68 protein-coding genes, 1 tRNA gene and 1 pseudogene are annotated in these 85,831 nt (G+C 51.7%); 16 read left to right on the top strand and 54 right to left on the bottom strand.

Features of this window, described 5'->3' with window-relative positions; genetic code table 11:
- Positions 1-146 precede the first annotated feature (146 nt).
- From A7K91_RS01640 to lonB, 25 genes are all read right to left on the bottom strand, one after another.
- Positions 147-1,298 (bottom strand): FtsW/RodA/SpoVE family cell cycle protein, encoded by a 1,152-nt coding sequence (locus A7K91_RS01640; RefSeq protein ID WP_068679016.1) that lies wholly within the window; start codon positions 1,296-1,298, stop codon positions 147-149.
- A gap of 7 nt (positions 1,299-1,305) precedes the next feature.
- A complete protein-coding gene (minD, locus tag A7K91_RS01645; protein WP_068679018.1) occupies positions 1,306-2,097 on the bottom strand; it encodes a septum site-determining protein MinD in 792 nt (263 codons plus the stop codon).
- A gap of 3 nt (positions 2,098-2,100) precedes the next feature.
- Positions 2,101-2,769, bottom strand: a complete 669-nt coding sequence (gene minC, locus A7K91_RS01650; RefSeq protein ID WP_425415634.1) for a septum site-determining protein MinC — start codon at positions 2,767-2,769, stop codon at positions 2,101-2,103.
- A 63-nt stretch (positions 2,770-2,832) separates the two neighbouring features.
- Positions 2,833-3,354, bottom strand: a complete 522-nt coding sequence (gene mreD / locus A7K91_RS01655) for a rod shape-determining protein MreD (protein WP_068679020.1) — start codon at positions 3,352-3,354, stop codon at positions 2,833-2,835.
- Positions 3,351-4,208 (bottom strand): rod shape-determining protein MreC, encoded by an 858-nt coding sequence (gene mreC, locus A7K91_RS01660; protein ID WP_068679140.1) that lies wholly within the window; start codon positions 4,206-4,208, stop codon positions 3,351-3,353. The genes mreD and mreC overlap by 4 nt, the downstream gene beginning before the upstream one ends.
- Before the next feature lie 82 nt (positions 4,209-4,290).
- On the bottom strand, positions 4,291-5,310 hold the full coding sequence (locus A7K91_RS01665) for a rod shape-determining protein (protein WP_068679022.1): 1,020 nt from the start codon (positions 5,308-5,310) through the stop codon (positions 4,291-4,293).
- Positions 5,311-5,372: 62 nt separating this feature from the next.
- Positions 5,373-6,062: a RadC family protein gene (gene radC / locus A7K91_RS01670; protein ID WP_068679024.1), complete on the bottom strand. Its 690-nt coding sequence runs from the start codon at positions 6,060-6,062 to the stop codon at positions 5,373-5,375.
- A gap of 30 nt (positions 6,063-6,092) precedes the next feature.
- Positions 6,093-6,734, bottom strand: a complete 642-nt coding sequence (locus tag A7K91_RS01675; RefSeq protein ID WP_068679026.1) for a Maf family protein — start codon at positions 6,732-6,734, stop codon at positions 6,093-6,095.
- Positions 6,735-6,767: 33 nt separating this feature from the next.
- Positions 6,768-7,010, bottom strand: a complete 243-nt coding sequence (locus A7K91_RS01680) for a DUF4321 domain-containing protein (protein ID WP_068679028.1) — start codon at positions 7,008-7,010, stop codon at positions 6,768-6,770.
- A 61-nt stretch (positions 7,011-7,071) separates the two neighbouring features.
- Positions 7,072-8,568, bottom strand: coding sequence for a hypothetical protein (locus A7K91_RS01685; RefSeq protein WP_068679030.1), 1,497 nt, complete (start codon positions 8,566-8,568; stop codon positions 7,072-7,074).
- Positions 8,569-8,693: 125 nt separating this feature from the next.
- Positions 8,694-10,100, bottom strand: coding sequence for a UDP-N-acetylmuramate--L-alanine ligase (gene murC, locus A7K91_RS01690; protein ID WP_068679032.1), 1,407 nt, complete (start codon positions 10,098-10,100; stop codon positions 8,694-8,696).
- A 7-nt stretch (positions 10,101-10,107) separates the two neighbouring features.
- Positions 10,108-11,490, bottom strand: coding sequence for a bifunctional folylpolyglutamate synthase/dihydrofolate synthase (locus A7K91_RS01695; RefSeq protein WP_068679034.1), 1,383 nt, complete (start codon positions 11,488-11,490; stop codon positions 10,108-10,110).
- Positions 11,491-11,508: 18 nt separating this feature from the next.
- Positions 11,509-14,124 carry a valine--tRNA ligase gene (locus A7K91_RS01700; RefSeq protein ID WP_211274494.1) on the bottom strand — a complete coding sequence of 872 codons (2,616 nt, stop codon included), beginning with the start codon at positions 14,122-14,124 and terminating at the stop codon, positions 11,509-11,511.
- A gap of 718 nt (positions 14,125-14,842) precedes the next feature.
- On the bottom strand, positions 14,843-16,264 hold the full coding sequence (locus A7K91_RS01705; protein WP_068679038.1) for a LysM peptidoglycan-binding domain-containing protein: 1,422 nt from the start codon (positions 16,262-16,264) through the stop codon (positions 14,843-14,845).
- Positions 16,265-16,352: 88 nt separating this feature from the next.
- Positions 16,353-17,324: an RluA family pseudouridine synthase gene (locus tag A7K91_RS01710; RefSeq protein WP_082967172.1), complete on the bottom strand. Its 972-nt coding sequence runs from the start codon at positions 17,322-17,324 to the stop codon at positions 16,353-16,355.
- 184 nt (positions 17,325-17,508) lie between these two features.
- Positions 17,509-18,813, bottom strand: coding sequence for a glutamate-1-semialdehyde 2,1-aminomutase (gene hemL, locus A7K91_RS01715; RefSeq protein WP_068679040.1), 1,305 nt, complete (start codon positions 18,811-18,813; stop codon positions 17,509-17,511).
- Positions 18,810-19,814, bottom strand: a complete 1,005-nt coding sequence (gene hemB, locus A7K91_RS01720) for a porphobilinogen synthase (protein WP_068679042.1) — start codon at positions 19,812-19,814, stop codon at positions 18,810-18,812. The genes hemL and hemB overlap by 4 nt, the downstream gene beginning before the upstream one ends.
- A gap of 34 nt (positions 19,815-19,848) precedes the next feature.
- A complete protein-coding gene (cobA, locus tag A7K91_RS01725; RefSeq protein WP_068679044.1) occupies positions 19,849-21,387 on the bottom strand; it encodes a uroporphyrinogen-III C-methyltransferase in 1,539 nt (512 codons plus the stop codon).
- Positions 21,380-22,345 (bottom strand): hydroxymethylbilane synthase, encoded by a 966-nt coding sequence (hemC, locus tag A7K91_RS01730; protein ID WP_068679046.1) that lies wholly within the window; start codon positions 22,343-22,345, stop codon positions 21,380-21,382. Before hemC ends, cobA begins: the two co-directional genes overlap by 8 nt.
- Positions 22,338-23,012, bottom strand: a complete 675-nt coding sequence (locus tag A7K91_RS01735) for a precorrin-2 dehydrogenase/sirohydrochlorin ferrochelatase family protein (RefSeq protein ID WP_068679048.1) — start codon at positions 23,010-23,012, stop codon at positions 22,338-22,340. The genes hemC and A7K91_RS01735 overlap by 8 nt, the downstream gene beginning before the upstream one ends.
- A gap of 18 nt (positions 23,013-23,030) precedes the next feature.
- A complete protein-coding gene (gene ccsA, locus A7K91_RS01740; protein WP_068679050.1) occupies positions 23,031-23,843 on the bottom strand; it encodes a cytochrome c biogenesis protein CcsA in 813 nt (270 codons plus the stop codon).
- A 62-nt stretch (positions 23,844-23,905) separates the two neighbouring features.
- Positions 23,906-25,276, bottom strand: coding sequence for a glutamyl-tRNA reductase (gene hemA / locus A7K91_RS01745; RefSeq protein WP_068679052.1), 1,371 nt, complete (start codon positions 25,274-25,276; stop codon positions 23,906-23,908).
- Positions 25,277-25,508: 232 nt separating this feature from the next.
- Positions 25,509-26,165 (bottom strand): ribosome biogenesis GTP-binding protein YihA/YsxC, encoded by a 657-nt coding sequence (gene yihA, locus A7K91_RS01750; protein ID WP_068679054.1) that lies wholly within the window; start codon positions 26,163-26,165, stop codon positions 25,509-25,511.
- Positions 26,162-28,636, bottom strand: coding sequence for an endopeptidase La (lon, locus tag A7K91_RS01755; protein ID WP_068679056.1), 2,475 nt, complete (start codon positions 28,634-28,636; stop codon positions 26,162-26,164). The genes yihA and lon overlap by 4 nt, the downstream gene beginning before the upstream one ends.
- Before the next feature lie 37 nt (positions 28,637-28,673).
- The gene (lonB, locus tag A7K91_RS01760; RefSeq protein WP_068679058.1) at positions 28,674-30,377 is read right to left on the bottom strand and encodes an ATP-dependent protease LonB; all 1,704 of its coding nucleotides are present in this window, start codon (positions 30,375-30,377) and stop codon (positions 28,674-28,676) included.
- 227 nt (positions 30,378-30,604) lie between these two features.
- On the opposite strand from lonB, the gene A7K91_RS01765 reads away from it, so the two are divergent.
- The 3 genes from A7K91_RS01765 to A7K91_RS01775 are packed head-to-tail and all read left to right on the top strand — an operon-like array spanning position 30,605 to position 31,781.
- Positions 30,605-30,886, top strand: a complete 282-nt coding sequence (locus A7K91_RS01765) for a hypothetical protein (RefSeq protein ID WP_068679060.1) — start codon at positions 30,605-30,607, stop codon at positions 30,884-30,886.
- A gap of 56 nt (positions 30,887-30,942) precedes the next feature.
- Positions 30,943-31,404, top strand: coding sequence for a hypothetical protein (locus A7K91_RS26320; protein WP_068679062.1), 462 nt, complete (start codon positions 30,943-30,945; stop codon positions 31,402-31,404).
- A gap of 29 nt (positions 31,405-31,433) precedes the next feature.
- Positions 31,434-31,781 (top strand): hypothetical protein, encoded by a 348-nt coding sequence (locus A7K91_RS01775; RefSeq protein ID WP_068679063.1) that lies wholly within the window; start codon positions 31,434-31,436, stop codon positions 31,779-31,781.
- 75 nt (positions 31,782-31,856) lie between these two features.
- On the opposite strand, the gene ispG is transcribed toward A7K91_RS01775, so the two are convergent.
- The 5 genes from ispG to A7K91_RS01800 form a co-directional block, all read right to left on the bottom strand.
- Positions 31,857-32,966: a flavodoxin-dependent (E)-4-hydroxy-3-methylbut-2-enyl-diphosphate synthase gene (gene ispG / locus A7K91_RS01780; protein WP_068679065.1), complete on the bottom strand. Its 1,110-nt coding sequence runs from the start codon at positions 32,964-32,966 to the stop codon at positions 31,857-31,859.
- 187 nt (positions 32,967-33,153) lie between these two features.
- Positions 33,154-34,410 (bottom strand): ATP-dependent protease ATP-binding subunit ClpX, encoded by a 1,257-nt coding sequence (gene clpX / locus A7K91_RS01785; RefSeq protein ID WP_068679066.1) that lies wholly within the window; start codon positions 34,408-34,410, stop codon positions 33,154-33,156.
- Between the two features lie 21 nt (positions 34,411-34,431).
- A complete protein-coding gene (gene clpP / locus A7K91_RS01790) occupies positions 34,432-35,022 on the bottom strand; it encodes an ATP-dependent Clp endopeptidase proteolytic subunit ClpP (RefSeq protein ID WP_068679068.1) in 591 nt (196 codons plus the stop codon).
- A 272-nt stretch (positions 35,023-35,294) separates the two neighbouring features.
- A complete protein-coding gene (gene tig / locus A7K91_RS01795; protein ID WP_068679070.1) occupies positions 35,295-36,584 on the bottom strand; it encodes a trigger factor in 1,290 nt (429 codons plus the stop codon).
- Positions 36,585-36,671: 87 nt separating this feature from the next.
- Positions 36,672-37,559, bottom strand: a complete 888-nt coding sequence (locus A7K91_RS01800; protein WP_068679072.1) for a hypothetical protein — start codon at positions 37,557-37,559, stop codon at positions 36,672-36,674.
- 332 nt (positions 37,560-37,891) lie between these two features.
- Between A7K91_RS01800 and A7K91_RS01805 the strand changes: the two genes are divergently transcribed.
- The 3 genes from A7K91_RS01805 (at position 37,892) to hemH (ending at position 40,510) form a co-directional block, all read left to right on the top strand.
- Positions 37,892-37,968 (top strand) — tRNA-Arg (locus A7K91_RS01805).
- A gap of 279 nt (positions 37,969-38,247) precedes the next feature.
- Positions 38,248-39,459, top strand: a complete 1,212-nt coding sequence (locus tag A7K91_RS01810; protein WP_068679074.1) for a GNAT family N-acetyltransferase — start codon at positions 38,248-38,250, stop codon at positions 39,457-39,459.
- A gap of 16 nt (positions 39,460-39,475) precedes the next feature.
- The gene (gene hemH / locus A7K91_RS01815) at positions 39,476-40,510 is read left to right on the top strand and encodes a ferrochelatase (RefSeq protein WP_068679144.1); all 1,035 of its coding nucleotides are present in this window, start codon (positions 39,476-39,478) and stop codon (positions 40,508-40,510) included.
- A gap of 122 nt (positions 40,511-40,632) precedes the next feature.
- Here the strand turns inward: hemH and A7K91_RS01820 are convergent, their stop codons facing one another.
- The 8 genes from A7K91_RS01820 to A7K91_RS01855 form a co-directional block, all read right to left on the bottom strand.
- Complete coding sequence (locus A7K91_RS01820) at positions 40,633-43,023, bottom strand: ABC transporter ATP-binding protein/permease (RefSeq protein ID WP_068679075.1); 2,391 nt, start codon at positions 43,021-43,023, stop codon at positions 40,633-40,635.
- A 105-nt stretch (positions 43,024-43,128) separates the two neighbouring features.
- Positions 43,129-43,818 carry a response regulator transcription factor gene (locus A7K91_RS01825; protein WP_068679077.1) on the bottom strand — a complete coding sequence of 230 codons (690 nt, stop codon included), beginning with the start codon at positions 43,816-43,818 and terminating at the stop codon, positions 43,129-43,131.
- A complete protein-coding gene (locus A7K91_RS01830; protein ID WP_068679079.1) occupies positions 43,796-45,256 on the bottom strand; it encodes a sensor histidine kinase in 1,461 nt (486 codons plus the stop codon). Before A7K91_RS01830 ends, A7K91_RS01825 begins: the two co-directional genes overlap by 23 nt.
- Positions 45,257-45,387: 131 nt before the next feature.
- Positions 45,388-46,065: a 4'-phosphopantetheinyl transferase family protein gene (locus tag A7K91_RS01835; protein ID WP_169833364.1), complete on the bottom strand. Its 678-nt coding sequence runs from the start codon at positions 46,063-46,065 to the stop codon at positions 45,388-45,390.
- 29 nt (positions 46,066-46,094) lie between these two features.
- Positions 46,095-46,289, bottom strand: coding sequence for an MbtH family protein (locus A7K91_RS01840; protein ID WP_068679083.1), 195 nt, complete (start codon positions 46,287-46,289; stop codon positions 46,095-46,097).
- 40 nt (positions 46,290-46,329) lie between these two features.
- Positions 46,330-51,897: a non-ribosomal peptide synthetase/MFS transporter gene (locus A7K91_RS01845; protein ID WP_068679085.1), complete on the bottom strand. Its 5,568-nt coding sequence runs from the start codon at positions 51,895-51,897 to the stop codon at positions 46,330-46,332.
- Positions 51,894-53,312 (bottom strand): glycosyltransferase, encoded by a 1,419-nt coding sequence (locus A7K91_RS01850; protein WP_068679087.1) that lies wholly within the window; start codon positions 53,310-53,312, stop codon positions 51,894-51,896. Before A7K91_RS01850 ends, A7K91_RS01845 begins: the two co-directional genes overlap by 4 nt.
- A 28-nt stretch (positions 53,313-53,340) precedes the next feature.
- Positions 53,341-55,209, bottom strand: coding sequence for a non-ribosomal peptide synthetase (locus A7K91_RS01855; protein ID WP_068679089.1), 1,869 nt, complete (start codon positions 55,207-55,209; stop codon positions 53,341-53,343).
- A 326-nt stretch (positions 55,210-55,535) separates the two neighbouring features.
- Between A7K91_RS01855 and A7K91_RS25925 the strand changes: the two genes are divergently transcribed.
- Entirely contained in the window at positions 55,536-55,901 is a 366-nt protein-coding gene (locus A7K91_RS25925) for an aminoglycoside adenylyltransferase domain-containing protein (protein ID WP_169833365.1), read from the top strand.
- 87 nt (positions 55,902-55,988) lie between these two features.
- Here A7K91_RS25925 and A7K91_RS01865 read toward each other — a convergent pair whose 3' ends face one another.
- The gene (locus A7K91_RS01865) at positions 55,989-56,573 is read right to left on the bottom strand and encodes a P-loop nucleotide/nucleoside kinase family protein (RefSeq protein ID WP_068679146.1); all 585 of its coding nucleotides are present in this window, start codon (positions 56,571-56,573) and stop codon (positions 55,989-55,991) included.
- Between the two features lie 102 nt (positions 56,574-56,675).
- Positions 56,676-57,017 carry a hypothetical protein gene (locus A7K91_RS01870; protein WP_068679093.1) on the bottom strand — a complete coding sequence of 114 codons (342 nt, stop codon included), beginning with the start codon at positions 57,015-57,017 and terminating at the stop codon, positions 56,676-56,678.
- Positions 57,018-57,156: 139 nt separating this feature from the next.
- Between A7K91_RS01870 and asnB the strand changes: the two genes are divergently transcribed.
- Positions 57,157-59,001, top strand: coding sequence for an asparagine synthase (glutamine-hydrolyzing) (gene asnB, locus A7K91_RS01875; protein WP_068679095.1), 1,845 nt, complete (start codon positions 57,157-57,159; stop codon positions 58,999-59,001).
- An 81-nt stretch (positions 59,002-59,082) separates the two neighbouring features.
- On the opposite strand, the gene A7K91_RS01880 is transcribed toward asnB, so the two are convergent.
- The 3 genes from A7K91_RS01880 to A7K91_RS01890 all read right to left on the bottom strand — a co-directional run bounded on the left by A7K91_RS01880 (position 59,083) and on the right by A7K91_RS01890 (position 62,017).
- Complete coding sequence (locus tag A7K91_RS01880) at positions 59,083-59,775, bottom strand: non-canonical purine NTP pyrophosphatase (protein WP_068679097.1); 693 nt, start codon at positions 59,773-59,775, stop codon at positions 59,083-59,085.
- A gap of 4 nt (positions 59,776-59,779) precedes the next feature.
- Complete coding sequence (gene rph / locus A7K91_RS01885) at positions 59,780-60,517, bottom strand: ribonuclease PH (RefSeq protein ID WP_068679099.1); 738 nt, start codon at positions 60,515-60,517, stop codon at positions 59,780-59,782.
- 414 nt (positions 60,518-60,931) lie between these two features.
- A complete protein-coding gene (locus tag A7K91_RS01890; protein WP_068679102.1) occupies positions 60,932-62,017 on the bottom strand; it encodes a GerMN domain-containing protein in 1,086 nt (361 codons plus the stop codon).
- 127 nt (positions 62,018-62,144) lie between these two features.
- Here A7K91_RS01890 and A7K91_RS01895 point away from each other — a divergent pair, with 127 nt between their 5' ends.
- The gene (locus tag A7K91_RS01895) at positions 62,145-62,684 is read left to right on the top strand and encodes a phosphatidylglycerophosphatase A family protein (RefSeq protein ID WP_068679104.1); all 540 of its coding nucleotides are present in this window, start codon (positions 62,145-62,147) and stop codon (positions 62,682-62,684) included.
- A 953-nt stretch (positions 62,685-63,637) separates the two neighbouring features.
- Here the strand turns inward: A7K91_RS01895 and glpX are convergent.
- From glpX to A7K91_RS01915, 3 genes are all read right to left on the bottom strand, one after another.
- A complete protein-coding gene (gene glpX / locus A7K91_RS01905) occupies positions 63,638-64,642 on the bottom strand; it encodes a class II fructose-bisphosphatase (RefSeq protein ID WP_068679108.1) in 1,005 nt (334 codons plus the stop codon).
- A 282-nt stretch (positions 64,643-64,924) separates the two neighbouring features.
- Complete coding sequence (locus A7K91_RS01910) at positions 64,925-65,953, bottom strand: MBL fold metallo-hydrolase (protein WP_068679110.1); 1,029 nt, start codon at positions 65,951-65,953, stop codon at positions 64,925-64,927.
- Positions 65,950-66,711 (bottom strand): class I SAM-dependent methyltransferase, encoded by a 762-nt coding sequence (locus A7K91_RS01915; protein ID WP_068679112.1) that lies wholly within the window; start codon positions 66,709-66,711, stop codon positions 65,950-65,952. Before A7K91_RS01915 ends, A7K91_RS01910 begins: the two co-directional genes overlap by 4 nt.
- Before the next feature lie 153 nt (positions 66,712-66,864).
- Here A7K91_RS01915 and A7K91_RS01920 point away from each other — a divergent pair, with 153 nt between their 5' ends.
- Genes A7K91_RS01920 through A7K91_RS01930 form a run of 3 tightly spaced genes read left to right on the top strand, consistent with a single transcriptional unit; the run spans position 66,865 to position 70,393 of the window.
- Positions 66,865-68,196 carry a spore germination protein gene (locus A7K91_RS01920; protein WP_068679114.1) on the top strand — a complete coding sequence of 444 codons (1,332 nt, stop codon included), beginning with the start codon at positions 66,865-66,867 and terminating at the stop codon, positions 68,194-68,196.
- Positions 68,193-69,293, top strand: a complete 1,101-nt coding sequence (locus A7K91_RS01925; RefSeq protein ID WP_068679116.1) for a GerAB/ArcD/ProY family transporter — start codon at positions 68,193-68,195, stop codon at positions 69,291-69,293. Before A7K91_RS01920 ends, A7K91_RS01925 begins: the two co-directional genes overlap by 4 nt.
- Positions 69,290-70,393, top strand: a complete 1,104-nt coding sequence (locus A7K91_RS01930) for a Ger(x)C family spore germination protein (protein WP_068679118.1) — start codon at positions 69,290-69,292, stop codon at positions 70,391-70,393. The genes A7K91_RS01925 and A7K91_RS01930 overlap by 4 nt, the downstream gene beginning before the upstream one ends.
- Before the next feature lie 24 nt (positions 70,394-70,417).
- On the opposite strand, the gene fni is transcribed toward A7K91_RS01930, so the two are convergent.
- The gene (gene fni / locus A7K91_RS01935) at positions 70,418-71,497 is read right to left on the bottom strand and encodes a type 2 isopentenyl-diphosphate Delta-isomerase (RefSeq protein ID WP_068679148.1); all 1,080 of its coding nucleotides are present in this window, start codon (positions 71,495-71,497) and stop codon (positions 70,418-70,420) included.
- A gap of 241 nt (positions 71,498-71,738) precedes the next feature.
- Between fni and nagB the strand changes: the two genes are divergently transcribed.
- The 3 genes and pseudogenes from nagB (at position 71,739) to A7K91_RS01950 (ending at position 74,250) form a co-directional block, all read left to right on the top strand.
- A complete protein-coding gene (gene nagB, locus A7K91_RS01940; protein ID WP_068679120.1) occupies positions 71,739-72,464 on the top strand; it encodes a glucosamine-6-phosphate deaminase in 726 nt (241 codons plus the stop codon).
- Positions 72,465-73,685 (top strand): N-acetylglucosamine-6-phosphate deacetylase, encoded by a 1,221-nt coding sequence (nagA, locus tag A7K91_RS01945; RefSeq protein WP_068679122.1) that lies wholly within the window; start codon positions 72,465-72,467, stop codon positions 73,683-73,685.
- Positions 73,686-73,923: 238 nt separating this feature from the next.
- A pseudogene (locus A7K91_RS01950) lies at positions 73,924-74,250 on the top strand (YnfA family protein).
- Between the two features lie 199 nt (positions 74,251-74,449).
- On the opposite strand, the gene A7K91_RS01955 reads toward A7K91_RS01950, so the two are convergent.
- The 7 genes from A7K91_RS01955 to citZ all read right to left on the bottom strand — a co-directional run bounded on the left by A7K91_RS01955 (position 74,450) and on the right by citZ (position 82,895).
- Positions 74,450-75,250, bottom strand: a complete 801-nt coding sequence (locus A7K91_RS01955; RefSeq protein WP_245697164.1) for a DeoR/GlpR family DNA-binding transcription regulator — start codon at positions 75,248-75,250, stop codon at positions 74,450-74,452.
- Entirely contained in the window at positions 75,235-76,191 is a 957-nt protein-coding gene (locus A7K91_RS01960; protein ID WP_068679124.1) for a sugar kinase, read from the bottom strand. Before A7K91_RS01960 ends, A7K91_RS01955 begins: the two co-directional genes overlap by 16 nt.
- A 53-nt stretch (positions 76,192-76,244) precedes the next feature.
- Complete coding sequence (locus tag A7K91_RS01965) at positions 76,245-76,670, bottom strand: hypothetical protein (RefSeq protein WP_068679126.1); 426 nt, start codon at positions 76,668-76,670, stop codon at positions 76,245-76,247.
- A 167-nt stretch (positions 76,671-76,837) separates the two neighbouring features.
- A complete protein-coding gene (gene recQ, locus A7K91_RS01970; RefSeq protein ID WP_245697166.1) occupies positions 76,838-79,060 on the bottom strand; it encodes a DNA helicase RecQ in 2,223 nt (740 codons plus the stop codon).
- Between the two features lie 144 nt (positions 79,061-79,204).
- Entirely contained in the window at positions 79,205-80,149 is a 945-nt protein-coding gene (gene mdh, locus A7K91_RS01975; protein WP_068679130.1) for a malate dehydrogenase, read from the bottom strand.
- A 107-nt stretch (positions 80,150-80,256) separates the two neighbouring features.
- A complete protein-coding gene (gene icd, locus A7K91_RS01980) occupies positions 80,257-81,552 on the bottom strand; it encodes an NADP-dependent isocitrate dehydrogenase (protein WP_068679133.1) in 1,296 nt (431 codons plus the stop codon).
- A 230-nt stretch (positions 81,553-81,782) separates the two neighbouring features.
- Positions 81,783-82,895: a citrate synthase gene (gene citZ / locus A7K91_RS01985; RefSeq protein WP_068679135.1), complete on the bottom strand. Its 1,113-nt coding sequence runs from the start codon at positions 82,893-82,895 to the stop codon at positions 81,783-81,785.
- Between the two features lie 315 nt (positions 82,896-83,210).
- Between citZ and A7K91_RS01990 the strand changes: the two genes are divergently transcribed.
- Positions 83,211-84,725, top strand: coding sequence for a Ppx/GppA phosphatase family protein (locus A7K91_RS01990; RefSeq protein WP_068679137.1), 1,515 nt, complete (start codon positions 83,211-83,213; stop codon positions 84,723-84,725).
- Positions 84,726-85,831 lie beyond the last annotated feature (1,106 nt).

Here is an 85,831-nt window from a genome sequence, read left to right on the forward strand (position 1 = left end):
CATCATAACGGAGAGAACCTTCGTTGGGTAGCTATGTTTTCAACATCCAGTTTTTTGGAAGCATTGTGGGTCAAGCATAGATGCTTATATCTCTTGAACACATAGAACAAACCAGATTCGCCGATTCCAGCTCAGAAGCTTGGCGGTTATTCAGCCAGCTCATATACCTCTTGATGCGCTTTTATGCTAAACACAAGACCAATCGACAGCATATTGATAATCAGCGAGGAGCCCCCATAGCTGACAAATGGAAGCGTAATACCAGTTATGGGCATCAGCCCTATCATCATGCCGACATTCTGAAAAATCTGGAACACAAACATGGAAACGATGCCGATTATAATATACGATGCCTTTCGATCATAACACTTGAAGGCAATCATGATCATTCGATAGATAAGAAGGAAATAAAGCATCAGCAAGATGGCCGCTCCCTGAAAGCCAAACTCCTCGCCAACCACCACAAAAATAGAATCGGAGTAAGCATAGGGGATAAAACCGGCATTTTTCAACTTTCCTTGCAGATAACCTTGACCGCTTAAGCCGCCCGATCCGATTGCCATTTCCGCGTTTTCAGCTTGATGCCTTGCGTCCTTTGAGGCTTGTTCCGGATTCACGAAAGTATTAATGCGTTCGTACCAATGTATTTTATTCTGCTCTTTGAGGAAATCCTTGATTTCTTCATTAAAAGCATTGAAAAGACTCATAAACAGAACCACACAGCCCGCAACAATGGCAAGGCCAATAGCAGCATGCACATACTTTACATTTCCGATCCACAGCATCCCCACAACAATAACGATATAAATAATCGCATTGCCTAAATCGGGTTGGATCATAACGAGCAAAAACGGCAGAAAGGAAAAGGCGAATATCGGCAGCAAATCATTGGAGAAATTCAGTCTGTCGCCTTGCCTGCGCCCTATTAAATAAGCCAGTCCGATAATCAAAATAAGTTTAACAATTTCCGCTGGCTGAACGGAAATAGCCCCATTCATAAGCTTAAACCAGCCTTTGGCTCCGTTAAGTTCAGCCCCTACAAAATACACCAAAATCAACAGCGTAATGCCAATACCGTAGAGCACAAGCCAGCTTTTGAGCACAATCCGGTAATCAAAAAATACGGATGCAATCGCTATAAAAAAACCAAGACCGTAATAAGCGAGTTGTTTGATTTCAAGGTTGTTGAAACCGGCGGTATAGAGAGTGGCGCTGTGAACAGCGACAACGCTAACTCCCATCAGGCATAATAAGATGGCTATGATGCCCAAATCCAGCTTTTTCAGTTTATTAAGCACCAGGCAATCATCCTATTCCAAGAAACTTGCGGAACCGCTTGAACGCACCTGCTTTTTCATCCAGCACCATCAGCGGCACCATGTCGCCCAAAATGCGCCTTGCAATATTCCGGTAAGCAATCGCAGCGCGCGATGCGGGATTCATAACGGTAGGTTCGCCGCTATTCGATGCGGAAATGACCTTTTCATCATCGGGTACAATACCTAACAAATCAATAGCAAGCACCTGGCAAATTTCATCAATATCAAGCATTTCGCCATTTTTCATCATCGTGGAGCGGATTCGGTTGATAACAAGCTTGGAGGGAATTTTTTGGCCTTCCAGCAATCCGATAACGCGGTCGGCGTCGCGAACCGCTGCATTTTCCGGCGTGGTTACAACAATCGCCCGATCGGCGCCTGCTATAGCGTTGCGGAATCCGTGCTCGATTCCGGCAGGGCAATCGATAATGACATAATCATGCTCCTGCTTGAGCTCCAGAACGATGGTGCGAATCTGCTCCGGCTTCACGGAATCTTTATCTTTTGTCTGCGCGGCAGGCAGCATATACAGTTCATCGAACCGCTTGTCCTTTACAAGCGCTTGATTCAGACGGCAGCGGCCTTCTGCCACATCAACCAAATCATAAATTATCCGGTTTTCCAATCCCATAACGACGTCGAGGTTGCGAAGGCCGATGTCCGTATCCACCAGGCAAACCTTTTTTCCGAGCAGCGCCAGCGCCGTGCCGATATTAGCGGAGGTGGTTGTTTTTCCTACGCCGCCTTTGCCCGATGTAACTACAATCGCTTCTCCCATGCCCTACACTCCCTTAAACAAAATAGGCTCCTGCCTCATCCGCACCAATTGTGACAGCTTGTCAACCTGCATCTGGCCCTGGTCCAAATAAGCAAACTCCATCGCCGATTCATTGCTTAGCCACTCCTTGGGCGGCCGGCTTACTACATCAGCAATGCGAAGCTGAGTAGGTCTCATTAGCGACGCGGCGATGATAGCGTCCTTCCATCCGTCCGTTCCCGCATGGGCCATACCTCTAAGCGCGCCTAGCACATATATATCTCCGCTGCACAAAATCGTGCCTCCGGGATTGACATCGCCAATCAGCAACAGGTTGCCTTCATGCTCCAATGTTTGTCCGGACCGCACGATGGCTGTGATCGTATTGATGTTCCCGCCAAAGCCGCTGCCCTCGCGAGCTTCGGGCTGGTCGCTTGTAACGGAAGCTACGATCAAATTGCCTTGCGATCGAATAATATCAGTCAATTGTTCCCTCTGCTCTTCTGTAATTAGCCTTGTCCCTAGCTTGACATGAACATGCACAAGCGGACCGCTAAGCAGCTGTTGATGCGTTTTTTCAAGCTTATGGTGCAATTCCGCCAATAAATCCTCAAACGGGCAACTATCGTCGAGAAGGAACAGAAGACCTTCCTTGACGCCTTTAATCATAATATGCTGTTTTCCGGTCACGATTGTCCCTCCCCAACCTATTCAATTCTTGCTTGCCTTGCCAAATTCCTGCCGAGGTCCGCCAATTTATTCCTCATCGCCCTCCGCGATGAGGCTTCTGGACTCAAACATGCGCCTCAGCGGCACATATAAGGCAAGGGCAAAAGCAAGCTGAAGAAACAGGCTGGGCAAAATATGGTTCGTTAACGCCCAAGCATAGGACGCTTCTGTGATCCGAAAAACCTTATAAATAAAGAAGAGGCCAGTGTCATACAGCAGGCACGCAAAGCCGATAATCGTCAGCGCCATCATGATGGTTGCGCGTTTTTTCTCCATCAGAATGCCGGCAAAGTAGCCGCACAAACCCATCAAAAAAAAGTGAGCGCCTATCAAATGGCCGTAATAGACGACATCCTGCAGCAGGCCAAAGCCCGCGCCCAGAAGCAGCGCTTGATGCCGATTGGCATACAAGGCGGAATACATAACAAAAACAAAAACAAAATGCGGAATGATACGACCGCCAAAGCCTTCCGGAATAAGCCATGGCACAAGCGATCCTTCTAACACAAACAGGAGCAGCATCAGAAAAATGATCCGATTAGTGCTCATTCCTCCACGTCTCCCGGCTCGGAATCATCGATTTCGGGAACCGAAACAACAAACACTTCGGTCAAATGATCAAAGCTTGCGGATGGCTTGACCGTTGCGGTATAAGTAAGCGCGAACTCTCCGACCTGCTTGCTTTCAATCGTGCCGACACGCAAACCGCGCGGATAAATATTGCCGCTCCCGGAAGTAATGACGGTATCCCCGATTTCAAGCTTGTCGTTTTCAGGGATGCGGGTCATGCTGAGTCTTCCGGTTTCTTTGTTATAAGTGCTAAGTATGCCAAACGATTCATTCTCGCGGCCTTCGATGGTTGCTGCAATGGAATTGGAATTAGGCGACGTTTCATTCAGCTCCGTAATCGGCGTAACGGAAGCGGTAAACGGAGTAACGGAATTGACGATGCCTATCAAGCCATCTATGTTTACGACCGCCATATTTTTTTTGACGCCGTTTTTACTGCCCAAATTAATGATCATTGCACGGTTATTGGCATCATTGCTGACAGAAACAACCTGCGCAATCAGATAGCTGTAATTATTCATTTGCTTCTGCTGTTCAGTAAAATGAAGCTCCTTCTGCAGGCGCTCGTTTTCGTTTTTTATGAAATTATAAGTGACCTTGTCGCGCGCATAAGCCGCTGCCGTCATTCTGAGCTGTTCATTTTCCTCGTACACTCTTCGTAAATCCCCAATATCTTCAAAGAAGCCCGCTATCCAGCCAGCGGGCTTGTAAAACCACATCTGCACATAGCCGGTCGTATCTCTGAGCACCTTCTCCGGCCACGTAAGCTCCTTGCGGTCGCTCAAGGAAAAGCCGATGATCGCAATAAAAACGATAAATGCGACCATCAGCATAAGAACCCGTTTATTTCTAAAAAAACTTAACAGCCCGATCACCTACCCCGACTGGAATTGCTTTTTCCCGCTCCTTAACCTTTTATCTCTTCGAAGCTCTTTTTTTGAACAGATGAATATTATCCAGCGAACGCCCGGTGCCAATAGCTACACAATCCAGCGGATTGTCGGCAACGATAACCGGCATTCCGGTTTCCCGCTGCAGCAGCTTGTCCAGATTGCGCAGCAGCGCTCCTCCGCCTGTCAGAACGATGCCGCGGTCCATAATATCCGCCGACAGCTCTGGCGGGCATTTCTCCAGCGTCACCTTGACCGCTTCGACGATGGCGTTAATAGTATCCAGCAAAGCATCGGTAACTTCGTCCGAAGTAATCGGAAGCGTCTTCGGCAGGCCTGAAACCAGGTCGCGCCCGCGAATTTCCAGCGTTTCCGGCTGGTCAAGCTGCAGAGCGGAACCAATCTCCATCTTTAGCTGCTCGGAGGTTCTTTCACCAATCATCAGATTGTATTGGCGTTTGATGTATTGAATGATCGCCTCATCCATCTCATCGCCAGCTACGCGAATGGAGCGGCTGGTCACGATGCCGCCAAGCGAAATAACAGCTACCTCCGTGGTGCCGCCGCCAATATCAACTACCATGCTGCCCGTAGGCTCCCAAACCGGCAAATCGGCGCCGATTGCCGCCGCAAAGGGCTCCTCAATCGTATAAGCCTCGCGCGCCCCCGCCTGCTTGGCGGCATCCTCAACGGCTCTCTGTTCCACCGCCGTAATGCCGGAAGGAACACATACCATAACGTTGGGATGCTTTGGGAACAACGATTTTTGCTTCTGTGCATTGCGAATAAAATATTTGATCATTGTAGCCGTTGTTTCAAAATCGGCAATAACGCCGTCCTTCATGGGACGAACTGCGCGGATGTTTCCAGGCGTCCGGCCAATCATCTTTTTGGCTTGCTCGCCTACGGCTTCAATCGTTTTTGTATCGGTACGCAAGGCAACCACAGACGGCTCCCTGACCACAATTCCTTTACCCTTCACATAAACAAGCGTGTTGGCAGTGCCCAAGTCAATTCCTAAATCTTTTGTAAAGCCTCCAAACATAACCTTGCTCCCTTCTAGTGCGAGAACAATCACTTCAACTCGCAACAATCTTTATTATTATATTACAGATAACCCTGCTCCTTCAAACTTACATATTTTCCATCCCCGATCACAAGATGATCCAGCACTTCAATGCCGACCAGCAGACCGGCCTCCGCCAGACGCTTGGTCAAGGAAACATCCTCCGGACTAGGCGTAGGGTCTCCGCTTGGATGATTATGCGCGCAGATGAGAGATGCGCTGCTGCATTTGATAGCAGCTCTGAATACCTCTCTGGGGTGAACCAGCGAAGCATTTAACGTGCCGATTGACAACGTTTCGCGCGCAATAATATGATTTTTGGTGTTGAGGAACAGACAGACAAAATGTTCTTTTTTCAAATAACGAAGCTCGTCCATCACATATTCCGCAGCATCGCCTGGGGACCGCACCGTCACTACTTCACAGTTGCCGCTTTTGGCCAGACGTCTGCCAAGCTCGATGCCAGCTCTGAGCTGAATCGCTTTGGCGGGACCGATGCCCCGTATAGAGGTCAGCTCCTCCATGCTCATATCCATGAGATTGCGGAGCGTGCCGCATTGCTTAAGCACCGCGCTCGCCAAATGAAGCGCGGATTGCTTCCGGGTTCCGGTTCTTAACAAAATAGCAAGCAGCTCCGCATGGCTGAGCGATTCCGCTCCAACTTGCATCATACGTTCTCTGGGACGATCTTCACGGGGGACATCACGCAATGCCGTCGACTGCAAATCCATTCAATAACCCGCCTTTGCAAAAGAGTGGTTTCAAATGGCCTGGATGCCGTAGGGCTCCAGCATATCCGCCAGAAGGGACAAAGGAAGTCCTACTACATTAAAATAGCAGCCTTCAATCTCCTCCACCAGCGTAGCTCCCAAGCCTTGAATTCCATACGCTCCGGCTTTGTCGAGCGGCTCCCCGGTTGCCGCATACTTTCTTGCTTTTTCTTCAGTAAAAGGTTTCATTGTGACGATTGTTTTTTTGCTTTCAACATGCATCTGGCCGTTTCCTGACTGGAGCACGGCAATGCCTGTATACACCTCATGACGTTTGCCCTGCAGCTTCATCAGCATGGCTGCCGCATCCTTTTCGTCAAGCGGCTTCCCAAGCACTTCGCCGTCCAGTGCAACAACGGTGTCCGCAGCTATTATAACAGCGTCCAGCGCCAGAAGCTCATCGCCTTCTGCCCCGGATCGTCCCTTCAACAGCTCCAAAGCAGCCTGCGCTTTTGCGGCGCTGAGCTGCCTGACCGTTTCATCTGGCGTCCATGCCGGCAACACGCTTTCGTCAACATCAGGGGACAAAACAGAAACCGGCAAGGAAAGGTCCAGACTTGCGACCAGTTCCCTCCGGCGCGGTGATGATGAAGCCAGCACAAGCCGGCTAATCCCTATAGGGTTTTGCAGCATGAATAAGTTTACACTCCTTTTTTCCACACGCGCCTACATGCGCCTGTAAGCCCAGATCGCAACGATTGCGCCAATGATGCTAAGCAGGCTGATCTGAATCGAAAGCGACAGATCAAAGCTAAGCACATACAAATCAACGGAAGGCGACCATTTTGTCACAAGCGGACGAGTGAGAAAGGAAATGCCCTGAACAGGCTCCAGCCATCTTGCAACCAGCGCGCCGGCCAGCAAACCCAACATAATCAGCAAAAACAGAACCCAGCCGTTTTTCTTCATTGTTCAAGCCCTTTCGCCACGAGATGACACCTGTATCCATTATACGCAGGTTATCTATCCTTTACAATGCGCTCATAGACTCAAACCATTCCTTTTGGGAAACAATCGCCTTCAGCATTCCCTCCTGCAGTTTTCGAAGCGCGGCTTCCCCGGGCTTTTTGTCATATTCGTTCAGCGCGACCGATGCCTGCAGCATGCCTTCCGACATGCCCTCGAAATAGCGGTTTTCGTCTCCGGCCGGCAAACCCTCCTTCATAGTAGCGGCGCTTTGCTGCCAAAGCTCCAGCTTCTCCTTCCAGGCGGCGGCCGCTGCGGAGCCCAGCGGGGAAAGCGAGCTTTGCTCCAATTGCGCTTCCGTCAAGCTGCACCACATGGCCAACAGTTCGTTGGTGCGGGCGAAAAAAAGACCGGCGTCCTCCTCTTTTCCTTTAAACGGCATCTTATCAGGAGCTTCAAGCGTCATTTCTTTTTTGTACAGGAGCAGATCGGGCAGCCGCTTGATCAACCCCTCCGCCATGACGTTTCCGTTCGCAATGCCAGCAAATACGCGTAAGTCCTTTCCGCTGTCGTAGGAAACCGCTGGCAGCTTCTTCCCTCTCAGCTCAGCCAATGCCGCATCCCTGCCTTCCTCCTGCGAAAAAACACCGAATTGCAAAAAGGTGTAGCTTGCAGAAACATCACCTAAACTCACCATAGGCGCACCGGCATTTGCTCCTCCCGCTTCGCCTCCAACAGGCTGGGCTTCTCCTACAGGTGAACCAGCGCCAATAGCAGTGCCATCGTTCGCCGCTGTCCCGTTATTGCCTTCTGTATCCCCCGATGCTTCTGTGTCTTCCGGATCAATAACGGCGTTTGCCGGAACCGCGCCCGGCTCCTTGTTCACTCCTGGAAGCAAATGCGGCCCTATGAAGAGGGCAAGCAGCAAATAGCCAAACAAGGCCCCCGTCAGCAGCGCGCCTGCTACGGAAAAAACAACCTTCAGCCAGGATGGGGACGCTGACGAAGCGCGACGTATCGCAGAACCATAACCGCCCCTTCCTTCGGCTTCTTCATTCGGTATTGCGGCAGCAATATCAACAGGAGGCTCCTCCCTGCCCAAACGCTCCCGATACCCGGAACGGCTTTGCTCCACTAGGGCTATCCGCGGTTCAGGAGTTAACTGCGCCTCTTGTACACTGCTTTGTTGACCGCCGTCTTTTTGAATGGAGGCGTCCCGCACACTCCCCTTGCTTGCCGTGCCTCTAATGAGCTGCTCCAGCGCGCTGACATCATCCTGGTAGGGAGAATTCCATGGATGGGCCTCCTCAATACTATTCGCAGTAGATAACCCATATAAGGGTACAACCTTGCTTCCGGAGGACAGCCCTTCCTTTTGCCCGCTTGATGGCTGCACCGGTCTCCTTTCCCGCTCTTTGGACAACTCTAGCAAACCGGCGGGATTTTGCTCTTGGTCATAAGAAGAGGCTTGTCCGGCGTCTTGCGATCCGGGCGTTAACGGCTTCGCTGGGCGTTGATCTTTATGTTCAAAACGAAATGTAATCCGATTATTGGGTTTCATACCTATCTCTCCTTCCTGTTCTGCTACTATTCTATGAATCGGAAATGAGAGATATGAAAAGAAAATAGTGACAAAGCTGCAACGCCTGCTCTAAGCATGTAGAGGGCAACAAAAAAAGCGGGAGATCATCTCCCGCTTCTCTGCTCCAAATATTTGGCCAGCTCTGCGGCCGTTTTCCATATATCCCCCGCGCCCATCGTAATAACAAGGCTTCCCGGTTTGAGTGATGTTTTCAACGCCTCAAGCACTTCTTCCTTGCTGGGAATATATTCAGCCTTCGCATGGCTATTGCTCCGAATCAGCTCAACCAGTTTAGCCGAGTTGACGCCTTCTATCTGCTTTTCGCCGGCAGGCGAATAAATATCGGTAATGATCACCCGATCGGCTTCGGCAAAAGAGCGGCTGAATTGCTCGAACAGGAAAAAGGTCCGAGTATAACGCTGCGGCTGAAACACCGCAATAATCTCCTTGCCCGTTGCTTTGGCCGCGCTGATTGTTGCTTGAATTTCAGTGGGATGATGCGCATAATCGTCGATTACCAAAATATCGTCGACCTCTCCCATTACCTGAAAACGCCGCTTAGCGCCTCTAAACAGCTTAATGGCTTCCTTTACCGCTCCAAAGGAAAGTCCAGCCTCCAGACAAGTAATGACGCTTGCCATTGCGTTATAGACATTGTGAATGCCGGGAACCGACAACTCGATGTTCCCAAGCAGGCGGCCTTCCTTTAACATATCGAAGGATACGCGCCGATCGCCCAGCTGAATATTTTCGGCTTTGAACATCGCATCGCCCTTAATGCCAAATGTAATCAAGCCTGCAATTTCGCCTTGCCCCAATTCGCCATATATTCTGGGAAGCAGCTCCTGAATATTGTCGTCATCGGTGCAAACAATCGCTTTGCCGCCGTCCTTCACCTGCCGCAGAAACTGAACGTAGGCGTCCTTTAACTTTTCAAAGTCGCCATCATAGTTTTCCAGATGATCCGGCTCGATGTTGGTCACAATCGCAAGAGTGGGATGATAGTGCAGGAAAGAGCCGTCGCTTTCGTCGGCCTCCGCAACGACATATTCTCCCTTGCCCGCTTTTGCGTTTGTGCCTACATTAACGATTTCCCCGCCGATGATATAGGTAGGGTCCGCATCGCAAGCCTCCATTACCAGAGCAATCATAGATGACGTTGTCGTTTTGCCATGTGCGCCGGCAACGGCAACGCCTTTGCCGCCGTTCATAAGCCTTGCCAGCATTTGCGAGCGATGCAGCACCGGAATATTAAGCTCCTCCGCAGCCTTGCGCTCGACATTATCGCTTGTCAGAGCCGTGGAATAAACAACGAGATCCGCACCGCGCACATGCTCCGGCTGATGCCCAATAAAAATATCCGCTCCCTTTGCCGCCAGCTTTTCGGTCAATTCCTGTCTGGCAACATCCGATCCGGTAACCTTGTAGCCCATCTCAAGCATAACGCGGGCGATTGCGCTCATGCCGTAACCGCCGATTCCGATGAAATGAACGTGTTCTGCCGTATTCAAAGACGGTTCACCAACCTTTTTCAGAATCCGAGTTGTACAAAATGCGGGAGCGTACGTCCGCTATCAAATAAAGCGTTCCCGTAACGACGCCGAGATCCCGTTCCCCGGTTAACTGTTGTAATTTATGCAATGCCGTTTTCCAATCCTTCTCAACCAGCATCTGAAAAGGTTTTCCATCGGGACGGCTGGACTGCAGCTTCTCCACAATGCGGACCAAGCCCTCCACATCCATCTTCAACCGGTAATCCGGCTCGGTCAAGATAAGCGTATCCACTATTGGTAGTATATGCTTAAATGTATCTTCATGATTCTTATTCTCTACCATGCCCATCATAACATGGAGACCGTCATAGCTATAGGTGCTCTGCAATGTCTCCGCAAGCTTCTCCGCGCCTTCCGGATTATGCGCTCCGTCCAGCAAAATGCGGGGATTGCGGCTCACCATTTCCATACGCCCCGGCCAAGCGGTGTCATGCAGGCCTTGAGCCAATACGTCGTCCTCGACGATAAGAGCGTTATATTGGCGGAGTACCTCCAGCGCCATAACCGCCACGGCGGCATTGCTCCGTTGATGTGCACCGCTTAACGTTATCGACAAGCGCTCAATGGAACGAAACGGTCCCCGGAAGGAAAAGCTTTGCTCATCTTCTCCCGCTTCCAGCAGCTCCGCATCAAATTGCTCGCCCGCCAAATAAAGGGTGCTGTGTTTTTCCGCTGCCGTCCGTTTAAGCACGTCGATTACCTCGGGCTGGGTCGCAGCGCTGACAACAGGCACTCCCGCTTTGATAATGCCGGCTTTTTCCGCAGCAACGGCTTCCAGCGTATCCCCCAGACGATCCATATGGTCATGCCCGATATTGGTAATAATGGAGACAACGGGCACCACAATATTCGTTACATCGAGCCGTCCGCCAAGCCCGGTTTCCCAAACGACATAATCGGGATAAGTTTCCTTAGCGTAAAAAAGAATAGCCAGCGCTGTAGACACCTCAAACATCGTTGGAGATCCCAACTCGGTAGCCGCTATAGCTTCAACATGCGGCTTCAGCACATTCGCCAGCTTCAGCAGCGTCTCTTCGCTAATATCCTCGCCGTTGTATTGAAAACGGTTGGTAAATTTTGTGATGTATGGCGACGTAAAGGTACCTACATCATAACCGCTTTTATACAGCACCTTTGTTAAATAGGCGCAAGTAGAGCCTTTTCCGTTTGTGCCCGCTACATGAATGAATTTCAGACGGCGATGCGGATTGTCCAGCAGCTCCATCAGCCTCAGGATACGATCCAGGCCCGGCCTGATGCCAAATGGCAGCAGGCCGTTTATCCAATCCACCGCCTCCTGATAGGAGGTCAGCATTGCTTCGGCTCCAGCCTTTTGATGTTCGCTCATTCCTATCCTTCTCTCCCGTCAGCCGCGAAGCTCTGCAATGCGAGCCAGAACCTTGTCGCGCTTCTCTGCATAATCATTCATTTTGGCGCGTTCTTCCTCAATGACCTTGGCCGGCGCCTTGGCAACAAAACCTTCATTCGCCAGCTTTTTCTCCACGCGCTGAACCTCGGCATTCAGGTTGGCAAGCTCCTTCTCCAGACGAGCAACCTCCTGAGCGATATCAATCAATCCCGCAAGCGGCAAATAAAGCTCCGCGCCCGTCAATATGGCGGTCATTGCTTTGTCCGGAGCAGCGATATCCTTGCTGATTTCAAGCAGCGATGTGCCGCAGAACCTTTGGATAAAAACTTCGTTCCGTTTCAAAATGGCCTCTTCGCCATCACTGGCAGCCTTAATCAGCAGCTCGACCTTTTTGCTCATCGGCACGTTTACTTCTGCGCGGATGTTGCGGACGGAACGAATCATATCCATCAGCAGCTCCATTTCTCTAACCGCGTCCGGCGCTTCCAGCGCTGGATCATAAACCGGCCATTCCGCCAGCGTAATGGTGTCGCCGACATGCGGCAGATGCTGCCAGATTTCCTCGCTAATAAAGGGCATGAAGGGGTGAATCAAGCGTTGAGTGTGGTCCAGCACGTAAGACAATACCGATTGGGTGGCGCGTTTGGCGTCTTGATCTGTGCCGTTCAGGCTGAGCTTGGAAAACTCGATGTACCAGTCGCACAGGTCATCCCAAATAAAGTTGTACAGCACGCGTCCGGTTTCGCCAAACTCATAGCTGTCGATCATGCGGGTTACATCCGCCACCGTTTCATTCAAACGATGCAGAATCCAGCGGTCCGCCGTACCCAGCTTCACGTTAATATTAATATCCTCTGCCGTAAAGCCTTCCAGATTCATAAGGGCAAAACGGGAGGCGTTCCAAATTTTGTTGGCAAAATTGCGCGCCTGCTCAACCTTCTCGAAGCGGAAGCGCAAATCCTGTCCCGGCGTGCTGCCTGTCGAAATCATAAAACGCATGGCATCCGCGCCGTATTGCTCGATAACCTCAAGCGGATCAACGCCGTTGCCCAGCGACTTGGACATTTTTTGTCCGTCCTTGTCACGCACGAGCCCATGCATCAGCACGTCCTTAAACGGCATTTCGTCCGTAAATTCCAGTGCGGTAAAGATCATTCTCGACACCCAGAAATAAATAATGTCGTAGCCCGTTACAAGCACGTTTGTCGGGTAATACCGCATAAGGTCTTCGGTTTGCTCCGGCCAGCCCAGCGTTGAAAACGGCCATAGCGCCGAGCTGAACCACGTATCCAGCACGTCGTTGTCCTGGGTCAGATGGTCGCCTTCCGGATTTTCGCGGGAAACGGTAATTTCACCCGTATTTTCGTCATACCAGGCCGGGATGCGATGTCCCCACCACAGCTGTCTGGAAATACACCAGTCGCGTACATTTTCGATCCAATTCAAATAAACCTTCTCAAAACGCTCCGGCACAAAATTAACGCCTTTACCGGATTTTTGCGCCTTAATGGCCGCTTCCGCAAGTGGCTTCATCGCAACGAACCATTGAGTAGACAAATACGGCTCAACAACGGCGCCGCTGCGCTCGCTATGGCCAACCTGATGGAGATGGTCCTCGATAAGAACGCAAACGCCTTGCTCCTGCAAGTCGCTAACCAGCTTTTTGCGGCAATCAAAGCGGTCCAGGCCCTGATAAGGACCGGCTTCCTCGTTCATGACGCCGGATTCGTCCATGACGATAATTTGCGGCAAATTATGGCGCTGTCCCACCTCGAAGTCGTTAGGATCGTGGGCAGGCGTAATTTTGACCGCGCCGGAGCCAAATTCCTTATCTACGTATTCATCGCCGACAATCGGAATCTCCCGGCCCAGAACAGGCAGCACGATCATGGAGCCGATTAAATGTTTATAACGCTCATCCTCGGGATGAACGGCAACGGCTGTATCCCCGAGCATCGTTTCAGGCCGCGTCGTAGCAACCGTGATTGTGCCGGAACCATCCTTCAGCGGATATTGCAAATGGTAAAGGTGGCCGTTAACCTCTTTATGCTCAACCTCGATATCCGACAATGCGGTGCGAGCGGCAGGGTCCCAGTTGATGATTTTTTTGCCGCGATAGATCAAGCCTTTTTCGTACAGCCTTACAAAAACCTCGCGCACCGCCTTGGACAATCCTTCATCCAGCGTAAAGCGCTCGCGTGAATAATCCAGGGACAAGCCCATCTTCGACCATTGATCGCGAATCGTATTGGCGTATTGGTCCTTCCATTCCCATACCTTCTCCAGAAATGCCTCGCGGCCCAAATCATGACGGGAAAGCCCTTGCTCGCGCAGCTTTTTCTCAACCCGCGTTTGAGTCGCGATGCCGGCGTGATCCGTTCCCGGAAGCCATAACGCATCATAACCCTGCATTCGTTTGGTGCGGATCAAAATGTCCTGCAGCGTAAAATCCAGCGCATGGCCGATATGAAGCATCCCGGTAACATTGGGAGGCGGAATTACGATCGTGTAGGGCTCGGCATCGGGACGTTTGCCCGCTTGAAAATAATTGCCCTCCACCCAATATTGATACCATTTCTGCTCAGCCGCCTTGGGATCATAAGTGGTAGGCATCGCAGATGTACCTTTTGCATTTGCCGGCGCTCCTGTCTCAGAATCAGCCGTTTTCAGTTCTTGATCTGCCATGAGTTTCATCCTCCAAACATTATTCTAAAAAACAAAAAGACCCTTCATCCCGATAAAGGACGAAAGGTCATGCTTCCGTGGTACCACCTTTGTTCCGCAAATCTGATTCGTATGCGGCGCTCAAACAGATAACGGCTGCAGCCGGCCTGAACTAAACCCAATGGACATGACACAATGATCATGCAGTCAATATGCACTTGACTCGGGACATCATACAGGCAACTCCGGGGCGACCCATAAACAGCTACATCCTGCGGAACCTCTCAGCGCAACGCTTCCGCTCTCTGAAGGCTTGCTGTCCATTATTCCCCTTCAATGTTATTCTACATATATTGCTATATCATAACGTTGTTTTTGCCTGTAGTCAACTTCCATCATAGATTTCGGCTGAAACCCATATTCGCCGCCGGCCAAAACACTAGTCATGACCCGCAATGGAAAGCGGACTTTTTGAGCGACCTTTCCAATAAAGGCTCAAAAAGTCCGGTTATCAGTGCCAAGAAGATGGGATGAAGCTAGAAATCGAGGATCGGAGCTTAGTGGGAGCTAAGTGAGCAACGGAAGTTTCGGCTGAATCCCATATTCGCCGCTGACCATGCCGCTAGGCATGTTTCGCAATGGGAAGCGGACTTTTTGAGCTACCGCTTTAAGGGATGTAGAGGAGTTGGCCTTCCTCTACTGCCGACTCATGTAGCCGGTTGTGGATCAGAATCTCGCGCGGATTGATGCTATAGCGGGATGCAATCTGCTCCAGCGTTTCCTCGCGCTGAACGATGCACAAGCGAATTCTGCGGAACTCGTTGCCCTCCGAAGGTTTGGCAAGAAATAGCTGCTTCCATTGAATTTCGTCCTCCGGCGCTGGCTTACGGGCGTTTTCCTCCGCTTCCTGCTCGTTGCTTAGCTGCTGCGCCGCTTCCCGTGCGGCTTGCTCACGCTTGCTGGATTGGAGAATCGTCCGAAAGCCAAAGCTTTCCTGATGCTCCCGCTCCGCTCCTTGCGCAGGCTTGCTGGCAAAGGCAATCTGTACCTCCGGCCGCTTTCCGGCTGCTCCTGTTTCCTCGCTGTCCCTGGCCTCCGTCTCCTGGTAATCATTTTGGACGGCAAAAGCATCCCCTTGATGCTCTTCAGTATCCGCAACAGCCTGATAAGTCTCAGGCTCACGAATAGGTCCAGCTGTTTCCGTTTCCGAATTCCATTGCTCCCATTGAGTCCATTGCTCGGTCTGCTGGGGCTGTTCATCACCGTAGGAAAGGGCTTCCTGCTCCGGCAAACGGATGGCCTCACTGCCGTAGTCGGTTTTCTCCCATCTGGCTATCGCTTGCTCGATTTCCTGAGCCGCTTCGCTCTCATCCGGCTGCCGGTAATCATCGCCTTGCCAGCCGTATGGAGCACCTTCGCTATTATTTTCTCCCCAGGCTGAGGCATTTGCAGCGTTTTGCTGCGCTTCCTCCTCGGCATTCGCATTCCAGTGCAACCAGTCGCCCTCTTGCCGGCTTCCCGGTTCAATCGCTATTTCAGCCTCCGGCTGCTCCTGCTCAGCGTCGCTGCTGTTGTATATTGCGGCTTCTTCATCGCGGCTGTCGGTTATGTAGGCCGGCTCATCTGTTTGCGCGCCGATATCCGAAGCTTGCTGCACCTCTGTATACTCCCTCTGATGCACCGCTGTAATGGGCTCCTCCTCCCACTGCTCCTCCTCCAGAGGCTCGACCGATATTCCCCGGAGGGACAGCACTCCGGTAATATTGAGCGTTCTTGCCGAGATCAGATCCACATCGAAGTTGTCGATTTCAATGGAAATATCATCAAGTCTGGATACCCGGTTCATCGGCAAAGAAATTTCCACCGGAATCCAATGCTCCAGAGTCATGGGGCCAACGGCTCCGCCAGTACTGCGGTATACGCCGCTCAGGAGCAGCTGGCCTTTCAAAATCGCCTGGTCTCCCTGGTCCAGCACCTGAATCCGGGGCACTAACTCGATTTCCTCCAACTCGTCTATTGCAGCAACATCATCCGGCAAATGCACACGCTCGTACACATCAAAGCGCAATCCGTCGCTTCCACTCGACATGCCACAGTCCTCCCTTCTCATACTGAATGCTTGGTCTCGCCTACATTCACTACTTATCTATATGGGAGTTGCGCCTATGTCATGACTGTCAATTTGCATGGAGTCCAAGCCTGTTCGTCAACCCCGCAAGCCAGTCCGGCCAAGGCGATGAAACCTCGCAGGCTTGGCCCGTAACAGGATGGGGAAAAACCAGCCTTTCGCCGTGCAGCGCTTGATGGCGCAGCAGCTCCACTGCGCCGCCGTACAAAGCATCGCCAACCAGCGCATGGCCGATATGACTCATGTGAACCCGGATCTGATGCGTTCGGCCCGTCTCCAGCGCAAGTCGGACCAGAGAATAGGCTCCGTGCCGGGCTATGCATTCATAATGAGTTACAGCCGCTTCGCCGCCCGGCGATACCCGCCTCCTTCCAGCCTTGTGCCGATCCTTGCCGATAGGCGCTTCAATGGTTCCGCGCTCCGATTTCACCTTTCCGTGCACAACTGCAATATAATGCCTGCCGATATCCTTGCGCCTCATCGCTTCATCCAGCACAAGCTGCGAAAGAGTATTGGTGCTGTAAAGAACCGGACCCGAGGTATCGGAATCAAGCCGATGAATATGTCTGACGGGCAAAGGATCGCCTTTTAACGCCAGATAGGTAGAAGCAGCTTCATCCAACGTTCCCTTTTGCCCCTTGAAGGACTCATGGACGGGCATCCCGACAGGTTTGTTCATCACGAGACAATAATCATCGCAAAAGAGCGCCTCCGGCAGCCGCTCCAAAATCGTCTCCCCTGACTTCGTCCCTGCTCCGGCCATTGCTGCGCCAGCTTTTGGGGGAGGAAAGGCGTGCAGCCTTATTTGGCCTTCCGGGGACCAGCCGATTCCGCCGATAGAAAATAACCCGTTAATCCACTTTTGCGGGAACGGCGATGCTGACAGCAGCCATTGCCGTACCGCATGAGGATGGCTGCCCGGCTCTGGCGCCTCAGGCCATCCGGCTGCGGGCTTGCGTAGAGTTAATTCCAGCCATTCCCCCCTTCGCAAGACTTCTTCTATAGGTCCGTTTAATTGCATCTCGCAGCAAGCTCCCTTCGCTTTAAGCGGTTGTTCTCACGCTTGGTCCATAAATAAAGCGGCGCTGCGGCGAAATGACCGCTGCGCCGCTTGGCTCGGCAAAACAATATGACCTATTCACACAGGACGGACAAAGCCGTTAAAGCTGTCATAAAAAGCCGCCTTTTGATTCCGGTAATCCGCCTTATCTGGCCAATCGTCTTAACGCCTCGTCATTTGCGGCAATCGTTTCATCCAAATCGGCGTCGCTGTGGACGGCGGATACAAACATGCCTTCGAATTGAGACGGAGCCACGCTGACTCCAAGCTCCAGCATGGAGGCAAAATAGGCATTGAACATATCCAGGCTGGAGGATTTCGCTCCTTCATAATCCGTTACGGCCTGGTCAGTGAAAAACGGGCAAACCATGGAGCCTACCCGGTTGATCACCGACGGAACACCATGTTTGGCGGCATTGGCCAGGAATCCGGACTCCAGCCGCGCTGCGCTATTTTCCAAAGATTCGTACACCGCTGGCGTCAGCAGCTTGAGCGTTGTGTAACCCGCTGCCATCGCAAGGGGATTGCCGGACAACGTGCCTGCCTGATAGATAGGTCCGCTAGGCGCAATCATCTCCATAAACTCGCGCTTGCCGCCATAAGCGCCAACCGGCAGGCCCCCGCCAATGACTTTGCCAAAGCAGGTCAAATCCGGCGTAATTCCATATAACCCTTGGGCGCAGCCATAACCTACGCGGAACCCCGTCATGACCTCGTCAAAAATAAGCAAGCTTCCATATTGCGTCGTTAACGAGCGCAGCCCCTCCAGAAAACCGGGCTTTGGCGGCACTACGCCCATATTGCCGGCTATCGGCTCCACAATGACGCAGGCAATCTCTTCGCCGTATTTCTGGAAGGCAAGACTTGCGGATTCCAGATCATTATAAGGCACCGTAATCGTACCCGAGGCTACACCTGGCGGCACGCCGGGACTGTCCGGCAAGCCAAGAGTTGCAACGCCCGACCCCGCCTTGATGAGCAGACTGTCCGCATGACCGTGATAGGAGCCTTCGAATTTTAATATTTTGGCGCGGCCTGTATAGCCGCGGGCAAGCCTTAACGCGCTCATCGTCGCTTCCGTGCCGGAGTTGACCATTCGCACAATATCAACGGACGCTACTCTTTCGCAAACCAGCTCCGCCATCAGCGTTTCAAGCTCGGTAGGAGCGCCAAAGCTGGTCCCCTTTTCAGCCGTGCGCTTGATTGCTTCGACTACTTCGGGATGGGCGTGGCCCATAATAAGCGGTCCCCAGGAGGCGACGTAATCGATATATTCGTTGCCGTCGATATCATAAACCCGGCTGCCTGCGCCGCGCTCCATATAAACCGGCGTCAAGCCAACTGATTTGAACGCTCGTACAGGGCTGTTGACACCGCCCGGAATAACCTTTTTGGCCCGGGCAAACGCCTCGGCCGACTTTTGCTCCGACTTTCTTCCCGCTCCGCTCATTGCAGGTCCTCCCCTCTAAGCCAACGCGCCGCATCCTTGGCGTGATAGGTAATGATGATATCGGCTCCCGCACGCTTCATGCCTGTCAGCGTTTCCAGCACGATAGCGCGTTCGTTCAGCCATCCGTTAGCCGCAGCGGCTTTAACCATGGAATATTCCGCGCTGACATTGTACGCAACAACGGGCAGATCAAACTGCTCCTTCAGCATGGCGAGCACATCCAGATAAGCAAGCGCCGGCTTCACCATTAGCATATCCGCGCCTTCCGTCACATCGGAATCCGCTTCGCGAAGCGCCTCGCGTTTGTTCGCAGGGTCCATCTGATAGGTTTTTCGATCGCCGAACTGCGGCGTGGAATGCGCAGCCTCCCGGAACGGACCGTAAAACGCAGAGGCATATTTGACGGAATAAGACATAATCGCAACCTCGTGGTAGCCGGCCTCGTCCAGCCCCTCGCGAATAGCTGCCACAAAGCCGTCCATCATATTGGAGGGGGCAATAATATCCGCGCCCGCTTCCGCTTGTGAAATAGCCGTTTTCACCAAAAGCTCCAGCGAGTGGTCGTTGTCGACAACCGCTGTTCCCGTTGCTTCGTCATGATGAACAACGCCGCAATGGCCATGATCGGTAAACTGGCACAAACAAGTATCCGCAACAACGACCATCTCCGGCGCCCATTCCTTGATGGAGCGGATTGCCCGCTGCACGATACCGTCATTAGCAAATGCGGACGAGCCTATGGCGTCTTTGGTTTCGGGAATGCCAAAAACCAATACGGAGGCAAGCCCCGCCGCAACAATATCTTCAATTTCTTCGCGTAAGCGATCCAGCGAATAATGGTAAACGCCCGGCAGCGAAGATATTTCTTCTTTAACATTTTCGCCATGCGTGACAAATACAGGATAAATAAAATCGTTGCTAGTGAGCATGGTTTCGCGTATTAGACTGCGAATGCCCGCCGTCCGCCGCAAACGGCGGTGTCTTGTAATGGGAAAGCTCATCCTTTAATCTCCTCCTTAAAGAGTAGGTATTTTATTATCCTCTGCGATAACGGACAATGGCGTCAAGCAGGCCATCCAGCGTTGACTGCTCCGCCTCAGCAGCTACGGAAAGACCGGCCTGCTCCATGGTTCTGGATGTAATGGGACCTATGCTTGCCAGAGGGATTGCTGCAAGCAGCTCCTTTGGAGCTTCAACGCCCTTGAGACGCAGCAGCTCCAGCAGATTGGCAACCGTAGACGAGCTTGTAAAAGTAATCATATGAATACCGCCCCCGCGCAGCCATTCCAGCGCTATATCCCCTTGTCCTTCAGCCATAACCGTTTCGTAAACATCCAGCTCAACAGGCTCCACGCGGCGTTTCTTCAGCTCTTCCGGCAAAAGCTCCCGGGCCAGATCGCCTCTTGGCAGCAATGCGCGCGTTCCCGGGACAAGCTGCTGCTCCAGCTTCTCCAGCAATGATTCCGCATGGAACTGCGCAGGGAGTTCCTCTGCAATAAGTCCATGCTCAGCCAGCGCCTCCGCCGTCCTTGGCCCTACGGCAACAATCTTAGCGCGGTGGAAGCGGCGAATATCGACTCTCATGCTTCTTAGATGACGGAAAAAATAGTCAACGCCATTTACGCTCGTAAACATTAGCCAATGAAAGCTTTCCGCTTGCTCCAATGCATCCTTAATGCTCTGCAGCATGTCCGGATTTTGCGGCTCCCTGATATCAATGACGGGAAATTCGCAAGGCTCTCCGCCAAGCTCCTCGATTTTTTCGGCTAGCTCGCTGGCCTGGGCCCGTGCTCTCGTAACCATAATCCGCATGCCAAAAAGCGGCTTTCGCTCATACCATGCCAGCTTGTCCCGCTGCAGCACCACTTCGCCTACCACTATAACGGCCGGCGGGTCAAAGCCGGCTTCCTTTACGCGTTCTTCGATATTTTCTAGCGTGCCGGTCAACGTGCGTTGCTCCGGCCGCGTACCCCAGCGAACTAACGCAACCGGCGTTTCCGGCGGCCTGCCATGACGAATGAGCTGCTCCGCGATATAGCCAATTTTGGCTACCCCCATCAGAAAGATCAGCGTGCCGGTAGCATTGGTCACCTTGTCCCAATGAATGGAACGGTCCAGCTTGTCCGGGCTTTCGTGGCCTGTAACAATAGACAGCGACGAAGCCAGCTCTCGGTGCGTCACCGGAATGCCGGCATACGCTGGCACCGAGATGGCGGATGTAATGCCCGGCACGATTTCAAACTCCACGCCATTATCGTACAGCAGCTCAGCCTCTTCACCCACCCGTCCAAAAATGGTAGGATCTCCGCCTTTGAGCCGAGTTACGGTTTTGCCCTGAAGCGCAAGATCAACCAGCAGCTGGTTGATCTGCTCCTGCTTCATGGTATGGCGATCCGGCAGCTTGCCGACATAAACCATCTCCGCACCCGGACGCGCATGCTGAAGCAATCTCGGGCTTGCCAGACGGTCATAGACGACAACATCGGATTTTTTGAGGCATTGCAGGCCGCGCACTGTAATTAAACCGGGGTCTCCCGGTCCTGCGCCAACCAGATAAACAATTCCTTTATTCATGCTCTCCCCCGAATTCCGCCAAAATAGCATCGGCACCCCGTTCAATAAGCTTTTCCGCAATAAGCTTTCCAAGCTGCTCGGGGTTCCGGCCCTGCAAGGTTTCCTTCAGCAGCAGCGAGCCGTCGGGATGCCCCACCATTCCGGTCATCTCCATTAAAGGACCTTCCTCGTCGCGTTTGGCAATGACCGCATACGCGCCCAGAGGTACCTGGCAGCCCCCCTGCAACGTTCCCAAAAAGCTTCTCTCGCACCGTACGGCAAGCTCCGTATCCGTGTCATTCAACAAGGCCAGCAGCTCCTTCACAGCGCTGTCGTTCTCCCGGCACTGAATGCCGAGCGCCCCTTGACCAACGGCCGGCACGCAAATATCGGAGGAGAGGGTTGCCGATATTTTCCCTTCCCAGCCCATCCGGCTCAGGCCGGCTTCCGCAAGCACGATAGCGTCGAAGCCTTCTTCCTTCAGCTTGCGGATTCGGGAATCAATATTACCGCGAATGGATTCCAGCTTCAGGTCGGGACGGAGATGCTTGAGCTGACTTGACCGTCTAAGGCTGCTCGTGCCGACGCGGGCGCCGCTTGGCAATGCCTCAAGACTGTCGCCTTCCTTCATGATCAAGCAGTCGAACGGGCTAACCCGTTTCGGAATTGCGCCGTTTATGAGCCCTTCCGGAAATTTGTAGGGCATATCCTTCATACTATGTACTGCCAGATCAATGTCGCCCTCCAGCAGAGCTCCTTCAATTTCTTTGACAAACAGGCCTTTGCCGCCAACCTTGGACAAGGTCACATCCAATATGCGGTCGCCCTTGGTAATGATTTTCCGAATTTCAAAGGTGTAGGGCAGCCCGTTGGTTTTGCATATAGCCTCCAACTGGTCGATAACCTGTCCGGTTTGCGTTAGCGCCAATGCGCTTTGCCTCGTCCCAACTACAATGGTACGCTCCTGCTTCTCACTCATCACGATTCAGCCTTCCTTCCGTCCTCGTCAGCAGCTCATTCAGCCATTGCTGCGGGTGTATAGCCTTGCTCCAGTCCTCAAGCGCTTCCTCCGCTGCCAGCCGCAATACGCTGCGGCGCAGCTCCCTGTCCGGAATTGCCGTTTTTGCATATTGTCTTAGTTCCCTAAGCCGTCGCAGAGCAGCCCCGACCTCCTCGCCAAATCGGGCTTCAAGCTCCTCTTTGATCAGGCTTGCCAACGCGGGGCTTGCGCCTCCGGCGCTAACGGCAATCGTCAGCTCCTCCCGGCGCAGCACGGAAGGCGTAATAAAATTCCCTTCGTCGCCCTGATCGGCCCGGTTGCACCATATCCCGCGCTTATCCGCTTCATTCATAACGGCAAGATTGACCGCTGCGCTGGATGAAGCGGCAAACGCGAGGTAAGCGCCCTCAAGATCGTCCGGCACAAATTCTCTGCATATGTAGGTCAGCCGCCCCGCCTCTGCCTGCTCCGCGATACCCGGGACCACATAAGGGCTAATTAGCGTCACCTTGTCGGCCCCGCCGTCCATTAACCCGTTCAGCTTGCGTTCCGCCACTCTGCCCCCGCCAATTATAACGATCAATTTGCCCTGAATGCGCAACGAAACCGGATAGGCGGGAGCAGAACTAAAGGATGCCTCATTCAATACGGCTTCCCCCCCCTGCTAATGAAAAGATGATAGCGAATTGGATATCAGATTCAGCAGCAGGACGGCAAATGCGCCCAGATACAGCTTGGCGAGCTGTTGACCCGGCCTCCTGTTCCTTGCCCGTTGAATGACGTAATACACAAACATCATAAGCGCGGCAAAGGAGGAAATAACCTTCCAATCCAGCAAAAGCCTCATTTTCCCCTCTACCAGCAACGACGCGACGGCAATCGCAAGCGACAGGGCCAGCAGCGGCAAACCGATGGCAACAGCACGCTCCATATAACGCTGGATGCTGCCAAGCCCCGGAAATCTCCTTAACCTTTGCGACCATTTTTTCTGCTTCAGCCGGTGATGCAGGAACAGATACATGCCCGCAAATAACGCGCCGATCGTTAGCGCGGCATAAGCGCACAGCACCAGACTGATATGGACGTACAGCAGCTCTCTTGTCGTTCGCCAAATTTCAACATTCAAGCCTTCGCTCTGCTGACTGTACAAATTTAACGCCAGAACGGCAAAGCCGATGACGTTGGCAAAAAACACAATGTAATCTATGGAAAAAAAACGGCTGATCACCAGCGAAATTGTAATGAGCAGCCATGAAAAAAAGAGCCAATACTGAATCGCGGGCAGGTTAGGGTAATCATAATAAGAAATAAGCTTCATGACCAAATAACCCGACTGAAGAACCCATACAAAAACAAGCAGCCCTGCGCCAATCCGCTTTGCTCTCCGGCTTGCATTCATAAAGTCGGAGAAAAAAAACAGAAGGCTCAGGGCGTATAAATATAAAATAGCGTCATAGATCCAATTTGCAGTTCCCATAACCCCTCCACAATACTGCCATGCCATGCGATGGCGGCGGAAACACGCCTGGACCGGAGCCGCTAAGGGCGAGCAAGCGCCGGCGCGGCTACGCGGGTATGGACCGGCTTCGCTTGCGCAGCTGCGGAAGGCCGGGACGCGGACAAGGCGTTCTCTTTTTGCGACAGCTCTTCCTCAAGCGCAAACAGCTTAACGAACATATCCATTGCTTCATCGCCCTTTTTCTCGCCAGCCATCTCTTTAATACGTAAAATCGGATCCTGCAGCATCTGATTTACGATGCTTTTGGTAAGCTTGCGAATGACCTTCAGCTCATGCTCCTCCAAATCAGGAAGCTTGTTGCTCATGGAAGCCATCGTTTCCTCATGAATGTCAGCCGCCTTGGTCTGCAGCGCGCGAATGAGCGGCACCACGCCAAGCGTTTTGTACCATTGGTCAAACAGCCGCTTTTCCTCTTGTATCATAACCTCGATTTTGGCGGCTTCCTGCCTCCGCTGCTCCAGATTGCTCTCCACGATGCCCTCCAGATCGTCGATATCGTACAAAAAAACATTTTCGACGTTTGATATGGCGGGATCAAGATCCCTCGGCACAGCAATGTCGATCATAAACATGGGACGCGACTTGCGGCCAGCCATTGCCTTTTCCACGTGCTGATGATTTAGTACAAACCCGTCCGCTCCCGTAGAGCTGATCACGATATCCACGTCATGCAGCTTATGAAGCGCCTCCTCCATGGAGCAAGGAACCCCGCCAATCTTATCGGCCAGCTGCGCCGCCCGTTCAAACGTGCGGTTAACGACGATGACGCGATCCGCTCCGTTGGCGTACAGATGCTTTGCGGCAAGCTCCCCGGTTTCTCCCGCGCCGATGATCATAACCCGCTTTCCGTTAAAACGGCCAAAAATCTGTTTGCCCAGCTCTACGGCCGCATAGCTGACGGATACGGCGGCTTCGCCAATCATCGTTTCGGAATGCGCGCGCTTCGCCATCGTAATCGCCTGCTTGAACAGCATGTTAAAGACGGTTCCCGTCGTTTTTTTGCTTTGGGCAAGCAGGAAGGCGCTTTTTACCTGACCCAATATCTGTGTTTCCCCGATTACCATGGAATCCAGGCCGCTTGCTACCCTGAACAAATGTTCAATAGCCTTTTCATCCTCGTACATATATAAATGGTTCGTAAACTGCGCTCTTGGCATATTAAACCATTTTTCCATAAAGCTGCGTATATGATGTCCGCAAAGCTGATGTCTGTCTACCACAGCATACAACTCTGTACGGTTGCAGGTTGCCACTATAACACATTCCATAATGCTTGTTGTTTCAATGAGCCCTTGCAGAGCTTCCGGCAGTTCCTTTTCCGCCAAAGCAAATAATTCTCTCACTTCGACAGGAGCTGTCCGATAATTCAATCCCACTGTGATAATGTGCACGCGTGATCACCCGCCTTTCCTGCAGAGTTGTACCAATGTCAATCTCACGAAACATTATATCACAGTTCGACAAACATAATGGTACAATATTTGACCAATGTTTGAAAAATACATCCCCATTATTCCCCGTTCTTGCAAAGAAATAACCATGGAGCGTTGTCCATGGTTATTTTGGGCGTTGCGTATCATTCATCACACACCCGCAGCCTGCCCTTTTGGCTAGAACAGAATGTTACTCTTCGCTGTTTCCGCCAGCCGAATCGGCGCTGTCAGCGTCGTCCGCTGCGCCCTCGGGTCCTTCGGCGTCCGAGATTGCTTCGTTTATGATCGCCCACAGCTGATCTCTGCCAAGTCCCGTTTCCGACGAAAACAAAACGACGTTATCGCCCGGCTCGACCTCCAGCGTTGTTTTGATCATTTTGATATGCTTGTCCCATTTGGATCTCGGAATTTTATCCGCTTTTGTTGCCACGATGCAGGTTGGAATCTGGAAATGCTTCAGCCACTTGTACATGAGCTGGTCGTCCTTGGAGGGCTCGTGCCGGATATCGATGACCAGCAGCTGCAGCTTATGGGGCTCGCGCTCCTGCAGATACGTTTCAATCATCGTTCCAAACTGCTCGCGCTGCGTCTTGGACACTTTAGCATAGCCGTAACCGGGAAAATCAACAAGGTATAATCCATTATTAACTCTATAATAGTTCAATTGCTGGGTTTTTCCCGGCTGGGAGCTGGTCCGCGCCAGGTTTTTGCGCTGGATCAATTTATTGATCAGCGACGACTTTCCGACATTGGAGCGCCCTGCCAGAGCAATCTCCGGCAAGGCGTCCTCAGGATATTGATGCGGCTTGACCGCGCTTATAACAAATTGCACATCTCTGATAATCATGACAGGGGGATACCCGCTTTCTCCGCTGCAAGCTCCGATGCGGGCAATAACGCATGCTGAAGCACTTCGTCCATATGCCCTACCGGCACAAAGGTCAAGTCATCGCGCACGCTGTCGGGAATATCCCGCAAATCGCGTTCGTTGTCCTTTGGCAGCAGTATTTTTTTGATGCCCGCGCGGTGTGCGGCAAGCGACTTTTCCTTCAATCCGCCGATAGGCAATACGCGTCCGCGCAGCGTAATTTCTCCCGTCATCGCCACTTCCTTCGCAACCTGGCGGTTAGTAAGCGCCGAGATAAGCGCCGTGGCGATCGTTATGCCAGCGGATGGACCGTCCTTAGGAATTGCCCCTTCGGGAATATGAATGTGGATATCGTTTTTTTCATGAAAGCCGGGATCAATGTGAAGCTCGGCCGCCTTGGAGCGCGTATAGCTGAACGCCGCCTGGGCGGATTCCTTCATGACATCGCCCAGCTTTCCCGTCAGCGTAAGCTTGCCGCTGCCCGGCATAATCGTTACCTCGATAACTAGCGTATCTCCGCCCACCTCCGTCCAGGCAAGCCCGGTAACGGCGCCAATCTGATTTTCGCTTTCCGCAAGCCCGTACCGGAACTTGGACGGTCCCAGCCATTCCCTGATTTGCGGAATGTCCACCACCTGCCGGATTTGCTGCGGTGCAGCCGCTTCTGCCTTTTCAGCGTTAGCGTCAACGCCGTCGTTGCTTGCGGATTCGCCAGCTTGCGGCATTTCGGAAGCGTCCGGCGATTTTGCCCGGCCGCCTTGCATGGAAACCAGCTGTTTGGCTGCCTTGCGGCAAAGAGCGGCAATCTGCTGCTCCAAATTGCGGACGCCGGATTCCCGCGTATATTCGCGGATCAGAAGCAGCAGCGCATCGTCTTCCACGATGAGCGCGTCTTCCTCCAAACCATGCTCGCGCTTCTGCTTGGGCAGCAAATAACGCACCGCGATTTGCTCCTTCTCCAGCTCCGTATACCCCGGAATGTACAGGACCTCCATCCGGTCCAGCAGCGGGCGCGGAATGTTATGCAGCGCATTGGCCGTAGTAACAAACATGACGTTGGAGAGGTCAAACGGCACCTCGATGTAATGATCGCTGAACGTATTGTTTTGCTCCGGGTCCAGCACCTCCAGCAAAGCTGAGGAAGGGTCGCCGCGGAAATCGGACGCCATTTTATCGATTTCATCCAGCAGGAAGACGGGGTTCAGGCTGCCCGCCGTTTTCATCCCCTGCATAATGCGTCCCGGCATCGCTCCTACATAAGTGCGGCGATGGCCGCGTATTTCCGCCTCATCCCTCACCCCGCCAAGCGAGATGCGGACAAATTTGCGCTCCAGCGACTTGGCTATGGAACGGGCCAGAGAGGTTTTACCTACGCCGGGAGGACCGACCAGGCACAATATAGGGCCCTTCAGCTTTTTGACCAGCTGCTGCACGGCCAAATATTCCAGTACGCGCTCCTTGGGCTTCTCCAGGCCGTAATGATCGCCGTTCAATATGACCTCCGCCTTCAGCAGGCTGAGGTCATCCTCCGTCATTTTGCTCCATGGCAAAGCAAGCAACCAATCGATATAATTGCGAACCACTCCGCCTTCGGCCGAAGACGGCGGCATTTTCTCCAGACGGTCAATTTCCTTGCTGACCTTCTCGTAGACGGCTTCCGGCACACCGGCGCTTTCCAGCTGATTACGCAATTCCTCCGCTTCACCGGCACGGCCTTCCTTCTCGCCCAGCTCCTTTTGAATCGCCTTCATCTGTTCACGCAAATAATATTCCTTCTGCGTTTTTTCCATCTGCTTTTTGACGCGCTGGTTGATTTGCCGCTCCAGCTCCAGCACCTCGCGCTCATTATTAAGCAGATCCAGCAGCCGCTCCAGACGGGCCGCCACGTCGATCGTTTCCAAAATATCCTGCTTATCCCGGATTTTCAGGGACAAATGGCTCGTAATGACATCCGCAAGCCTGCCGGGTTCGTCAATATCGGAAACCGCGGCGTAGGTTTCGGGAGTCACCTTTTTGGAAAGGGAAATATAATGCTCAAATTGTCCAAGAACGGAGCGCATCAGCGCATCCACCTCGGGATCGTCGCTTTCGCCCTCCGGCAGCTCCTTGACCATAACCTCATAAAACTCTGCATTGTCCAAATAGCTCTGTACCTCTGCGCGCACAACTCCCTCAACCAGCACTCTAATGGTGCCATTGGGCAGCTTCAGCATCTGCCGGACCTTAGCAATCGTTCCCACCTTATAAATATCCTCTTCAGTAGGGTCCTCTATATTCACCTCAGACTGCGAGCAAAGCAAAATCATATGGTCGTCTACCATCGCGCGGTCTAGCGCGCGCACCGACTTTTCCCTGCCCACATCCAGATGCAATACCATGCTTGGATACACGAGCAGTCCTCTAAGCGGCAGCAGGGGCAGCCGGCGCCCCCTTGATTTTCCAGGCCCCATACCAGCACCTCCATTTCATAACGTCTACCCCATTCTATCACTCAGCGGAATCAGCCTGCAAATAGGGGACGGAAGTTGGCATAAACAAATCGTTCTGCAAAGGCGTTTCCGTTGCTTCCAGATCGGTTTCGGACTGCGGAAAAACATGCCGGAATACCTCTTCGACCCGATCAACAGCTATAACTTGCAGACCCTCCAGTCCTTCAAAAATAGCCTGCCAATTTTCACGCGGTATAATGACCCGCTCCGCGCCCGCCTGAAACGCCGCTTCGACCTTAGCGAGCACGCCGCCAACCGGCTTTACATTGCCGTGTATCCCTACTTCCCCCGTCATGGCAAGCTTGTTGTCGATTGGCAAGCCCCGTATGGCGGAGGCTATAGCGACTGCCATGGCAATACCTGCCGAAGGGCCGTCAATTGGCGTACCGCCGGGAAAATTGATATGCAGGTCAAAATGCTGGGGCTGCAAGCCAAAGCGGCGCAGCACCGTCAGCACATTTTCGACAGAGCCTTTGGCCATGCTTTTGCGCCGCAGCGTTCGCGACCCGCCGCCTAACTCCTCCTCATCAACAACGCCTGTTATCGTAAACTGGCCTTTGCCGGAAACGGCAGGAATTGCACTGACTTCGATTTCAAGCAGCGTTCCCATATTGGGCCCGTATACCGCCAAGCCGTTGACAAAGCCAACCTGGGGTTCAACCGGCACTTTTCGATCGGGGCGCGGCGGAATCTGACTGCTGTTAACCACCCATTCAATATCTCCAGCACTAATGAGCTCGCGTTTCTCCGATAACGCAACACCCGCGGCCAATTGAATAACATTTACAGCCTCGCGTCCGTTCGTTGCATATTTTTTGACGACCTCAATTGCCGCCGGGCAAGGCGGAAAGCCTATTTTTTTGACGGCGTTTTTGGCCACTTCGGCAATCTCTTCCGCTAATAAGGGACGGAAAAAAACCTCCATGCAACGGGAACGAATAGCAGGCGGAATTTCTTGCGGAGAACGTGTTGTTGCTCCAACCAGCCGGAAATCGGCAGGCAGCCCGTTTTGAAAAATATCATGAATGTACAGCGGAATATTGGTATCCTCCGAGTTGTAATAGGCGCTTTCCAGAAAAACCTTGCGGTCCTCCAGCACCTTCAACAGCTTATTCATTTGCACAGGATGCAATTCGCCGATTTCGTCAATGAACAAAATACCGCCATGCGCCTTCGTAACGGCCCCTTGCTTGGGCTGGGGAATGCCTGCCACGCCCATGGCGCCCGCCCCTTGATAAATGGGATCATGGACGGAGCCGATCAGAGGGTCGGCAATGCCCCTTTCGTCAAAACGCGCGGTGGTAGCATCAATTTCCGTAAACTTGGCCTCCGGCAGAAACGGAGATGACGGATTTTTTTTGGCTTCCTCCAGCACTACGCGCGCCGCAGCTGTTTTCCCGACGCCGGGAGGCCCATAAATGATGACGTGTTGCGGGTTAGCGCTGCAAAGAGCCGCTTTAAGAGCGCGCAGCCCGTCGCGCTGCCCGATAATATCGCCCATCGTTTGAGGCCTTGTTTTCTCCGCCAGCGGCTTAGTCAATGATATCGACCGCAGCTTTCTCAGCTTATCCATTTCTTTACGGGATTCCTTATCCACTACTGAACGGTTAGCTTTCTGGTTGCGCAGCAAATTCCAAAAATACAACCCGATTACGACCGCAAAAAAAACTTGAATCACCATTAAAACAATACTTAAATTCATTGATATCCGCTCCTCTCTTACGCCCTCTCATGCCGCAGGCATCCGTATTAAAACAGTATTACCCCAGGAGAGTGGGAATAATCGCCTGTTTTTTTCAAAATCAAAAATTGGCTTGTACATCTGTCACACCCTTGGAAATAAATAGGCTCAGGTCGTCGGACAAACTACCGTTTCCATAGCCAAGCCTGCGAATATATTGTAAGTATCAACAGGGAAGGAGGTGCGATATGGATCAAAACGATTGCCAACCAGATGCTGCCGCATATGTGTACCCTGGCGCTGCCGGAAAAAGCGGGACGGCGGGCGCCAACGGAGCAAACGGGGCGAATGGAGTGAATGGAGCGAATGGAGCTAACGGAGACAACGTCTCGCCGGATTGGGGAAACGCCGATGCCTTTGCCCTTCACGTCAATGCCGATAACTGGTCAGACGGGCTGACGCATCTGCTTGAACAGGTTTTTAATGCCTTATCGGAAAGGAAGAGCAAGCAGGGCCAAAAAAAGAAATGAATCTCGTCAATCGCAGGACAAGCCATAAACTATATTTCTTGAGGAGTGATTGAACCATGAGCAAAAAAATTAAAATTAAAACGAAAGTAAAATTTGAACAGGATAATGATCAGGTATTAAGCGGCCTCGGCGGGTTGGTCGTTGCCGGTAACGGCGGCTGGGGCGGCATTGGAGGAAGCGCATTAGGCGGTTTTGCTATCGGCGCACCCGTAACCGGAGGAGCCGGAGGCGCGGGCGGCAACTCCACGGGCGGCAACGGAGGAAGCGGAGGCACTGCGGTTGCCGTTTCTACAGCAGTAGCGGTTGGCGCCACAGCAACAGCCAACTCGACAGGCAATCTGGCAACAGGCGGCGCTGGCGGCGCTGGCGGTGCTGGCGGCACAGCGGGCGCTGGCGGCGCTGGCGGCACAGCCACTCATGGCAGCAACACTGGCGGCACCGCAACTGCAGGCGCTGGTGGCGCTGGCGGTGCTGGCAGCAATGCCGGAACCGCTGCCGGCGGCGCGGGAACAGCGTAATATAGCTCATCATTTCAGGGAGGGCATCCATGGAAGAGACAAATAAGCTAGCTTCCTCTCCCTCCATCTCCGAAACCAGCCATGCATCGGAGGAGTTCGCGGCAGCAAAGGCGGACTCCACCGCTTATGGCGGGCAAGGCGGTATGGGCGGGCAAGCATTGAACATTACGTATGTAGACAATTTTGCATTATTGATGGTGCTTTATCCACTGTTGCAGCTTTTAAATGAACGAAATGACGAAAACAGCAAGGTATCCTTTTCAGCTATCGAACAGCTTTTCCAATCGGTTATGGAAGAGCAGCAAGAGCACCGAAAGGCGCTGTTAAAAGCAATCAAATCCCTTCAAAGCGGAAGTGCCTCGGATAAAAAGGGGTAAGTATTCCTAATAAAAAATCCGCATAAGCGCTGGATACAACGCTTGTGCGGATTTTTTGACATGCAACGGTTATAACTATGCGTGTGCGTGTTTGTTTCGGCCTGGAATTTCTCCCGTTTCTTCAAAAACCTTAACGATCACGTCAATTTCCTTTTTCAGCTCGTTTAACAGCTCCGCTTCGGGAACTTTGCGCACCAGTTCTCCGTAACGGAACAACATGCCTTCGCCTCGAGCACCCGCTATCCCGATATCCGCTTCCCGCGCTTCGCCCGGACCGTTAACGGCGCAGCCAAGCACGGATACTTTAATCGGCACCTTGATTTTGGAAATGTATTCCTCCACCTCGTTTGCGATCGAAAACAAATCGATATCCAAGCGTCCGCATGTCGGGCATGATACCAGCGTTGCGGCATTTGTAATGAGGCCAAATGTTTTTAGCAGCTCACGAGCCACCTTGATTTCTTCAACAGGGTCGGCGCTAAGGCTGATCCGAACCGTATTGCCAATGCCCATCGCCAGCAGCGCGCCAATCCCGGCAGAGCTTTTAATCGTACCGGAATGAAGCGTTCCCGCTTCCGTTATGCCAAGATGAAGCGGATATTTAATTTTTTCCGCAGCCATGCGGTAAGCCGCTATTGCCATTGGCACATCGGAGGCTTTAAGCGACACAATTATGTCATGGAAGTCCAGCTCTTCCAAAATACCGATATGGAACAATGCGCTTTCCACCATCGCTTCTGGCGTAGGATATCCGTATTTTTCTAACAGATGGTTTTCCAGAGAGCCGGCGTTAACGCCGATTCGAATAGGAATGCCCTTTTCCTTACACGCATTGACAACTGCTTCCACCCGTTCGCGCCGGCCGATATTGCCGGGGTTGATGCGGACCTTGTCAATACCGTTTTCAATAGCGAGCAGCGCAAGTCTGTAATCAAAATGAATATCCGCAATTAGCGGAATATGAATGCGTTTTTTTATTTCCTTAATAGCGGCTGCGGCTTCTTTGTTGTTTACGGTAACCCTTACCGCCTGGCAGCCCGCTTCCTCAAGACGAAGAATTTCAGCAACCGTAGCTTCAACATCAGCCGTTTTGGTTGTACACATGCTTTGCATTATGACTTCATTGCTGCCGCCGATGGTTAAATCTCCGACTTTTACTGCTACCGTATCCTGGCGTAAATACATAGGCAATCTCTCCCATAAGAGTAGCTCTGTTTTTATCCCGAAACGTCAAATTCCACCCCATGAAATGGGCTTTCAACAGCCTTTATCACAGGGTGGACTTTAAGCTTCAGACGTGACCATAACCTCCGCCGAGCGCTTTGCCGCTTCTATCTAAGGGGCAAAGACTCGGCTGGAAGGGGATGCGTCATCAGGCGCTTTCTTCTTTCTTTTTACCTTTTTTGGCTGTCAGCTCAGGCATAATTCTGTCCTGAACGGACTTTTCGGTAATGAGGCATGTGTTGACATCATCGCGCGAAGGAACCTCGTACATCACGTCCAGCATAATGCCTTCAATGATTGCCCGCAGGCCGCGAGCGCCCGTGTTGCGCTTGATCGCCTCTTTGGCAATGGCATCAAGTGCGGCCGGCTCAAAGTCCAGCTTCACATTGTCCATCTCCAGCAGCTTCTGGTATTGCTTAACAAGCGCGTTTTTTGGTTCGGACAAAATGCGAACCAATGCCGGCTCATCAAGCGGCTCCAGAGTCGAAATAACTGGCAGACGTCCGACGAACTCCGGAATCAGACCAAATTTCAGCAAATCCTCTGGAAGAACCATGGACAGGTATTCGCCTGCTTTCAGATCCTTTTGAGTATCTCCTGTGGAATTAAAGCCAATGACCTTTTTGCCGATCCGGCGTTTGATCAATTGCTCCAGTCCGTCAAATGCGCCGCCGCAAATGAACAGGATATTTGTTGTGTCGATTTGGATAAACTCCTGATGCGGATGCTTGCGGCCGCCTTGAGGCGGAACGGATGCAACCGTACCCTCCAAAATTTTCAGCAAAGCCTGCTGCACGCCTTCGCCCGAAACATCGCGCGTTATGGATGGATTCTCCGATTTGCGCGCCACTTTATCAATTTCGTCGATATAAATGATGCCCCGCTCTGCCTTCTCCACATCGTAGTCGGCTGCCTGAATCAGCTTAAGCAGAATGTTTTCAACATCCTCGCCTACATAGCCGGCTTCCGTGAGAGAGGTTGCATCGGCGATAGCAAAAGGAACATTCAAGATTTTGGCCATTGTTTGCGCCAACAGCGTTTTACCGGAGCCCGTTGGTCCCAAGAGAAGAATATTACTCTTCTGAAGCTCTACATCTTCGATTTTACTGCCGGAATTGATACGTTTGTAGTGGTTGTAAACCGCTACAGACAACGATTTTTTGGCGGCTTCCTGACCGATGACATAGGAGTCCAGAATGGTGCGGATATCTTTTGGCTTAGGGATATCCTTTAAATCGAGCTCTTCCTCATTGCCCAGTTCTTCTTCCACGATTTCTGTACAAAGCTCGATACATTCATCGCATATATAGACGCCGGGACCGGCGACAAGCTTGCGAACCTGATCCTGCGATTTGCCGCAGAACGAACATTTCAATTGGCCCTTCTCATCATTGAATTTAAACATGCACTCACCCCTTCATTTCGCTTACAGCGCGGTTGGCGCCGTGATGACCTTGTCGATCAAGCCGTAATTCAGCGCTTCTTCGGCGCTCATAAAGTAATCGCGATCGGTATCCCTATCGATTTTTTCATAAGGCTGTCCGGTGCGCTCGACGTAAATTTCATTCAGCTTTTGCTTGGTTTTCAAAATCCAATCGGCATGGATTTTGATATCGGTCGCTTGACCGCGAACCCCGCCCAGCGGCTGATGAATCATAACCTCTGCATTAGGCAGCGCAAAGCGTTTGCCCTTGGCTCCGGCAGTTAGCAGCAGGGAGCCCATGCTTGCCGCCATCCCCATGCATATGGTGGATACCTCAGGCTTGATGTATTGCATCGTATCGAATATCGCCATACCGGCTGTAACCGAGCCGCCTGGCGAATTAATGTAAAGATGAATATCCTTTTCAGGATCGTCGGCCGCCAGAAACAGCAGCTGTGCAATTACGGAATTCGCAACATCATCATCAATCGCGCTTCCAAGAAAAATAATGCGATCCTTCAGCAAGCGGGAGTAGATGTCATAGGACCGCTCTCCGCGATTTGTCTGTTCGACTACGATAGGTACCAGATTCATGCGACCAACCTCTTTTCATTGTGGAATTGTCTTTACTTCCTTATTGTAACATGTAGCAGAACCTGTGTCATTTTTCCGAATACTACAGTATACGGCACATCGCGCCTGATATGTACTTCCAAGTCTGTGCCTGAGGCACAAAATCAATATGTAAGTTGGAAATAAGGCACGTGCTATAACGTGCCTTATCCCGGGTAATGCTTATTATAGGCCTTCGGCGCGCCGCAATGCGGTATGAAGCCGAAGAGCTACTAGCTGTATGTCGCTTTTGCTTAAGCAGTTTTGCTGTTTTCAAGCAGGAAATTAATCGTTTTGCGAAGCAAAACATCTTCCTTCAAGTTGGCGATATTGCCGTTTTTCTCAAAGATTTCCTTCAGCTCTTCAACAGGACGGCTGTATTGCTTGGACAGCTTTTCCAGTTCCTCGTTCAGGTCTTCTTCAGAGGCTTCAAAGCCTTCAGCCTTGGCGATAGCTTCCAGCACCAGGTTGTTGCGAACGCGTTTTTCAGCGTCGGAACGCATTTGGCCGCGAAGCACATCCTCGGATTGGCCGGAGAACTGGTAATACAGATCCAGATTCATGCCTTGCGAGCGAAGACGGTTTTCAAAGTCCTTCAGCAAGAAGTCGGTTTCGGTAACGATCATCGATTCCGGAATTTCAACCTCTGCAGCTGCAGTCGCCTTGTCAACAACGGCAACCTCGCGAGCTTGCTCGGCATCCTTTTCCTTGCGCTCTTTCAATTTTGCAGCAAGGTCTTGCTTGTATTCTTCCAGCGTGTCGAATTCGCTAACGTCTTTGGCGAATTCGTCATCCAAAGCAGGCAGGGATTTGCGCTTCAGCTCGTGAAGCTTAACTTTGAATACGGCTTGTTTGCCAGCCAGGTGCTCGGCATGGTACGTTTCAGGGAAGGTCACTTCAACATCCTTGAAGTCGCCAAGCTCCATGCCCACAACCTGCTCTTCAAAGCCAGGGATAAAGGAGCCCGACCCCAGCTCAAGCGAATAACGCTCGCTGTAGCCGCCGTCGAATTGCTCGCCGTCAACATAACCATCAAAATCGATGACGGAAATATCGCCGTTTTGCGCAGGGCCTTCCTCAACCACTGTCAATTCAGCGTGACGGGTTTGCAGGCGCTCCAGCTCGGCAGCGATTTCCTCTTCCGTTACTTCTGTTTGAACAGCTTCGATTTCCAGACCTTTGTATTCGCCAAGCGTTACTTCCGGCTTAACGATAACTTTGGCAACAAATTTGAATGCTTCGCCTTTGGCAAATTGAGTAACGTCGATTTCCGGACGGTCAACCGGCTCAAGGTTATGCTCCTTAACCGCTTCTGTGTAAGCTTCAGGAAGCAAAATGTCGATAGCATCCTGATACAGGCTTTCTACGCCGAAACGGGATTCAAAAATACCCCGTGGAACTTTGCCTTTGCGGAAGCCCGGTACGTTTACTTTGCTTACAACTTTCTTAAAGGCTTGATCCAAAGCGACAACCACTTTTTCAGCTTCAACCTCAACGTCGATCGAGACGAGGTTCTTGTCTATTTTTTCCCATGTTGCTTTCATTTTATGCCTTCCTCTCCAAAATGCGCATGCATTCATGTTTTTCACGTTACATAAACCATTCTATTATAAACAAGATAGACAATCTTTTCAAGGCTGATGTTCATCCTCGCCGGCTTGCAGAAGCATTGCGATGCTCCTGAGCGTTCGGCAAGCCTGCTCATACCGGAATCTAAGATTGTCTGTAATGCCGTATGCTTCCCTGACGTCATCGTCGTTTGCCGAGCCATAAACCGTCAAGAGCAAGGTCAAGTGGAGCGCGGCGGCATAACAATCCACTATCTCCTCGTCTTCTCTCAGCATCCAGCGGTAAGCCGATGTTCCGTACAGGTATTGCAGACTCTCCTTCCACAGCTCCCTTGCAAAATGAGGCAGCGTGGGATCGTCGGCTTCCACGACCATTTCGGTCCGCTCCAAAATACGGCCAACAGGATCAGGAAAATGCTCCAGCGACAGAGGCGTGCTGCCAATGTCCAGGCTGACCTCCTCGCCCATCCTGTACAGCGTCACCGCCCCTTCGCTTCCCCGCTTGCGAAGCGCCTGCAGCGCCTTGAACTGCAGAATGGGATGCAGGTTCTCGCTTTTGAGCCAGTCAAGTATGTAAGCATCGATAGAGCTGTCCTGGATATACACGGCGCGCTCCAACGCCAATAGCTGCTGATCCAGCATAGGATGATGCTGCATAATATAAAGCACTTGCTTGATGTATTCCTCGTCCTGGGCTGGCGGCTGCAGAAGTTGCGTCCTCATTTCCTCCTCGTCCAGCTCGTCCGGGCTTGCTTCCCCGCGTGCTCCGGTTTCATCCGGAAAAGCCATCTCCAGCCATCGCAGAAGATTTTCCCACTCTTCGTAATGGCGTTTCTCCTGTCCTTGGCACTGAAGCAGAAAGGAAAGAAGCTCCTTGGCCTCCTTGTACTGCTCAGCCTCCAGCATGCGCGTCAGCCCGATCTGGTATTGATCCAGCATATTGGGAAACAAATAAACGTTATCCTTGTTGTCTTCGCCATTGTTTTTTGGTTCTCTCGGGTCCTGGGGAGTCGTAATGTTGTCACCGCCTTAGGTACTTCAAGTATGTAGTGGACGCAATCTTGCGATAGATTATACCATGACAGGGCATAATAAAAAAAGTTATCTCTTTAAATACGGCTCAAACCTGAAATCAGCTGAAAAAACAAATAGCTATTGGCAATAAAATGAACCGCTAAATGCAGCCGCTCAGCCCCGAGATGTCTACATCAAAGATTCTCTCATAAATAATCCAAAATTTTGCTTGCCAAACCCCCTACACGCATGTTATATTATTTTTCAGTGTCCCAGTAGCTCAGTCGGATAGAGCACTCGCCTTCTAAGCGAGTTGTCGGGGGTTCGAATCCCTCCTGGGACGCCATTACGTTATATAAGAATGAACGAAATAAATAGAGAAATCCCCGCGAAGCTGGATCTTTCAAGGCTTTGCGGGGATTTTTTGTGATTTGAAGCTTCTTGATTGGAGCCCTGTTTCCGCCTAAACAAATAGCCGATGAATTGACTGCATGCCGCCAGCAGGATTAAAATGGATGGTAATTGAGCAGCTATGATGACGGTTTACTCTCGGCTGTGCAGAACCGCCGTCCGGATAATAGATGAAGGTTCGCGTAATCAACGCCACAAGCAAAAGGAGCACGGTATGAGCCGCAAAAAGGAATTCAAGATGCAAAAGGTCGACATTACGCATCTGGAGCAATACAACCAATTGCTACGATATGTTTTTCAGGTTACCAACAATGACCTCCACAAAATTGGCTGGGAGGAACGTGAAATCATTCACGCCAAATCGCCCATCCTGGAGCAAGCTGATGTGCTCGGCTGGTTTTATGGGGACAAGCTGGTGTCGCAGGTAGCTGTCTATCCACTGCAGGTTCGAATTTTTAATGTTACCTATGATATGGGCGGCCTAACCGCCGTGGGAACCTTTCCGGAATATTCCAGTCAAGGCTTGATGCACAAGCTGCTCTATCAGGCGCTTGCAAATATGCGGGAGAAAAAGCAGTCGATTTCCTATCTATACCCTTATTCCATTCCCTACTACCGCAGAAAAGGCTTTGAAATTATTTCGGACAAAATCGTTTTTGAGGTTAAGGACCACCAGCTGCCCAAAAACAAAAAGGTGCCGGGCGACGTTGAGAGGGTGTCGATAGAAAGCGACGATGTCAAGGCAGCGTATGAACGCTTTTCCCTTCAGACACATGGCGCTTTATTACGAGGCGATCTGGCCTGGAACGAATATTGGCGCTGGGACTCGGACGATTTGACGGCCGCCGTTTATTATAATGAAGATAGAGAGCCTGACGGCTATGTCCTCTATTGGATACAGGATGAGGTATTCCATATCAAGGACATGATTTTTGTTAATGAAGAAGCCCGCAGCGGATTATGGAATTTCATTAGCGCGCATTTTTCTATGATTTCAAAGGTTGTAGGCAACATTCATACCGACGAGCCGCTGGCATTCTTATTGGAGGATGCAGATATTAAAGAAACAATTTCTCCTTATTATATGGCCCGTATTGTCGATTTGGAGCAATTTATCGCGCAATATCCCTTTAAACCGGATACGGGCGAGCGCAAGTGGACCTTCCGAATGGAAGATCCGCTTCTATCCTGGAATCAAGGTACCTTTACGCTAAACATTGATCCTGATGGCAGAGGTCAGGTTACGCCTGCCACCGAAGAGACCGACTCCAGCATCAGCATTCAAACCATGACTACAATGCTGCTGGGATACAAAAGGCCCGATTATTTGCACAAAATCGGAAGAATCGCTTGCGGACCGGAAATCGTGGATATGCTGGAGGATGCCATTGAACAGCAAACACCTTATTTCTCGGATTATTTTTGATAATGGAAGGAAAACCATGAATGATGAGAAAATAGGCGTCATTTTAGGGCAGATCGGTACGCCGGAGCAGCCTACCGCATCCGCGGTCAGAGCATATCTCCGGCCGTTTCTGTCCGATCGGCGCGTGATCGACTATCCGCCATGGCTCTGGCAGCCGCTGCTGCATGGCATTATTCTTCGGGTCAGACCCAAAAAGTCGGCCGCCCTGTATAAGGAAATTTGGACGGAGGAAGGTTCTCCGCTTATGGTTTATTCCTTGCGGCAGCAGCAGCGGCTGCAGAAACGATTGGGTGCTCGATATCAAGTTGAGCTGGGACTCGCTTATACCCGGCTTGATCCCGCCAATGGCATCAAGTCTCTGGAGCAGGCCGGCATTTCCAAAATCGTGCTGCTGCCCCTCTTCCCCCAATATTCATCAACCACAACGGCCAGCTTCTATGAAGCTGCCATGCGTGCTGCCTTGGGGGAAGGCAATGGCCGGGCCGGAAGCGTCGCGGCTAAGCGATATATTCCGGAATTAAGATTAGCGGGGGCTTTTTATAACGATCCTGCATATATGGAAGCTCTTCGGCACAATCTGACTGCGCAGATTCAGCGTCTTCCCCATAAGCCCGACCACTATGTGCTCAGCTTCCATGGCGTTCCGGAGCGATACATCAAAACCGGCGACCCCTACGAGAAGCAATGCCGGGAATCTGCGGAGGAGCTGGCAAAGGCAATGGGATGGGCTGCTAACGAGTGGCAAATCAGCTTCCAGTCGCGTTTTGGGAAAGAGCCGTGGATCGGGCCATCCACGGCAGAGGTGCTGGGCGAGCTGTCGGCACAAGGCGTCAAGCGCCCTTTTGTATGCGCGCCGGGTTTCGTTACGGATTGCTTGGAGACGTTGCATGAGCTCGGCATTGAAGGCCGCGAGCAGTTTGCTGAAGGGGGCGGTGATCCTTTAGAATATGCCTTTGCTTCCTGCCTGAACGATGACTCGGCCTGGCTCGATTTTTTGGCTGAGTACAGCAAACGGCATTCAGCCGGTTGGATGGAACCAAACCGATTGTGATAGAGACTAAATAATATACAAAAAGGCGTCAAGCAGGGAATGCAGCTTCCCTCCTTTAACGCCTTTTTCTTTTACATGGCATGGGTGAGCATGAGGTCGACCAACCTCCGCAATGCGGTTAATTACTCCGTTCTGAGCGCAATAACCGGATCTTTTTTTGTCGCCGCTTTGGCTGGAATCAATCCCGCAATCAGCGTCAGGAACATGCTGCCGAGCACCAGCGCCGCGGAATGTGCCGCCGTTAACTGGGCTAATCCCTGGATACCCAGCGCGTTTGCAATGAGTACGTTAATAGCGGACGCCAGCGCATAAGAGATGACGATGCCAATAGCGCCAGCCACAAATCCAACAATCAGAGTCTCTGCGTTGAATACGCGCGAAATGTCTTTTTTCCTTGCCCCGATGCTTCGCAATATGCCAATTTCCTTTGTCCGCTCCAGCACCGATACATACGTAATGATGCCGATCATAATAGTGGAAACAACAAGCGAAATCGCCGCAAAGCCGATCAATACATAGGAAACAGTGTCGAGAACCGTCTGGATGACGGAGCCAATCATTTCGGACATGTCGCTGTAAACAACCTGATCGGCTTCCTCCCTTGTATCGTTGTAATCATCCAGGTATTGCTTGATTTTATCCTTGGCCGCAAAGTCTTTCGGAAAAATATTGATGCTCGACGGAGTTGTGTCCGCGCCAAGGCTTTTTAACCTAAGCTCCTTCGCTTCATCGTTGGCAAACGGCGCGTTCAGGATCACATCGCGGTCGGAATCCATTTGAGCCCGCGCAATATCGGACTGTTGCGCTTGCTCAACGACATATTCCGTTAAAGCGGGCGTATACGCCAAACCTTCGGATAAGTAGCCGCTCGTTGTTGCTCCGTCTTCTTTAATCCGCAGAATGCCTGTAATCGTCAGCTCAATGCCTTCATCGCTTCCGAATAAGACCTCATAAGAATCTGCGGCGGACGGAATAAACAGTCCGTTTTCCGTTTCCGTATAAAAGCTGTTGTTGGGAACTGCCTTCATCATCGTTTTTCCGATAAAATCGCTCAGCTTCCATTCCGCATGATCCGAAAAAATGCCAAGCTTTTCATAAAATGCCTTGTCCAGCCGGTTGTATTCGTCAACCACAAGAGCGACTTCATTTGCTGCGCTGGGGTATCGGCTGCCTTCTCCAATCAAGTCATACATGGACAAAATAAACTCGTCATTATCCGGCAGCTCCTGCCAATAAGCCGGCGTCCCGCCAAAACCCGAAGGCCTGTCCATTGCCATTCCTGAAGATGTTTCAAATTTAACTACGTCATCCTCCGCTTTCGCCAGCAGGTTCATCTCCACCCCGTTACTATAGGAGACGGCATTTACAGCGCCCGGAAGAGCGTCCTGGATATCGGCAATATACCGGAAATAATCCTCCGTCAACACATTGACATGCTGCTCGACATTGGCGGCGCTATCGTAGCGGTACATCACGTCTCCTTCGGGAAATTCCTCCCCCGAGCTGCCGCTATTCGCAAAGGGAGAGCCGTCGGGCGGCTGCGGAGTCTGAATTTGCTGCACGCCTTGCGATATAGTCAGAGGAAAACCCGCTAGCGTCTCGGATTGCATATCGGAGATGTAGTTGGACAAGCCATTGGACAGCGCCAACACAAGCGCAACGCCGATAATGCCGATGCTGCCCGCAAAGGAGGTTATGAGCGTGCGGCCTTTTTTTGTCAGCAGATTTTTGAAGGAAAGGGACATTGCCGTCAGCAGCGACATGGAGGTTTTTCCGGGACTAAGCTTGCCGCTCCCTTGAGTGGCGGCTGCTTTGCCAGGTTTGTCATTGAGCATGAGCGGATTGCTGTCCGACTGCACCTCCCCGTCGCGCAAATGAATGATTCTGCTGCTGTAGTTTTCGGCCAAATCGCCATTGTGGGTGACCATGATCACCAGCTTTGTTTTTGAAATCTCCCTAAGAATATCCATTACCTGCAGGCTGGTCTGGCTATCCAGCGCGCCTGTCGGCTCATCAGCCAAAATAATATCGGGATTGTTTACTAGCGCTCTCGCAATAGCAACACGCTGCATTTGTCCGCCGGACAGCTGGTTTGGCCTTTTCTTAAGCTTGTCCCCCAGTCCCACGGATTCCAGAGCCTGCTTGGCTCTCTCCTTGCGTTCGGCTACCGAAACACCCGACAGCGTTAAAGCGATCTCTACATTTTGCAAAATCGTTTGATGCGATATCAGGTTGTAGTTTTGAAAAACAAAACCGATGGAAGCATTCCTGTAAGCGTCCCAGTCCTTATCCTTAAAATGCTTGGTGGAGCTTCCTCCCAGAGAAAGATCCCCTTCGTCGTAACGGTCAAGCCCGCCGATAATATTAAGCAGCGTTGTTTTGCCGCAGCCGGACGGCCCCAGAATGGAAACAAACTCGCTTTCCCTGAATTCCAGCGAAACTCCCTTTAATGCCTGCACAACTTCGCCGCTGTTATAGGATTTTTTGATATCGGTTAATCTGAGTTTGGACATGCTGTCAATTCCTCCCCAACCTTTTTGAACTACGCCCATCATAGCAAGCAATAGTAAACTGGAGAGGGGACAAAAGGTAAACGGAAGGTTAATAAAGGCTTACATTTAAAGTTTAAACCGGTAGCCCGCGCCCCATACGGTTTGAATATGCTTGGGGTATTGGGGATCGCTTTCGATTTTTTCGCGCAGCCGATTAATATGCACCGCTACCGTTTTCAAATCGCCAATGGCGTCCATCTCCCAAATTCGCTCATACAATTGCTCCTTGCTGAACACGATATCGGGATTGGAAACAAGAAACAGCAGCAGCTCATATTCTTTATTTTTGAACTCCACTTCCTTCTGATGAACGTATACCCGGTGGGTTAGCTGGTTGATCCGGACCGGGCCGGCGTGCACCTCGCGCGTCCGATTAGCGCCGCCATTGGTTAACCGTTCGTATTGCGCCAGGTTTGCTTTTACTCTCGCAATCAGCTCCGTGGGCGAAAACGGCTTGGCAATGTAATCATCCGCGCCTACGCCAAGCCCTCTTACTTTATCCACGATCTCGCTTTTGGCTGTCACCATGAGGATTGGAATATCGTATTTTTCACGAATCGCCTTGCATAGCTCGTACCCGCTCATCCCCGGCAGCATCAGATCCAGAAGAATCATATCGTAGCTTCCCGTTAACGCCAGGCGCAGGCCTTCATTACCATCCGCTGCAATCGTTGCTTCAAACCCTTCGATTTCCAAAAAATCGCGTTCAATTTCGGCAATCGCCATATCGTCTTCAATAATCAGTATGTTTTTCATGTTTCGCTCCTTCTTCGCCGGCATGCTTGGGTAACGTGATGATAATAGATAGTCCCTCCGATGGAGCAAGCTCCGCCTTGATCTCCCCGCCAAGGCGCTGAATGATTTTGGCGGAAATGGCCAAACCAAGACCGCTTCCGAGATCAGGCGTTTTTCTTGAAGCATCGCTGCGGTAGAACACGTCAAACAGCTTTTCCAGCTCCCCTGGAGATACGCCCGGACCGTTGTCGCTTAACCTCAGCTTGATCATATCCTCTTCTTGCACAGCGGCCACCACCATTTTTCCCTGCTCCTTATTTCTGTATTTGAGGCTGTTTTCCAAAATATTTTGAATGACATTGCGAAACTGGACTACGTCCATAATCACTTCGCCTTGCGGAATCGGGTCAACGACCAGTATAGTCAATCCTTTTAGCTCATACTCAGCAGTAAACGCAGCCATTGTTTGCCGGAGCTCCTGGTCAAAATCCACAGCCTCCAGATGAAGCGGGAACTCCCCGATATCCAGCTTTGAAAATAAAAAGAGCTGGTTAATCAGATGCTCCAGGCTAGCTGTTTTGTGTTTGATAATATCAAAGTATTTGCGCTGCATCTGAGGCGTCGCAGCAACCCCTTTTTCAATTCCCTCCAGGTAAGCCTTAATCGAGGTCAGCGGAGTTCGCAGGTCATGGGATATGCCTGCAATCAGCTCCCTCCGGTTGTTTTCATCCCTTTGGCGTTCATTGACCATATGATACAGATGCTGCGCCATCTCGTTAAAGTCCGCGCACACGGATGCAAACTCATCCTGCTTTTCGTAATGAATCCGGTAGGTCAAGTTGCCGTCCCTTAGCTGATGAACGCCGTGGGACAAAATATGGATGGGATTCATAATGCCGCGAAAAACAAACCTGGTTAAGATCCGGTTTGTCCCGATTACCACAAAAACGAGAAGCACGATGGAGAACAAGCCGATATACAGCTGCTGCCTCGACTTGCTGGAACCATCGACTGTAAAATGAGTATCCGTTAACACAACCCCGTACGGCCCCGCCTTAATCCGGTATACCGAAAAAGTGTCCGTCACCAGCATAAACTGCTCCTCCTGCGTCAAATCCACCCCGGACAGGCGATTGTGGTCCTGCGTTGCCGGATAAAGCAAATGTTGTCCCTCGTAAAGAGACAAGGTCAAGCCGCGATCCTCATATTCCTTATTAAAGGCATCAATGTCCGCTTCTATGCCTTCCCTGTTTTTACCGGAACCCCACGAAGCAGCCAATGTCTTGACTTTCTCCATCCGCTTAAACATGATGTCGCCTTGCTTAAAAGGCGGCGCCTCCCGAATGCCCGCCATGCCCGCATAAATCAATATGAAGCAAATTCCCGCCGCTATCATCAGCACAATCGGCAGCACAAGCATTAGAAAATTGGATATATACAATCGCCGTTTCACGCTCATAGCCAGTTCACGCCCTCAAAGGTAGATAGCTATAAGTATAGAGCAAACGGAAGAAAAAGCTAATGCCACGCTTCGGGCAAAACAAAAAAACCGCCGCTTTTGCAGGCGACAGTTTCAATGTTAATGGTTTGTTAAAGCAATTGCGCAGCATTCACCATGTTTACTCCATTCGACCTGACCGGGGACAAGGTGCATACTGACAATGCGTATCCGTCAGCTACATGATATGAACGCAGATACCAGAGGCGCGCCGATTCTGCTTCCGCAATAGCAGAGCCGCATTTCCCGGCCCCGATTCCGTCAGCCTCTTCGATTACGCTGAAGGAGTCAAGCGGAATGGAAAGTCCCTTTCCCAATGCCTTGATATAGCTTTCCTTGCCGGTCCAGATGTCATAGAAAAAACGGTTTCGCCGCTCCGCACTCACCCTGCACAAGGCTTCGTATTCAGCGGGAGCGAACATAGAGCGGGCAAGCTCCATGTCCGCTATCCCCACCTTCTCAATATCGATTCCGACAAGCTCGGAATGGTATGCCGCCACCGTCCAGATGCCGGAATGGGAGACATTGAATTGAACCTCGCCCCCAACCAGCTCCGGCTTATTGTCCGCATTTCTCTTGAATAGAATCGCGCTGTCAGGCAAACCATAACGCTCTTTTAGCACATAACGAACAAGCATATCTCCAGCCAACGACCGCCACTGGTCCTCCCAGCGGCGGAAACGGCTTATTCGCTGTGCTCGTTCCAGGGAGACAAGCTCAGACCAAGCCGCAATCCGTTCCTGTTCCCCCGACCCGTCAAATGGATTCATACTGACCGCATAGATGGCGGGAGCTTCCATCATCCCTGACGTAAGCTAAGCGGAGTCAAATCACTCCAAACCTCTTTAACGAAAGCCAAGCATTCATCCTTGGAACCATTTTTACCGGCGTTTCGCCAGCCTGCCGGAATAGTGAGATGCTGAGGCCAAAGCGCGTATTGCTCTTCGTTATTTACAACGACCTGATAGCTTGCCTCCGACACTTGATTTTCCATATAACCTTCCTCCCTTTAATCGCTTATTAGATGTAAACCTTTAGAGTCCGACGCCCATCTGGCGGTCGGCCATCTGCTGGAGCTGATCCTTGTTCCGGATAATAACAGCGTCTGGCACAGCATCGGGAAGTATCGTCTCCATATAACGCAGTTGACGGTATTTCATGCCCATTACCGCCCAGATGAACAATATGATTCCTATCGTTGCAATAAGGAGGCTAATGCCCTTATCACCCGCTCCTCCGAACAAGCCGGATGACAGGGTTCCGGCAGGCAGCGACGCTGACAATGGCCCAAATACCGACGCAACCAGCGGTCCTGCAAGCAGGAAGCTAAGCGGCCGCATGCTGAAAGCCATAACCTGGTTTGTCGCCAAAACGCGTCCCTGCAGCTCCAGCCCGACCTTTGTTTGAATCAAGGCCAGCCAATGCGTATTAATAAACGCCAGCGCCAGACCAAAGCCAAACAAGCCGATTATCGCTGTTACGAGGGAAGGATAAATGCCAACCACCGCAACCGATATCCCTGTAAGCATTACAAAACCGACCATACCGTCCGCTCTGCGGTCAAAGCCGCCCCAAATGGCCATCAGAATAGAACCGACCAAAAGACCTGCGCCTTCAAAGGCAATAACGAGACCAACCTTGTCGGCCGTCATAAACTGGAGCAGGAACGGTGTGGTGAGTACGTTGTACAAGCTCATAAAGAAGTTGACGACGATGAAAAACACAACCATCGCAACGAGGCTTTTCCGTTGAATGATATATTTCCATCCCCCGATAATTTCTTTGCTCATCGGTTCTTCGCGTTTTTTGAACATCAAATTCGGGAACCGGATCAGCGACAAAATAATCATGGATGAGCTTAGCAAAATTAAATCAAGAAGAACGATCGTCTCCAGACCGATCAGCACAACCAAAGCGCCTCCCAGCGCCGGCGCCATAATTCCGTTCAAGGACATGACGAGCTGTCCCAGGCCGTTGGCATGTCCCAAATACCGTTTTGGCACAAGCTGAGCCGTCGCAGCCTGATAAGCCGGCATTGTAAATGCGCCTGCAATTGACCCTATGCCTGCGGCGACATAAATGGCCCATAACGCCAAGGCATCCAGATAAAGCATCGTGGCAATGAAGATGACCGAGCATAGCGCTAACGTTTGTCCCGCCAGCATAACCTTGCGCCTGTCATAGCGGTCAACCACCGCGCCTGCTACAGGCAGCAAAAGCAAGGTTGGCAAAATGGCATACAACGAAATGGTCGCATAATCCGATATCGAGCCGGTGCGATCATATACCCAGATGCCTAAAGCAAAACCGGTTAGCGAGGTCCCGATCGTAGCGATAATTAAACATAAGGTTACGATAAGAAAAGATTTGACGCTTGGCTGAACCTCTCTTTTTTCAGGTTCAATTGCGGTCTCTTGAGCGGATGCGATCAGCGCCCTGGCCTCAGCGCCGGCGCTCGCTCTGCGAATCGCTTCGTCGTCCTTCTCATCACCCCATTTTGAAATTTGGAGCGCCACTATTTTGGTTACATGATCCGCTTGATGCTTGTGGAAATAATGGCCGGCGTCATCCACGATGTGCAAGTCGACTTGCCCGCTGAAGTCCTTCCACTCCATGTAACGCTCCTCGTAAAATTCCGTCATCCTATCCGCGCTGCCGACGATACAGGTTATCGGCGCTTTGAGCTTGGGCCTTTGCTCCTGAGCATATAGCGCCGTATAATAATCCTCCGCCTCCCGCGCATCATGCCGCAGGTTGCGAAGCACAAACTTTTGCTCCTCGGGCGAAATTTCATCGTCAAAGCCGCCAAAGGCGCGAATCATGTCCCGCACAAACTTGTCAGACGTCCATTTCTCGCGTGGGAAGAGGCGATGCCACCATTCCGTCAGCTTAAACGGCAGCCTGGCGCCCGGGAAAGTACCCGCCATGAACACCCCGTTTACTACAACATCCTGCTGCTCCAGAAGCAATGCAGTGCGAAGAACCATTGCTCCGCCCAAGCAATGGCCGTAGAGATAAACATCCCCTTTGGCCTTGCTCTTGATTTCCGCCGCCACCCGGGAAGCCGTCTCCTCCAGCGATGCAAGCGGCTGCTGGGGACGGCTGTAGTCATGCCCCGGAATTTCTACCGCAAACAGGGCGTAATTGGGCGGCAACGCTTTGGCCATGGGCTGGAACGTTATGGCGCTGCCGCCGCCGTAAGGGACGCAAACCAGCGTGCTTACTTTGCCGCCAATCGTCGACGCCTTCTTGAATTCGATCAGAAGGTCCTCGCTCCTGGTCGCGCCGGAAGTCAGATGCTCCGCCAGCTCGCGAATCGTAGGATTTTGGAAAAGGTCCATGACGCTAAAGGAATTGCCCATTTTGCGTACAACCTTGATTGCCTTGAAGGAATCGCCGCCGAGATCAAAAAACTCGTCATCAATGCCAACCTGCTCAAGTCCCAGCACCTCTCGCCAGACAGCGGCGATCTCCAGCTCCTCCTTGGTCTGAGGTTCGGCAAAATCAGAATTGGCCGCTGTGTTGGATGCACTGGGGGGCGGAAGCAGCTGCCGGTCCAGCTTCCCGTTGGCATTAAGCGGCAGCCTTTCCATAATGACAAATGCAGACGGCACCATATAATCCGGCAAAATGGTTTTGATATGCTTGCGAATGCCGCTTACATCGGGCCCCTGCGCTGAAGATTGCAGCGTCGCATCAGCGCCCTCTTGGCCAGCTGACGTCTGGCGCTGCTCAGGCACCAGATAGGCAACAAGCCGCTTGTCGCCCGGCTCATCCTCGCGAATGATAACCACCGCGTCGCGCAAACCGCCCATCTGAAGTAAAACATGCTCGATTTCGCCGGTTTCAACCCGATACCCGCGAATTTTGACCTGCTGATCCATCCTCCCGAAAAATTGGATGTTTCCATCATGCAAATGCCGCACCAAATCCCCTGTACGGTACATTCTGCCTCCGGTAACATCGGTGAAAGGGTCAGGCAGGAAACGCTCAGCCGTTAGATCCGGCCTGCCGTAATAACCTCGCGATACCGCATTGCCGCCAATAAACAGCTCACCGATAGCGCCTGGAAGAACAGGCTGGAAGTAGGAATTAAGCACATAAACGGGAGCATTCGGAATCGGCTGCCCCAGCGGCACCGCCAATTGCCGGTCCTTCTGCGCGCCCTCCGTCGGAAGCTCGTAGGCAAGCACGGATACCGTTGTTTCCGTCGGACCGTAATGGTTCTGGATGCGGCAGTCCGGACGAAGCCGTCGAATATCCGCAATCGTATCCCAATGGGAGGCCTCCCCCGCCAATATCAAGCATTCCCGCGGCACAACAGCGGCAGGGTCTGATACGCCAAGCAGCGCCTCCATATGGCTGGGCACGATTTTCATAACATCAATGGGATTTTCCTGACAATAGGCAGCAAATGCATCGGGATCGGCCGCGCGCTCATAAGGAATGACATGAACGCAACCGCCCGTGGCGAAAGCGCCCCATATCATTGGCGTCCCCAGATCGGCGGCAAGCGTGCTGACGATGGCAAACGAAAGGCCTTCCTTCAGCTCCAAGCGCTTCAATATGCCGTCCAAATAGTTGGCATAGCTCCTGTGCTCCACAGCCACGCCCTTTGGTTTTCCCGTCGAGCCGGATGTAAACAGCACATACATAAGATCGTCCGGCTTCGCTAGAGCAGCCGGATTCCCGCTATCCTCCCGGGCTATGGTCTCCCAATCCCGATCGAGACAAAAAATGCGGATGGCCTCGGCGCCGGCTTCATCAGCGAATGCATCGCATAACGCCTCCTCCGTGACGATGACGGACACCTCCGCCTCCCGGGCGATCATTTGCAGTCGCACTGCCGGCAGCTTGGGATCAAGCGGCACATATGCGCCTCCAGCCTTCAAAATGCCGAGCAGACCAACAATAATATCCACTGTTCGTTCCATGTAAAGACCAACCGTCCGATTGGGAGCAACCCCAATCCCGCGCAGGTAATGAGCCAGCCGGTTGGCTCTTTCATTTAGTTCCCCGTAGGTAAGCCGCTTGCCTTCGCTTATAACGGCGGCTGCCGACGGCGTAAGCGCCGCTTGCTTCTCTGCAAGCTGATGCGGCAAATAAGGTTCGCCTGCGCTTTCCTTCCTGGCGTTCCAGTCAACAAGCAGCTTCGTCAACACATTATCCGACACGGCTGCGATTTCATACAGCGGCAGACCGGGATTGTCCATCGCCCGCTCCACTATCATGTGAAAATGTTCGGCAAGCTGGCTTATTGTAGATTCCCTGAATAAATCGGAGCGATAGGTTAAGGTGATCTCCATACCCAGCTTTTGATTCTCGAAAACCGCCATCGTCAAATCCAATGTTCCGCCGCGCGTCCTGTTGCCTGCAAAGGGAGTGACCTGAAGCCCCGGCAGGTCTGTCATGGATTGGCCGTGCCGCTCCAGCAGAAACATCGTATCGAAATAAAGGGCGTGGCCCACTATCCGCTCGGGATTTAGTTCCTCGACTATCCGGTCGAATGGCACATCCTGATAGTCGTTAGTCTCCAGCACCGTATCCCGAACGCCAGCGAGAAAGCTGCTGAAGGTTTCATTCCTGTCTATTGAGGAGCGTAGCGCTACCGTATTGGCAAAAAAGCCCGTCAGCTGCTGAATTTCCTGTTTGCCTCGATTCGCCATAGGCGTCCCGACCACGATTTCCTCCTTGCCGTTGTAGCTGGCAAGGAGCACCTTGTATGCCGCCAGCAGAAAAACAAACGTCGTGCAGCCCTGCTGCTTGCAGGCTTCGCGAATTCGCTCGGTAAAAGCAGAATCAACCACCATGCTGAATAATCCCGCTTTTTCCTTTTGGACGGTGGGTCTTGGGTAATCTGTCGGCAGATCCAGCATAGGCGGTGTATGACTAAGCTTATTGGTCCAGTAGCGCAGCTGCCTGTCGCACTCCTCCCCCGCCATCCAATTACGCTGCCAAACTGCAAAATCGGGATATTGGATAGGAAGCTCAGGAAGCTTGACCGGCTCTCCCAGCAAAAAGCTTTCGTAAAAGGCCGCAAGCTCCTGATCAAAAATATCGGCCGAGCCGCCGTCATAGATTAAATGATGCGTCATCCAGACCAAAACATGATTTTGAGGACCCAGCTCGTAAAGAGCAGCCCTTACAAGCGGGCCGTTCAGAAAATCGAAGGGCTTGGAGCCTTCCTTCTCCATATGCTGGTATACTTTTTCTTCATCGCTCATTTTAATCACTTGAAGCTGGATTTCCAGCTCCGGGCGAATAACCTGAACAAAATCATCGTTTTCATAAGCAATGACGGCTCTCATTACTTCATGGCGCTTCACAATTGCATTGAGAGACCGCTCAAGGGCAGGGATGTCCAGCTCGCCGATGAGCTTATAACCGTTGGCAAAGTTGTAACGCTCCGTGCCCGGCATATATTCTTCAAAAAACATGGTCCGCTGCTGCGCATAGGAAAGCGGGAATTTGTTTTCCCCCTCCTGCCTTGGCTGCTTGGGTATAGCGGCGGAAGCTGCTGCTGCCTTTGCCTTTTGCTGCTTCGCTTTTAGCGCCAGCAGCGCGCGCCGTTCAGGAGACAGTTGATCTATCGTTTTGCTCATAAATAAAGGCCTCCTACAAAAGGAGAATGTTTTTCAAGCTTACGCTCCGCCAATCGCTTCGCCAGCAGCGCCCGTTTGCTTGCTGATAGAGAATGGCTAATGGCATCCAGCCGTTCATGCCGTCCTGCGGCCGCTGGCACTGCATGGCTTTGTTGCGGCGCTTGGCGCATAGCCGCCTCATAATCGGCAATCATTTTATCGCAATCGACAGCATACTCAGACCTGCCAACAACGCTTTCCACAGCCTCGCAAGCAACCGCCATCGTATCATGCTCTGACAGCTCCTTCGCCAGCTGGCGGCAGCGCTCCTTCACTGCGCTCGTCCCGATGCCTCGTATAGCATTGGCTATCATCGAAGGCTCCCATTGCAGGGGCGCCAGATAGTCGCCAATTCCCAGGCGCTTTATCCGCATGCCGTTATCCGGCCGATCCGTATCGGCTGCAAGCGCCAGCTGCGGAGCGGCAGCCGTCATAGCTCCCGTAATCGTTCCGATTCCGCCATGGTGGATAACGCCGCTAACTAGCGGATATACGCTTGCAAGCGGCAAAATTTTGTGCCAGGCAATATAATCGGGCAGCTCGCTTGGCATCATTTCTTCGTGCCTGCACACCACGATTGTCCGGCGCTTAAGCACCTTGACTCCTTCAATAGCCGCTTTATAAAAGTTAGGCTTGAGCATTTTGCCGGTGCCGCCTGTAATTAACAACGGCGGTTCTCCTGCTGCTATAAAATCAAGCAGCTCGCTTGGCAGCGGCTCGTATTCGTTCGTATCGGCCAGCGGAAAGCCGACGGTTTCCACCTTCAGCGCCCAATCCGGGGCTTCAATAGCGGAATCAAAGCTTTCGGGCCAGAAGCCGATATTTTTTTTGACCGCGCCCATCCATGACGTCCAGCTGGTGATCGGCACTAGTCTGAGATCGCTGCGGAACGGATTAATAAGCGATATCGCAAAATCAAGTCCAAGATCCTCCCAAATTTGCACCTGGGTCACATAGCTTGGCGCCAAAACGCCGGTGACAATGGGAATTTTCAACACTTCGGATACCATCATGGCTACAAAGCCGTCCCGCTCCCGGCAAATCAGCACAGAATCCTTTTCCTTGCACAAATCCGATAAAATGTCATATTCCTTCTGAAATTTTTCCTTGGAGTAGTATTTTCGCTGGTGGGCTTCATTGAGGTCGGGTTTCTTGAGGGGGTCTTCGATCATATAAAGGTCTTTCATCACTTCCATATAGTCCTCGGGCCTGTCAATGGCATAAAAGGCGACGCCCGCCTTTTGGGCAAGGCGCTCAAATGCGCCGTGTGTAACCAGAGTAGCCTTATGGCCCCGCCGGACAAGCGCAGATGCCAGCCGCAGAAAAGGCAGCACATCTCCATTCGTCATATGCGTATTAAGTACAAAATTCGCCATAGCCTTCACCTCCCGACGTCCGCTGAAACTATTTCAGCAGCGCCTCGATTTCTTCCTCCGTCAAATGCTCCATCTCGCTCAGCAGCTCTTCCAGCTCGGAATCATCCGTTTCCTCCAGCAGCCTGGCCTCAATTGTTGACGCCAAATTACGAATGGTGGTGCCTAAAGTAAGCATATCCTTCAGCGATATTTTGACGCCAAAAGCATGCTCGCAACGGACAAGAATTTGAGTCGCGATAAGGGAATGGCCTCCCAAATCGATAAAATCGTCGTCCAGTCCTATTTGATCGAAGTTGAAGAAGCCGGACCAGATTCCGGCAATTTCTTTCTGGATAAACGTTTCCGGCGGCGCATAGGCTTGTCCGATCATAAGCCGCGACAAGGTAGGACTAGGCAGCTGCTTTCGGTCTGTTTTGCCGCTGGAGGTCAGCGGAAAAGCTTCCATCTCCACGAAATAGGACGGAATCATATATTCGGGCAGGCGCTCCTGCAGGTAGGTTCTCAATTTGCTGACAGATGTAGAATGGGAGACTTCCGGAATATAATAAACAGCGATGCGCTGATCGCCCGGCTGATCCTCCCGCACAATCGTAACGGCCTGGTTTACGCCGTCATGCTGCTCCAGCACTGTGCTGATTTCCCCCAGCTCGATACGAAAGCCCCGCACCTTGACCTGGTCATCGTTGCGTCCAAGACATTCAAGATTTCCGTCCGGCAGCCAGCGGCCCAAATCGCCGGTATGATACATCCGCGCTCCCGCCTCGCCGCTAAACGGGTCCGGCACAAACCGTTCCGCGGTCAAATCCGCTCTGCCGTAATATCCCCTCGCAAGCCCGATGCCGCTAATGAACAGCTCCCCGATATCGCCTGGCGCAACGGGCTCGTAGTGTTCATTCAACACGTACATGGCGTTTCCGGGGATAGCCTTGCCGATCGGTATAACCGACCTCGATGTATCGCGGTCGCTGGTCCAGTTCGTAATAAACACCGCCGCTTCGGTTGGTCCGTACAAATTATGGAGCTGCGCGTTCATCAACATGCAGAACCGTTCGTTAAGAGCGGCGGACAAAGGTTCGCCGCATAAAAATACATGACGCAGCCCAGGGACATCTCCGGCCCCCTCCTCGCTAAGGAAGGTTTGCAGCATCGTAGGAACAAACTGGACGTGAGTGATCCCTTCGTTTCGGATCTCCTCCCATAAATACGCGTTGTCCAGATGCCCTTTAGGCTTGGCTACAACAAGGCATGCGCCGCACATATGCGGCCAGAAAAATTCCCAGACGGAAACATCGAAGCTATAAGGCGATTTCTGCAGAAGTTTATCATGTTCCCTCATTTCAAAGGTTTGTTGCATCCAATGGACCCGGTTGTAAATGGCAGCATGCGTATTCATTGCGCCCTTAGGCTTTCCCGTTGATCCTGATGTGTAAAACATGTAAGCCAGATGGCTTTCATTCAAAGCAATGCTAAGATTTCCATCCTCCTCTTCATCCTGATTTTCCAAAAGCTGCGGCTTGTCCAGTACCAATACCTCTCCGTCGAGGTCGCGGAACCGCTCGCTGAATTGGCGCTGCGCAATAACTCGACGCACCTTGCTGTCTTCCATCATGTAGGCCAAACGATCCATAGGATAATCGGGATCCAGCGGCACATAGGCGCCGCCTGCTTTTAACACGCCATAAAGGGCAACAACCATTTCAATCGACCGTTCCATACAAATTCCGACCAGTACATCCGGGCCAACCCCGACGCGCCTCAGGCGGTGCGCCAGCCGGTTAGCTCGGGCATTCAATTCCCCATAGCTTATGGACTCCCCTTGAAACTTGACTGCTTCATGCTCGGGCGTGCGTTCCGCTTGCCGCTCGAACAACTGGTGAATCAAGCCTGTAGCTTGCATTCAATCACTCCTTTTTTTGTATTCATCTCCAAGTGATTTCCAAAGCTGTTCACAAAATATGCTACTTTATTCCAGTAAAGAGTGCTAGTGCCTGAGTGACTGAATTGTCGCTAAAATGACCTTTACGAAAATTGTAAAAAACAGTTATAAGCTTTGTTTTACCTTGTCGAATTGGTGCGGGGGGCGTACATTTCTAAGTAGCAGGTTATGCGCGCGCAACCAGCATACGAATAGTTGGCAAGGAGGAGCCGCTTGATCCCGATCTGGCATGTCATACGGCTTTGGCAAGGAAACATGGGATCGCTCTTTTGGGGCCGTCTCCACAATTGTTGCTTCCGATAGTTCCCAGCAGCCATGTGGAAGACTCTCTCCGAAACGATGCTGGAGACAGTGCAAGCATAGAACAGGGTTTTGAGGCGATGGCGGCGCTGACGCTGGCACGCGTCTGGAGCTATTGCGAGCTCTCCGTTTTCCTCTCCAAATCAGAGGCGGCGAAATGGGCAATAAAGCAGCTTTCCGGCAAATCCGAAAGAGAAGTTTTGAAGGCGGCGCTGGCCGTTTTTGAAGAAGAAAGCGAGACGTTTGCAGTTGAGCAAGAGGAGTTCCGCGCTTTTGCCAGCAGCATGCTACACCGAATCGAAGGAAAAAAAGCTGCGGAAGCGGCGAAAGCAGCAACACCGCTCCATGCGTAAACAGCAAAAAACCTTCTGCTCCACAGGAGTTCAGAAGGTTTTACTCTTGCTTTATACATTCAAATCGATAGGTTTTGCAGCCGCTCCTTAGCCTATAAAGGCGCGCAGCTGCTCAACCTTCTCATCGGTCAACTCTCCGCTGTTATCGAATACCAGAATGGATGAAGCCGGAATATCCCAATTAATCGTCGGAACAAAATCTACCCGCTTCTCAAAATCGCCCCAGTTTTCCAGCTTCCACTGATCCCGCTCCGTCTGGCGGCCCACAATACGGGCCTTTTGCATACCCATGTCCTGCAGGGTGACCACAACGACTTTGACATCGACCCGCTCCTTGTCCAGTCCCGCCGCCGCCAGCACCTCTTCGATCCATGCTTTATTTCTCAATTCCGCCGTAAACGGGGAAATCATAAACACGTTTTGGCCAGCAGCCAAATTTTCAATACAAACGTCCTTGGCTGTATCATATTCCAGATCGCGAAGGTTTTCTTTGTAGAACTGGGAGTCCCGATCGTTTTTGTCCAGCCCCTTCATTTCCAGAATCGCCTCTACGAAACGTCCGCCTATTGTGTCGCGGTCAAGGAAAGCCGCAGGAATATCTACGGAAAGCTTTCTGGCAACCGTTGTTTTTCCTGTTCCCGCCACACCTACAAAAAACACCAGCTTTTGCATCATTGCGCCCCACCTTTATGTTGGGGGCTTGACGCCCCCTAGTAAGAATTACTAGTTTCTATCCTACCATATCCGGGGCGTTCAGGGAATCTGAAAGGGCTCCTAAAATAGTCCCATCGTTGCAATATGCCGCTTCGTTTCATCCGTCCCGCATTGATACAGATGCCGGTAAATGTCCAGCAAAATGTCGTCGCTGCCCCGGTTGATCTCGTTGTCGCCTGCCGTTCCATACGGTGATTTGGCAAAATGAAACGTTTCGGCTTCATCCATGCTGGACAATTCCTCAAACAGCTCCTCCAGCTTTGCCACATCCTCCTGACTGCCCCGAATCACAAGCTCGTAAGCGGCTTCCTCCGGGCTTTGCAAAATTTGCCCCGCCTGTACGGAAATATAATAGGTCCTTTTGTTCGTATCAGACGACTGACTATCATGCTCAATATCCATTCCGCTTGCTCCTTCCCTTGCCAGCTATACTGGATTTATCCCCATAGCTTCCCCCTGTGGACAGACATTTTATTCCTTTTTTCAGCATATAACAATTATTATTGCATCTGGAGTCCAGCAGAAGAGAGGAATGAGGGAAATGTGCGGAATTACCGGCTGGATCGATTGGAACAGCGACTTGACCAAGGAAAGCGTCCATCTGGAGAGGATGACCGATACGCTGGCCCCGCGCGGTCCTGATGCCGCAGGCTCATGGATTTCTGCGCATTGCGCATTGGGCCATCGCCGATTATCGGTTATCGATCCCGAAAACGGCGCCCAGCCAATGATCCGGTTTACCGGCGACGATCAATATGTCGTTGTTTATAATGGGGAGCTGTATAACGCGCCGGAGCTGCGCAAGGCATTGGAGAGCAGAGGAAGATCCTTTACAACAAGCTGCGATACGGAAGTGCTGCTGGTTTCTTTTATGGAATGGGGCCGTGCCTGCGTGGAGCGGTTTAACGGCATTTTTGCATTTGCGATATGGGACGTCGCTTCGCAGGAGCTGTTTCTGGCCCGCGACCGGCTTGGCGTCAAGCCTCTCTTCTTCAGCAGGGGAGAAGGCTTATTTATTTTTGGCTCCGAGCCCAAAAGCTTGCTTGCGCATCCCGCTGTCAAAGCCGAGGTCGGCGCGGAAGGGCTGGCGGAAATTTTTGTTATGGGTCCGGCGCGCACGCCTGGCGTCGGCGTATATAAAGAGATTAGCGAAGTACGGCCAGGACAATGCATGGTCATAAATCGAGCCGGCGTCAAAACCATTACGTATTGGCGGCTGAGAAGCGAAACGCACGAGCACAACATTGACGAAACCGCCAGACGGGTCGGTGAGCTGCTGAAGGATACGGTGGAGCGGCAGCTTGTTTCCGACGTACCGATCGGGACATTGCTTTCCGGCGGGCTTGATTCCAGCGCGCTTACTGCGCTCGCCGTGCACTATTATACGGAGAGAGGGCAAGGCGCTCTCCCGACGTTTTCGGTCGATTACCGCGACAACGACAAGCATTTTCAGGCGCATGACTTCCAGCCCAATAGCGATGCTCCCTGGATTGAACGAATGGTGTCCCATTTGTCCACCATTCATCATCCCGTGCAGTTCGACACTCCGGAGCTGATCGCCGCACTGCGGGACGCCACGCTTGCCCGCGATTTGCCCGGCATGGCGGATGTGGATGCATCGCTGCTGCTGTTTTGCCATGAAATCAAAAAAAGCGCAACCGTTGCGATTTCCGGAGAAGCCGCAGACGAAATTTTTGGCGGTTATCCATGGTTTCATCGGGAGGAGGCGCTAAATGCGGATACCTTCCCCTGGTCCCTTGCCACGCCAATGCGGGCAGGCTTGCTTGCGCCGGAGGTTGCAGAATGGATTAAGCCTGCGGAGTATATAGGTGACCGTTACGCGGAAGCCGTCGCGGAAGTGCCGGAGCTGGCCGGAGAAACTCTCCAGCAAAGCAAGATGCGGCGCATGTCCTACCTTAACATCACCCGCTTTATGCCAACGCTGCTGGACCGCAAGGACCGGATGAGCATGGCTGCGGGGCTGGAGGTCCGCGTTCCCTTCTGCGACCACCGCCTGGTGGAATATGTCTGGAACATTCCCTGGGAGATCAAAGCGGCCGGCGACCGGGAGAAGGGCATTCTGCGCAAAGCGCTTGAAGGCGTATTGCCGCAAGATGTGCTGACCCGCAAAAAGAGCCCTTATCCCAAAACGCATAATCCGGCGTATCTCGCCGCTGTCAAAGGCTTGATACTTGAGGTGTTAGACGACAGCAGCTCGCCGCTTCTGCCGCTGATCGATGCAAAAAAAGTAAGAGAGCTGGCCGAATCGTCATCGGCAAGCTCCCATATCCCCTGGTTCGGCCAGCTTATGTCCGGCCCCCAATTATTCGCTTATTTGTATCAGGTCCATTTATGGTTAAAGCAATACAAGGTTTCTATTGGATAATCGTTTATCGTTAAATCGTTAGAAACAGGTAAGACGGAAGCTGCTAAGACTGTATAGTTCTGAAAGGCGGTTATCAGCCCGTTACAGGGAAGCAAGCAGCTTGCGAAGCGCTTCTCCCCGATGGCTGATGCCGCCTTTTTCCTCGCGGCTCAGCTCAGCCATGCCCCGGCCAAGTTCCGGCAGCCAAAACAACGGATCATATCCAAAGCCGCCTTCGCCATGCGGCTTGTCCGTAATGACGCCGTCCACCGTGCCTTCCGCCTCCACGAATTCCCCCGTGGCGGGATCGTACAGCGCAAGCGCGCAAACAAATTGCGCCGGGCTGAGTGCCTTGGAGCCATCCTGCGGCAAGCGCCAAACCTCTCCTGCCTCATCGTTCCCTGTTGACTCTCCTTGCGGAATCTGAAGGTCTGCGCCAATCGCAGCCAGCTCCTTAAGCAGCTTGGCGTTATTGCTGGCATCCGTCGCTCCCTCGCCGCTATAACGGGCGGAATATACGCCGGGCGCGCCGTCCAGCGCGGCTACCCGAAGACCGGAATCATCCGCTAATGCCGGAACGCCCAATGCGTCTCCGGCCGCTTTGGCTTTTATTCGGGCGTTGGCTGCAAAGGTATCGCCGTCCTCCGGAATGTCGGGAATATGAGGATAATCGTTCAGGCTGACAATTTGTTTTCCTATTTTGGCGAAGGCATGGGCAAACTCCTTGACCTTGCCGTTATTTTTGGTGGCAACAACAATTAAGTCGCCGCCGAATCCTTGTCCATTAATCCCCATACCATTACCCTCCGATCCGCTCGGCCGCAGCTCCCAGCGTTTGCCGCTGAAGCTCGATCAGCCTGGAAATGCCGCCTTCCGCCAAAGCTAGCAATTGATTGAGCTCATCACGGCTAAAGGGAGCTTCTTCTCCTGTCCCCTGCACTTCGACAAATTTGCCTTGACCCGTCATAACCACGTTCATGTCAACCTTTGCTTTTGAATCCTCCTCGTAATTGAGGTCAAGCAATGTTTTGCCCCCGATAACTCCAACGCTGACCGATGCCAGAAAATCCGTAATAGGGTATTTGGCAAACGTAATATTCTGGGACAATTTATGTATGGCAAAAGCCAGTGCCACAAATGCGCCTGTAATCGACGTTGTGCGTGTGCCGCCGTCCGCCTGAATCACATCGCAATCCAGCGTAATGGTTCTTTCGCCCAACGCCTGCAAATCCACAACGGAACGAAGCGCCCGGCCAATGAGCCTTTGTATTTCCATCGTTCTTCCGCTCAGCTTGCCTCTCGCCGCTTCACGCTGATTGCGGGAATGAGTGGCGCGGGGCAGCATGGAGTATTCCGCCGTAATCCAGCCTTTTCCCTGTCCCTTCATAAAGGGAGGAACTCTTTCTTCTACGCTAGCCGTGCAAATAACCTTTGTATCTCCAAATTGGATCAGGACCGAGCCTTCCGCATGTTTATTGATGCCTGGTTCAATAACAGCATGACGCAATTCGTCAGCCTGCCGTTTGTCTGTTCTCATATTCATATGCCTCCTGAAATGGTTCTCTCGTCCGCAAGTCCTGTCTATTTTATCAGAAGCGCCAACGAAATGCATCCGTCCGTAACACAACACAGCATGGAATAGGGTTGCTTCCTTCATCAGATCCAAAAAACAAACCTCCCTTAGCCGCGTCATGCCGACGGACAGGAAGGCTTGTTTGTTGGTTGTTGGTTGTTTGTTGTTGGTTGTTTGTTGTTGGTTGTTTGTTGTTTGTTGGCTGTTGGCTGTTGGCTGTTGGCTGTTGGCTGTTGGCTGTTGGCTGTTGGCTTGTTTATTATTCTGTTTATTCGTTTGCTTGTACAGACTGATGTTTCTGAACACAGGCTCGTTGTTCCTTTTATGCCATAGTCCTATCAGAGCTGCATTACACGCTTGGGGCCTTTCACCATCATTTTACGATTTCAGGGCGTTGACATGATGCGGCCGTCCGACAGGCTCGCTGTACGATTTTTGCTGATCGTCAACCAGATTGCTTTCTCCATTTATCCGGATTTGAACGGTTGCCGCATTGCTGTTTTCAGTTAGCGAAAGAACAACCGCTTGCAGCATTTCCGCCGGGAGTACGGAGCCCTTGCCAAAGCTTTCATCCTCCAGGTCCAGCACCGCTACGCCGTCCTTCACCTCCAGCCCTGCAACCTCCACATCGGGCCAAATAACGCTTGTCAGCTCTTTTTTGTTGAGTGGCCCTGCAATCAGCTCCTCCATTGCAGCCAGTAGCGCAGAATCGCTGCGCTCAACCAAACGCGTGACCGGTACGTAGTATTGCTCGTCATGCAGCGTTTGAGCCGAGAAGTAAAGCGTAACGGGAGAGGATTTGACGATGTCTACCCCGTCTGCCGCTTCAATGTTAATACCGATGGAGCGGGTTAATACATCATCGATCGGATAGGCTGCTTGCGGCATTTCTGCCAAACGTTCGCCTTCGACGGACAATTCAACGCCTTTAATGCCGGTCATGGCTGTTAATGTCCATGTAATAGCTTCAACGATGGAGCGTTCGTCGCCAGCATAATAATCGTTAAATGCACTGGAGAAATCCACTTTCGCGACCTGGCGCTCCTCGTCGTAATCGTAGCCCAGCACAACCGTGCCTTGCGGGATGAGCGGACGGAAATCCTCCGGCAGACTTGACGCATACATGCCGTTTTCCACCATCAGCTCCAGCGCCCTTCTCGGGTAGGTTTCATTCTCCGCAAGCGTTACGGGAACGGAAACCGGCGCTACATAGCCGTTGCGATCAGCCAAATAAACCGTTACGCTGGAATCCTGTGCAGCCGCTGCGGCATTATCGGGCAAGGCCTGTCCGCTTGGAGCCGCTTCTTCTCCGCCTCCGTTCTGAATGCCTCCCCCCGTCTCGACCTGAGGCGGATCAATTTGCTTGCTGGCCTGTTTGGAGAACAATCCGCATCCCGCCGTAACAACGGGCAGCGCCACCAGGGCAACCATCGCGGTATAACGAATCCATTTTTTCTGAATCATGTACATAATTCCTCCCCAATGAATATTTGCCTGTCGGCTTTGTACAACTCCTGATTTGTAGTAATATGTATACGAGCCCTTCCTTGTTTTAGACCTGTTTTATCCAAAAATCGCTAGGGGGTACAGTATGAGCAATCCCGGAATTTACAGCTTGAACAGCGCGCACGTGGCGCAGGCAACCGATGAATGGCTGTCCAAAAGAGGCGTTGCCAAAAGGGATATCGCCGAACTGGTTCTTTTTTTGCAAAAGGATTATTTTCCCGGACTTACAATTGAAGATTGCATCGTACATGTCGATGCCGTGTTATCGAAGCGCGAGGTGCAAAATGCCGTTTTGACGGGGATACAGCTTGACCTATTGGCCGAGGAAGGCAAGCTTATTCCGCCGCTTCAGGATATGATCAAGCACGATGAAGGCCTCTATGGCTGCGATGAAATTTTGGCCTTGTCGATCGTTAACGTATACGGCAGCATCGGGTTTACCAATTTTGGCTATGTGGACAAGGTTAAGCCAGGTATTCTGGTGCGGCTAAACAGCAAAACGGACGGCGAAATCCATACGTTCCTGGATGATATTGTTGGCGCAATCGCCGCTTCCGCAGCCAGCCGTATCGCTCACCGCAAGCAGGCTGAAAGGGAAGGCGTAACAACACCGCCCCTAGACTAATGGTTTAGCGGATGTTCAAAAAGTCCGCTTTCCATTGCGGGGCATGACTGGCGTCATGGCCAGCGGCGAATATGGGATTCAGCCGAAATCTCCGGTCCTCTCGTAGCTTTGACTACGCTCCGGTCCTCGATTTCTAGCTTCTTCCCATCTTCTTGGCACTGAAAACCAGACTTTTTGAACTTGATTTTATTGGAGGTTCAAAAAGTCCGCTTTCCATTGCGGGCATGACTGAAGGCGTGGTTACAATGGTCAGCAATTACGATGAGGTGCCCACCGCAGCACATATTGGCTTATGGCTTCAATCCGCGCATTGGAATGCTGGGGAGACGAAGACTTTCTTCCCATTATGCGCTTTACGTACAATGGTTAAGCTGCTCCTTTCAATGTATTTGGAAGTGTGTTTTGAAGTGGTATCTTTAGAAGCAGGTTCATTCTTACGGACATTTCTGACCTTTAAGAGCTTATTTTTGTGGAATGTCTCTCTGTAAAGGTCATTGGCGTCCGTAAGACTCAAATAAGCCGCCCGTATATGCCACTTTGGAGCGTTAAAGGACACGGATGTCCGTTCCTTAAGGAAAATACGGCCATTTTAGACTGTAACGGTCATCCGTGACTGTCAGATGATTGGGTATCTTCAAACCTTAGTTTCCGTACTTGACCATCACGCTTGCTAATAATCATATGCTGAGAGTTAGGCTGACCTCGAATGCTATTGAAAAAGCGTTCCCGTTATTCGCCGAGGCCCTTGAGGGCTATGGCGGACAGGAACGCTTTTTTGGTCTTTAGCAGCTAGCTGTTCATTGATGAATACTATGCAACTAGTCAGAAGATCAGAGTAACCGACGGCAGCTCCAGCCAATTGCAATCCTGCACCAGTTGCGGTCACAGCTCCAACCAACTGCGACCGCACGCGTTCAACCAGTTGCATCCGCGAGCTAGTTGCTCTGGCGGCTTCAGGCAGTTGTGCCGGCGGCTTCTGCCGCTAACGTGCGCTGCTCCTGGAGAAGCGGCTTATTGGGCAGATAATGAAGCGATTTGATAAACCGGATCGTTCTGGTTTTGGCGCGCATCACGATGGAATGCGTCTCGGCCCGCTGGCCGGGCAAATAACGAACGCCGCCCAAAAACTCCCCCGGAGTTACCCCTGTAGCGGCAAAAATAACATCCTCCGTGCCAACCATATCATCCATGTTCAATATCCGGTATGGATTGTCAATTCCCATGCCGATGCAGCGCTCATATTCAAGCGCGTCGGCAGGCATCAGGCGTCCCTGCAGCTCGCCGCCCAGACATTTTAGCGCGGCTGCCGCCAGCACGCCTTCTGGCGCGCCGCCCGAGCCCACATACAGGTCGATCCCGGTTTCCGGGAATGCCGGCGCCATAGCTCCGGCCACATCGCCGTCCGACAAAAACTTGATTCGCACGCCAACCTTGCGCAATATTTTGATGATGGCTTCGTGACGGGTGCGGTCCAATATCATGACGGTAAGATCCGCCACTTTTTTGTTCAGTCCCGCAGCAGCCTTCGCAAGCGTCTCTTCCATAGGGTCGGCAATGCTGAGCTTTCCGCATAACGCCGGACCGTAAGCCAGCTTCTCCATATACATATCCGGCGCATGCAGCAGCTGGCCTTTCCCGGCTACTGCGATAACGGATAACGCGTTGTTAAGCCCTTTGGCCACAATTTCGGTGCCCTCCAGCGGATCAACGGCCACGTCGACTTCGGGGCCATTCATGCTGCCAACCTCTTCCCCGATATACAGCATGGGCGCTTCATCCATTTCTCCTTCGCCGATAACGACTGTTCCTCTAATAGAAACAGAATCAAACATGGCCCGCATGGCGGAGGTGGCCGCCCCATCCGCCTCGTTTTTATCCCCTCTTCCCATCCATGGCGCGGAAGCCAATGCGGCAAGCTCCGTTACTCGAACAATCTCTAATGCCAATTCTCTCTCCATGACTCACGCTTCCTCTCTATTCTTCTTTTAATACATCACATTCTTAAATTATGATTCCTTTTTCGTTATTTAATATGTATCATATTTTTATATATGACGCAATATATAATTTCAAACCAGTCAAATTATTGGGTTCCAATAAAAAAAGCTTCCGCCTCCTCTTCAGCGTGAGGGCGAAAGCTTCGACATGGATGTGTTGTTCATGCACCGATAATGGTTAACTTAATCAATAAAGGCTAACCTTGACCGGTGCCGCTTAACATGATCAATACAGGGTTAAACTTATTCGGATGTGACGGTTTTATAATAATAGACGCCCATGCGTTGACGCGAGGCAATATCGCCTCTCAGCTCCAGGTGAACCAGATGCGCAAGCGTTTCTCCCATTGCAAACCGCAGGTTATGGGGATTATCCCGCAGCCGGATTCCGAATAAGCCTTCGCACACTTCAAAAGCGGTTGCTTCCTTCTCCAAAAGCATACTTTTGATGCCTTCCAGCCGCCGGGCATGATGGCTTTGCAGTTCCTCAATCCGTTCCTTGAAGCCTGCAAAGGGGTTCATATGCCCCGGCAGCGCATAATCAACATCAAACTCCGCAAGTCGATCCAGGCTGCCCAGAAAATGCTTCAGAGGATCAGCCTCTTCTCCAGGAACGAGACTGATATTGGGCGTAATGCGCGGCAAAACCTGATCTCCGCATATCATCCAGCGGCGACGCGGCTCATACAAGCAGACAGCGCCAAAGGCATGTCCCGGCGCATCAAGCAATTTCCAGCTGCCCCCGTTCATTGCCAGCGTTTCGCCAGCTTTCATATACGATACACGGGGCTGGGGGGACACCATGGCGATAAACCCCTCCAGATTGGAGCCGATAGCCTCCCTCAGCTCTACAGGCATGCCGTGCCGGCTGAACAAGGCGTTTATTGCCGCTGGATATTCGCTGTCCGCATTCCACAAGCGCAGCGCGTAACGGTGGCTTCGCTCTGTCATGTTGACCACGGCGCCGCTTTGCTGCTGAACATAGCCGGCCAGCCCGTAATGATCGGGATGCTGGTGGGTCAAAATAATGCGGGAGATGTCGCTCCAGCCAATCCTCAGCTCCGCCATCGCGATTTCCCAAGCCTTCAGAGCTTCTCCGGTGTGCAGGCCGGGGTCGATAACCGTATACCCATTGCTATCGGGAATGATGTAGCTGTTAACCCATTTTAATGAAAAAGGAAGCGGAACCTTAAGCTGATGCCAGCCTCCTTGCAGCGGAATTAGAGGAGAACTATCTCCATTTGCTACTTGAGCTGCTTTTTTATCACTCAAAGCGGCGGCCTCCTTCTACATTTGCCCATCAAAATCATTCTTGGCGAGTTTTGCTCATCATATGGATCGCCGTCGTAGCCGCCGTACAACGCCTCCAGCCTCAGGCCGTTTTCGGCCAGCCTCTTTTCAAACCATTGAAGAGGATACAGTCTTACCCGCTCCAGATATTGACGCGGCTTGCCGGGCTCCGTCGGGTCGTTAAGCGTAATTTCCTTCTGCACCCAGCCGTCCTTTATGGAGCGCTCCTCTATAATAACGATACCCGTTTCCTCGTCACTTCGCTCCGTACGCGGCTCCAGCGTTTGCTCCACGTAAGCCGGATTTAAAAAATCAATCAGGAAGGTGCCGCCTTCCTTAAGCACTCGCCTGATCTGCTTTACGACCTGAATATTATCTTCCTCCAGCGTAAAATAACCGAAGGAGGTAAACAAATTGACGGTTGCATCGAAGGATGCATCGGCAAAAGGAAGCTTGCGCATGTCCCCGTGACGCCACTGCACCTTGCCAGAATGGTCATGCTGACGCGCCACATCCAGCAGCGTATCCGACAGGTCAACCCCAGTCACCTCAAACCCCGCATCCGACAGCGCCATCGAATGCCTTCCCATGCCGCATCCGATATCCAAAACAGCGGCGTTTGGAGGCAAGTGGAGCCACTGTGCCATTTTACGCACTTCCTTAGCCGCGATTTCCCAATTCCGGTGTCTGTACACCACCATATAATCTCTGCCGAAGCTTTGTTCATACCATGGCTTCATTCTACAATCCCCTCGCTATGTTGCAATAAGGCCTTTGCAGGCATTGTCATTGTCTATATTAGCATAATCTGCCGGGAATGGCGCAAACTATGGAAACATTAGCACTTTTTGAACACGCCCTTATAGCATCTCGCAACCGGAGGGAGAGAGCCCATGATCGAACGTATAAAGCTGCTATTTGCCGAAGCCGTGGATGTCAAGACGGCCCTTCTTTCCAATGGCGAAGCATCCATCGAAATTGCCTATTTGTCCAGCCTTTGCAAGGAGGATAAAATTAACAACTGCATTATGGTCCCCTTCACCAAGGCGGAAATTCCTTTTTCCAGACATCTGGAGACAAATCCCGAATATGAGCAGGTCGAAGACCCCGCCAAATGGCAGGATATGCTGTTGAGAGGTTATGTGCTGATACAGTCGCACTCCATTATTTACTCTTTTTTGGCCTCAGACGTCATTAGCAGCGACGGCTCGTTAACGCAGGTAGAAAGCGCCATTCAAGGGCCTCAGCTGGCGCTAAGCGAAGATTTGAACAAGTCTCTTAATTTGATTCGCAGCATGTATCCTTCACCAGAGCTGTGCGTTGAGCAATATACGGTTGGCTACGAATCGCGAACGCCGCTATATATTCTTTTTGACCAAAGGCATGTGGACTCCATGGTGCTGGACAATGTACGCAGCAAATTGACCAGCATCAATGCAGATATCGTTCATGCCGCCGGCGAATTGGAAAAGCTTCTGGTGGGCAAGCGTCTGCATCTTTTTCCTACTGTGCTTATAACGGAGCGGCCGGACCGCATATCCAGATCCATCGGCAAGGGAAAGGTTGTTGTGCTGATCAAAGGCAGCATGTTTGCGCTCATTTTGCCTGCTACTTTTTTTGAATTCATGCATGCGATCGAAGATAATTACGAGGCTTTTTGGATGACGCGGTTTTTGATTTTTCTGCGGTTTGCTTCCATTGTGCTGACCATAACGCTGCCGGCGCTTTACATTGCGGTAGTTTCGTATAACCCTGAGCTGTTCCGGGTGCAGCTGGCCTTTTCCATCGCAGCCAGCCGCTCGGCGGTGCCTTATCCCTCATTTATTGAAGTGTTTATTATGCTGTTTATGATTGAAACACTGATTGAAGCCAGCATTCGGCTGCCCCGCTATATCGGCTCGACCGCAACGACAGTTGGCGGTCTTATATTGGGCCAAGCTGCGCAGCAGGCGGGACTTGTCAGCAGCATTATGATCATTGTAACGTCGGTTGTCGCTATATCCAATTTTGTCATTCCCATTAACTCGATGTCCTTCGCCATACGTTTTTTGAAGTATCCCCTTATCGGCGCCGCTATCTTTTTTGGCTTGTCCGGCATTGCGGTCGGCGTGTTCCTGTATATAGTCTATTTATGCAATTTGAGAAGCTTTGGAAAACCCTATTTCCGCCTGCACGGAAAATTAAATCCTGCTGAAGGCGATATTGGAGGTGCTGATATAAAATGAATCGCTATTTTTTCTATTTATTTCTGTTTGTGGCGCTGATGAACATTATGATTTTTGTGCCCCATATTCTGAACGACAACCGTTTTGACGGGAGCGTAGCCGCTATTTTGATTAGCCCGATTTTTGGGTCCATCATGATTTATATGTTCACAAATGCGTTGTCCCGCTTTCCCGGACAAGGGCTTCCGGAAATATTTTCGCAATATTTCCCGCGCTGGTTTACAACGGCTTATATGATTTTTTACGCCATGATGTATTGGTTTTCCAGCACTGTCGTTGCAATGGCTTTTGCCGTGCTGATCAATCGCTTCTTCAATCCGGACGCCAACGTTCTCATTATTATGTCCATCATCGTATTGGCATCCGGCTACGCCGCAACCCGCTCAACCTTGACCGTTATGCTGCTCATTGAAATTATTATTATTTTAAATGTGCCGATTATTTTGTTCATTATTTTCAAAATGGTAACAAGCCCGCAATTGAATCTGGACTCCATCCATGTGGTAGCCAACTATGTTTGGCATTGGCCTAGTCTGGCCTCGCTTGCCGCGGCAACCTTCATCTTCACCGGTTACATTAATTTATCCTTGTTTAACAGGCTGTTCCCCCCCAATTTCCGGTTTAAGTTTCTGTGGATGTACCCCATTCTCGGACTGATTATTTTGCTGGTCACCTTTTTTGTTCCGATCGGCTTCCATGGTTCTCAGGGCACAGCTCAATATATTTATCTGTGGACCATTACCGCCGATTCTTTAATGATGCAATACGGGTTTATCGAGCGGGTGATGTTCCTGTTTTTAATTGTATTTCTGAATCTAAGCCTTGTTTACACAACTGCAGCCTGGCATCAGGCAATGGAATTTCTCAAAGGATGTATGCCGTCCATGAAGCCGGAAACCGACAGCCCCAAGGCGCCGATATCTAATTACGTCATCCTTGGCATATTTACAATGGCCAGCATCTTGTACATGGTTATGGTCAATGAAAATATGAATTTGGCCATTACAACCGCATGGCTGATTATTCGGATGTTTACAGAGGTTGCGACCGTAGCAACAGTCTTTATATTGAGTCGCCGGAGGTTGATGCCGAGATGAGGCCTATAGCTCCCATTATCTTGAAGCTTGCCTTGGCGTTGCTGCTGCTTGTTCCGGTTGGAGGCTGCGGCTTCAAGGATATAGACAAACGTTTTTTTGTTGTGGGGACAGGCATTGATTTATCTGGAAATGAGGAGAAGCCTTACCGCTTAACCATCCAGCTTGCGATTCCTTCGCCCAAAATTGAACCCGGAACCTCCAAATTCCAATACGAAACTATTGATGCTATCAGCATTGCGGAGGGACTGCGCATGCTTAAGGCTTATGTGGACAAGGAGCTTGATTTCGGTCATTGCCGCATTTTTATTATCGGGGAGTCGCTTGCCCGGAAAAATATTACGTCCGTGCTGGATTGGATGGTACGAAGACGCGATATTCAATTGGTTGCCAACATGGCGATCGGCAAACCCGACGCGGCCAGCGTACTCAAAATCAAGCCAATTTCAGAGCAATATCCGGGTAATGCGCTGCTGCTGTCGTTTGGGGCGGACGGCACGGAATCCAGCTACAATTATGCGGAATCGTTATCCGGCTTTTCGAGGCGCCTTACAGAGAAAGGGCTTGATCCTGCCCTTGCGATTGTAAAGGGAGACAAAAACAAAGGCTACATTATTAACGAAATCGCTTTAATGGACAAGCAAAAAATAAAATTGGTGTTGTCGCCCGACGAAGCCCAAATGTTCAACCAATTGGCAAGCCGCTTCACCAAGTCATCCATGCATGGCATTTACAGGCATGATGGCATAGTTGTCGCTATCAACCAGCTTCATTCCCGGTTCCGAATTGAGAACCAGGATGCGCAACATTTGATAAAAGTGAATATACGGATGAAAACGGTGATTGAGGAGTCCTCCTCTTCCTTAATGGAAAAGGATTTAAAGCCGGTTGAGGCTAAGCTGGAGAAATCGTATGAAGCGGAGGCGACGAAGCTGCTGGCCAAAATTCAAAAAGCGAACGTTGACCCGCTTGGATTCGGCCTGCGCTATCTGGCTATGAACCCCGGGGAAGGCAGCTGGGATAACTGGCAGCGGATTTATCCCGATGCCAGCTTTAAGGTTAACGTCAGACTGATTATAGAAGGCACCGGTCTGATTTGGTAATAGAACTCGCTTTTAAAATATGTCTTAAGCCTTAACCAGCCTTTTCGTGCAGCGAAGCTCCTGTATGGAACCTGCTCCGATACCAAACATAGCTGCACGAAGCTCAAATTCAATGCGCCGGAATTGTTCCAGCAAAAGTGCCTCCGACAATTCACCGCTTCCCGCTGCAGCGCGGGGCAGCAAGGCTCGGCCATAGCCTGCCAGATCAGCTCCCAGCGCCAGCGCCTTGGCTGCTTCAACTCCGTTATGCAGCCCCCCGCTGGCAATAAGCGGCATATCGGGCAAGGCGGAATGGATTTCCGCCACGCATTCGGCCGTTGGATTCCCCCAATCGGCAAAAGCCTCCGCTGCGGCCCGCTGAACGGGGTCCGATGTCCGGAATTTCTCCACCTGGCTCCATGAAGTGCCGCCGGCTCCAGCGGCATCAATAAAGGCTACGCCGGCATCACGAAGCCGGACGGCCGTTTCGGCGTCAATGCCCCAGCCAACCTCCTTGACGCCTACAGGTACGGAAAGCCCCCTGCATACCTCTTCAATCTTTTGCAGCAGCCCGTAAAAATCAGTATCGCCTTCCGGCTGAAAAATTTCCTGAAGGCTATTCAGATGCAGCACCAATGCATCGGCATGGACAAGCGCCACCGCCTTAAGACATGCCTCCAAACCATAGCCATAGTTAAACTGCACCGCACCCAAATTGGCTATAACGGGTACAGTCGGCGCCTGCTTTCGAATATCAAAGGTTGCAGCAAGCTCCTCCTGCTCGATGACCGCGCGCATGGAGCCAACGCCAATCGCCCAGCCTTGACGCTCAGCAACAGCCGCAAGACGCCGGTTGATAGCTCCCGCCTCGTCCGTACCTCCCGTCATGGAGCTGACGAGCAGCGGCGCGGACAATCTTTTGCCAAACCACTCCGTTTCAAGCGAGATGTCCTGGAATGATAATTCAGGCAAAGCATTATGCTTGAAGCGGTAGCGCTGAAACCCATTCCCTGCGCCGCCAGTTCCTTCTACCTCCTCCTGCAGGCATATGGCAATGTGTTCGCCCTTTCGTTTGGCGGTGGCGTCGGCCAAAGGCGCAGCGCTGCTGCTCTCAATGCCGCTAATCCCTTGGCTTTCCGCCTTATCTGTTTCTTTATATTGCTCCAAGAAGGCCAACCTCCTGTATCGGTCACCGTTTTTATTTTCTGATGATGTAAGCATATCACACCTGGAGAGGTTTATGGAATTTTGATCGTTTCAATCAGATATATGATATTTACAATCATTTTAATTGAATTTTTCGTTAATTTTTTATACACTGATATTAGATAAATCATAGACGATACCATCATCGGGAGGAATTTTTATGGATATCCGAATTTTTGAAAGTGCGGAGAAGCTGGATTTGCATGCGGCGGAGTGGTTTAGCGAGCTGATTAATCAAAAGCCGGGAGCCGTGCTGGGATTGGCAACGGGCTCCACGCCTATCGGTATATACGCCAAGCTGGTAGAGCAGCACCGGAGCGGCAAAGTAAGCTTTGCGGAGGTAACCACATACAACCTTGACGAATATGTCGGCTTGACGCCGGATAACGATCAAAGCTACGCTTATTATATGAATCAGCATTTGTTCTCACATGTCGACATTCCCCCTGGAAATGTACATCTTCCTGACGGAATGGCGCTCGATCCCGCCGCGGAATGCGCTCGTTATGACGCCTTGCTGGCGGAGCATGCTGCAGATGTGCAGCTTTTGGGGCTGGGCCACAACGGCCACATCGGCTTTAATGAGCCGGATGAGCAGTTGTCCAGCGGCACGCACGTTGTTGCTTTGAAGGAAGAAACGCGACAAGCCAATGCCCGATTTTTTTCTTCACTGGATGAGGTGCCCAAGGCCGCTTATACAATGGGTGTTGGCTCCATCCTGAAGGCCAAGCAAATTTTGCTGGTTGTTCGCGGCTCTGATAAAGCCGGCATTGTTAAGGAAGCGCTGACGGGTCCGGTAACAACGCAGGTGCCCGCTTCGCTGCTTCAGCTTCACCCTAATGTTATCGTGTTGCTTGACCAAGAAGCAGGAAGGTTGCTGAGCTAAATGAACTCGAACCAAAAAAATCTACTGATCACCAATGTTCAAATTGTAACGGAGCAGGCTGTTGTAACCGGACATGTAAAAATAAGCGGCGGCATCATTGAATCCATTATTGCCGACAATGACCATCGAGATGAGGCTCGTGCAGCCGGGGATACCGGCATGGCCGATCAGGGCGGCTACGAGGGTGAAATCATCGACGGCAAGGGAGGCTGGCTGCTGCCCGGCTTTATCGACATGCACGTTCACGGCGGCTTCGGCGGAGACTTCATGTATGCAAACGCAGAAAGCTTCGACCGCATAACGGGCTTTCATGCTTCGCAAGGCACAACGGGGATGCTCGCCACTACAATGACCGCCTCCCGCAAAGATATTGAAAAAGTGCTGGAGGCCGTCTCCGCCTATCAAAAAAACGGCATGCTTCATGCCGAGCTGCTTGGCGTTCATCTTGAAGGTCCCTTTATTAGCGAAAAGTGGCCTGGCGCACAAAATCCGGACTACATCGCGGACCCGCAGCTGGAATGGCTGCAGCAATGGGCCAAGGCTTACCCCGGCTTGGTCAAAATGGTTACAATGGCGCCTGAGAAGCCCGGCGCACGGGAAAGCATCGCCTGGCTGAAGAGCCAGGGTATTATTGCCGCTGCCGGACATACCGACGCCGTGTACGCCGAAATGATAGCTGCCGCAGATTGCGGCTTGTCGCACGCCGTACATACGTACAACGCCATGCGCGGCCTGCACCATCGCGAGCCGGGAACGCTAGGCGCGGTTTTGACGACAGACAGCATCTATGCCGAAATCATTGCCGACGGCGAGCATGTGCACCCGGCTGCCATCTCCCTTCTTTTGTGCAGCAAACCAAAGGACAAGGTCATCCTCGTTACCGATGCCATTGAAGCCGCAGGAATGCCGGACGGAGAATACGAATTAGGCGGCTTGCCTGTTGTATTGAGGGGCGGCACAGCGAGGTTAAAGGATAGCGGAGCGCTGGCGGGCAGCAGCCTTAGCATGATCGCAGCCTTGCGCTATATGGTAAATGTAATGAAATTACCCGTAACAGAGGCTAGCAGGATGGCAAGCGGCAATCCGGCGCGCGAGCTTGGCCTTGCGGATATGACTGGAAGCATTGCTGTTGGCAAACGGGCCGATCTGGTTTTGACCGACCTTGACTTCAATGTTCAACAAACGATATTGAGAGGCACCTCTATTTTTAATGCAGGCTAGCATATAGCTTCAACGGTTTCTATTCCAAGCAATGCTGCTCCACCTCAAAAAGCAAACAACAAGAAAGGGTATGCCGTATCACCCTCATTCTTGTTGTTTGCTTTTTATTAACACATATAAGTTCGCCCCATACATCATGCCTATATTGCCCACAGCCTTTTTCATATGTTTATTCGTTGGCTTGTAGTAGGATTAAATCAGTGGATTCGTATGATAACGTAAAGAAAGGGAGTTTTTTATGCTTTTTGCTATCTTCATTTTTTTGCTGGCGGGATTGGCGGAAATCGGCGGCGGCTATCTGGTATGGCTTTGGCTGCGCGAAGCCAAATCCTATTGGTATGGCGTTACGGGCAGTGTTATTCTGGTGCTGTACGGAATCATTCCAACACTGCAAAACTTCCCTTCCTTCGGCAGAGTTTACGCCGCCTATGGCGGCGTTTTTGTGGTGCTGGCTGTTATTTGGGGCTGACTTATAGACAAAAAAACGCCCGACTTCTACGATTGGCTTGGAGCAGCCATCTGTATCGTCGGCGTTTCAGTCATGCTGTGGGCGCCTCGCAGCTAAGCGCATCGTAAAGAATACATTCAAAAAGCCGCCAGTAACGAAACGTTTCCCAATCTCAAAACAATGTTTGATGATTAAAAACGAATCGAACCCGGCAGCTTTCTTATCTGTAACTATGCATAGCTACTATACATGCGCAGCCCGGCAGTACATACAGCCCCTGCCTGCCTTCAAACCTGCTATTCTGTTACATGGATTTCTAGTCCGTCACATGGACTTCTACGCCTAACCTTGCCAGTTCTCCGGCCAGCTGGCCATCTGGCGGCTGATCTGTAATGACGGCATGCAGCTCCGACAGCTCAGCTATTGTAAAAAGGGAGGTTTTATTGCTTTTTGTATGATCGAATACGGCAAAGGATTGCTGTGAACGCTTAAGCATAGCCTTGGAGCTTTGGGCCTCCTGCTCGGAGTAGCTGGAAATGCCGCTGGCTGCGGAAATACCGTCAACGCCTATAAACATTTTTCCGATATGAATTCGAGCCATCATTTCTTCTCCCAAAGGGCCGCAAAGCTCAAAGCTGTTATGCCGCATAATGCCTCCGGTCACGACAACCTGTATTGCGCTCCCCGCCAGCTCCATTGCGATGTTAACGGCATTCGTGACGACCGTAAGCCCTTTTCGGGACTTCAGCAGCTTTGCCAGCAAAAAGTTGGTGGAGCCGCCGGACAAGCCGATGATGTCCCCTTCCTGAATAAGGGATGCCGCAAGCCGGGCGATTTTTTCCTTCTCCAGGATGGATAAGCCCTCCTTCTCTGAAAAAGGCAGCTCCCGCAATGTCCCCATTCCATCATACATAGCCCCGCCAATCGTGCGAATAACGGGATATTCAGCCTCCATTTGCTCCAGGTCACGTCTTGCCGTTGCTTCAGAGCAGTTGAATCGCTCCACCATTTCTGCAATCGTTATTCTTCCCTGCTGCTTCAGCACCTGCAGGATGGCTTCGCGCCGGCGCTGGCCCTTGGAGCCGCCGCTTTCACCAATTGTCACCGTTCCACCCACGCTTTCGCTCCTAGCCGTTGCTGTACAATATCCCACTCCGGCAGCGCTTCCCAGTCTCCGCGCATTTGCACGACAAGAGAACCGCAAACGCTGGCGAGAGTCACCGCTTCAACGGGCGTCATTCCCTTCATTAAGCCGGCAAGGAAACCTGCGCAAAAGCCGTCTCCAGCCCCCACTGTATCCACAACCTTGTCCGCGGGATAAAAGGGAACCTCCGTTTCCGACTTGCCGTCAAGCACAACGGTCGCATCTCCCTTGCCCTTGATGACCGTTACCGCCTTCAGCGCATTCAGCCGCTCCTTGATCTCGCTGTAATCCTCCGTTTCATAAAGCTGGACCAGTTCGTCCCAGCCCGGCAGGAAATAATCTGCAGCTTCCGCAAGCGGCAGCAGTGTTTGCCGTGCTTCCTCGATGCTCCACAGCTTCAGGCGAAGATTAGGGTCAAAGCTGACCAGAACGCCAGCTTCCTTGGCAATGTCAACCGCACGCCGCACCGTACGGCGGCAGTCCTCGCTAAGCGCCGTTGTAATGCCCGTCACATGAAGAATTTTTGCTCCTCTTATGTAATCCTCATCCAGATCCTCCGGCTTCATCCGGCTGGCTGCCGAATGCTTGCGAAAATAATGAACCGCCAGCTTCCCCGCCACATGCTCGCGAAACATCATGCCGGTTGGCGCCTCGTCGCTCATTTTGGCCCGCGAGGTATCTACGCCTTCCCCGCGTAGCGCTTTCAAAATGATTTTGCCAAAGGGGTCATTGCCCAACGCACCGAACCAGCCAACGGAGGACCCAAGCCGTGCAAGGCCGATCGCGACGTTGCTTTCCGCGCCGCCGAAGCCCTGCTCCAGACTTGCTGCCCGCTCGATTGCTTTATGCTCAGGAGGCATAAACAAAGCCATAGACTCGCCAAACGTTATTATTTGAGGTGAAATTTCCCGCACAAAAATATCCCCCTAAACTTGATTTGTTGGCCATGAGGCCGCAATGGCGGCCATTATTTCATAATCGGGTATTTCATAAAATATATCATTGCTACATACAGCACCAAAATCAGCAGGCTGAACATTTTTGCTTTGCTGATATTGGCTGCCGCGCTTTGGCCTTTCTCAATGGCATGCATAACGCCTTTCAGCGGTTTGGAGATTATGCCCCCGAATGCTGCAATGCCAAGGAACAGCACCATGACGATAACCATCCAGAGGACAGAGTAGTCTGCCTTGGACATCATGTATCCGCCCGTCAGAATTTGCACAACCAGACAATATTGCGCAATGCGGTTGCCGGCAATCAATCCGTCGGCCAAACCGCCTTGACCTGCTCCTGCAAGTTTCGAGGCACGTCCCAAAATAACGGGGAGTACCACATAAAAGCCCATTCCAATCGCTCCCAATAAATGAAGCAGCCACATTGCACTTGACATTTCAATTCCTCCTATTTCTACTGAGACTACACCAATCAGTTTATCAGAAACTCAGCTTTTTTCAAATGCTGCGAGCATATTCAATAGCTTTACCCTTTGTGACGATGTTCACTTCCACTGTGGCATCCTTCACTTCCCCTGCCGGCAGCCTATACCTGGAAGCAAGCCTATCCTTTCAACCCCAGCTTCGCCATGACCCCCCGAATTGCAAAATAAGTCACCTCCGCCGGCAAAGCTTCTTTGACCGGCTTCAATTTCCCGCTTTCCTCGCTCTGCACAGCCTCCACGATAAGAGCCTCCAGCTCCGCAGGAATGATGCGTTCCCACGCCACCTCAAGCCCTTCCTCCGCGCAGCGTATAATATGTCCCTCCACTGTCACGGCGCTGAGCCCTCTCAGCTTTGCAATTTCAGCAGGAGCATACCCGTCATGGAACAGCTCCAATGAAACAACATAGCTTGGGGTTTCGTCATCCTTAGCGCTAACTGACGACGCTCCGCCGCCCTTTGGAACGGCTAGCCCTGCTGTGCCGCGCGAACCCGTCATGACCGCCTGGGACGCTGCTGATTCAAGCTCAGCACTTGCTTTTGCATCCGTCTCTGCATTTGCGGCAGCGACGCCGAATTCCGCAAGAATAGGGGCAATTCCGCTCCAATACTTTTGCGCCTTGGCGGAGCCAATGCCTTTTACACCAAGCAGCTCCTCGATTGAGGAAGGACGAACCATCGCTATTTCCCTCAAGGTTGCATCAAAAAAGACCATAAACGGCGGAACGCCTTCCCTTGACGCCGTTTCCTTGCGCCATGCCTTAAGCGCCTCGAACATCGGCGATGAGCCGCCTGCTGCCTCTCCCCCGCTTTTTCGGACAGAAGCTCTGACGCGCTGCATAATTTCCTGCTTGCCCTCCAGCACGGGCAAAGCGTTTGCCGTCAAGGACACCACGGGATATTGTCCCTCGCTAAGCCGCAAATACCCTTCCGCAACAAGCCAATACAGCCAGTCGGCAATTTCCTTTTCGGGCAGATGGCGCATAAGACCATATGTCGTCAGCCTGTCCAGTCCAAATTCCAGCAGCCGCTTGTCGCGCGAGCCCTTCAGCACCTTTGCCGCCATCGTAACGCCAAAGCGGCCTTTCATTCGGCCGACGCAGGATAACGCCATTTTGGCGTCCTCCGTACGGTTCACCGGTTCACTTTTGTCCTGACAGCAGCTGCATTTGCCGCAAGGCTCAACGTCGCTTTCGCCAAAATAATCAACGATAAACTGCTGCAGACAGCGCTGAGTGCGGCTATAATTCATCATCATATGCAGCTTGGACATCTGAACGGACTTGCGATCCTCATCGCCGCTGCCCTGCTCGATCAGAAAACGCTGCACCTGCATGTCGGCAGGCTCAAACAATAATACGCATTGGCTTTCCTCGCCATCGCGGCCTGCCCGTCCAGCCTCTTGATAGTAGGATTCAAGATCGCCCGGCATTTGCCAATGCAGCACATAACGCACGTTTGGTTTGTCTATGCCCATGCCAAAAGCGTTGGTCGCCACCATGATGCGGATATCGTCAAAACGGAACCGCTCCTGTGTCTCCGCCCGCTCCGCGTCCGACAACCCGCCGTGGTATTTGCCTGCCTCCAGCCCTGCCTTCTGAAGCTGGGAGCATACCTCCTCGGCCTCCTTGCGCGTTGCCGTATAGATAATGCCGGATTGCTCCTTGCGATCACTTAAAAATTGCGTCAAAAACCTCTTTTTATCTACGCCCGTCACAACGGAAAGCGACAAATTCGGGCGCGCAAAGCCCGTTACAAAACGGCGCGGGCTCCGAAGGCCCAGCACCTGCTCGATGTCATCAGCCACATCAGAGGTCGCGGTCGCCGTAAAAGCGGCAACCAGCGGCCGCTGCTCAAGCCGATTGATCCAGCCCGCAAGCTGACGGTAGCTGGGACGGAAATCATGACCCCATTGCGATACGCAATGCGCCTCGTCGATTGCGATTAACGGAATTTGCATACTCTCCGACAGCGTCTGGAACATAGGGGCATCCAGCCGCTCAGGAGCCGCATAAAGCAGCTTGTAGTCGCCGTTCCGCGCACTCCGGAGCACCTCGCGGTACTCCGCCGCCGATAACGAGCTGTTTAGAAATGCCGCAGGAACGCCCACACGAGTCAGGCTGTCCACCTGATCCTTCATCAGGGAGATAAGCGGCGATATGACCAGCGTTGTGCCTGGAAGCAGCATAGCGGGCAGCTGGTAGCAAATCGACTTTCCGCCGCCGGTTGGCAATATGGCGAGCGTGTCGCTGCCATTCAGTATACCTTCGATAATATTCTCCTGACCTTTGCGGAAGGAGTCATATCCATATATTTTTTTCAGCAGCTGTTTTGCATTCTGCATCAAAGTCTCAATCCCTCCCTAAAAGTGCAGCATCTAAATAGAAAAAACCCTGGCAGCAGCTTGCGTCAGGGTCCTTCCCATATCGTTCGTTTGAATGTTTTTTTCCATTATAACATGCCTGGCTCCAGCTAGACCAGCTTTGGATTAGCCGTTTTGTACGACTTGAATGACATTTCGCACGGAATCCGCTGATTTGTCCAGCGCCGCTTTTTCGTCAGCAGTCAGCTCAAGCTCAATGACCTTTTCTATGCCATCCCCGCCAATAATCGCCGGAACGCCCATAAACAAATCGCTGTAGCCGTATTCGCCTTCCAGATACGCGATAACGGGAATAATTCGTTTTTTATCCTTTAAAACCGCCTCGGTCATCTGTACAAGAGATGCAGCAGGCGCATAATATGCGCTGCCATTTCCAAGCAGATTAACGATTTCCCCGCCGCCGACGCGCGCGCGTTGAACAATGGCTTCTATGCGGTCCGCCGAAATCAGCTTTTCGATGGGAATGCCAGCCACATTGGAATAGCGAACAAGAGGCACCATATCGTCGCCATGCCCGCCAAGCACAAAGCCTCGCACATCCTCTACCGACACATTCAGCTCCTGGGCGATGAAGGTGCAATAACGAGCCGTATCCAATACGCCGGATTGTCCGATTACCCGGTTTTTGGGGAAGCCCAATGCTTCGAAAGCAACGTAAGTCATGGCGTCAACCGGATTGCTGAGCAGAATGACATAAGCGTCAGGCGACGTTTCCTTCACCTGCTGGCATACCGATTTGACAATACCTGCGTTTGTGTTGACCAAATCGTCCCGGCTCATGCCCGGCTTGCGCGCTACTCCCGCCGTAATAATAACGACATCGGAGCCGCGAGTTTCCTCATAATTGGAAGTACCGATGATATTGGCGTCTACGCCAAGCACCGGAGTGGCCTCCAGCATATCCAGCGCCTTGCCCTTCGTTGGGTTTTCCAGTGGAGCAATGTCCACCAGAATTACATCTCCCAGCTCTTTTTGAGCCAGCATCAGCGCTGTGGTTGCGCCAGTAAAGCCAGCCCCTACAACCGTAATTTTTTTGCGTTTAATCGCCATAGTGCGCTACCCCCAATTCTTTTTTATGTATTTGTCCCGACAAAAGCGGAGATGGCCCCTCGCAGGCAGCTTTTTGCGTAAGCTGTCTGACAAGGGGCCTATGTTTCCTACATATTTTTGATGATTTCGTCAGCGAAGGCCGAGCATTTTACTTCTGTAGCGCCTTCCATCAGACGTGCAAAGTCATATGTTACCGTTTTGTTGTTAATGGATGTTTCCATGCCTTTGTAGATCAGGTCAGCCGCTTCCTGCCAGCCCAGATGCTCAAGCAGCATAACGCCGGACAGAATAACGGAGCCTGGGTTTACAACGTCCTTATCGGCATATTTTGGAGCCGTGCCGTGAGTCGCCTCAAAAATAGCATGTCCAGTCAGGTAGTTGATGTTAGCGCCTGGTGCAATACCGATGCCGCCAACTTGTGCAGCCAGGGCGTCGGACAGGTAGTCGCCGTTCAGGTTCAGCGTAGCGATTACGTCAAAGTCGGTAGGGCGCGTCAAAACTTGCTGAAGCGCAATATCTGCAATGGCGTCCTTCACGATAACTTTGCCGGCTGCTTCCGCATCGGCTTGAGCCTTGTTGGCCGCGTCAACGCCTTCAGCGTCTTTAATGCGGTCGTATTGGCCCCAAGTGAAGGTTTGCTCTGCAAATTCTTGCTCGGCAACTTCATAACCCCAGTTTTTAAATGCGCCTTCCGTAAACTTCATGATGTTGCCCTTGTGAACCAGCGTAACCGATTTTCTGCCATGCTTGATGGCATATTCGATCGCAGCGCGCACAAGACGTTTCGATCCTTCGGACGAAACAGGCTTGATGCCGATGCCGGATGTTTCAGGGAAGCGGATTTTGTTGACTCCCAGTTCCGTTTTGAGGAACTCGATGACTTTTTTCACTTCTGCGGAGCCTTCTTGATACTCGATGCCCGCATAGATATCCTCCGTATTTTCACGGAAAATAACCATGTCTACCAGTTCAGGACGTTTTACCGGGGAAGGCACGCCGTCAAAATAGCGCACTGGACGCAAGCAAGTATACAGATCAAGCTCCTGGCGAAGCGCAACGTTCAAGGAACGAATGCCGCCGCCGATTGGTGTTGTAAGAGGTCCTTTGATGGCAACGATGTATTCGCGGATCGCAGTCAGCGTATCGGCAGGCAGCCACTCGCCGTATTCATTAAATGCTTTTTCGCCTGCAAACACTTCATACCAAGCGATTTTTTTCTCGCCGTTGTAAGCTTTTTCTACAGCAGCGTCAAGCACGCGCTTGGATGCGCGCCAGATGTCGCGTCCCGTTCCGTCTCCCTCGATAAAAGGAATGATAGGCTGGTTTGGCACCTGCAGCGCGCCGTTATCGATTGTGATTTGCTCGCCTTCAGTCGGAAGCGCGAATTTTTCGAATTGGGCCATTATAAAATCCTCCTAAAATAGTATGGAATATAGTTAGCATACACTTAATGTTTGGCGTAAAGCAAAGTTTTACTCCAAATTTATGTTTAAAACGGACACAACCCGGCAATGCTTACGCTTTCACGGCGCCGCATTCCCTTTGTGATGAAAATCATAGGCGAAACAGGGCAATAAAAGGAGAACAAGCACCCGCTCGCCCTCATGCAGTCTATAATCTATGTTGTTTTGGACTATCTTTGGTCAATCGGAACATATTTACCGCCAACGGGACCAACATAATCGGCACGCGGACGAATTAAGCGATTGTCCTGGTATTGCTCCAAAATATGAGCGCTCCAGCCGGAAACGCGGCTGATTGCAAAAATCGGAGTAAACAGGTCGCGCGGAATTTGCAGCGCCGTATAAACGGATGCGGAGTAAAAATCGACATTAGGCTTAAGCCCTTTTTGGCCGGTAACCAGCTCTTCGATTTTAACCGACATTTCGTAAAGCTCCATATTGCCAGTCAGCTTGCCCAGCTCACGCGACATTTTTTGCAAATGCTTGGCGCGCGGATCCCCGTTTTTGTAAACACGGTGTCCGAAGCCCATAATTTTTTGTTTGTTCGCCAGCGCGTTGCCGATATAGCTCTCGACATTCGCCGGTGCGCCGATTTCTTCCAGCATTACCATAACGGCTTCATTGGCTCCTCCATGCAGAGGTCCCTTCAGCGCGCCAATGGCGGAAGTTACGCCGGAGTAAATATCCGACAAGGTGGCTACTGTTACCCTTGCCGCAAATGTAGAAGCGTTAAGCTCATGATCGGCATGCAGCACAAGCGCCTGATCCAGCGCTTTGACCGCAACCTCGTCAGGATCGTTGCCAGTCAGCATATAGAGGAAATTATGCGCGATGGATACGCCTTGTTTAGGAGCCACCGGCTCTTTTCCCTCGCGAATTCTGGAGAATGCCGCAATAATGGTTGGCAAAGCAGCTTGCAATTTAATCGCTTTCAGTTGATTGGCTTCAGCAGACATGTCGTTTGCTGTCTCGTCATACAACGCCAGGCTGGAAACGGCAGTGCGCAGCGCAGCCATGGAATTGGTGTTCTTGGGATAGAGCTTGATGCCTTCGAGTACAGCGCTCGGAATGACCGAATATTGATCCAATTGCTTTTGCAGTCCGTCAAGCTCGGAACGATTGGGCAGCTTGCCGTACCATAACAGATACGCGACCTCTTCGAATGAAGCGTTTTCTGCCAGATCATCGATGTCGATTCCGCGGTATGTGAGCACTCCGTCAATGATCGAGCTGATGGAAGACGCCGCTGCGACTATTCCTTCAAGACCTTTCGTTGCTGTCATCGTTCTCTCTCCTTTTTCCTTCAATTATTCAACTACGCTCGCCTCTTGCATGTTATTTATCATAAATGATTTTCACAATGAAGCCAACATGAAGGGGCATAAAAATGCTTTATCGGTATCATTGATAATTTGAATCGGTTGCGCTTTCAATTGTTCTTTATTGGTTTGTTTCCCTTTTTCGACAACACAGTTTTCCCGTATGCCATACCAATTATACGTCAACTTTTTTCAGGAAATATGGTAAAATGAGCGCTATACTCTTTTTCGACTGGTTTGAACATGATATAGGCATCGAAGCAGAAGGTGAGGCTCACTATGACAGGACAGCGCATCGGCATCATTGACATAGGCTCCAACTCCATACGGCTTGTTGTATATGAAAGAACCGTGAGCGGAGCGCATCGGGTAGTAGACGGCAGCAAACGCTCCGCGCGGCTCAGCGGAAAGATGGACGCACAGGGTTGCCTGCCGGACGAACATATCGGCGACCTGATCGATACGCTGCATCATTTTTCCCTTATTTGCAGCCATCACGGGGTAGGCCATATTCGCGCGGTTGCGACGGCGGCTATCCGCAATGCAACCAATTCGGCGGCCATTCTGGAAAGCATCAAGTCCGAAACAGGTCTTCATATCGAGCTTCTTTCCGGGGTTCAGGAGGCTTCTTACGGCTTTTTGGGCATGATTAATTCGCTTCGCATTGATGAAGGCTATCTGATCGACATCGGCGGCGGCAGCACCGAAATAACCCTTTTTCGTAACCGGGATATTGTCCATTCCGTCTCATTTCCATTTGGCTGCGTAAGCCTCAATCACCGCTTTGATTCCAAAAACGGACTGAGCGAGGATCAGCTCAAGCAGCTTGAAGAGCTGGTTGCCGACGCAATCAAGGATCATCCGTGGATCGTCCAGCATCCCGGCCTTCCGCTGGTAGGCGTAGGCGGAACCGCACGCGCTTTAGGCAAGCTGCATCAAGGCGCGGTGGATTATCCTTTTAACAGCACCCATAACTATATGATTCAGGGCGAACAGGTGGACGAGCTGTTCCATTCCACTCGTAACCTGCCGCTTGAGCGCCGCCGCAAGCTTCCTGGCTTGTCCAAGGACCGCGCTGACGTTATTGTTCCCGGCATTGCGGTCATTCGCACCATTTTCCGCATGGCCAAAACAACTCATTACCGCATTTGCGGCGCGGGGCTCCGCGACGGCTTGTTCCACTCCACCCGGTTTCCCAACAAGCCGAAGCTGGATGATCCTTTGACCTACAGCCTGAAAAATATTAGCTCGCTGCATACGGAAGCGCCCCGTCAGCATGTGCTCCAAGTCAATCGGCTTGCGACCGAGCTTTTGGATGCCTTGCAAACCCATGAACGGCAAAACGATGAAGCCGCCATCTTGCTTGACGCGGCTTCCCAGCTATATCGCATCGGGGCGGCGATTGATTATTATGACTATGCCACCCACTCGTTTTACCTTATTCTGCACAGCCATCTGAATGGGTTGACGCACCGTGAAATCATTATGATTGCGGCCATTGCCTCATACCGAAGCAAAGGCAAATCCAAAAACCAGCTGGCTCCTTACCGCGTGCTGCTAAGCGAGGACGACCTGGAGCTGGTTGCCCGCTTTGGCGTGCTGCTGCAGCTCGCCGCAGCTCTTGACCGCAGCGAAACACAAAGCATCGGCCGCATTCAGGTACGGATGGCCGGACGGCAGCTGTTATTATCGCCCGTGCTGCCCCGGGGCCATCTGTCGGTGGAACGCCGCGAGGTGGAGGAGCTGGCGCAGGAATTCAAGAAGCTATGGGGACTTGAGCCTGTGCTTCAATAGCTGAATCTCATCGCTTTCTGATCAAGCGGAGGGCTCATTAGTTGAGTACTCGACTCTCACACCACTGTACGTACCATTGGGAATACGGCGCTTTAATGGCTTGAGTATAATTTGTCGAGGACGCTCGTATTGTACAGGGGAGTCATAGTGCCCTGCCGGTGCGAGCCTTTCGTTTGTTACAGAGTGATTCAGCACGGGGCTTCCTCTACTCACCAGTAGCCCAGCCCGGAACTACCCGCGGTTACTAGACCTGCCATTCCGGATCCCTAGCTTCCACAGGTTCTGTACTTTCTTTCAAGGTTTCTTCCATTATTTCCAGATGTACATCCGCATTCATTTACGTAGCCGTTCGTTCCAGTTTTGTAGAATTCGCTTCATATCCGCAACATAGAAAAAGCCGATTCCTTCTCGAATATTAACCTTTACGTTCTCCATGACCTGCATTTTCAATTGGAATTTTAGCTTTTATCTAAATACATCCGATTGAATTCCAGTGGTCGCAAGGCTGCTCGTCTGCTTTTCGCGAGTAAGACGATGTTCGGCTTGCCATCTCTTGATAAAATTCAATTAGATAGATGTACACTAAAAGCAGTAACAGCGGTCCACCCTCAGATAAACCTTCCTCCGTTGCCCGTCGTACGCGTTCTACATGAATCTCCTTTTCAAATGCTGCTTAATCAGGCCGATAACACGTTTGTTCTGGACTAGCTTATGCCAGCAAGTTTAAAAGAAGCTGACCTGTAGCTGGCTTTCATCGCCTAGTTAGCCCGTGCCGGGCGTACATACTAACAACCGCGGGGAGTTTCCATACGGCCGTTTTATTGAAACAATCACCAAATTGTAATATTGATCTAAAATACCCATTGAAAGCGATTTAATATTAACTTACCATAGAATTAATGGCATTAATAAGTAAAAATAATGCAAAATTAACTAAAATGACTAGATGAGGAGGGCAGAGGAAGTAACATCATGAACGGGATAGTTTTTGAAACAAATTATTCCAAATAAATGTCTGAATCATAACTTATGCAGTTCGCGAGATTAACTGGTAATGGTGAGAATCTATGCTTGAATAAACTGGCCACCAAGACATAGAAAGCGTC

This window comes from Paenibacillus oryzae, assembly GCF_001675045.1.
Classification (GTDB): domain Bacteria; phylum Bacillota; class Bacilli; order Paenibacillales; family Paenibacillaceae; genus Pristimantibacillus; species Pristimantibacillus oryzae.

Excerpts from the sequence above, each read along its gene's own strand:
- minD (WP_068679018.1), bottom strand. The coding sequence starts at position 2,097 with ATGGGAGAAGCGATTGTAGTTACATCGGGCAAAGGCGGCGTAGGAAAA.
- mreD (WP_068679020.1), bottom strand. The coding sequence starts at position 3,354 with ATGAGCACTAATCGGATCATTTTTCTGATGCTGCTCCTGTTTGTGTTA.
- mreC (WP_068679140.1), bottom strand. The coding sequence starts at position 4,208 with ATGCTGATGGTCGCATTTATCGTTTTTATTGCGATCATCGGCTTTTCC.
- A7K91_RS01665 (WP_068679022.1), bottom strand. The coding sequence starts at position 5,310 with ATGTTTGGAGGCTTTACAAAAGATTTAGGAATTGACTTGGGCACTGCC.
- radC (WP_068679024.1), bottom strand. The coding sequence starts at position 6,062 with ATGGATTTGCAGTCGACGGCATTGCGTGATGTCCCCCGTGAAGATCGT.
- A7K91_RS01675 (WP_068679026.1), bottom strand. The coding sequence starts at position 6,734 with ATGCTGCAAAACCCTATAGGGATTAGCCGGCTTGTGCTGGCTTCATCA.
- A7K91_RS01680 (WP_068679028.1), bottom strand. The coding sequence starts at position 7,010 with ATGAAGAAAAACGGCTGGGTTCTGTTTTTGCTGATTATGTTGGGTTTG.
- A7K91_RS01685 (WP_068679030.1), bottom strand. The coding sequence starts at position 8,568 with ATGAAACCCAATAATCGGATTACATTTCGTTTTGAACATAAAGATCAA.
- A7K91_RS01695 (WP_068679034.1), bottom strand. The coding sequence starts at position 11,490 with ATGAGCGAACATCAAAAGGCTGGAGCCGAAGCAATGCTGACCTCCTAT.
- A7K91_RS01700 (WP_211274494.1), bottom strand. The coding sequence starts at position 14,124 with ATGCCTACCACTTATGATCCCAAGGCGGCTGAGCAGAAATGGTATCAA.
- A7K91_RS01705 (WP_068679038.1), bottom strand. The coding sequence starts at position 16,264 with ATGTCGAGTGGAAGCGACGGATTGCGCTTTGATGTGTACGAGCGTGTG.
- A7K91_RS01710 (WP_082967172.1), bottom strand. The coding sequence starts at position 17,324 with ATGCAATTAAACGGACCTATAGAAGAAGTCTTGCGAAGGGGGGAATGG.
- hemL (WP_068679040.1), bottom strand. The coding sequence starts at position 18,813 with ATGAGCGGAGCGGGAAGAAAGTCGGAGCAAAAGTCGGCCGAGGCGTTT.
- hemB (WP_068679042.1), bottom strand. The coding sequence starts at position 19,814 with ATGAGCTTTCCCATTACAAGACACCGCCGTTTGCGGCGGACGGCGGGC.
- cobA (WP_068679044.1), bottom strand. The coding sequence starts at position 21,387 with ATGAATAAAGGAATTGTTTATCTGGTTGGCGCAGGACCGGGAGACCCC.
- hemC (WP_068679046.1), bottom strand. The coding sequence starts at position 22,345 with ATGAGTGAGAAGCAGGAGCGTACCATTGTAGTTGGGACGAGGCAAAGC.
- ccsA (WP_068679050.1), bottom strand. The coding sequence starts at position 23,843 with ATGGGAACTGCAAATTGGATCTATGACGCTATTTTATATTTATACGCC.
- yihA (WP_068679054.1), bottom strand. The coding sequence starts at position 26,165 with ATGATTATCAGAGATGTGCAATTTGTTATAAGCGCGGTCAAGCCGCAT.
- lon (WP_068679056.1), bottom strand. The coding sequence starts at position 28,636 with ATGGGGCCTGGAAAATCAAGGGGGCGCCGGCTGCCCCTGCTGCCGCTT.
- lonB (WP_068679058.1), bottom strand. The coding sequence starts at position 30,377 with ATGAATTTAAGTATTGTTTTAATGGTGATTCAAGTTTTTTTTGCGGTC.
- A7K91_RS01765 (WP_068679060.1), top strand. The coding sequence starts at position 30,605 with ATGGATCAAAACGATTGCCAACCAGATGCTGCCGCATATGTGTACCCT.
- A7K91_RS26320 (WP_068679062.1), top strand. The coding sequence starts at position 30,943 with ATGAGCAAAAAAATTAAAATTAAAACGAAAGTAAAATTTGAACAGGAT.
- A7K91_RS01775 (WP_068679063.1), top strand. The coding sequence starts at position 31,434 with ATGGAAGAGACAAATAAGCTAGCTTCCTCTCCCTCCATCTCCGAAACC.
- ispG (WP_068679065.1), bottom strand. The coding sequence starts at position 32,966 with ATGTATTTACGCCAGGATACGGTAGCAGTAAAAGTCGGAGATTTAACC.
- clpX (WP_068679066.1), bottom strand. The coding sequence starts at position 34,410 with ATGTTTAAATTCAATGATGAGAAGGGCCAATTGAAATGTTCGTTCTGC.
- clpP (WP_068679068.1), bottom strand. The coding sequence starts at position 35,022 with ATGAATCTGGTACCTATCGTAGTCGAACAGACAAATCGCGGAGAGCGG.
- tig (WP_068679070.1), bottom strand. The coding sequence starts at position 36,584 with ATGAAAGCAACATGGGAAAAAATAGACAAGAACCTCGTCTCGATCGAC.
- A7K91_RS01810 (WP_068679074.1), top strand. The coding sequence starts at position 38,248 with ATGAGCCGCAAAAAGGAATTCAAGATGCAAAAGGTCGACATTACGCAT.
- hemH (WP_068679144.1), top strand. The coding sequence starts at position 39,476 with ATGAATGATGAGAAAATAGGCGTCATTTTAGGGCAGATCGGTACGCCG.
- A7K91_RS01820 (WP_068679075.1), bottom strand. The coding sequence starts at position 43,023 with ATGTCCAAACTCAGATTAACCGATATCAAAAAATCCTATAACAGCGGC.
- A7K91_RS01825 (WP_068679077.1), bottom strand. The coding sequence starts at position 43,818 with ATGAAAAACATACTGATTATTGAAGACGATATGGCGATTGCCGAAATT.
- A7K91_RS01830 (WP_068679079.1), bottom strand. The coding sequence starts at position 45,256 with ATGAGCGTGAAACGGCGATTGTATATATCCAATTTTCTAATGCTTGTG.
- A7K91_RS01835 (WP_169833364.1), bottom strand. The coding sequence starts at position 46,065 with ATGAATCCATTTGACGGGTCGGGGGAACAGGAACGGATTGCGGCTTGG.
- A7K91_RS01840 (WP_068679083.1), bottom strand. The coding sequence starts at position 46,289 with ATGGAAAATCAAGTGTCGGAGGCAAGCTATCAGGTCGTTGTAAATAAC.
- A7K91_RS01845 (WP_068679085.1), bottom strand. The coding sequence starts at position 51,897 with ATGAGCAAAACGATAGATCAACTGTCTCCTGAACGGCGCGCGCTGCTG.
- A7K91_RS01850 (WP_068679087.1), bottom strand. The coding sequence starts at position 53,312 with ATGGCGAATTTTGTACTTAATACGCATATGACGAATGGAGATGTGCTG.
- A7K91_RS01855 (WP_068679089.1), bottom strand. The coding sequence starts at position 55,209 with ATGCAAGCTACAGGCTTGATTCACCAGTTGTTCGAGCGGCAAGCGGAA.
- A7K91_RS01865 (WP_068679146.1), bottom strand. The coding sequence starts at position 56,573 with ATGCAAAAGCTGGTGTTTTTTGTAGGTGTGGCGGGAACAGGAAAAACA.
- A7K91_RS01870 (WP_068679093.1), bottom strand. The coding sequence starts at position 57,017 with ATGGATATTGAGCATGATAGTCAGTCGTCTGATACGAACAAAAGGACC.
- asnB (WP_068679095.1), top strand. The coding sequence starts at position 57,157 with ATGTGCGGAATTACCGGCTGGATCGATTGGAACAGCGACTTGACCAAG.
- A7K91_RS01880 (WP_068679097.1), bottom strand. The coding sequence starts at position 59,775 with ATGGGGATTAATGGACAAGGATTCGGCGGCGACTTAATTGTTGTTGCC.
- rph (WP_068679099.1), bottom strand. The coding sequence starts at position 60,517 with ATGAGAACAGACAAACGGCAGGCTGACGAATTGCGTCATGCTGTTATT.
- A7K91_RS01890 (WP_068679102.1), bottom strand. The coding sequence starts at position 62,017 with ATGATTCAGAAAAAATGGATTCGTTATACCGCGATGGTTGCCCTGGTG.
- A7K91_RS01895 (WP_068679104.1), top strand. The coding sequence starts at position 62,145 with ATGAGCAATCCCGGAATTTACAGCTTGAACAGCGCGCACGTGGCGCAG.
- glpX (WP_068679108.1), bottom strand. The coding sequence starts at position 64,642 with ATGGAGAGAGAATTGGCATTAGAGATTGTTCGAGTAACGGAGCTTGCC.
- A7K91_RS01915 (WP_068679112.1), bottom strand. The coding sequence starts at position 66,711 with ATGAAGCCATGGTATGAACAAAGCTTCGGCAGAGATTATATGGTGGTG.
- A7K91_RS01920 (WP_068679114.1), top strand. The coding sequence starts at position 66,865 with ATGATCGAACGTATAAAGCTGCTATTTGCCGAAGCCGTGGATGTCAAG.
- A7K91_RS01925 (WP_068679116.1), top strand. The coding sequence starts at position 68,193 with ATGAATCGCTATTTTTTCTATTTATTTCTGTTTGTGGCGCTGATGAAC.
- A7K91_RS01930 (WP_068679118.1), top strand. The coding sequence starts at position 69,290 with ATGAGGCCTATAGCTCCCATTATCTTGAAGCTTGCCTTGGCGTTGCTG.
- nagB (WP_068679120.1), top strand. The coding sequence starts at position 71,739 with ATGGATATCCGAATTTTTGAAAGTGCGGAGAAGCTGGATTTGCATGCG.
- nagA (WP_068679122.1), top strand. The coding sequence starts at position 72,465 with ATGAACTCGAACCAAAAAAATCTACTGATCACCAATGTTCAAATTGTA.
- A7K91_RS01965 (WP_068679126.1), bottom strand. The coding sequence starts at position 76,670 with ATGTCAAGTGCAATGTGGCTGCTTCATTTATTGGGAGCGATTGGAATG.
- recQ (WP_245697166.1), bottom strand. The coding sequence starts at position 79,060 with ATGCAGAATGCAAAACAGCTGCTGAAAAAAATATATGGATATGACTCC.
- mdh (WP_068679130.1), bottom strand. The coding sequence starts at position 80,149 with ATGGCGATTAAACGCAAAAAAATTACGGTTGTAGGGGCTGGCTTTACT.
- icd (WP_068679133.1), bottom strand. The coding sequence starts at position 81,552 with ATGGCCCAATTCGAAAAATTCGCGCTTCCGACTGAAGGCGAGCAAATC.
- citZ (WP_068679135.1), bottom strand. The coding sequence starts at position 82,895 with ATGACAGCAACGAAAGGTCTTGAAGGAATAGTCGCAGCGGCGTCTTCC.
- A7K91_RS01990 (WP_068679137.1), top strand. The coding sequence starts at position 83,211 with ATGACAGGACAGCGCATCGGCATCATTGACATAGGCTCCAACTCCATA.